Below are 93,156 nucleotides of genomic sequence, written 5' to 3' on the forward strand. Positions count from 1 at the left end.
TGACAGATATGGGTAGAGCCGCTCGAGCAAGCGGGCGCGCCTAATCGATGCTGGCTGGCGCCCCCAGAAGCGGCGCACCTTGCCTTCACGGAACAGATCGTAGCCGGCGAACATCTCGTCGGCGCCTTCGCCGGTCAGCACGACCTTGATGCCGCGTTCCCGCACGAGCCTTGACAGCAGGAAGAGTGGCGCCGGCGCGGTTCTGAGGATTGGCCGCTCGGTGTGGCGGATCACCTCGGGAAAGACCGCGGCTATATCGCCGCGGGAAACAACTATTTCGTGGTGCTCGCTGCCCGCCGCGTCTGCGACGAGCCGCTGGAATTCGGTCTCGTCATATTCGGCATCCGCAAAACGTAGCGAGAAGGTTTGGAAACGCTCGCCGGCGAAGCGCCTTCCGAGCGTCGCGACAAGGGAACTGTCGAGCCCACCTGATAGATAGCAGCCAACCGGCACGTCGGCCTGCACGATTCGCAAGGCCGTGGCGCCTTCCAGCATCAGCCGCACTTCCTCTACCGCCTCGTCCCGGGAGCCGCCAAACCGGTCATGTTCCTGATCACGGGTTTCCGGAAAGCGCGGTTGCCAGAATGGATGTTCTCGCGCCGCGCCTTTCTCGTAGAGGCGCACGTGCCCGGGGGGGAGTTCCCGGATGCCCTGGAACACGTTCTGCGGAGCAACAGCCGTCCACATCGTGAAGGTCTGATCGAGGCCGGCCGGATCGAACGCGCGTGGGATCGCAATGTCAGCGGCGAAAATCGCTTTGACTTCGCTCGCAAAGAACAGGCGGTCGCCATGCTCGCAAAAATGCAGCGGGCAAATGCCGTAGCGATCGCGCGACAGCACCAGCCGGCCAGCAGCCGGGTCCCAGATCGCCAGTGCCCATTGGCCGTTCATACGCTCGAAGGCTGCTTGGCCCCACTCCCGATAGGCGTGCAGGACGACTTCGGTATCGCTGCGGGTGCGGAACCGATGGCCGAGGGCGAACAGCCTGTCGCGCAGTTCAAGATAGTTGAAAATCTCGCCGTTGAAGACTATCCAAGCCGGACCATCAACGTCGGCAAGGGGCTGCTGCCCGTGCTGAAGATCGACGACCGACAAGCGGGCATGCGCCAGCCCGGCTCGTCTGTCGCGGTAGAGCCCCTTTTCGTCAGGACCGCGATGCGCAAGCGCGCCAGCCATGCGCAACAATGCCTCGCGCGAAGGCGGTTCGGCGGTGGCGTTCAGCGCCAGTATTCCGGCGATCCCGCACATCGGCCTCAGTCCACATCCATCGGCACGGACGGCAAGGGCCGGGAGTGCAGATAGCGTGCTGCCCGGCGCTTCGCTGCGATGTCCTTGAAGACCTTCTCAACCTGGCCGCCGGTTAGGCCCGCAGCGGCTGCGACCTCGTCGGCGCATAGCCCATGATTGACGCCATAGAGGCACAGATCCGTCAGGTGGTAAGGCAGCGCGAAGTAGAATTCCTCCTGGCTTTGGGCAAGGGAAAATGTGTCGGTGGTCGGCGGCCTGCGGCGGATTTCCTCGTCCACCCCGAGATATTCAGCCAGCTGGTAGACCTGCGTTTTGTAGAGGTGCACGATCGGCATGACATCGGCGATGCCGTCGCCTTGCTTGACGAAGAAACCCTGGTCGTATTCGAGCCGGTTCGGCGTTCCGGCAACGGCGTAGCCGAGGCGGTCCGCATGGTAATATTCGGTCATCTTGCGGATGCGCTGCTTGTAATTGGTCGCGGCGACGATCTGCAGATAGGCCGTCAAGGGCAGCCGAACCGTGGTGGTGTTGCCCTCCGGGTTCTGAACCGTCAGGCGGGTGATGTTGAGCCCTTGGCTCTCCAGCACCGAAGTTAGCACCAGCTTGCATTTCCATCCCTCGTCATAGTCAGGAACGACTGAGCGGATGGCCTCGATCTGACGGCGATAGGCGCCGATGGCATCCAGCGCGGGGGCGATGTCCTCGACCAGAGTGTCGATGCCGAGCTGGGCCGCGATGACGCGTCCGAGCCTCAGCGAGTCTCCCGACGAGTCGCGCTCCGGCATGAATACCCCCAGCACCTTGTCTTTGCCGAAGGCGCGCACGCATAAGGATGCGACGACGGAACTGTCGATGCCACCCGACAGCCCGACCACCACGCCGCGTCGCCGAAGCGTGACCAGAACCTGCTCGCGCGTCGATGAGACGATGCGGTCCGCCTCCGCGGCGGCGTCCAATGCCAGTGCTTCCTTGGTGAATCGCGAGATCACGCTGCTTGGCCCTCCAGTTGCAGAGATTCAGCTGGGGTATAGGTTTGCAGAACGGCCTTCTCGATCAGCGGGCGGTTGGTCGCGACGTGAGGTTCCACGACGAGATCGATGTGGCTGCCGACGATCGGGACCACCTGCAGGTCATCAAATACTTGATCCCAGCCGATGGCGCGGGACATGCCCGGGCGAGCGCAGCGAAAGAGGGTCCCTTGGATCGGAAGCGCGGTCTTGGGTTCCATCAGCCAGCGGAAAAATGCCTGCGCCCGCAATACTTCCTGCAATTCCAGCTTGATCCGGAAGCACGCCCCGTTGAACTGGCCTTCGGTGTAACGGTCGATGGCGCGCGCGAGACGGCTTTCGTAACCCAATCTGACCGCGATCTTCGCCAAGGCACGGCAGGCTACGCGATGGAACGAGATGCGGTTGGACCGCAGCCGGCGCACCGTACGGGTGACCGTGTCCCGCAGGCGGCTTCGCTCGCCCTCAAGGCTTGTGTCGAGGATGCCGACGAACTTGACCGACCGTCCGGCCTCCAGCAGACGAACCGCGACTTCCAAGGCGACCGCCCCGCCGAGCGAGTGGCCCAGCAGCCGCACATCGCCCGAGGGCTGCGCACGGTTGATCTGTTGGACTGCCGCGTCTGCCATGCTCGCCAGATCGCGTTGTCCCTTGAGGATCAATGCCAGGCCTGGATATCGAACCGGCACGACCTTTGCGGTCGCTCCCATCGCCGATGCGAAGGCGGCAAGGCTTGGGCCATAGCCGACTGATCCGGGAAACAGGAAAAGCAGCGGCGGATCATGCTCCGGGGCGGTATTGCCCGAAGAAGCTGCCTGCGCCGCGACGACCGCCCTCGCCATCTGATCCGCAGTCATCCCAACGGTGAAGCTCTCAAGCCCCAGTTCCTGTCCGATCAGCGTCTCGATCTCCATGACGCAATGCAGCAGCTTGAGCGAGTCCCCTCCGGCCTCGTCCCACCGTCCTGCGGCTGCTCGCGTGTTGAGAACCTTGCCCCAGGCCTTTTGCACCACCTGGCGCACTTTGAGGTCGCTCCCCGGACTTGGCGGATCGGCGACGGTGGTCGGCTTCCTGGCCAGGTGGTCCATCTTCCCGAGTTTCGCAAGGTCGACTTTTCCACCGCTCAGGCGGGGGATGTCGTCCACGCGATGAAGCCTTAGTGGCCGCAAGGGTGAGGGCAACGCGTCAGCGATCAACTGACGAAGGTCGTCGACGAAGTCTGGGCCGGCGGTATCATTTGGGACTGCGAATGCGATAAGTTCGGTTGCCTCCGTCACCACTGCCACGGCGTCCCGAACGAACGAAGCGGATCGCATGACTCTCTCGAGTTCGGCCGGCTCTATGCGTCGGCCATTGATCTTTATCTGCCGACCCTTTCGGCCGATAACCCTCAACAGGCCATCGCCGTCCAATTGCACGAGGTCGCCGGTAGCAAAAATCCGCTCGCCTGGATTGGCCGGGTCCGCTTCGGTGGGGACGACTGCGCCGTTTTCCCAATGCCCGAGGAGCACATATCGGCTTTTTACCGCGAGCTCTCCCGTTTCGCCGGGCAGGGCAGCACGTCCCTCCTCGTTCAGGATCGCAAATGAAATCCCCGGCAAAAGGCGGCCAACCGGCACATCGGGCTCCGTGTTCGACGGCTCCGGCGGCAGGAACCACTGTGATCCAGTCGTTTCCGTCGACGAATAGCCTATCTGGACGAGGCAATGCGGCGGGATGGCTTTGCGCAGAAGGGCGATGTCGGCCCAAAGCACTTTCTCACCCCCGACACGGGCAATTCTGAGCGAGCTGAACGTATCGGCAGCCACATCTGCCATCAGCGTTCGAAGCAAGGCGGGCACAAGATAGGTGACGGTCACGCCCTGGTCTTTCATCCTCGCGCGAACGCCGCGCAGGCCGATCGCTTCCAATTCAACGAGTTGCAGGGTGGCGCCGCTGAGGAGAGACGTCAGAATCTCTCGGCAGCCGGCTATCGTGGCTAGCCCCGTCAAGGGAAGAAAAACGTCGTCCGAATTGATATGACAGGCGTCGACATATTGTTGCACGCGCCACAGCAAGCTGCGCTGGCTGTTGACGATGCCCTTTGGGCGTCCCGTGCTACCCGAAGTATAAAGAATGATGGCCGGCTCATCGACAGAGGGCGGCGGAAGGGGCGACGCCAACATGTCCCGCTCGGCGGCCGAACTTACGCCCATGTCTATCCATTGGACGTCTTGGGCCAGATCAGCAGGACGATCTCCCATGCCCAGCATTGCCTGGAGCCTGGCCGCCGACACGATCTCCTTGACGCGAGGAGCGGGATCCCTCGCATTAAGCGGAATCGAAATCCGTCCGGCTGCCATCGTTGCGAGCATGGCAACGATGCCCCAGACGGAGGACGGTTGCCAGATTCCCACCGGCCTACCTTGGGCGACGGCGCTGGCAACCCGGCGGGAGAGAATCTCGACGGCGGCGCCGAGCGCCGAATAGGAGAGTTCGTCCGCGCCGTCATTGATGGCGATCTTGTGCGGATGTTGGCTTACGACGGTTTGCAGCCGCGGGCCGATCCCCATATCCACAAACCCGGCGGGCAACGGCAAATACGGCCGCAGAACGGGCCCGCCCCGGTCCAGAGCATAGTCGCGCACCTCTGCCCACCTGGGCGGCCCCGGCGGAAGAGGAGCCCCATCAAGATCCTGGTCCGCTGCTTGTGGCTTCATATATGCCGGGAGCATGGCTTGCCTGAGCTAGAGATGAGGTTCGGTTATGGCTCCGCTCAAGAGATGATTCATCGATCATTCTGATGATGCTTCCGGGGACAAAGAGAGGCGAGGGTGGATATGGGTGCGAATCGGGTCACAGCTTAACGCTAGGGATATGCCGTGACATCAAATAGGCCTGTTCTTGTCACCGGCGCAGCGGGTTTCATCGGCTTTCATCTATGCCGAAGATTGCTTTGCGACGGCTGGCAAGTTGTCGGTTCCGATTCCATGAGTGAATACTACGATGTCAACCTGAAGCGGGCCCGGCTCGATCAGTTGGAAGAATTTCCACATTTCCGGTTCGAGCACGTCGATCTCGCCGATCGTGACCGCGTTTCGGCACTATTTGCCTCGGTTGGTCCGGAAATCGTTGTCAATCTCGCAGCCCAGGCCGGCGTTCGTCATTCGCTCACCAATCCCCACGCCTACGGCGAAAGCAATCTGAGCGGATTCCTCAATGTTCTGGAAGGATGCCGCCACGCCTCAGTTGGCCACCTGGTCTATGCGTCCTCGAGCTCGATCTATGGCGGCAGCACGCGAATGCCGTTCTCCGTTCACGATTCCGCCGACCATCCGCTCAGTCTCTACGCCGCCAGCAAGAAGGCCAACGAATTGATGGCCCATGCCTACAGCCATCTTCTCCGGCTGCCCACGACTGGTTTGCGGTTCTTCACGGTCTACGGACCATGGGGCCGCCCGGACATGGCCCTGTTCATCTTCACCAAGGCCATACTCGCAGGCGAGCCGATCGACGTCTTCAACCACGGCAGCATGCAGCGAGACTTCACCTATGTCGACGACGTCATCGAGGGCCTGATCCGCATCATGCAACTGCCTGCGACGCCCGACAAGAACTGGAGCAGCGCCGCGCCTGACCCCGCCACCAGCAATGCGCCGTTCAGGATCCACAACATAGGCGGCAGTTCGCCGGTTGAGCTGAACCATTTGATCGAACTACTGGAAGACGCGCTGGGCAAAAAAGCGAAACGCAACTCCATGCCGCTCCAGCCGGGTGACGTGCCCGCGACCTGCGCCGATGTCAGCTCACTTGAGCAAGCGACTGGCTTCAGGCCGAGAATTCCGATCGAGATCGGAATCCGGCGTTTCGTGGAATGGTATCGGGATTTTTATCGAGCCTGATCCGGACTGCTCCCGTATCCCGCCGCAGTCGCAGTTGGCGACACCGACCGAAGATACGCCTTCGCAAACATCCAACGTGGCAAGATCATACGGAACGATACGGGAAGGCTTGAGTTTTTGGTCCACAAAAAGGCCAGTGAAATCAATCGCTTTAATATGTCCTCCGGGCCCACCATTATCGTTATTCGCCAATGAGTTATAAAGCAGTTCGCCAAAGTTGAGTTGAGAAGCTGATGCAGCCACTCGCAAACGGCATTTATCTTCTGCGGAACGGCAGCTTCGCGCCCCGGTTCCAGCCATTCAGAGGTCGTCGTGCGCAGCCTTCAGTTCAGTCGGTATTACCCTTCGGCGGCCAACATCGTCAGCCGTTCAGGCAGCCAGCGTTTTGCCGGATGGTTGGTGGTCCGGTCGTGCCAGACACTCGCGATAGCAAAGCTAGGGATGGTGAGTGGGGGTTCCACCACCTGCACCTGATCCGACCAACCATCGGCGATCCGCCGTGGGATCAAAGCGATCATGTCGGACCGCGACACGACCTCTGGCACGATCAGAAAGCCCGACGTGGACAGGGCTACTGTGCGGCGGCGGCAGACGGCCTCAAGTGCTGCATCGGCAGGCCCTGAGAACCCGCCGCCCTTGGGAGACACGACAACGTGCTCCAAAGCGCAGAACACATCTAGGCTGAGACGGCCTTGCACGGCCGGGTGTCCCTGCCGGGCGATCACCGCGTAATCCTCACGAAAGAGCTGGCGTTGACGCATGGCTGCCGGTGCATGGTCCGGAGATGCCAGGACCAGGTCAACCTCGCCGCGCTCCAACTGAGAGGAGAGCGCCAGCACGTCGAGGGCAAGGCTGGTCGGCGGGGGTCGGGATTGATGACCTCAAGCGACTCGCCGCTTATTGGCGGGACAGCTACGACTGGCGTGCGGTCGAACGGCGCCTCAACGCGCTGCCCAACTTCACGGCCGACGTGGAAGGCGAGCACCTCCACTTCGTTCACGTGAAAGGCGACGGCTCCAAGCCGCCCGTCCTGCTTCTCCACGGCTGGCCGGGCTCGTATCTCGATTTCGAGCGGCTGTTGGAGCCGCTCGCAGCGGACGGGCACGATGTTGTCGTCCCCTCGCTTCCTGGCTTCGCGTTCTCCAACCCGATCACGCGCCCGATCGGCCCGCGGCAGGCTGCTGCGCTCGTGCATGGGCTGATGATCCAACTGTTCGGCGACGCGCGGTATTTCATTCAAGGGGGCAATTGGGGCCACGGCATCGCAGCCTGGGCAGCGCATGATCGACCGGACGCTCTGCTCGGCATCCATATTAACATGATGACCGTGCGTGCGGAGGACGCCGCTCCGACGACCGGCGAGGAGAAGTCCTTCGCCGCCAAGTGGGCCGCGATTGCCGATCAGGAGAGCGCCTACGAGCAGGAAACCCGTCCGCAGACGCTCGGCGTCGCGATGGCTGACAGCCCGGTCGGAGCGGCGGGCTGGATACTCGAAAAGTTCGGCAAGTGGGCCGATCTTCCGACAACCGCCAATGGCGACCCCGACATCTGGACCAAGTTTTCCGAGGAGGAACTCCTCACCAACATCATGCTCTACATCGCGCCGGCATCGTTCGTGACGGCAACCTGGATCTACTGCGGCAGCCGGCTTGAGGAGTCGCGGATGCTTCCGGCCGGCACCCGCATCCAGGTGCCGACCGGCGTTGCGGCCTTCCCCGATCCGGTGTTCTTGCCGCCGCCGCGCTCGTTCGCGGAAAAGACCTACAACATCGTGCATTGGACCGACATGCCGCGGGGCGGCCATTTCGCCGCGCTGGAAGAGCCCGAACTGATGCTGGCCGACCTGCGCGCCTTTATCGCGACGGTGTCGGGAGCGCGCTCCCGATTTGGTGATCGCCACACCCGATCCCGCGATGCCGCATCTACGTGCATGTCATCTTTACGACGAAACATATGTCCTCATCGGCAGGCAAGGCCACCCGGATCTGAAGCCCGGTCTGACGATCGAGAACTATGTCAGGCTGGAACATATCGTCGTCTCACGGCGAGGCGGCAATTTCGAGACACCAGTTGACGACGCCTTGGGAGTTCTCGGTTATCGGCGCAATGTCGTCATGTCAGCGGGCTCGTTCTTGTTCATTCCCGAAATTGTTTCCAGCAGCGATCTTGTCGCTCTCGTACCCAGGCGGCTGTTTCGTGCCCAATCGGAAAGGCTGATGATCATCGATCTGCCCTGGCTGAGCGAGCGGTTCGATATCGGCTTGATCTGGCACGAGCGTTGTCACGGCCATGCCGGGCAGCGCTGGGTTCGCGAATTGATCGGAAAGCTGATGGTCGAGGGCGAAGACGACGCGCCGCGCGCCTAGACTAATCGGGCAGCGACAGGTTTCCGCAATCGCCGAGGCTATCGAGTTCGCCGCTGCTTCACAACCTGGGCCGGTCCGAAGAACGCCCGCACTAGCTCGGCTCCTCGGAAAATCGGGTTGTTGAGCTGAGCCAACGAACCCGGTCCTCAGTTTCTCAGCGCGGCCCTAGACCGCGAGAAGGGGCCAGAGCGCGTCGACCTAATGGTCCAGGTTAGGCTGCCCGGTGGCTGGATCGCCTCCGCTCGCCGCGAGCGCAAGCCCCCCGCCGCAGGATGTGTCTGGCGGCGTTGCCGCTCCCGTCGAGGAGGGGGTTGAGGTAGGAAAGGGCCTACGAGACTTCTTCCAACGGTCGGACGGGTAGTAAGTTCTAGTTGTAACGAGCGGCTGAACAAGCGTCCGCTTCCGGGAAGCGCAATGAGCGCGCTCAGTTTCGTCTTCCGAGCCTTCCTGGCGCGGTCAGCTCTGTGAACGAACGACTGCTTCGCACATCGGGCCGCCCAAAACCTGCCCGTCCGTAACCGGCCCCAAATCGGACATTGTGCCATCGGAGGTTTGAAATCTAAGACGCGCCCGACCCCGCGCTCGGGCACCGGCTCGGGCGATGCGGGGCTACGGTCATCTGCCATTCGGCTATGGTCATTTGGGTTTGTTCCGGGCAAAAAAATTCGGGAAACTTGCGCGCGTAAAAACCTCGGGCAGGCGCCGGTCTAGGCGGGCGGCGCCCGTGACTTTCCGCCCGCCCCCCGAGTGTTGCGCCACTTCGACTCCCGGCGCTGCTCGATCGCATGGGCATGCCGGCATGGTCGAGAACAGAAGGCTATCGGCCGTCCCTTCGAGCGCGACCTGCAGGCCGCGAACGGCTTGCCCCAAATGCCTGCAAGGCTCGGGCGGACTGCAAACAATTCGCTCGGTGCGGGTCAAAAATGGTTCGTTTTCGCCGGTTTCGCGGACATTGCGGTCAGACAAGCAATTGATTTTGTTTGCATTATTGTCTGACACTGCTATCCAATTGGAGGCTGGAAGGTCCTGAAATTCGGCCGCGCTGGAAAAAAATCTCCGAATGAGGGGGACGCGGGTCCCGGCCGACGGTTCCTGGCGACTTTCTCCCCCCCTCTCGCGCACGCGCTCTCTCTCAATTCGTTTTGAAGGGGTCGTTCTAAAGGGGTCGTTCTTAGCTGCCGGTTTTGGGCGGGCAGGGGGTGCCGGCTCTAGGTGGGCAGGGGGTGCCGATAGACCGGCAGGGGGTGCCGGTATATCGGCAGGGTGCTCCGCGTCCTCGAATATCACATGATAAAGGTGCGCGCCATCGCGGCCATTGTCTGCTTCCTGCACGTAGCATTCGACGTACCCGGCCCAGACCAGACGATTTATTGCGCGAAAGATCGTCGACCGTGAGCAACCAATCTCCTTAGCCATTTTGACCTGGCTACGCGAACACCAGCCGGCGCGGTCGACGTGGCGGCCGAGTAGACATAAAATTCGAAGGTCACTTCCCTTCAGCGACCTGTCCGTTGCCGCGCGAAACGGAATGATCGAAAGCCGGGCTTTTGTTATCTGCCGGTTGGGAAAACGCGAAAATTCACTAGCGTTTTCAATGGCGGGTTTTTCGTGGTTGGGAAAACTAACGTCTTGCTTTTGTTTGGACGTGGCACGCCTGCCGGGATCGCCATTAACGCCACGGGCTATTCCGTCTCGAAAAATTCCTGCATGTTCGGCGGCAAATCAGCCCGTTTGGGGCGTATCGCACCGGGTATGTCGAATGAATCTTGAGGAAGTCTGGCGCATCCGCGAGGACGACATCTACCCAGCCCTCTTCGGTGGAGACTGCCGAGGCATTTTTGTACTGCCGCTTGAACTGTTCCAGCAGAGGTTTGGCATTTCGGATGTCGACCCCAGATGGCTCTTCTATGGCGTGTTCGAGCATGGGCCGACGCCGCAGCGGCCTTACTGGCTCTATGTGACGTCCGGCCACTCGAATCCGTGGAAGCAAGAAGAAGGCGCCTACGATCCTGAAGGCGAATCCGGAGCAGGGGTGGAATTCATCCTGGCTTCTACGGAGCAGGGCGATTGGGCAATCCGATGCCTGCAGAATTTGCTGGCCTTCGACCTTCTCCTCGGCGCGGGCCATTTCGGTGATCGCGGGCCTTTGGGCGAGGGTGACAGAATCCCCTTACGCTCACCGATAAATGGCGTCGAAGGTTGCGAGGTCCGAAACGTGGTCGTCGTACGCACTCCGTTGCTTCCACCCGATTTCACCTTGCCGTCGGGCCGGGTCGAGTTTTTCACTTTTGTTGGAATGACCGACAAGGAATTGGATTTCGCCAAGGCAAATGGCAACGAGGCACTCATCACGCGGCTCGGCTCGTCCGGCTGCTTTCCGGTGACCCACCCGCAGCGGCGGTCCGTCGTTTAGCGTTCACGCGGATTTAAACCCCCGCCAATAACCCCATCACAAACTCCACGAACGCCCGCACCTTGGCGGTGCGGTATTGCCGCGAGGGATAGATCGCGTGGAGGGGGAAGAACTCGTCCGACCAGTCCGGAAACAGGTCGATCAGTTGCCCGTCGCGCACCTGCTCGCGCGTGGCGAATTCCAGAACCTGTGCGATGCCGGCGCCTGCAAGGCAGGCGTTGAGCATGGTCGGCGCGTCGGAGGTCATCAGCCTGGTCTGGACGCTGACCGGCAGCGCCTCGTTGCCGCGGCGAAACTCCCACTCATAGGCGCGGCCATGCGCGGCGTCCCAGAAGTCGATGGCGTCGTGGTCGGGCAGGTCGGAAGGGTGCTGTGGCCGTCCCCGGCGCTCGATATAGGCGGGCGCCGCGACGGTGAGTATGCGCGTCTCGAACAGCTTGCGCGTGGTGAATGAGCCGGCCGGCGGATCGCCGAAGCGCAAGGCAAGATCGAACCCGTCCGCCACAAGGTCGCCCACCGCGTCGCGCATGATGAGCTCGAGGCGAAGCTCCGGATAGAGCGCCAGGAACCGGCCGGCATGCCCGGCCAGCACCAGTTGCGAGAAGAACGGGTCGACATTGACGCGCAGCCTGCCGCGAACCACCGAGCTGGCGCCGGTGGCCTCGACCGCCGCCTCCTCGATGCCGTCGAGGTGAGGGCCGACCCGTTCGTAAAAGCGCCGCCCTTCGTCCGTCAGGTGCATGGTGCGGGTCGTGCGGTCGAGCAGCCTGACACCGATGCGGGCTTCGAGCCGCTGGATGGCGCGGCCGACCCCCGAGGCGGTCATGCCGAGCGCGTCCGCTGCCCGCGCCATCGAGCCGGCTTCGACCACCGCCATCAGCACCGTCACGCCGGACAGCAATCTTCCGTCATAGGGCATGCGCCATTCCCAACTTCAAGTCCGGATTATGATGACATATCGGCGCTGGGATCAGCAAGCAAAGGGTGTGAAAAGACCGGCCAGAGACCGCTGGCCGCCCCACCCGCTGGCCGTGATGCCGGTCAGCACCACAAACGAAGGAAAGATCATGTTCGCAATTACCGCCATTACCGGCCGCGTCGGCGGCGTCCTTGCCGAGACACTGCTGGCATCGGGCCACAAGGTCCGGGCCGTTGTTCGCGACGAAGCCAAGGGCGCGCCGTGGCTGGTCAAAGGCTGCGAGGTCGCTGTCGCCGATCTCGGCGACCCCGGGCCGCTTGCCGCGGCGCTTTCGGGCGTCGAGGGCGCGTTCATCCTGTTGCCGCCGGTCTATGATGCCGAACCCGATTTCCCGGAGGTGCTGCCGAAGATCGCCGTCGTCCGCGAGGCCCTGCATAGGGCGCTGCCGCCCAAGGTGGTCGTGCTGTCGACGATCGGCGCGGATGCCGCCGAACCCAATCTGCTCAATGTGCTGCGCCTGCTGGAAGAGGCGCTTGCGGACCTGCCCGTGGCCGTGACGTTCCTGCGCGCCGCCTGGTTCATGGAGAACGCCCAGTGGGACATCGCCTCGGCGCGCGACCGGGGCGTGATCGACAGCTACCTGCAGCCGCTCGATCGACCGGTCGCGATGATCTCGGCCGCGGATGTCGGCAGGACGGCCGCGGAACTCTTGCTTGAGGATTGGAGCGGCCACCGGGTGATCGAACTGGAAGCGCAACACAGGGTGTCGCCGAACCACATCGCCGCCGCCTTTGCAAAGGCGCTCGGCCGCGATGTCGAGGTGCGTATCGTCCCGCGCGAGCGCTGGGAGACGATCTTCCGCGAGCAGGGCATGCGCCATCCCGAAATGCGAATGCGCATGCTCGACGGCTTCAACGAAGGCTGGATCGACTTTCGCGATCCGAACGCCCAAAGGCGCAAGGGCTGCATCGGGATAGACGAGGCGATTGCGGAGCTCGTCGGCATGTCTCGCCATGCCTAATGACGGCCGGACTAAAGCGACCACCTGTCGCGCTGGCGCCACAGGTCCATCGGAGCCCGCCAAAGGCGATACCAGCCGGCTCTCCTTATCTGCTCGGCAATTGGCGCTTCGCCGTAAGCTCTGAAGAACTGCAGCACGCGGGGACTGGCGAAAGCCTTCTTTCCTCGCGTGTTGTAATCGCTGACGGGAAGGTGGTGCCGGCCGAGAGCCAGGCCGCCCTGGGAGAGCGCAACGCCGATGCAGAACTGCTCCGGCGCGTCCGTCTTGGTCAATTCCCGCACGGCCAGCATCGCGGAATATGCCTCGGTTAACGCACCGGCATTGGCCCGATGAACGCCGAGGATTCCGCTTTGCCACATCGGTTCATGGCCTGTCAGGGTATAGTGCCCGATCTTGACGCCCTTGCCCGAGAGAACCGGGTAGAGCCGATGCTGGCCCTCGCATTTGCGCATGAAGGAGCGGGTCGGAGAAATCTGCCGAAACCCCTTGGAAGGATCGGCATAAGGGTAATGGTCGGAGTCCATGAAAATGAGGCGGTCGGCTCGCTTCAGGATCTCGATCAGGCACGCGGCCTTGATGCCGAAATGATAGCGCCGGCCGAAAGACATCAGCTCCTTCTGGTCGGCGGTGATGGCCATCGTCTCGACGGGATATCGGCGAAAAAGCTCGGGCCTGTCGGTTGCGACGATTATTTTGGCGCCAGGGCAATTGTGCAGAAGCTTCAGCGCGCTGAGCAGCGCGCCAAGGTGATAGACCTCGTTATCGCCATACGCGATATAGCCAAAAACGTCGTTCATTCGATCGGTAGGGGAGAAGTGTCTGGGATCCTCCCCTATCAACACACGCATCCGCGATCCACCCAAAAGTTCCTCCCATGCCGGCGCGGCGGCTGCGGAACACTTGGCCGATCAGTCGCTTGCGCCCGTCCGAACTTCCTGGTTGATGGCCCGGCCGATCCGGGGCTATGTCGGCGGGAGCGTCGGAGAGGTAACCGGATGTCAGCGCTTTCCAAATGGCTGAAGGATGTGCGCTCCAGATTGCCGGAGCATGTGACGGTCGGCCGTCACACCTACGGCGTGACATGGCGAAAGGTCTTGTTCCCTTCGAGGGACGCGCCTCTGCGGGTTGGCGCCTTCTGCTCGGTCGCGGGTCAGGTGCTTTTCATGTGCTCGGGCCAGCATCCGACCGACAGCGCGACGTCATTCCCCATCCACAGCCGATTGCTGAAGCAGCCCGAGCCGGTCTCGAATGGCGGCAGACCGGGCGGCATCACCGTCGGCAACGATGTCTGGATCGGCCATGGCGCCATGATTTTGCCCGGCGTCGAAATCGGTGATGGCGCCGTCATCGGGGCAGGGGCGGTGGTCACGAAGAACGTGCCGCCCTACGCCATCGTCGGCGGTTCCCCGGCAAGGTTGATCAGATACCGGTTCTCGCAGGACATCGTCGTGAAGCTTCTCGCCATCCAATGGTGGCGTTGGGACGATGACAAGGTCAAACGCGAGGCGGGTCTGCTTACCGGCCCGATCGAGACTTTTATCGAGAGGCATTCTGTGGCAGGCACCGCAACGAAATGATGGGCAGCGGTTAGCGGAACGATGAAGTCTTGCTTCTTCCTGGCGACGGATGCCGGCTACTTTCCATATGCCTGCCTGACGGCGCGGCGGATACTGGATGTCTCCACCCCGATCGACGGCTTTCTGCTCTACACCGGTGCGAGCCAGGCGGATCTTGAAGTCGCCCGGCATCTGCTGAAAGGCAAGGTCGAGCTGGTCGATGTCACCGACTTCATGACGAATTTCGGCTTTCGCTTCGGAACCTACAGCATTGCCGCTTACGTTCGGCTTTTCGCCGATCGGTTTCCGGTGTTCGAACCGTATGACCGCATCGCGTATACGGATTGCGACGTTCTCTTCAACCGGGACATCAATGATCTGGCCGGACAGCGGCTGCGCGCTCCGCTGCTCGCCGCGCACGACGACTACATGTATTTCCGGCCCTCTTACCGGCAGAAGCTCAAGCTGGCGGCCGGCGCGCCATATTTCAATTCCGGCGTCGTCGTCTTCGATATGAACGCCGTCCGCGAAAATGCGCTGCTGGAGCGCACGCGAAAGACCGCCATTGACGGAAGGATGAATGATCAAAATGCCCTGAACGTCGCCTTCGAGGGCAAATGGCAGACGATGCATCCAAACTGGAACCTGCAGTCGCTCGGAACGAGAGAATTCCGCTTCTCGCAAGCCTGGGCCAGGCATTTCGCGGGCGGCAAGCCATGGGGCAACCAGGTCGGGGTCGAACTCGACGCGCTGCGCATCTGGCGAGATCTGGCAAGGGAGACGCCCTGGGGCAGGCCCTTCGAGCAGCGCATACCCTTCGAGCGCGGCGTGGTGAAGCGCTTCTTCCGGCGCTTCGACGCGATTGCCGGCCTGTTCGGCAAGGACGTGCAGCGCCGCAGGGCCAGATATGACGGCAGCAGGATGCACGCGATCTATGCCAGGCAGGCAGATGAAGGCGCGATGGCGGTCCAGTTTCCGGAAGTGCTTGGCGGTTTCGCCTGACCAGGGCTGCCTGCTTGCCCGATTGACCATGCGCTGTGGATAGTAACCGTGCGTTTACCATGCTCCGGCGCTGGCGTTGCGGCCCGGCGCCCGACTCGCCGAAATGGGAAGGCCTGAACCCGTCAGGCAGCCCCGAAGCCCAGCGGCCGGCGTTTTCATGTACCCCACGGGATGCGTGCTGTAACGCGTTCCGCAGTATGCGCCGGCCGTAATTTCGCCCCCATGAAAATGGAAGCCCGCCGCGGCAATGGGAAACCGCGACGGGCTTGGTGACGCCCCAACGGGACGCCATGGGAAATCGAGGCTACGCCAGCAGTCCGGCGACCTTGGCCGCCTTACGCAGCGTCTTGCGGGCTTCCACCGGGCTGCGCAGGCCGTCAAGCGCGTCACGGCAGACGCGGCTCGCCGAGCGCCAGGCGCCGTCGCGCGCCTGTCCCGGCCAACGTTGGTCGAGGCATTCCATCGCCTCGAAGCAGCTCGATACCTTGCGCTGGCCGTTTGGCTGGAAATCGATCACGACTGGTTCGGAAAACCAGACATCGTTCATCACTTTCTCCATTGTTATGATCGTCTTTTGGGCAAGCAATCAGCGCCGGATGGCGCCGATGCAGGCCGAGGGCGATTGCCGACCCGCGCGTTAACCAACCACCACGCATTAGGTTCCGAAGAATTTCGAGGCGACGATAGGCAGCGTCGGGACGAGCTCCTCAGCGATTCCGGATGGCCGAAATCGTGTGACCAAAGTCACTGCAGCACCCTCGCGGGCTGCGCTAATGAATCCGCCAGGCTGATGAAACGCGGGAAGACCTCTCATGATTATCGCCGTGCTTGCACTCGCCATGACCGCCGCGACGTTGATGGCGACCGCTTTCGGGCTCTACGACGAGGTCCGGCAAAACCGCTTGCATGCCGAAGCGGATCGGTTGCGCGCGTTTCGAACCGCGTGTCGGTTTCGCGTCAACGCGCGCAACCGATAGGGGCCGGCCCCGCCAGGCATGTTCACCCCGCTTCAGCTGGCCATGTGCCTTTTTCGGGCCGGAATCCTGCTCTCTCCGGCGATGTTCGCGGTGCTGGTGCTTTGTGGCTTTTCTATCGATAGGCAGGCTCGAGCAACACGCCGCCGCCATGTCCTATTCGATCAGCACATGCGCTTCGCGCGCGGCGGCGATGAAGGCCTCCCTGGCGGCGTCAGCCGGGACGTCGCCGCGGATCGCCCGGCGGCAGGCCCGCAGCGCCTCGCCATGCAGCGCGCTGCCGGCATCGCGCCATTGGCCGGTCAGCAGTTCGGCGGCTTGTTCGGCGTTGGATATGTGGCGGATCGAGCCGGAAACGCCGACGGCGACTTCAACCGGCCTGGAGAACCATCCCTGGATCATCGCAACCTCCCGAACATGTCGGAACGCGATGTTCTACCGTTGCGTTCCGCGTCAACTTAACGTGAAGCTGCCTCGCGCGGGCGGAGCACCTTGCTCATCTTCCAAGCGGCCGGCGCGAAAGCTCGATCAGTTCTGCCTCGTCGGTGATGCCGGCCATGTAATTGGCGATGATGCGCGAGGCGCGTGCTTCCTTCTGCTCGGCGGTCTCGCCCTTGATGCTGCCATTCTCATAGACACGGCCAAGCATCGCCGTCTCGTCGGGAGTGAATGTGTTGCGGGCATTGGACGCAATGGACATGGCTTCCTCCTTGAGCCGGGCTCCTTTCTTGCCCGGTTAATATTAGCATGCTTGACGGTTGAGCGTGAGTCGCGGCAAGGCAAGCTTGCCATGCACTTCGGCTGACGCCGCTCTTGCCAGCGGCTGGCCGCCATTTTGCCGAGCCTCGTTATATTCTTGCCGAACGAGCGCTGCGCTGATACGCATTAGCAGCGCGGAATTTTTCCGAGTCTGCATTGACTTGAGCCCGAAAAAACGCCGCGCGTTCTGTCCGAGACCAGCGACTCCGGCGTGGTGGCAACCGGGTTACGAAGGGGTTCTGGTCGAAAAAGAAGCAGGGCAGGTCCCGTGTCGAAATCGGGGCATGCCCACCAACGCTCTGGAACTCTGAAGCCATTTGCCCCCATGGCCTTCGGAAGAGCTGAACCATGGGGAAATCGATGGTTACGAAGAAACTTACCGCCAACGCAGAAAGCGCGGCAGCCTTTCTTGCGGTGATGGGCAACGAGAAGCGTCTGCTCATCATGAACTACCTGGCCGAGGGCGAACTCTCTGTCGGCGTGCTCGCCGACAAGGTCGAACTCAGCCAATCGGCGCTGTCGCAACACCTGGCCAAACTGCGCAGGTTTGGCCTGGTCGAAACCCGCCGCGATCGTCAGATGGTCTACTATTCCTGCAAGTCTTCGGCGGCGCGCGAACTTCTGGCGCTGCTCGACGGCCTGCTGGCCACGGACAAGCCGCTTGCCGGACCGGCAAGGCAGGCCTTCGTCGAGAGGATGCGGCGGCCGCAGGCCGCCTGAACGGACTGCCAAGCGCGGACGAGGCCCGGGGGGCCTTCGTCCGGCGCGGCGCCTTGATGGCCGGGCCGCGTCGCGACGCCGCCCGGCTTTCCTGCACCTCCAAGCCGTTCCGCCGCCCCGCCGGCCGGACAGACGGTACATCACGTTTCTTTGACGGGTGCTGTCTCGACGCCGGATGCTCCCGGCAAGCCGCTGATAGAACGGGCTTTTCCTGCGCGGTCGGGCGCGCGGTCCGACCAAAGTTTACGGATTTGTAAGTCGCCCGGCCAAGCCCTGTTGGCTAGATTTCGAGTCGATCCACACCCCCGGATCATGACGGTGCCGAGCTTCCACTTCGGCTCCGTAAAGAGGCTCGCCGATCCCGGCGAGCCTCTTTCGTTTCTGGATCGGAGCGATTTTGGGAAGGTGCGGGCGGTTTTCCCTACGGACCGCGTCAAAGAGAGAACGGTCCGCCGTTTCCGTGAAACGGCAGACCGCTCTATGGCGACGCCTTCTGTCTGGTGATCACGCTCCTCACCGCCAGCACCAGCACCGTGATGACGATCAGGATCACCGAAAGTGCCGCGATCGCCGGATCGATGTTATCGCGCAGGCCCATCCACATCAGGCGCGGCAGCGTGATCGCATTCACCGAGGTGATGAACAAAGTCACGCCGATCTCTTCCCAGGAGAGCACGAAGGAGAGCAGGGCGGCGGTGACGATGCCGAATTTGATGTTGGGCATGATGACGCGCGTCGCGCGTTCCCACACGCTGGCGCCGAGGCCGCGCGCGGCAAGGTCGATGCGCCGGTCGAGCTGGCTGAGCGAGACCAGGATCAGCACCGTGGCGAAGGGCACTGTCATCACCGAATGCGCCATCGCGACACCCAGCCAGGTGTCGTAGCCGAAGAACGAGGTGAGGCCGGAAACCGAGGTGAGCAAGAAATAGAGCGTCACCGCCGAGACCACCGGCGGCACCACCATCGGCAGCAGCACGAAGCCGACGAGAGCGGCGGTGAAGCGCGGCTGGAACATCCACACCCCGAGGCTGAAGGTGAGGGCAAGCGCGGTGGACAGGATGCTGCTCACCACGCCGATGCGGATCGACAGCAGGATGGAGTCCAGCCAGCGCGGATCCTCGATGAGCGAGCGGTAGTGGCGCAGCGACAGTTCACCCGTCGGCATGGTCAGCATGCGGCTCGGCGTCAGCGACACCGGGATGACGGCAAGCAGCGGCATCAGCAGGAACAGTGCCACCAGCACGGCGAGGATGAGCGAGACGGGGCCGGGACGGTAGGTCGGCATCGCTACACCAACTGCTTCGGTTTGACGTAGCGGAACAGCACCGCCATCAGCGCGCCGACGAACACCACCAGCACGACGCTGATCGCAGCGCCCAGCCCCCAGTCCGGGCTCTGGAAGATGCGCAGATAGATCAGCTCCGCGATCATCACGCTGCGGCCGCCGCCGAGGATTGCCGGCGTGACGAAGAAGCCGAGCGAGAAGACGAAGGTGATCATCGCCGAGCCGATGATGCCGGAGCGCGTCATCGGCACGAACACCGTCCAGAAGGTGCGCATGCGGCTGGAGCCAAGACCGCGCGCCGCGAGCAGCACGCGCTCGTCGAGGCTGCGCATGGCGGAAGCCAGCGGGAACACGGCGAAGGGGATGAGGAAATGCGACATGCCGACGATGACGCCGAATTCGTTGCGCACCAGGGTCAACGGCTCCGAGATGAAGCCGATCGATTGCAGCCAGGTATTGATCAGGCCGCGGTTGGAGAGCAGCGCCACCCAGCCGAACGCGCGGGTGAGTACGGAAATCCAAAACGGCACCAGGATACAGAATTCGGCCAGCACGCGCTGCACGGGGCTGCCGCGCACCCAGACCACGGTGATGGCGTATGCGGCGGTGACGGAGACCGCGGTGACGATCGCCGCGATGCGCAGCGTGCGGATGAACACCGACTGCACCAGGTCATCGGTGAGCAGCGCGTGGTACTGGCCGAGCCCGGGACCGGGGAGCGTAAAGCTCCACTTCACCACGCCGAGGAACGGCCAGGCATAGGCAAGGATCAGGAACAGGAGCAACGGCGCCATCAGCAGCGCCGCGCCCATCCTGTCGGAGAGGGTGCCTCTCATAGGTCTCAAAATCTCTGCCTGATCAGGCAGAGATGATCTTGGTGTATTCGTCGAGCGCCGCGCCGTAGTTCTTGGCGTACCACTCCATGTCGAGCGCGATCTGCTTCTTCATGTTTTCCGGATCGACCGGATTGATGCGCTTCTTGTCGGCCGGGATCAGCGCGTCCGTCGCTGGATTGGCTGGACCCTGGCCGAGCTTGTCGAACATCACCAGTTCCTTCTGCGGATCCTGGGTGCTGGCGATGAACTTCATCGCCGCGTCCTTGCCACCGGGGTTGTTCTTGAGCACCGCCAGCGCGCCGGGCGAGATCAGGCCCTGGTCCCAGATGAACTTGATCTGGCCGCCGGAATCCTGCTCGATCAGCGAGGCGCGTGTCGACCAGACGATCGCCATCGAGGCTTCGCCGTTGAGCAGCACGCTCTGGCTCTCGGCGCCGCCGCCCCAATAGGAGACGACGTTCTCCTTGAAGGCGGCGATCTTGTCATGCGCGCGCTTCAGATCGAGCGGATAGAGCGAGGCGGGCGCCACGCCGTCGGCCAACAAGGCGGCTTCCCAGCTCGACACGCCCCATTTGTAGAGCGAACGCTTGCCCGGGAATTTCTTGACGTCGAAGAAGTCGGCCATGCCGGTCGGCGCGTTGGAGCCGAATTTCTGCGAGTCGTAGGCGATCACATAGGAGAAGAAATAGGTGGACGCGGCATATTCCCAGCCGAAGCCCGGCCGCATCTTGCTCTTGTCGACGACCTTGTAGTCGATCGGCTCGAGCATGCCCTGGCCGCCCAGCGTGATGGCCGAGAACGGATCGACGTCGACCAGGTCCCAGGTCGGCGCGCCGCTCTTGAACTGCGCGGCGATCGCGCCTTCCGTCGGCCCCGAGCCGTCCATCTTGACCGGGATGCCCGTGTCCTTGGTGAAGGCCTGGCCATAGGCGGCGTCGTAAGCCGTGATGGCGTCGCCGCCCCAGTTGACCAGCACCAGCCCTTTGGTCTCGGCATAAGCGCCGGTCGAGCGCAACAGCATCGGCGTGCCGGCGAGCACGAGGCCCGCGAGCTGCGCGAACTGGCGCCGCGAGATCTCGCCGCGCTTCGCCCGCCCGGCAAGGTTTTCCATTGCCTGTTTCTTCGTGTCGTTCGTCATGTCAGTTCCCCTTGTTGTCGTTGATTTGAACCGGAAGCTGGTGCGGCGATTTCAGGCCGCAGCAGCGCTGTCTACTGTCCTCCGTCCGGAAGGAGGAAACCCTTCTCCGCCGGCCAGGTCAGCCAGACGGAATTGCCCTTGCTCAGGGCCGCGGCCGCGACCTCGTTCGGCACCGAGACGGTCACCCTGGCGCCCTGGCGCGTGGTGAGGTCGAGCTTGGTCGCGGCACCCAGATAGGTCGAGGCCACGGCCGTCGCGGCGATGCCGTTCTCATTGACCGACGCTTCCGGCGCGATCGACATGTCCTCGGGACGGATGGCGAGGATCGCGTCGCCTTTGATCGCCTCCGCCTTGCAGCGCATGTTGACCGCGCGGTCCTCGCAGAGCCCGGTGGCGCCATTGTCGGCGGGGCGCACGCCCTTCACCGGCAGCATGTTGATCTCGCCCAGGAACTCGGCGACGAAGCGGTTGGCCGGCCTGTCATAGACTTCATCCGGCCTGCCCACCTGCAAGAGCTTGCCATGGTTGAAGATGGCGACGCGCGATGACAGCGCCAGCGCCTCGCTCTGATCGTGGGTGACGAAGACGAAGGTGGTGCCGGTCTCCTGATGCAGCCGCTTCATCTCGGCCTGCATCTGGCCGCGCAGGCTCTTGTCTAGTGCCGAGAACGGCTCGTCCAGCAAGAGCACACCCGGTTCGAAGACCAGCGCGCGGGCAAGCGCGACGCGCTGCTGCTGGCCGCCGGAAAGCTGCGCCGGCAGCTTTTTCTGATGGCCCTTGAGACCGACGCGCTCGATCATCTCGCCGACACGGTTCTTGATCTCGGCGGCGGATTTCTTGCGCACCTTGAGCGGGAACGCGATGTTCTGTTCCACACTCATATGCGGGAACAAGGCATAGCCCTGGAACACCATGCCGGCGGCGCGCTGCTCGGCAGGCCGGTTGGTGATGTCGACGCCGTCGCTGAAAAGCTTGCCCTCGCTCGGCTGCACGAAGCCGGCAAGGATCATCAGGAAAGTGGTCTTGCCCGAGCCGGAGGGGCCAAGCAGCGTCAGGAACTCGCCGCGGCCGATATCGAGCGACAGATTGTCGAGGGCCCGGAACGAGCCGAAGCTCTTGCCGATCCCGTTCGCCTTGATTTCTGCGGCCCGGCCGGGTTGCTGCATCCTGGCTCTTTCCTCAGTTCCCGATGAAATCGTAGGCACGGCGCGCGTTCACCGCAACCGAATAGTTTTCGCCTGATCGGCAAATTTGATTCACGGGTGGCGGGGTTCGTGGGTGGTTGGAGCGTCTGCGGGCGCAAGGCGTTCGGCGCGCACGCCGACGTCCGCGATTGGCGAAAGCGCCCCACGGCTTCGTCATTCCAGGGCGGAGCAAGGAGCGAAGCGACGCGCGCAGACCCTGGAATCCATGCCGTGACTTCTGAGAGCTGCAACGGTGCAGAATTCTGATAGGCCATGCCCTTCGCGATCGTCACGGCATGGATCCTCGGGTCAAGCCCGAGGATGACGACCGGAGAGGGCGGCAGCCCTCAATCTAAAGCCTGCTCTCCGACAGCTTCGCCCTCAGCCAGTCGCTGAAGGCGTTGAGCACCGGGTGCCTGGCCTTCGCATGCTCGAACACCAGGTAATAGGAGCGCGGCGAGGGGACGGTCGCCTCGAACGGCTTGACCAGCCGGCCTTCGCTCAGCGCCTGGCGGCCGGTGAGTTCGTCGCCCAGCGCAATGCCCTGGCCGGCGATTGCCGCCGAGAAGACAAGGTTCATGTCGGAAAAGAAGATGCCGCCTTCCGTATCGGGATTTTCCACCTTGGACAGGGCCAGCCAGCGCGCCCAGTCCTCGGTGTCGGAAAGATGGAGCAGGCTGGCGCGCAGCACGTCGGCGGGTTTGGAAAAGCCGCCGACCTTGTTGAGCAGTCTCGGGCTGCAGAGCGGCGTGAAGGAGACCTCGCAGAGCAGCTCCACAGCCCGGTTCGGCCAGTTGCCGACGCCGAAGGCGATGAAGGCGTCGGCATCCGGATTGCTGACATCGTCGAGTCGCCGCGGTGTAAGCACCGAGAGCGCCACGTCCGGATACATCTGCTGGAACTCGCCGATATGGGTGCACAGGAACATCGAGGCGAAGCCCGGCGGGCAGGAAATAGCGAATGAGCCGCCGACCCCGGCGCCGCTGTTCTGCGTCCCCGCGTCGCCGAGCACGGTCAGCGCCTTCCTGACGTCGGCCGCGTAGCGCTGGCCGCGAGGCGTCAGCGCCACGCCCTTGCCGATGCGCTGCAACAGATCGAAACCGAGGTCGCGCTCGAGCAGCCGAAGCTGGTGCGAGACGGCGCTGCGGGTGAGGTGAAGCTCGTCGGCGGCGCGCCACACGCTGCCATGACGGGCAAAACTGTCTAGGGCGCGCAGCGCCTGCGTGGACGGTATTCGCAAGAGGCCTCAGGTGAACCGAATTTGCACGAGCCGGGAAAACATATCACTTTTTGACGAGCCGCTTCACTGCTTTCTTTGCGGCATGGACAAACCGGTGACGAGTTCCGCGCAGGAAACCGCGCTTGCCACGATCGACAGCATCCAGCCGCTGCTGTCGGCCTGGACGCGTACCATCTTCGATCTCGGCGAAACCGCCTGGCGCGAGTACCAGTCGGCGGCCTGGTATGTGGACCGGCTGAAGCGCGAGGGCTTCTCGGTCGAGGAAGGGTCGGCCGGCATGCCGACCGCCTTCTGCGCGCATTGGACGAATGGCGACGGCCCGGCGATCGGCATGTATGGTGAGTACGACGCCGTGCCCGGAAACTGCCAGGACGCAGCAGTGGTGAAGCAGCCGCGGCCCGGTCTGGGTTTCGAAGCGGGTGGTCATACCGATCCGCATTCGGGCCTCGGCATCGGCAGTCTCGGCGGACTTCTGGCCACCAAGGCGGCGATGCTGGAGCATGGCATCAAGGGGACGCTGCGTTTCACCGGCGAGCCGGCCGAGAAGGTGAGGGGCTCGAAGCCGATCCATGCGGCAAAAGGCTATTATGATGGCCTTGCCGGCATGATCTCCTTCCATCCCTTCTACATGCTGCCGCTGTGCAACACCGCGCGCTGGGACACGCATTGCGGCGCGGCCTATTCGATGATCTACCGCTTCATCTGCGACGAGCCCGAGAGCTGGGGTCGCGCGGTAAGCGATGCAGCACCCATCCCGCAGGCGCATTCGGCGGTCAGGGCGCCCGGCGCCAACGACGCGCTGATGATGATGTACATGGCCTCCAAGGCGCTGCGCGATTCCATGCTGACGCATCAGGGCGGCTGGTCGATCAGCGAGGCGATCCTAACGGCAGGGCAGGCGACCGCCGACAACCTTCCCGCCGGCCTTGCCGAGATCCAGTACATGATCCGCGTGCCGACCATTGCCATGGCCGAGCAGGTGACCGCCGTGCTCGACCGCAACGCGGAAGCGGCGGCCAGGATGAGCGGCTGCCGTTACGAGCGCCACTGGGTGTCGAAGTCGCGGCCGGGGCTGGCCAACCACGCCATGGCCGACATCACTTATCAGGCGCTGTCGACCGTCGGCGCGCCGCGCTGGGACGAGGCGGCGAGGGCCATTGCCCGCGAGGTTCAGGTCAATGCCGGCGGCGAGGCGACCGAGAACCCGTTCATCGACGAGCTGGAGCGGCTGATCGCGCCGCAGGAGGCTGAGGCGATCCTGCGCCGCGACCTGCCGCCGTCGCAGGTGAACTCCACCTCCGACGACTACACTGACATGAGCTGGCACGCGCCGACGTCGCGATTCTATGTCGCCCGCCCGGCGCTGCGCGCGGTCAAGGGCCAGTCCTATCCGTCCTGGGCGATGAACGCGCTGGGCGGCATTTCCGCCACCATCGACCCGATGGTCACCTGCGCCGCCAAGACGGTCGCGCTGACGGCGCTGCGCCTGCTGGAGGACAAGGTCGCGCGTGACGCCGCCATGGATGAGTTCGTCAAGCGAACCGGCGGCGGCGTCGGCGGCTCGAACTGGATCGCGCCGCTTTGCGATTACGAACCCCCGATCAATTTCCGCTGGCCGGAATATGTCACCACCGCGCGCGGGCGCGACTGGTGGATCCCGGCCGCTTCCACCGCGTGACCATCAACAGAACATTCCAGAGGAGAACACCATGACCGTCCATGACCGCATCGTCGCCGAGCCGTTCTCGCTGCAGCGCCGCAACCCCAATGGCGGCACCAAGCCGCTGACCGTCTGGGGCTTCGCCAACGAAACCGATGTGCTGACCGACGTGCTGCTCGGCTCGCCCAATTTCCTGCGCCACCTGTCGACCAGCTCGCTGTCGAGGAAACATCTGCGCGAGGCGCCCTGCAACATCCAGATCGCGCAGGCGCAGCACAAGGACCTCGTCGCCGCCTACGAGCATTTCGGCGTCAACATCCACTGGCACGAGCCGACGCCGGAATTGCCGATGCAGGTCTATTCGCGCGACTCCAGCGTCATGACGCCTTACGGCGCCTTCATCACCGCAATGGCCAACTGGTGGCGGCGCGGCGAGAACTACGCCGCGATCCGCACTTATGAAAAGCTCGGCATCCCGATCTACGACATGGTGACGGCCGGCACCTTCGAGGGCGGCGACTTCAACGTCATCGAGGACGGCGTTGTGCTGATCGGCTGCGGCGGCGCCCGCACCCAGGAAGAAGGCGCCCGCCAGGTGAAGGAATGGTTCGACAAGGAAGGCTGGGAGACGCGTCTCGCCTTCATCGACGAGTACTATGTCCATATCGACCTGATGGTGGTCCCGATCGCCGAAAAGCTCACCGCCGTCTGCCTCGCCTGTACCGAGCCCGGCATCGTCGACTGGCTGAAGGGCAAGGGCCACGAGATCATCGACGTGCCCTTCCAGGACACGATGGCGCTCGGCTGCAACTTCATGTCGCTCGGCAAGGACAGGGTGATCGCGCCGACCTCCAGCAAGAGCCTCATCGGCCAGTTGAAGGCGCGCGGCTTCGAGGTCGCGGCCGTCGACATGAGCGAAATCTCCAAGACCGGCGGCGGCATCCACTGCATGGCGCAGGCGCTGAAGCGCGTGCCGGCATAACGGGTTTCAAGGTCCGAAACCACCGAAGGGGAACGCTTACCCCCTGGCCGTCGGGCCAGGGGGATTTCTCTTTGCAGGTCCGGCCTGTCAGGAGACTTTGCCATATCCGTTCCGATCATCCTGGGCCTGGGCTAGGCTCTCGCCATCCTAAAACAGGATTGCCGCAAAGATGATCGTCCAGGCCTGCATCAACGGCGCCCGTCCCGCCGATTTTCATCCAGCATTGCCGCTCGATCCTGAGGCCATGGCGCGCGACGCAGCCGCCTCGATCGCTGCGGGCGCGGCCGAGCTGCATGTCCATGCGCGCGGCGCCGATGGTCAGGAGAGCCTGGCGCCGGAAGCGATGGACAGGACGGTCGCGGCACTGCGCCGCGCCTGTCCAGGCACGCTGATCGGCGTCTCCACCGGCGCCTGGATCGAGAAGGACGATCTGCGCACGCTGGTTGCCATCTCCGGCTGGCGCGAGCTGCCCGACTATGCCTCGGTCAATCTGAGCGAGACGGCGGCGCCCGAGGTGATGGAGGCCCTGCGCGGCCGCGGCGTCGGCATCGAGGCCGGACTGGCCTCGATCGGCGACGCGCTCAGGCTTGCCAGTCTCGACCATGGCGGGCGGGTGCTGCGCGTGCTGATCGAGATTTCCGAGCAGACGCTGGACGAGGCCTTCGCTGTCGCCAACGGCATTGAAAAGGTGCTGCAGCGCGAGGGTATCCACCGCTCGATCCTGCTGCATGGCGAGAACGCGACCGTGTGGCCTTTTGTTCAGCGGGCGGCGCTGCGGAAATTTTCAACCCGAGTTGGGTTGGAGGATGGCAAGGAGTTGCCGGACGGCAGCGTGGCCGATGGGAATGCAGCGCTGGTTGCGGCGGCGGTGGGGATTTATCGCCGAGCGTGACCCGGTTCCTCGCCCCACGAAGTGGGGAGAGGTGGCTCGGCGAAGCCGAGATGGAGAGGGGAGCGCCCTACGAAGGCCCCTCTCCGTCCGCTTCGCGGACACCTCTCCCCGCCTTTGGCGGGGCGAGGAAACGCCCTCACTGCGTATCCGCGTTGGCCCTCAACTCCGCGCGCCTCTCATCAGACACCACGGCGAGGTCCAGCACCTTCTGCAGGCCAGCCGCGTGGCGGAAGGTCGGCTCGGTCTGCGCGCCGCTCTTCACCGCCTCGACGAAGCGCTGGTAGTTGGTCGGGACGGAGCCTGCGTCGAGTTCCTCCCATTTGGCGTTCTCGACATTGGCGCCGATACAAGCCTTCAGCATTGAGCCGTCGAGATTGTGCACCACCTCGACGGCGCCCTTGTCGCCATGGATGCGAAGGCGCAGTTCGTTGATATGGCCGGTGGCCCAGCGGCTGGCATGCACCACGCCGAAGGCGCCGTTGGAAAAATCGAGCGTCATGGCGAAGCTGTCATTGGCGTCGAGCTGGTATTCGCCGATGCGGTTGCCCGGCGCCTTGTCGAAGGCGCGCAGCCGGCAGAAGACATGGTCGATGTCGAGCGCGGCGCCATAGCTGGCGAAATCGAGGATATGGATGCCGACATCGCCCAGCACGCCGTTGGAGCCGTGGCCGCGCGACAGCCGCCACAGCCATTTCGGATCGGTGCGCCAGTCGCCCCAGAATTTCGACACCAGCCAGCTCTGCAGATAGGATGCCTCGACATGACGCACCGTACCGATCTCGCCGGCCTGCACCATCTGGCGCGCCTTCTGCAGCGCGGCCACGTTGCGATAGGTGAGGTTGACCATGTTGACGATGCCGGCGGCTTCCGCCGCGTCGGCCATTTCGCTGGCCTTGCCGAAATTTTCGGCCAGCGGCTTCTCGCACAATACCGGCTTGCCGGCGGCGACCAGCGCCATGGTGGTCGGATGGTGGATGCGATCGGGCGTGACATTGGCGACCGCGTCGAAGCCGCCCCAGTCGATCGCCGCCTCAAGCGAGGTGAAGCGCTTCGGAATCTTGTAGGCGTCAGCGTACTCGCCGACACGAGCCGCATCGACGTCGACCGCGCCGACGATGTTGACCCCCTCGATGGCGCCGAAGCGGCGGGCATGTTCCTGCGCCATCCAGCCGGTTCCGAGTATCAAAAGCCGCATTTTTCTGCTTCTCCGAGCGGTTTGGTTCGATTCAATCATGCGAGGCGAATGTGGCCCAGACGCTGTGTCCGCGCAATCCCAAGCAAAGAGGGAAGCGCTTTTTAGCGGAAGCCGGCCTCGCCATGCGCGTGCAGCTTTGGTCCACGCTCCTCGATCGGCTCCAGCGCCTTCTCGACCGGCACGTTCGGCGCATTGAGAATGGCGGGCTTCGACCCTTGCGGGTTATGCGCCCACTTCACCGCGTTGCGCAGCACCTTGTGCACGGTGGCGTCGTGGTAGGTCGGATAGGTCTCATGCCCGGGCCGGAAGTAGAAGACGTTGCCGGCGCCGCGCCGGTAGGTCAGGCCCGAGCGAAAAACCTCGCCACCCTGGAACCAGGAGATAAAAACGGTTTCCAGCGGCTCCGGCACGGCGAACTGCTCGCCATACATCTCCTCGTTCTCGAGCTCGAAGAACTCGCCGACGCCTTCGACGATCGGGTGGCTGGGGCTGGTCACCCAGAGCCGCTCGCGCTCGCCGGCCTCGCGCCATTTCAGCGTGCAGGGCGTGCCCATCAGCCGCTTGAAGATCTTGGAGAAATGGCCGGAATGGAGCACGATCAGGCCCATGCCCTCCCAGACGCGCTTTGCAACACGCTCGACCACATTGTCGGCGACCGCGCCATGGTCCTTGTGGCCCCACCAGACCAGCACGTCGGTCTCGGCGAGGCGGGATTCCGGCAGGCCGTGCTCCGGCTGCTCCAGCGTGGCGGTCGAGGCGGAAATCGCCTTGTCGGCATTCAGCGCCTTGGCGATGGTCGCATGCATGCCTTCCGGATAGATGGAGGCCACCACCTCATTGGTCCGCTCATGGATGTTCTCGCCCCAGACGACAGCGCGAATTGTCATGGATTGCCTCGTGAATGGTTGGGAGCCGCCCCGGCGGTCATAGATAGCGCCTTCGCCCGGTATTGAAAGCGGTTTTCGACCGTCGCTTCGCCGTGCACGGAGCCCGGCGCGAAAGTATCCTTATCGGCCAACGATATACGTCCTTATGATCGACATTGATTCAACCGCCGCATAGCCGATTGGCAAGCGCCGCGCCTCGACTACAATGTCAGCCATGGGCGAAGTGCTTGTAGGGACAGCGATCTTTGCTTGCCTGGCCGGGGCCTCGCTGGTCAGCCTGATGGTGCACGAGCGCTTCCCTGCCCACCACCTTGGGGACGACACCAGCGCGGTGGTGCGGCTTGCCGCGAACCTTTTCGTGGTGATGTCGTCGCTTATGCTCGGCCTGATGATCAACTCGGCCAAGAACACATTCGAGTCCATCAACGGCAACGTACACACCTTCGCTACTGATCTCATTCTGCTCGACCGAACGCTCCGGCTCTATGGGCCGGCGGCGGACAGCGCCCGGCAGTCGCTCACGGCCTATGTCCAGCGTGTCGTCGAGACCTCAACGGCCGACAGCGACACGACGGTCGTCCCGAACAGGCTGTCGGAACTGCTGCTCAATCAGGTCGGCGACCTCATGGCGGGATTGACGCCCGCGGATGCCAGGCAAACCGCCACGCAGCAGGCCGCTACACAACAGCTGCAAAAGCTGGTCGAGCAACGCTGGATACTTGCCGAGCAGTCCGAGGGCGCCATTCCTGCGCCGTTGATCGTCCTGCTCGTCGCCTGGCTGACGCTGATCTTCGCCAGCTTCGGTTTCAGGGCGCCGCGCAATGGAACCGTCGTCTTCACATGCCTCATTTCGGCGGCGCTGGTGGCCGCGGCGATCTATCTGATCATTGACATGGACTCGCCCTTTTCAGGCCCGATCCAGATCTCGCCGGCGCCCCTGCAAAGGGCGCTGGCGGAACTGACCGCGCAATGAGTTCACCGGCTGGATTGGCCGAGGAGTTCAATCAGCAGCCTTGCCGCCACCTCGGCGCCGTCGGCGCGGATATTGCCAGCCACTGCCGCCGCTCGAGTGCGGGTTTCGGGCGCCAGCGCCACGTCCAATGCCGCCGACAAGGACTCCGTCGTCGGCACCGGACCGTCATGGGCAGCGCCGATGCCGAGCTGGGCGGTGCGCCTGGCCCAATAGGGCTGGTCGCCGATCTGCGGCACGATCAGCTGCGGCGCTCCCGCCCGCGCGGCGGCGACCGTGGTGCCGGCACCGCCGTGATGGATGACGGCGGCGACGCGGCCGAACAGCGCCTGCTGGTTGACCTCGCCGATGATAAAGCAGTCGTCGCCATCATCGATGAGGCCGAGCCCAGCCCAGCCCTGTGCGAGCACCGCGCGAAGGCCCCTGGCGCGGATTGCCTCGATCGCGGCGCGGCCGGCTTCCCTGGCAACCGATATCGAGCCGAAGCCGACATAGACCGGCGGCGGACCGGCATCGAGGAACGCGTTGAGCCGATCGGGGACGGGCCGTTCGTCCGGCAGGATCAAGGCGCCGGTCTGCACGGCGTCGATCAGGTCCGAAGGCAGCCATGGGCCGAGCACCGGATCGCAGGCGAGCAGGACGGTATCGCCATAGACATAGTCCCGGACATTTTGCACCGGCGGCAGTCCGAGCGATGCGCGCTGGCCGTTGACCGCTTCGCCGAAGAGCGCGTTCTTAGTCCGCATGTCCGTTTCCCACAGCAGCCGGTTGTCGGTCACGCCAGCCGGCAGCGGATGTCCAGGATATTCGTGCGGCCGGTTATGCTGCGACGGCAGCCAGATGGGGCAGAACGTGCCGAGCACGTAGCGCATGCCGCGTTGTTCCGCGACCAGCCGCGCGGCGGCGCAGGATGGGAAGAGGCCGAACGCCACCACCGCGTCGCAGCCTTCGGCGGCCGCGCTCAGCGCCTCATATTGCCTGGCGGCGATCTCGGTCGCCTGGCCGGAGATGAGCCTGGCCCTGTCCTCGGGTGTCGCCGATCGCGACCGGTTGACCATCTCCTTCGCCCATTCGCGCACCGGCGCGAAAGCCGGCGCCAGCGGCACGCCGGCGCGCTCCAGAAGCGCGGCGAACTCCGCGTCGCCCGGCGCGCTCACGCGGGCCTCGACGCCATGCGCCTGCAACGCCGCGCCCAGCGCCGCCAATGGTTCGACGTCGCCGCGCGAGCCGTAAGTCGATAACAAGATCCGCATTCCGTGCTCCGTTTTCTTTTCGGAGCAGCGTTGATACGCCATGCCCGGGGGCTTGCCGCAAGCCCGGGCGGCGCCATATCTACATCCTGGGAAGGGTCGTTATCGCTTCTTAGGTACCGTGATGGCATCGGCGTTCACGCGCGTTTTGGCGCGAGGCCCTTCGGATCAGCAAGTGGGGACTAAAATGCCGGCGACACGTTCGCCGGCAAGGAGCAGGCTTAACCCTGGCGGCCTTCCTGCGCGACCCGGGTGGGGGAGCTTGTCAGGCGTGGGACGACGACAAGGCGCTTGATCTTGCCGCTTTTGTAGGCGGCAAGGAAGCGGTGATAGTCCTTGAAGACGACGCAGCCATTGGATTCCGCACGGCCGCCGCGCAGCATGTAAGTGTGGGCGAGCAAGCCGTTGCGGCCATATTTGTTGCTGCCGCTGGTCGGCGTGAGCCTGATAGCCTCGACGCCATGGAAGCGCGATTCACGCATCGACAGATTGTAGGTGTCCGGCGGCGTCGGGCCGACATTCTTGCGATTGACGAAGCGTGGCTGGTCGACCATCGACCCCAGTCCCGAATGCGCCTCGAGCTTGGAGCCGTCGGGCATGTAAACGGTTCTCGCCGAAATATCGTAGACGGCGACGCCATTGCCCGTCGAAGGCCCATTGAACAGGCTGCGGAAAGCGCCGCCAAGGTTACCGCGCTCCGGCGTGTCCGGCTTGGCATAGGCGAGCATTTCCGACGCCTGCGCCTTGCGCTTGCCGGGCTTGGTGTCGGCCACTATCGGCTTCGAATTCGCCACGCCGGGCAGGGCCTGGTCGCCGCTTCTCGGTGAAACCGCCGTCGGCGCGCTTTGCACGGTGTCGGATTCGGTCGGCTGCGGCTTGGCCTTGGCGGCCTGCGGCTTCGCGGCCTCCGGCTTCTGCGGCTTGGCCGCATTCTGTTCGGGCGCCTCGGTGGCGCGCTCCAGCGTGGTGCGCGGGCGAAGACCGGGCACGGCAATGGCATCGGGCAGATCGTCCTGCGGCGGCAGCGAGGCGACCTGGTACCCGCCGTCCTTGCCGTTGTCCGCACTGTTAGCAGCATCGGGGCCGGCGACATTGGGCGCGTCGCTGTTTTGCAGCGCGACGGCAGTCGGAACATCCGCCGTATCCTCGGGCGCGACGTTGGCAAGCGCCAGCGCCAGCTCGGAAGCTTCGGGGGTCTCGGCCGGCTGTGGACCGAAGCGGGCCTCGATCGGGGCGTCCGGCTGCGCGCCGCCAAAGCGGCTTGCCGAAGGCAGGCTGGCCAGCAGGAACGGCGCTTTCTCGGCGCGGGCAAAGGCATCGGCAAGCTTCTGCGGCGAAAGCGCCGCCCGCTTCACCACGCCGTCGAAACGGTCGACGACTCCGGCAGCCGAAGCAACCACGACGACCTTTTCATGCGCGACGCTGTCGGGCGAGGGCAGCCTGAGGCGCGCCATCTTGCCGTCGAGAACTTTATCCTTAAGTTTTTCAGTAAGTTGGCCGCCCTGCCTGAAGCTTGTCGCGAGGCTGAAGCAGCCGGCATCGCAACTCCCGGTGAGCGAGCCCGGCTTATAGCCGCCATTGACGCCAAGATGCAGCGCCCAGGCATTGGCAATCTGCCGGCGCTGGTCGCCAAGCGCGATGGTGCGCGGCGAAAGCACGCCCTGCGGCAATCCGTTGGAAGCGGCGGTCAGCGAGGTGCTCACCGAATAGAGTCCCGCCAAGGTTGCGGCGGACCATAGGGCGAGGGCGGCGCCGACAGCAGGCACCAGGACCCAACGATGACCAGACTTTTTCGAAGCTACCCCCCCATGAGGAGCGTCACCCCGGTTTTTCAAACGCAAAAACGCCATACGACCACTCTCAATCGGCATGCCGGTTTGCGGACCTGGCACCCGTCACGATCACAGTTCGCCGGTGCCCCCTGCACCTTCACGCGTCTGTTGCCGATTGATTCAAAAGATGGACAAAGATGGTTAACCAATCCCTCCACCAATCGCCGATTTGGCGACGGTCCATACGAAAAAAGAGCCTTCCATGGTCTTCGCCACGGTAAAAATGCTCTCCCTCACCCGCTTTGCTGCCCGTTTTTCGGGCCTCTGTCAAGAAACCGTGAAGACCGGAACCGCAACATCTTCAGCCGGCTAGAGGTGGATTGGGGTCAAAATGCGACCGTTCGGCGAACCTTGAAACAGGCAGGCCGGAAATGTTGTGGACCAGCCGATCGGGCGGCGGTCCGGGATCGCTCTTCGCGCCATCCGGACAAAAACACCCGAAAAAAGTCACTGCGGGTGGGAGCGCTTCGGCCGCGACATCGCTCTTGACCTTCCAGTTACTGGAACCCGTAGCGTGCTCAAAGGATCGTCCCGGCGGCGTCCTTCCCAACCGAGATCCAGGAGAAAAAATGCATCGACGCGGTTTTCTGGCGGCAGGCCTGGCGGCGGTTCTGGCGACCCCGCGCTCTGGCGCAAATGAAGATGGACGACATGTCGAACATGGACTCCATGCCCGGCATGGATATGAGCAGTCATGCCGGCCATGACATGGGCGCCATGACGCAAGCGCCCGCGGCGCTGCCCGAGGGCGAGGCGCTGCGCGAGTTGCCGCTGCTGGCCAACAAGGCCGGCCGGCCCGGCCTGTTCAAGGCGCGGCTGACAGCCGAGCCCGCCACGGCGCGCTTCGTTGAGGGTCAGGACACGTCGATCCTCGCCTATAACGGCACGAGCCCAGGGCCGTTGATCGAGGCTTACGAGGGCGACCGCGTCGAGATCACCTTCGCCAACCGGATCGCGGGTGAGCAAAGCACCATCCACTGGCACGGCATGCCGGTGCCCGCCGACCAGGACGGCAACCCGATGGACCCGGTTGCTGCGGGCGCCGACCGCGTCTACGCCTTCGAGCTGCCCGTGGGCTCGGCCGGTTCCTACTGGTATCACCCGCATCCGCATGGCCGGACGGCCGAGCAGGTCTATCGCGGCCTTGCCGGCGCTTTCGTCGTCAAGGCGAAAGCCGATCCGGTTCCGGCGGCCTATGGCGACACCGCGCTGATGTTCACCGACCTTCGCCTGGCCGCCGACGGATCCATGCCCGACAACACCATGATCGACATGATGAACGGCCGCGTCGGCGACCATGTGCTGGTCAACGGCCAGAAGAACCCGAAGCTGGCGGTGGCGGCGGGTGCGAAGCGGCGCTTGCGGTTCTACAACGCCACCAATGCGCGCTTCCTCAGGCTCGCCTTCGCCAACGCCTCGATGACCGTGATCGGCAGCGACGGCGGTCTCCTGGAGAAGCCGGTGGCGGCCGAGGAGATCCTGCTCAGCCCGGCCGAGCGCGTCGAACTGGTCGTCGCTTTCGACCGGCCGGGCGCCGCCACGCTCACCACGCTTCCCTACGACCGCGGCTGGATGGGGCCGGGCCGGCCCACGGACGCCGGGTTGACGCTGCTGACGGTCGGTGTTTCCGAAACGCCGGCCGAGGCGATGCCGCCGCTGCCCGAGCGGCTAAGGCCGATCGCGCCGCTTGGGACTCCCACCGTCAGCCGCCGCCTCGTCCTCACCGAGGCCATGACGATGAATGCCGCGAGCATGGGGATGGACTTCCTGATCAACGGCAAGGCGTTCGACATGGGGCGCGTCGACATCGTCGCCCGGGCCGGCGATACCGAGCTTTGGGAAATCGTCAACCAGGCCGACATGGACCATCCGTTCCATATCCACGGCACGCAGTTCCAGGTGGTCGAGCGCGAACAGGGCGGCAAGGTCGCCAAGCCGCCTTATCTGGCGTGGAAGGACACGGTCAACGTGGCGCGCGGCGAGACGGTGCGGCTTCTCACGCGCCAGGAACGCCCGGGTGCGCGCATGTATCACTGCCACATCCTGGAGCATGAACAGCTCGGCATGATGGGCATCGTCGACGTGCTGGCATGAGGGATCGCATAATTGTAGCGGCGGCGATGCTTGCGCTCGCCGGCCCGTTGATCCTTGCTCCGTCGCTGGCGGCGGGGCCGGGCGACCCCATCGTGGCGGCGCGCCAGGCCTCGATGAAGGAGATGGCGGCCGCAGCCAGGGCGATCGCCGAAATGTTCGACGGCAAGCGCGCCTATGAACCGGCGGCCTTCAAGGCGGCGGCGGACAACCTGAGCGGCCGCGCCGGCGCCCTGACCGGCGAATTCCCGCAGGGCACGCTTGGCGCGCCGTCGGCCGCCAAACCGGAGATCGACCAGGCCCGGCTGGAGTTCGAGGCGCTCGCCCGCCATATCGGCCGGCTCGCCGATGCGCTCGCGGTCAAGGCCGGGAACGCGCCGCCCGGGATCACCGCCGACATGCGGATGACCGGGCCGCCGATGGATGGCGGCAGCCTGCTCGGCAAGCGCCCCGGCGCGGCTGAAGCTGATCCAGCCACCATGCCGGCGGAACATCTCCTGCACCTCATCCTGCAGGACTGTACGAGCTGCCATTCGAAGTTCCGGCAAAAGCAACAGTAAGGCTGCCACCGACACGCGCTTTTCCGCGCAATCAAATCAGTATGTGCTAATATAATGAGGCCATGCTCATTCGTGCATGACAGGTTTAGGGAGGATGCGATGAAGACGATGAATCGTAGATCCGCAATCGCGCTCGGCGTGACGGCCGCAACGGTTGCTCCCCTGTTCGCCACGGCAACATTTGCGAAAACCAAGAAGTACGGTGCGAACGAAGGCAAGGAGATCGCGCCGGGCGTCAGAGTGGTCGAGGTCGGCACCGGCAACTCCGACATTCCCGCCTACAAGAGCATCTCGATTGTCGACGTGGTGTTTCAGCCCGGAGCGCACGCCCCTCAGACCGTGATGGATAACGACATGGTGTGCACCATTACTTCCGGCGCATTCACTATCAAGAAGGCGGACAAGGAGTTCAAGCTCAAGGTCGGTGACATGTACACCTGCTCCAAAGGCAAGACCGACGAGGCGACGAATACCAGCAAGGAAGTCGGCGTGCATCGCATCGCCGTCCTTGTGCCCGCGTAAAAGACAGAGCGCTCAGCTCTTTCATAGGGCGCTGAACCGTTCGACGGAAGGCCTTGACGATTTGCCAAGGCCTTCCCGTAGGGGTATGTCGCGGCCGCCTTGCGGTGCGGCTTTGCTATCGCGAGAATTCACGGCTGGACGCCTTCGCCATGAGGATCTTTAGGCTAGAGGCCAAGGGTTGCGGGCGCCAGTTCGCCTTTGGCCATTTCGGATCCCGATCATCCACAGCTTGGGTCATGGCGACCGTCGCCCAGCTCCGATTTTGACCGGCGCGTATCACAAAAGTGACGCGCCCGCGCCCCTATATGCTAGGCTTATCCCGTCAAAAAGGGTCATCGTTATGGATGCCAGCGAATTGCAGGCCATAGGCGACACGCTGATGCGCCTCGTCACCCCCAGCATGACGCCGAAGGATCTGGTCAAGGCGGTGCGCAAGGAGCATCCCGACGCCAAGAAGGACATCGCCCGCGCGGCCTTCCACGCCATCATCGCCAATGCCGACCAGGACCCCGGCAAATCGCGCAACCTCCAGGCTTTCGCGCTTGCCGAGCGCACCCAGCAATCGGAATAAATTGCCGCGAATTGTAGCGTTGGGCTTGCCGGAAACTTAATAAGCGACTTCTAATTTAATGGCTCCGCCGGCAATCAGCCCCAACGGGGTAGCGAGCCATGACCAAAAACCTCGGCAATGCCAAACCCAGCGCTCCCGCCAAGGAGATAAGCGCCTCGCTGTTCAGCAGGGCGGCGCCGGCGCTGTTTCCGCTGGTGGTCGCGGCGCTCGGCTATCTCGTCGGCCGGCATTATCTCGGCCTTTGACGCGCGGCCGGCTGCAGGTGGTTTTCCAGTCTGATTGTAATTGGTCCGTTTCGGCCCTACGCTTGAAGCTTTGGTCCTAGGGCCTAGGTCGTTCTTGCCCTTGCATGGGCGCGAGCGCATCCTTTCCTGTAGCCGGCGGCCTCGCAAACTCCGGTTAGGCCCGGCCGCCGAACCCAGTATCACCCCCCAAGGCTGCCGGGCCGCCCCATCGCTCCGCGAGTTATGTCCGCCGGGGATCAGGCAGCGTAGGCGCCATAATCGTTTTTATTTCTCAGATTCCAAAAATCTGTTGAGTATCGGCGAGTGCCTTTGCACTAAAGAACGATCAGCTCCGCTTTTCGGCAACTTCGCGCGCTCTAGATCCTATTGGGTCTAGACATCAGATACTTGGGCCGAAGGGCAGGGGCCGTATATGGTAACAAGCGAGCCAGACAGCGTCCGTGTAAAAGCCATCAATGGCCAATGGATCGTGCGCGTCGTCGAGGGTGGCAGGCTGACGCAGCAAGTGTTCGATATTCACGAACAGGCCGAGAGCTTCGCCGAGGAGGAGCGGCTGCGACTGGGGCTTCCCGGGGAGCCACCGGCCGAGGAGCCGGCCGGACCGCTGCAGAGCGGACCGGATGGTTGAGATCGTCGACGCTCATAGCCAACTGTGAAAATGCGGGACAAATCGGCGGACGGCACGCGGGCGTTGCATTTGCCTCGACGCACTGAACCGCCCGCTGACCCCAAGCGTTTGGACATAGGTGGCCGGCGGAGCGCGGTATTCCGCCTTCGCTATCCCAGATGTTGCGCCCTGAGCGTCGCCTTCATCCGCCGCAGCTCCGGCTCGCCGCCGGCCGCGAGGTCATCGGCGATTCGGGCGAGCTTGTCGTCGGCCTTGCGGTGTTTGCTGCCCCAGGCCCCCAGCGTAGCCAGCACCGGCAACAGGTCGATGCCGGCCTCGGTCAGCCGGTAGATCGACTTCAGGCCATGGCTGGGATCGTCGCTTCGGGTGAGGATGCCTTCGTCCTGCAGCGTCTGCAGCCGCTCCGCCAGCGTGCGCGACGAGATGCCTTCGTCGGACTGCAGGAATTCGCGAAAATGCCGTTTCCCGGCGAAAGCCAGGTCGCGGATGATGAGCAGCGTCCAGCGGTCGCCGAGCATTTCGAGCGAGAGGCTGATCGGGCAGCCGGACCGTCCCTTGGTCGCCATTAATATGCTTCCATTTGTAAACCAATTTACTATTGACACCATTATCGCATTGCGTCAAATGGTTCCAAAAGTAAATCATTGGCGAGGAGAACGAAGATGAGGAAGCTGATCCTGCAGATGCAAATGTCGGTGGACGGCTTTGTCGGCTCCGATGAGGATCGTCGCTGGCAGCTTTGGGAATGGGGCGACGACAGCGCCTGGGACGAGGAGCTCAAACAGGATTTCAATGCCGTCTTCGCGACCGTCGACACCATCCTGTTGAGCCGCAAGATGGCGGAGGAGGGCTACCTTGCCCATTGGGGCAATGCGGCGAAGAAATATCCGAAGGATCGCTTCTATGCTTTCGCGCGGCGCATCGTCGAGGCTGAGAAGGTGGTGGCGAGCAACAGGCTCGGAGCTTCGCGCTGGGAACGGACACGGGTCGTAAGCGGCGACCTCCCGCGCGAGGTCGATGCGCTGAAGCAGGGAGAGGGCGGCGACATCGCGGTGTTCGGCGGCGCCGGCTTCGCCTCGGCGCTGATCGCCGCCGGCCTGGTCGACGAGTTCCAGCTCTTCATCAATCCGGCGGTGCTGGGCAGCGGCCGCCGCATCTTCCATCAGGGCGGATTTGCCAGGTTGAAACTCCTCGGCTCGAAGTCCTATGCCTGCGGTATGGTGGTAAGCCGCTACGCTCCGGCGCAATGAGGGGCCGAGACAGCGCAGAACGATCTGCCTTGAATCAATTCGGCAGCGTGCCTTCCTAAAGCACGTCGCGATCTTTCAGATTCGCTCATGCGCTTTAGGTTTTTTGATTTTGCGCATGTCTTTATCCCGAAACCGGTTACCACTTTCGGGAGACATGCTTTAACCGGCTGTGCGGCCGTGTTTTTCCAAAGCCAGCAACCTGCCATCGGCGCTATGACCGATGACCCGCAGCCACGCAACCCGCCGGCCGCCTTGCGGCCAGGGCATAGGATCATTCGCCACGGCGACGAACCAGCGCGCTTCACGCGATGTAAGTCCGATTAGCACCCGGCCGGCAAATTCCACCGGCGCGTCGTTGATCGTATCAACCACCGCCCAACTGTGATGGGGCGGCTCCTGCACCGCGACGAACCTCATTCGAGCCCCCGCTCTGATGAGACTCTAATATAGCAGACGCTGATTGTCGTTCCTATGACCTGGCTCACACAGGCGCATAATTGCAGGGGACAATCCCGACCGGAAACCCGCGCCGCCTTTCCTTACAGCGGCTGAGCCGCCTCACTGCCCCGCCTGGTCGGCGTCGGTCAGCGTGCCGAGGAAGGCGACGATGTCGTCGATCTCGGCGTCGGTCAGCGCCGGTCTGTCGCCGGGTTTCTTGCCGTTGAAGGGCGGGTCGGTGTTGAGGTTCGGCCAGTAAGCCTTTGGCAGGTCGTCGAATTTGTGCACCGTGCCGTCCGCCTTCTTCGGATACCAGCGCCCAAGATCCGTGTCGCGGCTGGCGTAGAAGGCGACCGCGTCGCGCAGCGTGTGGAAATAGCCGTTGTGGAAGAAGCTTTTGCGCAAGGCCACGTTGCGCAGCGTCGGCGTCTTGAACAGGCCGCAATATTCGGCGCGGCCCTTGAAATCGGTGCGCAGCGGACCGCACAGCCCGAGGTCGAAGTAATCGGAATCGGCATTGGCGGGGATGGCCGGATTGCGCGGCACGGCGATCGCGATCAGGCCATAATCGGTGAATTGCGGCGGCTCGCCGTCATTGGCTGGTTCGCTCAAGTGGCAGCTCGCACAATTGCCCTTCGCCTCGTCCTCGAACAGCATGCGTCCACGCAATTCCTGCGCCGAAAGCTGTGCCTTGCCGGCAAGGAAGGCGTCGTAGCGGCTGGAATAAGGATAGAAGTCGGTGCCGCTCTGCTCGAAGGTGCCGAGCGCTTCAACCGCCGCGTCGAAGGCGTCCTGCGGATGGTCGAAGACATCGACGCCGAAGGCCGCCTTGAAGGCGTCCGCATAGGGCACCTTGCGCAGGCTGGCGGCCACCTGGGCCTCGTCCTTGTTGCCCATCTCGAAGGGCGAGAGCAGCGGGATCCTCGCCTGATCCTGGCCGTGGTCGGCGCGGCCATCCCAGGTCAGGCCGCCGGTCGGGCCGTTGTCGATGCTCTCGTCGCCTTCGTCCTCGGAATCGTAAAAATGCTCGGTGAAGGCTGGCGCCGCCTGCAAATAGCGCAGCGACGGCACCGCGCGAACACCGGGCTGGTCGAGCTTCGCCCCGCCCATCTCGATCGGCGAGGCAGAGGCCGGTCCGAAGGCGTGGTTGGGATCGTGGCAGGACGAGCAGGCCTGCTTGCCGGAAGCCGAAAGCGAAGGGTCGAAGAACATTTTTCGCCCGAGCGACGTCAGTGCTTCGGCGCGCGCATAGGCTTCCTGGCGTGACATCGGGCCGGGATGGACGCTGGAAGGCTCCGCGGTGTTGGCTGGCACGATGAAGCCGACGATCGAAGCCGCTGCAATGACGACCGCCCGGCTTTGCCATCTTCCCATCGTCATCGGTGCCATCCTGAATTCTGCCGGGAAGTAAGGAGGCAGTGCAAAAGATTGATGACCAGTCTTCGCGCTCACGAAACCGTGTTTGAGACGGCGCCAAATGTCACAAAGGTGATAAGGCATCGAAGTAGCTGGGTCCATCCTGTTCGTTATTCTCGCACACGCATAGCCGTCCTCCAGCCATTCCCCAGCCACGAGGCACTTCCCAATGACCCGGTCTTTTCTCTCCCTTTGCCTCGCCACCACGGCGCTGGCATCGCTCGCCGCTGCTGCCCTGGCGGCTCCTCCCGGCTACGACAAGATCGACACCGTCGTCGTCATCTATGCCGAGAACCGCAGCTTCGATAATCTCTATGGCGGCTTCCCCGGCGCCAACGGCCTGGCCAACGTGTCGCCGAACCAGGCGCTCCAGCTCGACCGCGACGGCAAGCCGCTCTCCGAATTGCCGCCGGCCTGGGGCGGGCTGACCGGCAAGGGCGTGACGCCGGCGGTGACGGAAGCGCAGAGCGCGCATCTTCCCAATGCCGTCTTCGCCATCGACGATCCCAAGGGTTTTAACGAGAACACCGGCGTCATCACACATGACCTGTGGCATCGCTTCTATCAGGAGCAGATGCAGATCGACGGCGGCAAGAACGACAAGTTCGTCGCCTGGGCGGATTCCGGCGCGCTGGTGATGGGCCATTACGATGGCTCGAAGCTGCCGATGTGGGCGATCGGCCAGAAATATGTGCTGGCCGACAACTTCTTCCAGGGCGCCTTCGGCGGGTCCTTCCTCAACCACTTCATGCTGGCCTGCGCCTGCGTGCCTTATTATCCGAATGCCGACACCAGCCCAGCGAAGGGCCAGATCGCGGTGGTCGAGCCGGATGGCGTGACGCTGAAGCCGGCCGACAATTCGCCGGCCTCCGCACTTGGCGGCGTGCCGAAATTCGCCAATGACGGATCCATCACGCCCGACTTCTACGCCGTCAACACCATGCAGCCGCCTTATCAGCCGAGCGCCAACAAGCCGGTCGAGGGTGGCGACAAGGCGCTGGCCGATCCGTCGCAGCCGAACACGCTGCCGCCGCAGCACGAGATCACCATCGGCGATCTCCTGTCGCTCAAGGGTATTTCCTGGGCCTGGTATTCAGGCGCCTGGCAGGCCGCGCTTGACGGCAAGAACGCGACGCCCGTGCCGAACTTCCAGTTCCACCACCAGCCCTTCAACTATTTCGCGGCTTATGCGCCCGGCACCGCCGCGCGCGCCGAGCACATCAAGGATGGCGGCCTCGGCGGCGAAGAGTTCATCAAGGCGATCGACGACGGCAAGCTGCCGCAGGTTTCCTTCTACAAACCGCAGGGCAACCTCAACGAACATGCCGGCTATACCGAGGTGACCTCGGGCGACCAGCATTTGGCCGACATCGTTTCGCATCTGGAGAAGAGCCCGCAATGGGCCCATATGCTGGTCGTCGTCACCTATGACGAGAATGGCGGCTTCTGGGACCACGTCGCGCCGCCCAAGGCCGACCGCTGGGGCCCGGGCAACCGCGTCCCGGCCTTCATCATCTCGCCCTACGCGAAGATGGGCTGCAAGGGATAGTCGCCCGAGACAAGGCGCTGCGCAACAACGACCAGTCGCCGATGGGGGATCTCAGCGCCGCGCTGGATCTGACGAAGTAGGATTGAGACATCTTGTGCAAAAGGCCCGCTTGGCGGGCCCTTTGTCGTTCTGCCGGCAAGATCGCGTCGTCAGGCGGTAAGGGCGCGCGGTGCCTCGAAAAAGGCTGCGAGCTCGGACGCCGGCATCGGTCGTCCGAACAACCATCCCTGCACGTCCGTGCAGCCGTTCTCCTTGGCCAGGCGGTACTGATCCTCGGTCTCGACGCCTTCGGCGGTCGTGGTCATGCCGAGCGTTGAGCCGAGATCGGCGACCGCCTTGACGATGGCACGGCTCTCGCTGCTTTCGCACATCAGGCTGACGAAGCTGCGGTCGATCTTGATACGGTTGAACGGGAAGGACCGCAGATAGCTCAGCGAGGAGTATCCCGTCCCGAAATCGTCCATGGCGATGCCGACGCCGAGATCGCGCAGGCTGTGCAGGGTCTTGATCGTGTGCTCGTTGTGCGCCAGCAGCACCGACTCCGTGATCTCGAGCTCTAGCCGCGACGGCATGAGGCTGGAGGCTGCGAGCGCCGCGGCGACTTGAAGCGGCAGCCCTTGCTGCTTGAATTGGATCGGCGACAGATTGACCGCGACTTTGACGGGCAATGGCCATTGGGCGGCGTCGGAGCAGGCTTGCCGCAAGATCCATTCACCGAGCGCGTCGATAACGCCGGTCTCTTCAGAGAGGTGGATGAACTCCGACGGTGCCAGCAGGCCGAGTCGCGGATGGTTCCATCGTACGAGCGCCTCGAAGCCGGTAAGCTTAGAGGTCATTGCCTCATGCAGCGGCTGGTAGTGGAGCACGAACTGATTGTCTGCCACGGCCACGGCCAGTTCAGCCTCGAGTTGGCGGCGCTCCTGAAGTCGCGCATCCATCCCCGGCTCGAACGACCGGCAGGTGCCGCGGCCTTCCATCTTGGCCTTGTAAAGGGCAAGGTCGGCATTTCTGATCAGGACCTCGGAGCTCTGTCCGTCCTCGGGAAAGACGGCGATGCCGATGCTGCTACCGATGTTGATCGTGTGGCCCTGAATGGAAAATTCGCCGGAGAGCGCATGGATGACTCGGCTCGCCAGCCCTCCGGCCTGGTCGTCGTCATCGAACAGCAACTGCAGGATTGTGAATTCGTCGCCGCCGACCCTCGCCACCATGGCGGTTTCACCGGCCTGCTGCTTCAGCCGCGCCGCCACGGCGCGCAAAAGCTCGTCGCCGACCGGATGGCCAAGCGTGTCGTTGACCGGCTTGAAGCGGTCGAGATCAATGCAATGCACGGCCAGCTTCTCGGCGTCCCTGAGACTGCGCAACGCCTCGTCCATCGTATCCGCCAGCAGCCTACGGTTCGGCAGGCCAGTCAGGATGTCATGGGTGGCCAGGTGCTGGATCTCGGCTGTGCGTTCATCCACCCGCCGTTCCAGGGTCTCGGCGGCCTCTGTCTGCATCGACATCGTGCGCCCGATTGCATACCAGCACACCAACGCCAGCAGGGTGACGATGGCGGTTGCGGCATAGCTCGCAAGTTCGAACTGCCGCACCGACTGGACATCGACATCGTTCTCGAACCGGCTGTTCGGGAATCCGGCCCAGAGCCGCCACGCGCTTCTCGGATCGTTGAGGGAAAGCGGGATCACTTCCGAATAGATCAGTTTTGGATCGGGGGCGGTGAAGGAACTTGTATCCGCCGCCAGCGACGTCGAAAGCCGATGCTGGTCGGACTCGAAACTGTAGTCCGCATTGACGATGACATAATCGGCGCTGGGCAGAAGCTTTCTCAGCGCCGAGGTAAGCATGATGGCCGAAACCGAGCCCCGCAGGCTGCCGTCGGCCGCGAAAACGGGAACCGACAGGATGAAGCCCGATCGGTCGGCGTCGTTGCCGCTGTGGATGAAGTCCGTGTTGTCGCAGGTGATCAGCTCTTTCGTGCCGATGATCGGTACGTTGAGCCCTTCGATATTGCTCGAAGTCGGATAGTTCGCCTTGAGCCAGGCAAGCTGCCTGGCGAGCTCGTGGTATTCATAGGTCTCGACCTCTTCGGGCGGACGCGTCAGCGATTGATTGTCCAGCGTTGCGAGTTTTTTGGCGCTGCTGGCGTCGGTCCTTGCCCTGGCGTTCACGATCAACTGGTCGAACTGGAGGATCGGCTCCTCCAGCTTTCCCGTCACCGGGTCGAAGCGATCGGGGTCGAAATCCAGCGGCAGGAAGTAGACTTCGGAGATGGAAACGTTGTTGGCCAGGTTGTTGTAGATCTGCTGGATCGTGGCGCGGCCTTCCTCGCCGAGATTCGTGCCATGGCGATCGAGGTTTTGCACGCTCGGCAGGTAGGTTAGGGTCCGGACATTCTCATAGATGGCGCGCAACGCGTCTTCGACGGTTTTGGCGGTTGCCCGCGATGCCGCCTGGGAGTTCTCGAGGTAGCGTTCCTTGGCGAGCGCGAAGTCGCGCTGAGAACGGATGTGCAACGCGGCCAGCGTCGCCGCGCCGGTCACCATGATCAAAGCAAATCCGGTCATTCGCCAGAAGGCGTTCATCCGCAAAGCGTCCTACAATCTGCAAGAGATATCGCTTCACGGTTTAGGAACCGCTAATGTGCCTTAGCCCTTCATCGCAACCCGGATCGTGCGATCGATTTTCGAGCCCACGCGGCCAACGGCCGAAAGAGGTGGGAGGCCGTTCCCGCCAGCTTTTCCAACGTTTCGCCTGCGCGACAGCCTGAATCAATCCGGCAGCCCGCGCCGCCATCTCCTTGCTTGCCTAGGATATTTCACAAGTCGAGGCGCCGCGCTCACTCCGCCTCATCCACCCAGATCAGGCGCAGCAGCCGCAGCAGCGTCGCCCGTTCCTTGCTGCTGAGACGCTGCAGGAATCGGTTTTCGTGCCGGCGCACCTTGAGCCGCCAGGCGGGCATTGCCGCCTTGGCCGCCTCGGTCAGGCCGAGTTTCCGTACGCGCTTGTCCTCTGCATGATCGTCGCGCTCGATCAGGCCGCGCTCCTCCAGTTCGGCGAGCAGCGGCGCCATGTTGGCGCTCTTCATGCCGAGCAGCCGGCAGAGCTCGGCGGCGCGGATGCCAGGCCGCTCGTCGATCAGCGCCAGCATGGCATAGGTCACCGGCCGCAGTGACGCTTGCGCCATCTCCACGGAAAAATTGTTGAGCGCCAGCGCCGATGCGCGCCTCAAATTGTAGCCGATCTGTGCGTCGAGCGCGTCCTCGCCGGGGACATCGCGAACCCTGGTCTCGTCCATGTCCGATCGATCGCCGCAACCCATGCCCTTGTCAAGGTAAAAATACTATGCGACATAGCAAAGATAAGGCTATGCAGCATAGCAATCGGAGGAGGAGACCGGCATGACCGAGAAGACCAGTGAAACCGAAGACGCGGTTGCCTTCGATGTCGAGGGCGGCATCGCCTGGGTCCGCTTCAACCGGCCGGCCAAACGCAACTCGATGAGCCCGACGCTCAACCGGCGCATGATGCAGGTTCTCGACGAGCTCGAATTCCGGGACGATGTTGGCGTTCTGGTGTTGTCAGGCGAGGGCGCCGCCTGGTCGGCCGGCATGGACCTCAAGGAATATTTTCGCGAGACCGAGGCGAAAGGCCTGGGCGCGGTGCGCAAGGCGCAATCCGAAGCCTATGGCTGGTGGCGGCGGCTGCGCTGGTACCGGGTGCCGACCATCGCCATGGTCAATGGCTGGTGCTTCGGCGGCGGCTACGGCCCGCTGTTTGCCTGCGACCTCGCCTTCGCCGCCGACGAGGCGCAGTTCGCGCTCTCGGAGATCAACTGGGGTATCCTGCCCGGCGGCGGCGCCACCAAGGTGGTGGTCGATCTCCTGTCCATGCGCGATGCCATGTATCACGCGCTGACCGGCGAGCTGATCGACGGCCGCAAGGCGGCGGCCTGGAAGCTGGTCAATGAGAGCGTGCCGCTAAGCGGGCTCAAGGCGCGCGTCACCGAAGTGGCCGGGGTCCTGTTGAAGAAAAACCCAGTCGCGCTCAAAGCGACCAAGGATGCGATCCGCCGCGTCGCCGAGATGACCTACGACAATGCCGAGGACTATCTGGTGCGCGCGCAGGAGGCGGCGAATTCGTTCGACAATGAAGGCCGCAAGGAAGGCATCCGCCAGTTCGTCGACGAAAAGAGCTACAAGCCTGGCCTCGGCGCCTACGACAAGGCGAGATGATCCGGAATGACCTGACGCCGTGCCGGCATTGATGCCGGCCGGCAACCGATACGGCGCGTGACACGGGAGGAGAACGCAAATGCCGGCCTGGACGACACCCGATCCTGTCGCCCTGCATGCCCGGGCGCAGCCAGACCGCCTCGCTTGCGTCGATCTCGCATCCGGCCGGCGCTGGACCTACGCGGCGCTCGACGACGCCATCCAGCGCGCGGTCGCTGTGCTCGAAAGCCATGGCATAGGGCAGGGGCAGCGGATCGCCACGTTGGCCCGCAACAGCGCCGATCTCGTCATCCTGCAGCAGGCGGCGATGCGTCTTGGCGCTATTTTCGTGCCGGTCAACTGGCGGCTCGCCGTGCCCGAGCGCCAAGTTATCCTGGCCGATTGCGGCCCCTCGTTTCTGGTGCACGACGCCGACCTGGACATCGCGGCGCCGTCCGGCTGCGCGCCTGTCGCGGTCGCTCGCTTCGCGGCGGCGGTGGAAGCGGCGGCGCCGGCGCCGCGCCGTCCCTTGCCGGAAGCCGACCGGCCTTCGATCATCCTTTACACTTCAGGCACGTCGGGCCGGCCCAAGGGCGTCATCGTGACGGAGGCCAACGCTTTCGCCACGGCCGTCAATTTCGGTGTCGTCGGCCGCGTCGGCCATGACAGCATCGTCCTTTGCGACGCCCCGATGTTTCATGTCATCGGCCTGATCACCAATCTTCGCCCCGTCCTGCTGAAGGGCGGCACGGTCCTGATCTCCTCTGGCTTCGATGCCGGCCTCACCAATCGCCGGCTCGCCGACCCCGATCTCGGCGTCACCCATTATTTCTGCGTGCCGCAGATGGCGAAAATGCTGCGCGAGCATGCAAGCTTCGCGCCCGCGCGCTGGACGTCGCTCAAGGCCCTTTTCACCGGCGGCGCGCCGAATCCCGCCGCGGATGTGCTTTGGTGGCTCCAGCAGGGCGTGCTCATGGCCGACGGCTACGGCATGACGGAAGCCGGCACTGTGCTCTGCGTGCCGCCGCAGGCGGATCGCATCGCCGTCAAGGCGGGGTGCGCCGGCCTGCCGGCGCCGTCGGTTTCGCTGCGCATCGTCGACGACGCCGGCAACGATGTCGCGCCTGGCGATACGGGCGAGATCTGGCTCGCCGGCCCCAACGTGACGCCGGGCTATTGGAACCGGCCGGACGAGACGGCGAGCGCCTTCAGCGCGGACGGCTGGTTCCGCACCGGCGACATGGCGCGGCGCGACGACGACGGTTTCGTGACCCTGGTCGACCGCCGCAAGGACATGTTCATCTCCGGCGGCGAGAACGTCTTCCCGGCCGAAGTCGAGACGGCGCTGCTTGCTCATCCCGACGTCACCGAAGCCGCGGTGGTCGGCATCGCCGACGCGCGCTGGGGCGAGGTCGGCCGCGCCTTCGTCGTGCTGCGGCCCGGCTGCGCGCTCGACTCCGACGCGCTGGTTAGCCACTGCGCCGTGCACATCGCCCGCTACAAGGTGCCCAAGGAATTCCGGGCGGTGGCAGCGCTGCCGCGCACGGCGTCAGGTAAGGTTCAGAAGCATGTGCTGCGGGGGCTGGCATAAGGAGCGCAAGAGGGGAATAAGCGCGGCGACCGGTTCCAAGGTGCCTGCGTCCGTCTGCGTTGCCCCCTTCGCATTCAACGATTGCCCTGTTGAATTCGTGCCCGCTATGACAGATCTGTCAGCCATCATGGCCGGAAGGATTTTGCAATGAGCGAGCTGAAGATCAGAACCCGCAATGTCGGCGCGCTTGCCGTCCTGCCGCCGGGCGGCCTGCCGGCGGTCACGACGCCGACCGGCGGCACGGTCGATGTCGTCACCCAGGTCAGCGCGCCGGGCTTCAATCCGCTCGATCTGCTTTATGCTTCGCTGGCCGCCTGCATGGTGCTCAGCGCCCGCATCGCCGCCACCCGTCTCGGCGTCGCCGACCGGCTGGGCGAAGTGAAGGCGGATGTCGGCGGCGAGAAGGCGAAGGACGAGCCCTCGCGGGTCGCGACATTCAACATCAAGCTGGAAATCACCGGCGATCTCGACGCCGCGACGAAAGAGCGGATCCTGGCTGACGCCGAGGACATCTGCACCGTCTCCAACACTCTGCGCGGCGCGCCGGCACTGCACGCGACGCTGGGGTGAAGCCGATGGCGCATCTCTCCGCGATCGACTACGCCACCGCCTCCGAAGACATCCGCGCCGAGCACGACCGCGAACTCAAGCTGCGCGGCCGCATGACCAACATGAAGCGCATCCTGCTGCATTCGCCCGCCGCGCATCGCATCTACGCCGAATGGTTCACCCTGCGCGACCTTCTCAAGCCCACACTCGACGACCGAGCGATCTGGCTGTTCTCGAAGGCGATCGCCGAGACGATGCGTGCCGAAATCCCGGTGACCTTCTTTCGCCGCGCGCTGATCGAGAGCGGCCTCGATCCCGAAGCGATAGCGCTGACGGCCGCCGAAGCGCTGCTGATGCGGTTCGGCAAGGCGGTCGCGGCCGATGCCAACTCCGTTCCGGATGAAACCTGGACCGCGCTCAAGGCGCGCTATGACGAGACGCTGCTCGTCAACCTCACCGCCTTCGCCGGCATCATGGTGGCGACCTGCGTGTTCACCAATGCGGTGAAGGTCGATCTCGATCCGGAACTGGAGAGGTATCGCCGGGGGTGAGGCTGCTGATCTCCCCCCCTTGCCCAGCAGGGCAGAGGGGGGTGCTGTCCCGCCGACCTAACCAAGCTTAGGTTCCTCGCCCCCGCCAAAGGCGGGGGAGAGGTGGCCGCGAAGCGGACGGAGAGGGGGCCTTCGTAGGGCGCTCCCCCTCTCCGTCTCGGCTTCGCCGAGCCACCTCTTCCCCATTTTATGGGGCGAGGAACCTTGATCCTGCGCCATCGCGTTCCTTCACATCTCTCCTCTGGCCTGCCCGCCATCTCCCCCGCAAGGGGGGAGATTGGCAGTTCCAGCGCTCCGCCAACTTGCCACGAATCGGGTGGCTCCTTTCCGTCGCGTGCCCCATCTTCGGGACAAGCAAGGAGCCATCCCGATGACCATCCACTCCCTCAACACGAAACGTGCCAGTCGCTCCGCCGAATCCCGCGTCGCGGCACAGGATTGGCGCGGCATCGTTTCCGACCTCAATACCCATGGCTGCGCCGTCATGCCCGGCCTGCTGTCGGCGGAAGAATGCGCCGACATCGCTGGCCTCTATCCGCATGAGGAGCATTTCCGCAGCCATGTGATCATGGCGCGTCACGGCTTCGGCAAAGGCGAATATCGCTACTTCAAATACCCGCTGCCGGATCTGATCGAGGGTCTGCGCACTGCGCTCTATCCGCAACTGGCCACGGTCGCCAACGACTGGAACGAGAAAATGGCCGTATCGCTGCGCTATCCGGCCGACCACGCCGCGTTCCTGAGGCGCTGCCATGATGAGGGCCAGACCAAGCCGACGCCGCTTCTCCTGCAATACGGCCCCGGCGACTTCAACTGCCTGCACCAGGATCTCTACGGTGCGCTCGCCTTTCCGCTGCAGGTGGCGATCCTGTTGTCCGAACCCGGCGAGGATTTTACAGGCGGAGAATTCGTGCTCACCGAGCAGCGCCCGCGCATGCAAAGCCGCGCCGAGGTGGTGCCGCTGAGACGCGGCGACGCAGTGGTCTTTGCCGTGCACAACCGGCCGGTGCAGGGCACCAAAGGATATTACCGGGTGAATTTGCGCCACGGCGTCAGCCGCCTGCGGTCGGGGCAGCGGCATACGGTGGGGATTATTTTTCACGATGCGAAGTAAGGCGCGGCGACGAAGCTGCTGATCTCCCCCCTCGTGGGGGAGATGCCCGGCAGGGCAGAGGGGGGCGCGAAGGATCACGGCATTCGATTTATTCCTTATCCCGGCCATACAGTTGGCGGAAGAACGCGCGGCAGAAAGTTGAAACGTCGGCGCGAGGCGCCCCCCTTCTGGCCTGCCGGCCATCTCCCCCACAAGGGGGGAGATCGGCTGTCACGCCGGCCCTCGCCAATCTTCAGCGCTCTGCGGCGCTTCTGCCTCTTCCCTCCGTACCCTCATTCGCGTACACGCCCGGACAAATCCCGCCACCTCAGCGCAGTTGCCCGGACCGCCCCATGATCCGTCTCGAAAATATCGGCAAGCAGAACGGCCGACAGATCGTCTTCATCGAAGCTTCGGCCGCCTTGCAGAAGGGCGAGAAGGTCGGGCTGGTCGGCCCGAACGGCGCCGGCAAGACGACCTTGTTCCGCATGATCATCGGTGAGGAGCAGCCGGACGAAGGCCAGGTCTCCGTCGATCGCGGCGTCACCATCGGCTATTTCAGCCAGGATGTCGGCGACATGGGCGGCTTGAGCGCCGTCGCCGAGGTCATGGAGGGCGCCGGGCCGGTAAGCGCGGTGGCGGCCGAGATGCGCGAGCTGGAGCACGCCATGGGCGATCCGGAGCGCGCCGACGAGATGGACGCAATCATCGAGCGCTACGGCGAGTTGCAGCACCGCTTCGAGGAGCTCGACGGCTATGCGCTGGACGGCCGCGCCCGCGAGGTGCTGGACGGCCTCGGCTTTTCCCAGGAGATGATGGACGGCGACGTCTCGAAACTTTCCGGCGGCTGGAAGATGCGCGTCGCGCTTGCCCGCATCCTTTTGATGCGGCCCGATGTCATGCTGCTCGACGAGCCGTCGAACCATCTCGATCTCGAAAGCCTGATCTGGCTCGAAAAATTCCTCAAGGACTATGACGGCGCGCTGCTGATGACCTCGCATGACCGCGAGTTCATGAACCGCATCGTTTCCAAGATCATCGAGATCGACGCCGGCGCGCTCACCTCCTATTCCGGCAATTACGAATTCTACCAGGAGCAGCGGGCTCTCGCCGACAAGCAATTGCAGGCGCAGTTCGAGCGCCAGCAGGCGATGCTGGCCAAGGAGATCGCCTTCATCGAGCGCTTCAAGGCCCGCGCCTCGCATGCCGCGCAGGTGCAGAGCCGGGTGAAGAAGCTCGACAAGATCGACCGCGTCGAGCCGCCGAAGCGCCGCCAGACGGTGGCCTTCGAGTTCCAGCCGGCACCGCGCTGCGGCGAGGACGTGGCGACGCTGAAGGGCATCCACAAATCCTATGGCAGCCGCTCGATCTATTCCGGCCTCGACTTCCAGATCCGCCGCCGCGAGCGCTGGTGCGTGATGGGTGTCAACGGCGCCGGCAAGTCGACGCTGCTCAAGCTGGTCGCCGGCGCTTCCGAGCCGGACGAAGGCTCCGTCGCGCGGGGTCCCAGCGTCAAGATGGGCTATTTCGCTCAGCACGCTATGGAGCTGCTTGACGGCGAGCGCACCGTCTTCCAGACGCTGGAGGATAATTTCCCGCAGGCCGGCCAGGCGCCGCTGCGCGCGCTTGCCGGCTGCTTCGGCTTCTCCGGCGACGAGATCGAGAAGAAGTGCCGCGTGCTTTCGGGCGGCGAGAAGGCGCGGCTGGTGATGGCGCTGATGCTGTTCGACCCGCCCAACCTCCTGGTGCTCGACGAGCCGACCAACCACCTCGACATCACCACCAAGCAGATGCTGATCGAGGCGCTGTCGCAATATGAAGGCACGATGCTCTTCGTCTCGCACGACCGCCATTTCCTGGCGGCGCTGTCGAACCGCGTGCTGGAACTGACGCCCGATGGTATCCACACCTATGGCGGCGGCTACACCGAATATGTCGCGCGCACCGGCCAGGAAGCGCCGGGGCTGAGAGGGTAGCGATCTTATTCAGAGCGCGCCGTAGACGGCGTCGATCAGCGCCTCGCGGCGCGGGTCCACATCGTCGAACCCCAGCATGCGGTTGGTGACATAGCCGAACCCGACGCCGGCGCTGGGATCGGCAAAGCCGATGGCGCCGCCCCAGCCGGTGTGGCCGAAGGTTTGCGGCGATGCGCGGCCGGCATAGACAGGATCCTCGATCTGATAGCCGGCGGCGAAGGCGGTGGGCAGCGCGAAGCTGTCGTCCATGCCGCGAAAGCGCGGCCTCGCGGCCTCTTCGATCGCCGCGCGGCCGATCAGGCGCTTGCCTTCAAAAGTCCCGCCCGCCGCCATCATGCCGTAGATGCGGGCCAGCGCATGGGCGGTGGACTGGCCGTTGCCGCCCGGCACCTCGGCGGCGCGCCAGGCGCGGTCGTTTGGCGCCAGGGCGCGGGGCGCCGGGTTGTCGCAAGCTTGAGGAAATGGCGAGGCGCGCACGAAGTCGACCCACTCCGAAGCCTTCGGGCCCTCGATCATCTCGGCTGCCCGGGCATCCTCGGGCTCCGGCAGGCCGACATGGAAATCCGCCCCCAGCGGTCCCGCGATCTCTTCCGCGATGAAGCGGCCGACGCCGCGCCCGTCGACGCGCCGCAGCACCTCGCCGGCAAGATGGCCGTAGCTGAGCGCATGGTAGACGCAGCGGCTGCCGGGCTCCCACAGCGGCGACATGCCAGCAAGTGCATCCGTATAGGGCGTCCAGGCGAGCAGGCCTGCCTCGTCCATCGGCACGGCGAGGCCGTTCAGCCCGGATTGGTGCGACATCACCTGGTTGAGCGTGATGCGCTCCTTGCCGGCTTCCGCGAATTCCGGCCAATAGCGCGCGACCGGCGCGGCATAGTCCAGCTTGCCACGCTCGACCAGCATGGCGATCGCCAGCGCCACGACGCCCTTGGTGCAAGACCAGACATTGATCAGCGTGTCACGCCGCCACGGCCGGGTGCGCGCGGCATCCGCATGCCCGCCCCAAAGCTCGACGACCGTCTTGCCGTCGGCCACGACCGAGACGCCGCCGCCATGTTCGAGACCTACAGCGAAACACCAGGCAAACGCGTCGCGCACGCCGGCAAAACGCGGATCGCAGAAGCCTTCTATGTTCATGTCCGGATTCCCACCAAATGCGCCTCAGCCGAACAGCTTTGTCACGAAGCCGCCGAACCAGGCAAGCCGCGCCGCGTGATGTGCCAGCATCCAGTTAGCGCTGGACGCTGGCAAGCCATTCAAGCGCGCCGCTGGCGCATCACCCCTTCGCCAAGCCGCGGTCGATCAGCCGCGCAAGACGCGCCGAGAAGGCCTTGGCGTCGGCCGGCTTGTCGCCGTCGAGCACGCGCGCTTCGTCATAGAGCAGATGCGCGGCGTCTTCCTTGAACGCCTTGTCGTCGTCGCCGAGCTTTGCCAGCGCTGCCACGCGCTCGTGGCGCGGGTTGATCTCGAGGATCGGCTTCGCGGCCTTGTCGAGCCGGCCGGCGGCGTTGAGCAGGCGCTCGAACTGGCGGTCAGGGCCATGCTCGGGCGCGACCAGGCAGACGGCGCTTTCGGTCAGCCGGTCGGAGGCCTTCACGTCCGATACCTCCTCGCCGAGCGTCGTCTTCACGAAAGCCAGGAAGGCGGCGATATCCGACGACGTCTCGGCATCCGGCTTCGCCACGTCGTCCGGCAGCGGGATGTCGGCAAGGTCGGCGGCGCCCTGTGTCACCGACTTGAACGGCTTGCCGTCGAATTCCGGCGTCATCGTTACCCAGAAACTGTCGACCGGGTCGGTGAGCAGCAGCACCTCGATGCCGCGTGCGCGGAACCCTTCGAGCTGCGGCGAGGCCTCCAGCCGGGCGCGGTCGTCGCCGGCCATGAAGAAGATCGCCTTCTGGCCTTCCTTCATCGCCGCCACATAGTCGGCAAGGCTGCGCCAGCCTTCGCCCGAAGCAGTCGAACGGAAGCGGGCAAGCTTCAGCAACTGCTCGCGCCGCTCGTAATCCTCATAGAGACCTTCCTTCAGCACGACGCCGAAATTATCCCAGATCTTGGCGTAAGCTTCGGCATCGTTTTCGGCGGTTTTGGCAAGGTCGCTGAGCACGCGGTTGGTCACGCCCTTGCGGATCGCGGCGAGCAGCGGGCTTTCCTGGATCATCTCGCGCGAGACGTTGAGCGGCAGGTCGGCGGAATCGACCAGGCCGCGCACGAAGCGCAGGTAGCGCGGCAGGAGATCGGCATCGTCGGTGATAAAGACGCGCCGCACATAGAGTTTCATGCGACCCTTGCGGTCCTGGTCGAACAGGTCGAACGGCCGCGATCCGGGCACGAAGGCGAGCACGCTGTATTCCTGCCGGCCTTCGGCGCGGAAATGGATGGTCGAAGCCGGCTCGTCATACTGGCCGGCGACGCTACGGTAGAAATCGGTATATTCCTCAGGCTTGATCTCGCTCTTCTGGCGCACCCAGAGCGCCGTGCCGTCAGCGATGTCGCGCGGCTCGGCGCCGGGCTTCTCGACAAGCGTGATCGGCACCGGCACATGGCCCGACTGCGACTTCGCCAGCCCTTCTAGCCTGTAGGGCGCGGTGTAGGAGGTGGCGTCTTCCATCAGATGCAGCACAACGCGCGTGCCGCGCCTGGGCGCCGCCTCGAGCGGCACTGGCGCGATTTCATAAGTCCCCTTGCCGTCGGATGACCAGCGGAAGGCCTCCTCGCTGCCGGCCTGCCGGCTGATCACGTCGACCCGGTCGGCGACCATGAAGGCCGAGTAGAAGCCGACGCCGAACTGCCCGATGAGCTGCGTGTCCTCCGCCGCCTTGCCGGCTTCGACGCGCTCCATGAAGGCGCGCGTGCCGGAGCGCGCGATCGTGCCCAGCGCTTCCGCCATCTCGTCGCGGCTCATGCCGATGCCGTTATCCTCGACGACAAGCTCTTTGTTGTCCGGGTCGGCGGCAATGGTGATGCGCGGCTTGGCATCATCGCCCAGAAGCTCGGGCCGGCTCACCGCCTCGAAGCGCAGCTTCTCGCAGGCGTCGGCCGCGTTGGAGATCAGCTCGCGCAGGAAGACATCCCGGTCCGAATAGACCGAGTGCACCATCATGTGCAGCAGTCGCGAGACGTCCGCCTCGAATGTCCTGGTTTCCGTCGCCTTGGTGTCCATCGTCATTCAGAATTCCTGGGTTGGTCGTTTGCCCGCCGCGCAGCACGCGCCGGGCTTCAAATCTTCAGCCATTGTTGCTTGTGGACGCGCGTCCTGCCAGCGCTGCGGGCGCCAGCGAAACCATGTCCGGCGCCAGAATATCGTGGCGGCGGGCGAAGGCAACAAGGGTTGCCCGCACCGTTTCCGCGTCGACCTCGCCGGCAATGCCGGCTTTGCAGGCGTTGAGCGCGATCGCATGTGCGCTGCTCCTGCTCGCAGCCGGCCAATCCTGCAGCAGGGCATAGGCTTCCGCTACGGTCTCCAGCCGCACCGGCAGGCCCATGCCGACGAGCACAGTGACCGGCTCTTCAAAGCGGTCGTGGCTCATGGTCTGAACCCTCTTTCGGGCGGATGCCTATCGAGCTCGGGCGAAGGCCGGTCGCGAGCGCATGCCGGCGCGGGTAGGGCGGTTGCAGGACGACGCCATGCGGCCGCGATTGGCCTATGCCGGTGAAGGCCTGCAAGTTGAGCGGGCCCGCCGACGTGGCGTGCGTCGCTGAACTTTGCTGGTTCAGGTGCGGCGGCGGCAGCGCGCTATGCGCCTTGGCCAGGGCCTCGATCCAGGCGGCGACCGCCAGCGGCACCGGCGCGCGCCCCTCGATCCAACGCGTCGCATCGTTCCTGGAGCAGCCAAGCTCCTGCGCAAGGTCGGCGGCTTCCCACCGCAATGCTCTCAGGCATTCCCGCAAACGTCCTGCAATCATGGCAATCGCAATTCCCTTCGCTGGCATCCAAATCGGACGACCCCGCCGCGGGGGCGGGGCCGATTTCGCTCAGCTTCGCGCCGATGTTTCGGTGGCCGACACCTGCTGCGCGGCAAGGAACATCAGCGTCGAGGCGACGGTCCGCCGGTTCCATCCGGCGGATTCGGCCGCGTCGAGCAGGCCTGCCAGCAGCGGCTTCAGCGCGCTCCGGCATTCGGCTTCATAGGCGAGGAATTCGCTTGCCGGATGCGTCGGCGTGGGAATCGAGCCATCTGCGCTCATCATGTTCATGACGGCCTCCCATCGTCCTGGTGAATGCCCGCTCCCGTAGCCGGGAGCGGGCTCACGTCAGCGTCTCAGAAGTCCATGCCGGCGCCGGCCGGCATGGCCGGGGCGGCTTCCTTCTTCGGCTTTTCGGCCACCATCGCTTCCGTTGTTACCAGCAGGCCGGCAACCGATGCGGCGTCCTGGAGCGCGGTCCGTACCACCTTCACCGGATCGATAACGCCTTCCTTGTAGAGGTCGCCGAAGGCATTAGTCTGTGCATTCCAGCCGTAACCGAATTCCGGTTTCTCGCGCAGCTTGCCGACGATGATCGAGCCTTCGGCACCGGCGTTCTCGGCGATCTGCCGCACCGGCGCCTCGATTGCGCGCCGCACGATCTCGATACCGTGCTTCTGGTCCTCATTCTCGGCCTGCAAGCTGTCCAGTGCCTTGGCGGCCCGCAGCAGGGCCACGCCGCCACCTGGCAAGACGCCTTCCTCGACCGCAGCGCGGGTCGCGTGCATGGCATCGTCGACGCGGTCCTTGCGTTCCTTGACCTCGACCTCGGTTGAACCGCCGACGCGGATCACCGCGACGCCGCCGGCGAGCTTGGCCAGCCGCTCCTGCAGCTTCTCGCGATCATAGTCGGAGGTAGTCTCCTCAATCTGCGCCTTGATCTGCGTGACACGGCCCTGGATCTCCTCTTTCTTGCCTGCGCCGTCGACAATGGTGGTGTTCTCTTTTTCGACCACAACCTTCTTGGCTCGGCCAAGCATCTCCAGCGTGACGTTCTCCAGCTTGATGCCGAGGTCCTCGCTGATAGCGGTGCCGCCGGTCAGGATGGCGATGTCTTCCAGCATGGCCTTACGGCGATCGCCGAAGCCCGGAGCCTTGACGGCGGCGACCTTCAGCCCGCCGCGCAGCTTGTTGACCACCAGCGTCGCCAGCGCCTCGCCCTCGACATCCTCGGCGATGATCAGCAGGGGCTTGCCGGACTGGACCACAGCCTCGAGCACGGGAAGCAGCGCCTGCAGGTTGCCGAGCTTCTTCTCGTGGATCAGCACATAGGGCTCGTCGAGTTCGACGCGCATCTTGTCCTGGTTGGTGACGAAGTAAGGCGAGAGATAGCCGCGATCGAACTGCATGCCTTCGACCACCTCCAGCTCGGTCTCGGCGGTCTTTGCTTCCTCGACCGTGATGACGCCTTCGTTACCGACCTTCTGCATCGCTTCGGCCAGGAAGCGGCCGATCTCGGCATCGCCATTGGCCGAAATCGTGCCGACCTGGGCGATCTCGTCATTCCTGGTCACCTTGCGGGCGTTGGTCTTCAACTCCTGGACGAGAGCCTCGACGGCTTTGTCGATGCCGCGTTTCAGATCCATGGGATTCATGCCTGAGGCAACCGCCTTGGCCCCTTCCTTGACGATGGCCTGGGCGAGAACGGTTGCGGTCGTGGTGCCGTCGCCGGCGATGTCGCTGGTTTTCGAGGCAACCTCGCGCACCATCTGGGCGCCCATGTTCTCGAACTTGTCCTCGAGCTCGATCTCCTTGGCGACGGTGACGCCGTCCTTGGTGATGCGCGGGGCGCCGAACGACTTGTCGATGACCACGTTGCGGCCTTTCGGGCCAAGCGTCACCTTCACCGCGTCGGCGAGGATGTTGACGCCGCGCAGCATGCGCTCGCGGGCGTCGGAATGGAATTTGACTTCCTTGGCAGCCATAGGATCACTCCTTGTTTAGGCAGTTTTCATTGACTGGGTTGCGGTTCGGTCAAAGCCCCGGTCAGGCGGCTTTCTTCAGCGTCGCGGACTGCTCGATCACGCCCATCACATCGCTTTCCTTCATGATGAGCAGATCCTCGCCGTTGAGCTTGATCTCGGTACCTGACCACTTGCCGAACAGGATCCGGTCGCCGACCTTCACGTCGAGGGGCACGAGCTTGCCGCTCTCGTCGCGGGCGCCCGGGCCGACGGCGATGACTTCGCCTTCCTGGGGCTTTTCCTTGGCAGTGTCGGGGATGATGATGCCTCCGGCCGTCTTTTCTTCGGCCTGGATGCGGCGGACGAGCACACGGTCATGCAATGGACGGAACGTCATATCGTTCTCCTTCAGGACAAACAGATTGCGAGAGGTCCCTCCGCTCCGGACCGGCAGGACCGGAGCGGGGCTGGCGACCCTTTCGGCGTCGCGCGCATGTCGAACTAATTTTGCCTTCTTGTACTTTCAAGGGGGCGTCGAAAATTTTTTGGCACTCTCGACCGCCGAGTGCTAGCGTTCTGAAAACATGCGATAAATCCGCTCGCGCGACAAAGGAAAGGCTTGAATTCGCGATTGGGCTGAACAAGATTATCGGCGCCCGGCAGCGCCGGGTCCGCTGAGAAATTGAACCCGAAACAAGGAGTTTTTGGAGACGGAGGACAGAAATGGACCGACAGAAGCTTTCGCCGATCATTCCTTCCCTAGCTCCCGAAATATCAGACCTCTCGCTCGACCGGCTGCTGTCGCCGGCCAGCCATTTTCAGCAGCCGCGGGATGTGCTGGAGGACGGCTCGCTCGACACATGGGAAAAGCGGGCGATCCTTTCATCCTGGGCATCCGACGCCTGCGCCGTGGAATCGATGCCGGCGCTGCGCCAGCCCCCGGGCACCGGGCAGCCGGTGTCCTTCGACGACATGATGGATGCGCTGCGCCGGCTTGATGCGCTCGCCCCGCCGCCCAGCGGCCCTGCCGATGACGATCACCGGCAGCTGGTCGACCGGCTGAGCGCGTGAGGCGTAGAAGGCGATGGCGAACGCGGTCAGCAGGGAATTCCGCTTGCAGATGAAAGGCTATGGCTTGACCACTGCCGAGATCCATTATCATCTGCCCGACCATCCCAGCCTGCTCCAGCTCTACGTCTGGCAGGATTATGATCTCGCCCCGGATTTCCCCGCGCTGAGGGGCTTTCTGGGCTTTTGGCAACGCGAGCTGGCGGGCGCCTTGCATTCTGTCCGGGTCGCCCACCATCGGCTGATCAGGCCATCCGAATGGCGAGCCGTCGACGGGGTCATCGCGATCCAATGAGGATCAGCAAGGCGGTCGTATTGTGCGGCCGCCTTCATTTCATCATTTGCCCTCCTGCATGCAGACGAAAAGCGTGACTTTTCAAGACTTTGAAGGGGAATTCGAGGCGGGGCCTTGACGTTCCGGCGTTGAATTCCCAGATGGGTTTTGCCGGGTCTTGAGAGACCGGCAAGGTCAAGGAGCGCCGCTTCCTTGGCGCTCCTCGTATCTATGTTGCTCAATGGAGGATGTAGCTATGAGAACCAACTTTGACTTCAGTCCCCTGTTCCGGTCGAGCATCGGTTTCGATCGAATGTTGAACGCGCTCGAAACGGCGAGCCGGATCGAAACCGTCGACAATTGGCCACCCTACGACATCGCCAAGACGGCGGAAGATGACTACCGCATCAGCATGGCGGTGGCCGGCTTCGCGCAGGACGAACTGGCCATTACCCAGGAGCAGAACATGCTCATGGTCTCGGGCCAGAAAGCCGGCGAGGACAAGGGTGAGTACCTGCATAGAGGCATCGCCGGCCGCGCATTCCAGCGCCGTTTCGAGCTTGCCGACCACGTCAAGGTCGTCGGCGCCAGCCTGGTGAATGGCCTGCTGACGATCGATCTGAAGCGTGAAATTCCGGAAGAGATGAAACCGCGCCGGATCGAGATCGCAGCCGACAAGGCGACGCCCAAAGACGCGACGAAGAAGATCGAAGCCGAGAAGCACGCGGCCTGAGGTATTCCTGTCAGCGCCCCCGCGCAACGCGCCGGGCACATGGCCCGGCGCAAGAGGAAGCCTTTCAGACTGACGAGCAGAAAGGAGGAAACCATGAGTGTCCGTGATCTGATTCCCTGGGGCCGGAGCAACGGCAACCAGGTTCCAAGCATATTCCACGACGGGGAACGCGATCCGTTCCTGTCGCTGCATCGTGAGGTGAACCGCCTGTTCGACGATGTTTTCCGCGGCTTCGACAGCCGGTGGCCGTCTGTTGGCGGTGCCTCCGCCCTCGGCGCTGGTTGGCCGAGCGTCGAGATCTCCAACGGCGAGAAGGAAATCAAGGTGACGGCCGAGGTGCCCGGCCTTGAACAGAAAGACATCGAAGTCCTGTTCGACGACGGCGTGCTGACGCTGCGGGGCGAGAAGCGCTCAGAGACGGATGACAAGGATAGGCAATTCTCGGAGCGTTTCTATGGCCGCTTCGAACGCCGCATCCCGGTCGGCTACGAGGTCAAGGAAGACGAGGTGGAGGCGCGCTTCACGAATGGCGTGCTGACTGTGACCTTACCGAAGAGCGAGAAGGCGCAGTCGCAAGTCAAGCGCATCGAAATCAAGAGTTGATGCATCGACGCGGGGGGCGAGGCGCCTCCCGCGTCGCAATCCACGAAACCACCTCGAACAGATGCCGGCACAGCGCAACTCTTCGCCGTCGCTCGAGCGCGGCCGAGGATAGAGGAAATTCATGCGACGGAAGCTGTATTTCTTAGTGCAAAAGTCTTCGCATCGGTCATGTGAATGATGACAAGCAGCACGCAGTCTTTCCCGTTGCGGCGCGGGCTTTAAGCGCGAGCGCGAAGAGAGGAAATTAACATAAGTTAATAGCCGTTGGGCGATCACCTGGGAGCGTCTCCGCATAAGATTGCGACCGGCGATAACCTTAATTTCGGTTTCGGTTGCATAGGCTTCCCGAAAGGAAGGTAAAGGGCTAGATTAGCAATTCGTTAAGTACGCGTGGGGCGTGAGTAAGGGATGTGTGGTGATGAATTTCAAGTCTCTGATCAAGCGGGCCGAGGACGTCGATAAGGAATTTCAGGACCTTCAATCGGATCTGGCGGAAGCATTCGAGGACGTTCTGAAGGATGATGAACAACCGCCGTCGGGAGACGATGCCGTTGCAGGCCAGGAACTCGTGGCAAGCGACGAGAATCCGGCGCCAGAAGAGCAGCCCGAGCCAGCTTCATCGCGGTTGACGCCGCATACGCAGACGCGGCTCGCAGCTTTGGAAGCCGTGGCCGAGCTCTTCCGGGACGGGCAGGGCCATCTGCAGGAAATCGAGGCGAAGCTGGCGGAGATCGCCACCGCGCATCATATGACGCGCGAGGTCCTCAACGTCTTCCATCGCGACGTGTTGCGCTCCAACGAGTTGGAGCTGGCAAACCTCGCTCTCACCACCGAGCACAAGACACTCACCGAGCAATTGCTCGACGCCGCCCGCAGGCAGCGTGAGCGTGACGGCGCGGCCGAGGCCTGGCAACAGCGCGAGGCGAGCCTCGTCCAGGACCGGGAGCAGCTGCGCTCGGCGCTGGCGGCCGTGCGACTGGAGCTGGTGGAGATGAGCAATGAGAGCGCCAGGCGCGAGACGGAATTCGGCGAAATCGTCAAGGCTCTGGCCGCCAAGACTGTCGAAGTCGACAGGCGCGGCGCAGAAAACAAGCTGCTGCGCGAGAAGCAAGTCGGCCTCACGGTCGACCTGGAGCAGGCGCAAAAACGCGAGGCTGAGGCCCGGCACAAGTTCGATGAGTTCGCGGCCACTCATGCCAGCGAAACCGCCCACATTGCCGAGCTGATGGCGCAGATCGGCAACCACGAAAAGGAAGAAAGCCGGCTGCAGAAGACGCTGGAGGCAACGCAGGCCAGGCTTGCCGAAACTGCGGAGGCGGCGCGTATTGCCGAAAGCGACAACGCGGCCGAATTGGCCCGCGCCCAAGCCGAGATGCGCGGGCTGCGCTCGGAAATCCAGGAATTGCAGTCGCGCCTGGATCAGGCCACGACAACCAATGGCGAAAGCTCGGCCGAGATCGTCAGGCTGAAAGCTGAGCTCAACGATGCCGTGACCGAACGCCAGATCGCGCAGGAAAGACTGGCCGTCCTCAAGGACGAAAGCGAAGCCGACAAGAAAAGCCTGTCGGTGGTTAACACCAATCTTTCCCAGCTCTCCCTGCAGCAGGCGTCCGAGCAGATCCAGCTCGATATCCAGAAACAGGAATGCGAGGATCTGCGCGCCGAGGTCGAAGCGCTCAACGCCCGCATCCGGGAATTGCTGCCCTACGAGCGGCTGCATCGGGTGACCGACGCAAGGTCGCGCAAGGATGCCGCGCCTCAGGCCAATGGGATCATCGCGGAAACGGCCCGTCCTGCTCCGCGGCGTGTTCCGCGGCGCAACTTGCGACTGAACGCTGGCTGAGAAAACCGCTGCGCCCGGAATGCTTTGGCGGGCTATTTGCCCGCCATGCCGTCGGCAAGGTCCTGCGCCTGCTTGAGCAGCGCCGGGAAGGACGGATCGCCGGGCAGACGCTCAGCCATGCAGGCGCGGTAGTCGGCATCGCCTTTTTCCCAGGCGGCGTTGGCGGGGTCGGAGGCCTGCGGGTTGTCCTGGTCCGAGCCTTCGTCGGCCTGCTGGGCTTTCTGCGCGGCGGCGTCCGCGGCTGCCCAGATTGAATCGCAGGCCGCGATCCTCGGCACGGCGGGCGAGGCGGGCGCCTCGGCGATCATCACGCGGTCGGCTTTGACGACCGCCACCACGACATGCTGCTCGTAGATCGGCCCGACATCCTGCGTCCAGCCGCCGAGCCGAGCCACCACCATGTCGGAGCCGTCGGGCTTCTTCAGCGGAAAGTCGAGCGTGCCGGAGAAGGCGGCGTCGCTGCCGATGGCCTGGGTGTAGAAGCTATCAAGCTTCAACGCCGCGCCGATATCGGTAGGCAGCTTGAAATCCGCTTCCGCCTCAGTCGATTTGGACTTGAGCCAGCGCTCGGTCAGACCGCGCGTCGAGACCACGATGCTCGGGCCGTCATCGCTCTGGGCATAGCGCAACCCGTCGAGCATGCCGTAGCCGATGTCGGAGGCGTTGAGGCTTTCGATGTTGTTGGTGCCGGTCGTCGGGAAACCCTTGACCGAAAGCGGGCCAAGAATGGCGGCGAGCCGCTGCTGCAGGTCGGCCAGCGCCTTCTCGTTCTGCGCATCGATGGTTTCGATTGCCGTGTTCGCGCTTTCCTGCGCGGTGATGTCGGCGATCGCCTTGTCGCGCGCCGCGATATAATCGTCTTCCAGCGAGGCGGCGAGTGCCGTGCTGCCCGCCAGCGCGAGGAGAAGTGTCAAGACCAGCCGCATGATGTGCCCCGTTTCGCCCAAGCCGCACGCATGTTTGATGACAAGATCAGGCTAAAAGAAGGCCGAGAGCGGCGCGGGAACTGCTGATCTCCCCCTTGTGGGGAGATGCCGGCAGGGCAGAGGGGGCGCGAAGGAGCGCGGCGCTGCAGGATCAAGGTTCCTCGCCCCACGAATGTGGGAGAGGTGGCTCGGCAAAGCCGAGACGGAGAGGGGAGCGCCCTACGAAAGGCCCCTCTCCGTCCGCTTCGCGGCCACCTCTCCCCGCCTTTGGCGGGGCGAGGAACCCAAGCACTGCCACGCTGGCGGGACAGCGCCCTCCTCTGGCCTGCCGGCCATCTCCCCCATGAGAGGGGAGAGATCGGCAGCTTCGGCGCGGCGACCTCTTTCATCAACCCTTGCGCTTTTCGACCTCCGCCTTGCGCAACAGGAACCTTTGGATCTTGCCGCTCGGTGTCTTCGGCAGCTCGCTGACGAACTCGACCTCGCGCGGATAGGAATGCGCCGACAGCCGCTTTTTCACATGGTGGGCGAGCTCCTCGGCGAGCGCCTCGCTGCCTTTGAAAGCGGGCGCCAGCACCACGAAGGCCTTGACGATCTCGGTGCGCTGCGGATCTGGCACGCCGACCACCGCCGCCTCGTTGACCGCCGGGTGCTCGATCAGCGCGCTTTCGACATCGAAAGGCCCGATGCGGTAGCCGGACGAGGTGATGACGTCGTCGGCCCGCCCGATGAAGGAAACCGAGCCGTCCGGCTCGTACTCCACCGTGTCGCCGGTGCGATAATAGCCGCCGGCGATCGCCGGCGTTTCCGCCTGATGGTAGCCGTCGAACCAGCGCAGCGGCGAGTTGGCGATATCGACGGCGAGCACGCCGGGCTGGTTGGGGCCGAGCTCGTTGCCCGCCTCGTCAAGCACCACCATGCGGTAGCCCGGCATGGCGAAGCCGGCCGAGCCGGCGCGGACCGGATGCTTGAGCCCGTGATGGTTGTTGACCATCATGCCGTTCTCGGTCTGGCCGTAATGATCGTGGATCGGCGCGGCGAGATGGGCGTCGAACCAGCGGATCACTTCCGGGTTGAGCGGCTCGCCGGCGCTGCTCACCACGCGCAGCTTTCCTTTGATGCGAGCCGCGGCCTCGGGCCCTTCCGCCATCAGCAGGCGATAGGCCGTCGGCGAGCCGGCAAGGCTGGTGACGCCGAGGCGCTCGATGATGTCATAGGTCGATTTGGCGTTGAAGGCGCCTTCGTAGAAGGTGGTAGCGGTGCCGAGCTGCAACGGCCCGGTGATGGCGTAGTAGAGCCCGTAGGCCCAGCCGGGATCGGCGATGTTCCAGAAGACGTCGTCGGGGCGAAGCCCGATCGCGTCGCGCATATAGGCGCCGAAGGCAGTGAGGGCGCTGAGCGGCACCGGCACGCCTTTCGGATGCCCGGTGGTGCCGGAAGTCGACATCATCATGAACAGGTCCGAGCCCTTGCGCATCACCGGCTCGCAATCGGGGGAGGCGGCAGCGAGCGCGGCGCGGAAGTCGATATCGCCTTCGGGCAGCCTATCGCCGGCCCCAAGGATGGTCGCGACGCGCGGATGGTTCTCCACCTCGTCGAGCTTGCCGCGGTTTACGGGGTTGGTCACCACCAGCTTCGCCTTGCTGTAGCTCAGGCGATGCTCGACCGCCTTCGGTCCGAACGCGGTGAACAGCGGCTGGTAGACTGCGCCGATCCGCCATGTGCCGAGGATCAGCGCCACCAGCTCGGGAATGCGCGGCAGCATGCCGGCCACGACATCGCCGGGGCTGACGCCGAGACTTTCGAGCAGGGTGCCGACGCGGCCCGACATGTCGGCGAGGTCGTCGAAGGAATATTCGCGCAATTCCCCGCCGGCCGAGATCGCGCGCAGCGCCAGCCGGTTTTCGCCGGTGTATCGGCCGCAGCATTCGACATAGGCGTTGATGCCGGTGGCCGGGTCGCCGTGGAGCCGCGCGATCTCGTCCTCGATGCGAAAATGCGCGACGGCATCCTCATAGCGCGGCAGCGCCGCCGGCGTGTCGGTCATGGCAATCCTCCCTCGGCGGCGGATCACCTCCCATGATCGCCGCCGAGGGAGATTGCCCGAAAAGAGGGCGCTGGTCGATTGCGGCGAAAGTCGATGGCCTTGGCAAGCGAGTGAGGTCGCGCTCCACGGCGCGAAGGAACGCAAACCCTCTGTGGCTGCCTACGCCGCGAGCTAAGGCAGTTGGATGCCCAGCGCCTGCATATGGCGCTTCCAGCGGTTGCGCAGCTCAGCCGGCCGGCAGCCGATGCGCTCGTCGAGGAACTCCGCCGCGCTGATGCGGTCGGTGCGGAAATGGCGGAAATCCTGGCGCAGCTCGCACCAGGCGGCGAGCAGCCGCACCGTCTCGGCATAGCCGATCATGGTCGGCCAGATGACGCGCTCGCTCTCGTCGCCCTGTTCGTTGCGGTAGCGGATCCTGATCTTGTGACCCTTGCGGATCGAGGCCCGCGCCTTCGCGATATCCAGCCCGTCCGGGAGGTTCGCGCGGCTGAGCGGCGCGCCGACGGTCGGATTGCTGACGAAGGGGCGCAGCCGCTCGGGCACGACGGTGGCGATCTTGGCGATCAGGTCGCGCGCCGCGCCCGCCAGCACCGGGTCACCCTTGTCGGCCACCCATTGCGCGCCGAGCACAGCCGCCTCCAGCTCGTCCGGCGTCAGCATCAGCGGCGGCATGTCGTAATCGCGGTCGAGCACATAGCCGAGGCCGGCCTCGCCCCGGATCGGCACGCGCTGTCCGACGAGGTCCGCGATGTCGCGATAGACCGAGCGGCGCGAGGTTTCGAGCTCCTCGGCGATCTGGCTGGCGGTGATCGGCCGGCTCGAGCGCCGCAGGATCTGGATGATCTGGAACAGTCGGTCGGCGCGGCGCAAGGCAAGTCTCCTGTTGCCACTATGCTGGCAGCAGGGTCGGTCCACAAGCCGGGGCAGGGCGCCCGAACGGGCGCGTCCGGCCGCGCGGCCAGCTCACGGAGAAGACCAATGAATTTCGTTTCAACCCGCATCATCACCGCCGACGTCAAGCGGCTCGTCGCCTTCTACGAGGCGGCGACGGGCATCAAGCTCACGCTCTACACCGAGGATTTCGCCGAACTCATCACGGAAGCGGGCACGCTGGCGATCGGCAGCACGCGCACGCTGCGGCTCTTCGGCGGCGACCACGTGGCAAACCCGGCGGCAAATCGCACCGCCATCATCGAGTTCAGCGTCGCCGATGTGGATGAGGAATATCGCCGCCTGGGCGGTCTCATTGAAGGCGCGCTGGTGCAGGCGCCGACGACGATGCCGTGGGGCAACCGTTCGCTGCTGTTTCGCGATCCCGACGGCAATTTGGTGAATTTCTTCACGCCTGTGACTGCGCAGGCGATCTCGAAGTTCGACGGGTGACAGGGATTGGCCCCGCTGGCGCCGGCCTGTAACATCGCCAGATGAATGCGGAGAGGGGAGGCGCAAGCATGCGGCTTGATCGGAATCTCTGTCATCTGAGGATCTGGGCATTCGTCCTGATGGCCCTTTGGCCGCCTGCTTTGTGGGCGGACCCGATCTCGCCGGAGCGGATGACCACAGCCCTATCGAAGCTCGAGGCGCTGGCGCAAGGCGCTGTCGAGGCCGGTGCGGTGCCCGGCCTCGCCATTGCCGTCGTGCATGACGACCAGGTGATCTTCCTCAAGGGTTTCGGACATCGCGAGGCCGGCAAGCCGGAGGCTGTCGACGCCGATACGGTGTTCCAGATCGCCTCGCTATCCAAGCCGGTCTCCGCCACCGTCGTCGCGGCCCTGGTCAGCGACCACGTGGTGTCCTGGGATTCGAGGATCGCCGACCTCGACCCGGCCTTCCGGCTGGCCGACCCCTATCCGACGGGCCAGCTCACGATACGTGACCTGTTCTCGCATCGCAGTGGCCTTCCGGGCACCGCCGGCGACGACCTGGAGGACATCGGCTACGACCGCGCCACGATCCTGCATCGCCTGCGCTTCGTGCCGCCATCGTCGAGCTTTCGCGCCGGCTATTCCTACAGCAATTTCGGGCTGACCGAGGGCGCCGTCGCCGCCGCGTTGCCGACCGGAAAGTCCTGGGAAGAAATCGCCGAGGAGAAGCTCTACCGTCCGCTCGGCATGGCTTCGACCAGCTCGCGCCATGCCGATTTCCTCAAGCGCGCGAACCGCGCCGCCCTCCACATCAGGGTCGGCGGCGCCTGGGCCGCGAAGATCAAGCGCGATCCGGATGCGCAGGCCCCGGCCGGCGGCGTCAGCTCCACTGCCCGCGATCTTGCGCAATGGGTGCGCCTGCTGCTCGGCGACGGCGTCTATGCCGGCAAGACCGTGATCGCCGCCGATGCGTTGGACCAGACGCATGTGCCCTTGATGACGCGCGGCAGGAACCCGGTGTCCGGCGGCGAATCCTTCTATGGTCTCGGCTGGAATGTCGAATTCGGCCGGCACGGCCTGAGCTGGGGCCATGCCGGCGCCTTCAGCGTCGGCGCGCGCACCCTGGTGACGATTTTCCCAAAGGAGAAACTCGGCATCGTCATCCTTGCCAATGCCTTCCCGACCGGCGTGCCGGAAGGGCTGTCCGACAGCTTTGCCGATCTGGTCTTCGACGGTTCGGTCGGCAAGGATTGGATCAAGGCATGGGACGCGATCTATGCCGGCATGTTCGGTCCGGTGGTCGAGGCGGCCAAGGCCAGATATGCCGCGCCGCAGTCGCCGGCGAGGCCGGCGGCGCCCGCCAGCGCCTATGCCGGCCGCTACGCCAACGACTTCATCGGCGACGCGACCGTATCGGGCGAGGGCGGGGGCGTTGTGCTCACGCTCGGGCCGGGTGGGGCCAGGTCCTATCCGCTGAGGCACTATGACGGCGACCTGTTCCTGACCAATCCTGATGCCGAGACGCCGGAGAGGCCGACGGGCGTCAGCTTCGTCGTCGGTCCGGATGGCAAGGCGTCGTCGATGACCGTCGAGTTCCTCGACGACAATCATCTTGGAACGCTGCGGCGCGTGGGCGACTAAAACATGTCTCCCGAAAGTGGGAACCGGTTTCGGGATAAAGACATGCGTAAAAGCAAAGACCTAAAGCGCATGGAGCGAATCCGAAGGATCGCGACGCGCTTTAGACCGCCCGCCCAAAGGCGTGTCGTCCGGCAAACGCGCAGGGGTCAGGACGGCTGGCCGTAGCGCAGCAGCTTGAAGCAGTCGCTGCCGCCCGACTTCGACTGCGTCAGCACCGGTTTCGAGCGGTCGATCCATTCCTGCTGCGACTTGGCATCGGCCTCGATCGCGTCGGTCGCCGGCAGAGCGACGAAGCCTCGCCCCTTGCTGAAGAGCCAGCACGCGCGGCCGAGAAACCGCCTGCTGCGCTGGCGCAGGAGATCGGCGTCATAGAGGATGTCGAGCACCTCACGCTTGATCTTCTGTCCCTTGTCAGGCTTGGCGACCGCCGCTTCGACCGGTTCGTCTCCGATCGCTTCATGCAGGTCCTTGTAGTCGAGGCCGAGCTGCGTCGTGGCATATTTGATGTCGTTCTCGTCGCGCACGATGTCGAACCAGAGCGTCGGATCGAGCTCGTTGACGACAAAGGTGGCTTCGAGGTCGCGCGACAGGTTCAGAATGTCAAAATCCCGAACATCGACGTCACGTTCGACCAGCAGGATCTTTTCGACCTGCTTGCCGAGCTCGGCTCCCTCAGCGCTGATCGCGGCGTTGTTTCCGCCGTGTTCGGGGCCGACATAGGCCCCGCCCGCATCCAGAACCTCGTCGAATTCGCCGAGCGTTTCGACGACCGGCGCGCCGCGGGCGATGCGCGCGGCGAGCTTGGCGAGCACCTGCTGCAGCTCGGTCTCGCGCCTGCGCTGGTCCTGATAGTTCTGCTGGAAGAAGAAGATGAACAGCGACACACCGATGCCGATCAGGATCACGCCGAGCTGCGAGAAGATATTGCGGTAGTATTCCAGCAATTTTTCGCGGTGGCGCACGTCGTCGCGCACGCTGTGCGCCACGCGCAGATTGACGATCAGCGAAATGATCAGCAAGCCGGCGCCGACAAGGATGAGCCCGCCGATGAGGAGGTAGCCATGCCCCGCGCTGAAATCCATTGGTATCGCCCCCGAAGCCCCGGATAACGCAGCCTAATACCATTCCGCTGAAACAACTATCCGAAGCGGCGGGGGAAGCATTGAATCGCGGCGTAGGCCGTCTGCGGCACCGCGGCGATTGACCGCGACGCCTGTTCGGCCGATATCCCGCCCGAAAACCGCCCCGAGACCCTGATGACCTCAGACGCCAACCTCAAGCAAGCTGCCGCCCCCGATGCCGCCTGGCAGGACGACGTCCGCGCCGGCGTGCGCCACGTTCGCGATCTCGCATCCCTGCCGCTGTCGCCCGCCGAGCGTGCCGCCGCGCAGGAGGCCGCCGCCGCCCACAAGGTGCGCGTGCCAAAACCCTATCTCGACCTGATCGACTGGAACGACCCGGACGATCCGATCCGCGCCCAGGTGATCCCGTCGCCGGACGAGCTGGTCGCGGCCGAGGGCGAGCTCGACGATCCGATCGGCGACCACGCCTTCAGTCCCGTTCCCAGGCTGACGCACCGCCATGCCGACCGCGTGCTTCTGTTCCCGACCTATCAATGCGCCGTCTATTGCCGCTTCTGCTTCAGGAAGGAGTCGCTGACCTCGATCGGCCGCGGCTACACGCGCGAGGCGCTGGAGCCGGCGCTGGCCTATATCGCCGGGCATCCCGAAATCCGCGAGGTGATCCTGACCGGCGGCGATCCGCTGTCGCTGCCCGACAAGGCGCTGGCCGAGATCCGCGCCCGCCTGGAGGCGATCCCGCATCTCAGGCTCCTGCGCATACACACCCGCGTGCCCGTAGCGCTGCCGTCGCGCATCACGCCCGGCCTGGTCGAGGCGCTGCAGGGCCGGCTGATGGTGAGCGTGGTCACGCATTTCAATCATCCGCGCGAGCTTACCGCCGAAGCCGAGGCGGCTTGCCGCGCGATGCGGCAGGCGGGCTTCGTGCTGCTCAACCAGAGCGTTCTGCTGAAAGGCGTCAACGATCATGTTGAGGTGCTGGAGGAACTCTGCCGCGAGCTGATGTACCGTCTCGGCGTAAAACCCTATTACCTCCACCACGGCGACCTCGCGCGCGGCATGGCGCACCGCCGCACCACGATTGCCGAGGGCCAGGCGCTGGTGGCGGAACTGCGCCGGCGCCTCTCCGGCATCTGCAACCCGACCTATGTCATCGACCTGCCGGACGGCGGCGGCAAGGTGCCGCTGGCGGCGAGCCACATCGAGGGATGCGAGGGCGGAACCTGGCTGATCAGAGGCCAGGACGGCAAGGTGCGGGAATATCGCGAGGTGCTGGTCTGAAGCGTGGGTTGCCCGCCGCTCAAGGCGGCCCGGCAGCCTTGTTGGGGGCAAATTTGCCGGCCGCCGGGCCTGACCGACGGGCGGGTGGCCACCCGCCGGCTGAGACGAGCGTGGGTCGAGGCTGTCGGAACCGCACCCTGTAAATGAAGGATTGCGTGCTTTTATTCCTTCGTTTGCACGATGCAGCGGGCCGGAAAAGGCGCGACGCTGCGTTCGATCCTTTTGGATCATCAAAGTCTGCAACTGAGAAAGTCCCCAGCCAGGCCCCCTCCTGGCGATCCTTGGGCCCCGCCTGCTTCTCCCCGGAGCACACGGGGCTCTCCCGTTCGGCAAAGCCCTGGCCGCAACATTGCCCTCTTCCTGTGGAACCGGATTCCGCGCCCCGCATTCTATGAGCGGGGACTGAAGGAGCGTCGCGTGAAGGCCTTGTTGGGAATTGCCGGTGGTTTCGTGCTGACCTTGGCCGTGTTCGCCAGCGGACTTGCCTTCGCCACCTGGATGCTGGCCGCCAAGCCGGTGCGCCAGGCAACGCCCACGATCGGCGTTTCCGAGCTCTGGACAAAGGACGCGCAGCCGGTCGATCCGCAGAAGCAGAACCTTGAGCGCATCCCCGCCCAGCAGGCGGCGACCGCGACCGCGGCGTCATCAAGTGAACCGATTAAGACCGTGAGTGGCGCAACGCAGGCGTCGGCGCTTGCGGCGCCAGCACAGCCGCAGCCGCAGCAATCGGGCGCGTCCGCTCCCACCCAACCTGCGGCGGACGCCAATGCCGCCCAGCAGCCGGCGCCGGCCGACCAGCAGGCTGAGCGGCAATTGCCCGTTGCCCATCTGCAATGGTGCGCCGCCCGCTATCGCAGCTACCGCCCGGCGGAAAACAGCTATCGCTCCTATAGCGGCGAGCTGCGCCCCTGCATCTCGCCCTATTACGACCTTGGTGACCGCACCGCCTCGACCGGTCAAAGCGAGCGGGGCGGCGACCAGGCCAAGGAGCGGGCAGGGGTAAACGACCGGCAGACCGCCACGGCCGAGATCACCGACGACCAGGCCGAGATGGAGGGTTACGCCCCGTCCGGCGGCGGCTACGCCACCACCTATGGCGGCCCGCCGGAGGAGATTTCGCCCGAGGCGGAGGCCGCCCAGGCCACCACCCGGCCGGTCTCGGCCGACCATGTCGACTATTGCTTCAGCCGCTACCGCTCCTACGACCCGAGCGACAACAGCTATCAGCCCTTCGACGGCGGCCCGCGGCGCCAGTGCGAGTAGGGCCGGCGGCCAGCGGTTCGCGTTTCCTCGCCCCACGAAGTGGGGAGAGGTGGCCGCGAAGCGGCCGGAGAGGGGCCTGCGGCGCTGGCGGGCTCGCACACGTCCTTCAACGTCGGCGCTCCCCCTCTCCGTCTCGGCTTCGCCGAGCCACCTCTCCCCCATTTCATGGGGGCGAGGAAAGAGCCTTCACCCCACGACCTTCCCCGGATTCATCACATTACCCGGATCGATAAACGTCTTGATCGCCTTCGCCAAATCCCGCTTCACCGGATCCGCATGCCGCTCATAGGCCTCGCGCTTTTCCAGCCCCACGCCATGCTCGGCCGAGAACGAGCCGCCGGCTTCGCGCAGGCCGTCATAAAGCACGTCCTCGATCGCCGCGTGCCGCTCATGCGCAAGCGGCCCGTCGCAATTGATCGAGATGTGCAGATTGCCGTCGGCGAGATGGCCGTAGACATAGGGCGCGTAGGCGGCGTCGATCCGCTTCAGCCCGGCCTCGATGCGCGCCACATAGGCGTCCAGCGCGCCGCCCGGCACCGAGACGTCGAAGGAGGGCGCCACGGGGTGCGCGCGCTCGATCTCGACTGTCTCCTCGCGCAACCGCCACATCTGGGCGGCTTGCGCCTCGGAGCTCGCCACCAGCCCGTCCAGGATGCCGGCCTCGTCCCAGATCGCCGCCAGCCCGTCCTCGAGCACCCCTCTGGCCGCCTCGACACTATCGGCGCCGAGCCCCAGCACCAGCAGGCAGGGCGCTTCGAGCGGCAACTGCCCGGGCGCATAGCCCAGCCCCCGCTGCATCAGTGACGCAAAATTGCGCCACAGGATCTCGGCGGCGGAAAGCCGCGCGCTGGTCGAGCCCAGGAAATGCCGCACGATGCGCTGCGCGCTGGCCGCATTCGGCACGCCGACCAGCGCCGTGGCGCTGGCGCCGGCGACCGGGTCGAGCCGCACCGCCACGCGGGTGACGATGCCGAGCGTGCCCTCCGCCCCAATGAAGAGATGTTTCAGGTCATAGCCGGCGCTGGTCTTCAGCACCCGGGTGAGATCGGAAAACAGCCGCCCGTCCGGCAGCACGCCTTCGAGGCCGAGCACGCGATGGCGCATCGTGCCGTTGCGAAAGGCCATGATGCCGCCGGCATTGGTCGAAACCATGCCGCCAATGGTGGCGCTGCCGCGCGCGGCAAGATCGATGCCGGGGTCGAGCCCATGCACGGCCGCAGCCTCCTGCAGCGCGCCTAGCGTCACCCCCGCTTGCACGATCGCCACCCGCGCGAACGGATCGATCTCCTCGATTTGGTTGAGCCCGCCGAGATCGCAGATGATCTGCCCAGTGGACGTCGCCGCCCCGCCCGCCAGCCCCGTGCGCCCGCCCTGTGCGACAAGGCTGACGCCACGCTCCGCGCAGAACCGCACCAGCGCCGCGACGCCCTCGACATCACGCGGCCGCACCAGCGCCGAAGCGCCGAAATTGCGGGCATCGAATCCGGGGTCGCGCGAGGCGAGCTCGGCGGCGTCCCAGATGGTCGAGGTGGGGAGGAGGGTGCGGAGGGCGGGGAGGAGGGGCATGGGGGCTCCGACGAAAGCGGTGACCTACCTATAGAGGTAGCGGAACTGCAGAGTCACGTGCCCACCTGTCGATGAGAGCGTACTTTTCGAAACTCGTGATCGAGTGCCTCAACTCTCTCTTTTGAAGTCGACCCGCTTCTCTTGCGATTTCAATATTTCTGTGGATTGGATCAGTCCAAAATGTCAAAGTCTGATGTATGCGGCGTTGTCTCCCTCGGTTGGCTGGTTTGACTACGAGAAGACAATTCGGAATCTTGCAGTCACCTATCGAAAGAAAAAATGGCCATCGATGGCTGACTTCGCTAGTTTGAATCTGCAGGCTAGGGCCAGAATCTATAATAAAGGTCACCGTTAACCGAGACAATAAAATATCAGGTCAGTTTAGGTGCGCTGCTCGGTCGAAGACGGGCTCCATCAATAGCGATTTTCAATACCGGCGTGCGCTCTGTAGCAGGGGGAATGAGGGAGATATGGATACCGAAGATCTATCCGATACCACCATCGGGTCAGCAATTTCTGTCCGGATGATGGCGGCGCCTGAAGCAGATGTGGTCTTCCTTCCAACCGATGACGCCGGCACCCCCGGACAACTGAATAGTCAGATTCTACGCCGGCTAGGTCTCCCAACGAGGTTGCCAAGCGCTACCGACCTGCAGCGCGGGTATCATGTGGAGCAAACGGTGAAAGGCCTCATATGCTACGTCGTCACCGTCACGAGTCGTCCTGCCGAAGAGGCGCTCGAGATGAACTTCGCTCAAGCGATTGTCGACCCAGCGCTTTCGGACGCGCTCTCGATCTGGGTGCCGTTGATGGGCACCGGTGACGGTCAGATTCCATTCGAGCGGAGCTTTTCAATCATACTTGATGTTCTCGGGAAAGACCCACGAATTGTCGAGGGCAAGATGAGCGCAACAATCTCGGTACCCGAGATGCCACCTGGCCAACTGCGTATTCTTTCCGACATGATCCACGCGGCATCCGGGATAGCGGTTCCGACGAAGCCGATGCCAATCAATGCCGACCCATACCAACTCGCTCGTTCGGATGCGGTGACCGGCGCGCTGGAGTTCGCGACTAGCCTTTCCCAAATACACCCAGAGCCCGGTAGTGTACTCTCAACGACGCTCCTGTTTTTCGCGCTCGCTGAAAGCCAGTCTACAGCCGCGCCGTTCGCACTGCGTGATGATGCGGCAGCCGAGTTCTTCAGTGTTGCGGTCCGCTTCTTGGCCGCAGATCGATATTCATCGGCCTGGCGGACTTATTTCGGAACTGATGAACAGCTTTCGTCGCTCGCGGCCCCCACCGGGCTTCTAATGCCGACCAAAAATGTCACTTCGGTACTCCAGAACGCGTCGGCGATCGCTGGCGGAGCGGATAAACTGATCCAGGTTGATCATCTGGCAACCGCGCTATTGAATCAGGAAGAGGCCAGGCTCCGGCGCGTGCTCGCGCAGATGGAGATTACAGCAAACATGCTGCTCACTGAGTACAGGGACGCCCGACTCGGCCAAGTAGCCACGAAGTTCAACAATGACGTCGCAACCAGCAAGGACCATCTCGGCTATGACAGTTATGCGAAGGCTATTTGTGAGTTCCTGACTCACGCGGAAACTCCGCCGCCACTCAGTATAAGCATCCAGGCGCCCTGGGGTGGCGGAAAATCATCGCTGATGAACCTAGTACGCGAACAACTCGATCCGCGCGAGGTTCGCGAGGAGCATAGACGACCAATTGTTGCAGGGTCCGTGGACGCGCCGCGGCTGCTGCTCGGCTCGGTGCTCAGGTTTCTCGACCGCGAGGAGGGGTTCTCCGTCAATGCACAGGCTAGCGCCGGCCAGCCGATGAAACGGCTTTGGACGATCTGGTTCAATGCCTGGAAATACGACACAACCGAGCAGGTATGGGCGGGCTTGGTCGACGCTATCGTCTCACAAGTTGCCGAACGTCTGCCGCTGCTCGAGCGAGAGAAATTCCTTCTTAAGCTTCAACTTGCGCGTATCGATGATGGTCTGATTCGCAAAAGAATATATAATCGCATCGTCACCGTTTGGTGGGCTAAGGTCAGCGCATGGGTTTTCGCGGGTGCCTCGGCTACTCTAGCCTTGTTTGGCCTCGCGGCAGTGAAGCCCGACCTGCCCGAAGTCATCCAGAAGGCGATCTCGTTGTGGCAAACTGGCGGCAATGGATATGCCGGTGCCATCGCGGCGCAGATCATCCTCTCTGGCTACCTTGTCGGCAGCTATTTCAAGAGCCGCAACGAGACCCATAAGGAACCAGCTACCTTTAGTCTCGCCGAATACATAAGAATTCCAGACTACGACAAGGGGGTCGGCGAAATTCATCAGATCCACTCTGATCTTAGGCGGGTGCTTGGCGTCGTACCCAGACAACCTGGCGAGAGTGACCATGCTCCCATCGTGATCTTCATCGACGATTTGGATCGCTGCTCGCCTAGTAAGGTGGCGAGTGTAGTCGAAGGCGTGAGCATGTTACTCGCCAGTGATACTTACCGCTGCATGTTCGTCATAGGGATGGATCCGCAGATGGTGGCGGCAGCTCTTGAAAAGGCGCACGAGGATGTGCGCAAGCAACTGCCTCGCTACGAGCGTGCCGTGCCACTTGGTTGGCGGTTCATGGACAAATTCATTCAGCTGCCCTTTACGATACCACCAACGGGGGGCCGTGGCTTGGACAAGTATGTTAACTGGCTGGTTGGCACCGAGCCGCCCGTCGCGACGCAGGCGCAGAGTAGCAATACACTTGGGCCAATCGAGAACGTGGAGTTGACCCCGCCTGCAATTCAGCAGATCCGCAGTCTATCGAAGAGCCAGCCTAAGCTAGATTCCACTGTCGACGGCCAGGCAATGGCGGCAGTCTCCGCAAAATTTGCCGAGAGCCGCGACGTTGGTAATATCATTCGCAAGATCGCCACTTATTCGGTCGGCAATCCGCGCGAGATGAAGCGGATGGTCAATTTGGCGCGGTTTTACCTCTCATTGCGGTCGGCAAGGCGTGTGAATGATCAAGGTTGGCGCGCGCCCGATCTGGATCAATATGCCCGCTGGATCGCAGTGACATTGCGATGGCCGGACATGCTTCGCTGGCTGCAATGGGGCGCCGACGAAGCCCATTGGCCGCCGGAGCAAGAAGAGACTGATCTTATAGTCCGCCGGCTGAGGGCCTTAGAATCGCACGCATCGAGATGTGATGGTGCCGACAAGTGGCGCGCCGCACTCAAATCTGAACTCAACATTCCCGTAGAATCCGATAGCGACTGGGCGTGCGATCCCAAGCTGTTCGAGTTCTTCAAAGCCGAAGCGAAGTTACTCGGTGGCAAGCGCCTATCGGATGCAGCGATGCGCGGCTTCTGGTAACCGGACGCGCGTTCTCACGATTTCACATTAGATCCACCTCTGCGCGTGTTAATGAAAGTCAAGCGCTCTGCGCCGTCCTTTCAGGAAACGATATCTAGGCGGCAACAGAATCAACCCGCCCAAACCGAGCATCCAACCTTCTGCCCTGTAGCGCTGTCCCGCACCAATTTCGCATCCACCCGCCGCAACCCCACCCGGTTGGCCCTCACTTCCTTGCTCGCGAGATAGGCCGGGTCGCCCACTTCCCAGTGGTAGCGTGTGTTGGCGGGCGCCCGCGTCCAGGTGAATTTCGACAGGTAGGCCACCTGTCCTGGCGTGGTGTCGGCGAAGCGGCAGTCTATGGTCGCGGGCATCAGGCCCTTGGCGCCCATCGCGTTGACGACCTTGTCGGCATCGGCCGTCGCCAGCCATTGGTCTATGCCGCTCGTCTGGTAGGCGTCTATGACGGTCGGCCGGTGCGTCATGCATCCTCCCAGCAGCGTCAGCGCTGCCAGGATTGTGCTTGCCTTGCCTGCTCGCTTGCAGTCTTCCCGATCGATGCCCATGCCCGTCTCCTTGTCCCTGAAGAGTGGAAAGTCCCGGGCGGGATGGTGCACGGCTGGACATCGCCGGTATATTAGCCGCTTCACATGCGCGACTCGAACGGGCTTGGCCGCCTATCTGCTTGCGCGGGCAGGGGGAGCGATCGCGCCTGGGACGATGTCGGTGTTCTGGGCCACCTTGATCCGCCATCCAAGCTGTTCCTTCTTCAGCACCAGAAGCAGGATGCCTTCCCGCGTTCCGGCGGGCGAGCCGTCCGGGGCGGATGCGCCAGTCAGGGTCCATCTGTAGTGCACCGATGCCAGGCCTGGAGAGAGCTCGACGACGGACGCTGCTACACCTTCCAACCGGCTGTCGCGAAACATGGTCTTATGCGTCGCGCGGTGCGCCGCTTCGATCTCGGGCCGGTTCTTCCACCACATGCCCACGACATTGACGAAATTCGCGTCCTCGCTAAACAGCGCCGCGAAGTCGTCCATGTCATGCCTGTTCCAGGCGTCGGCGAAGGCGGCCGCAGCATCCTCGGGCTTGCTGATCTCCATGACATGATCTCCCTTGCTTTCCGCCAGGCTGGGGTGGGACGATAGCGGCATCCGCAGGCCCTGTCACCGCGCTGCCACAGAACCTGGCCGAGCCACTTCCTTAACGGCCTCGATCCCCAAAATTAACCTTTTGTTAACCATTCGCCCGGCACCCTTTAACCATTGAGTAAGGATTCGTCTGGACGTGACCTTCGCCGCCCCCCTGCACAACAAATCGATCCGCTTCCGCGCCCGTTCCTTCGTCGCTTTCACGCTGACGCCGGAGGCGCCGATCGCCGACTGGCTGGAGGGGCTGGATCGCTGGATCGCCAACTCGCCGGGCTATTTCAACGGGCGCCCGGTGGTGCTGGATCTGAACCTCCTGCAGCCGGGGCCGGAGGAGATCGGGGCGCTGGTCGGCGTGCTCGGCTCGCGCGGCATCCGCGTCTATGCCATCGAGCTGGAGGGCGCCGAGCTCGGGCCCGAACTGCCGCCGCTCTTGGCCGGCGCCAAGGAGGCGACCGCCGAGGGGCTGCTGGGCCGCGCCGCGCGCAAGGCGCGGGCCGAGGAACTGGAAGCCGCCGCCGGGGAGCAGGTCCAGGCCGCTGAGCAGACCCAGCCGGTCGCGGAGGCGGCTCCGGCCGAGGCTCCGCAGATCGCGATGTCCGCCGACGAGCCGGTCGATCCCGAACTGGCGAGGCTCGACGCGGTCAGGATCGAACCGGCGCAAGCCGCAAGCGCGGGCACCGAGCCGGCGCAGCCTTCGGCCGGCACGCTGATGATCAAGGCGCCGATCCGCTCGGGGCAGTCGGTGTTCCACCCGCATGGCGACGTCATCGTGCTGGGCTCGGTCGCGTCCGGCTCGGAGATCGTCGCCGGCGGCTCGATCCATGTCTACGGCACGCTGCGCGGCCGCGCGATCGCGGGCTCGGAAGGCAATGTTTCGGCGCGCATCTTCTGCCGCAAGAACGAGGCCGAGCTGCTCGCCGTCGACGGTTGGTACACGACCGCCGAGGAGATGGAAGGGGTGTCGCGCGGCAAGGCCGTGCAGGCCTTCCTCGACAATGATGCGCTCTGCGTGGTGCCGCTGGGCTGATCCCGCGGCGCAAGCCTCGGACCGGTTTCGCGTGCCAAGGTTGTTAACGAGTCCGCCGTGCCTGGCACGGTCAGAGAATAAAAATCGCCAACGGAGGCTGAATATATGGGCAAGGTAGTCGTGGTCACATCGGGTAAGGGGGGCGTCGGCAAGACGACCTCGACGGCCGCGCTCGGCGCCGCCGTGGCCAAGACCGGCAAGAAGGTGGCGCTGGTCGATTTCGACGTCGGCCTGCGCAACCTCGACCTCATCATGGGCGCCGAGCGCCGCGTGGTGTTCGACCTCGTCAACGTCATCCAGGGCACCGCGAAGCTGTCGCAGGCGCTGATCCGCGACAAGCGGCTGGAGACGCTCTATCTGCTGCCCGCCTCGCAGACCCGCGACAAGGACGCGCTGACCGAGGAGGGCGTGGCCGAAGTGATCGCCCGGCTGCGCTCGGTCTTCGACTATGTCTTCTGCGACAGTCCGGCCGGCATCGAGCGCGGCGCCCAGCTCGCCATGCGCTTCGCCGACGAGGCGGTCATCGTCACCAACCCGGAAGTATCGTCGGTGCGCGACTCCGACCGCATCATCGGCCTGCTCGACGCCCGCACCATGAAGGCCGAGCAGGGCGAGTTGGTGCAAAAACACGTGCTGGTCACGCGCTATGACGCGGCGCGCGCCGCGCGCGGCGAGATGCTGTCGATCGACGATGTGCTGGAGATCCTGTCGACGCCGCTGCTCGGCATCATCCCGGAAAGCCAGGATGTGCTGCGGGCCTCCAACCTCGGCTCGCCCGTCACGCTCTCGGAGCCGCTCAATGGTGCCGCAAAGGCTTACCTCGAAGCGGCAAGACGCCTGGAAGGCGAGGACCTGCCGGTGGTCGTCCCCTTCGAACGCAAGGGCTTCCTCGACCGGCTGCTCGGAAGGAGGGCCGCATGAGCATCCTCGACCTCTTCAAGCGGCGCACCAGCGCGCCGGTGGCGCGCGAGCGGCTGCAGCTGCTGCTCGCCTATGAGCGCCAGAGCCGCGGCCAGCCGGATCTCGTCTCCATCCTGCGCGAGGAGATCATGGCGGTCATCGCCAAGCATGTGCAGATCGACCAGGACTACCTCCAGGTCTCGATGGACCGCGGCGCCACCATGTCGACGCTGGAGATCGACATCCAGATCCCCAACAAGAGCGCCGCGCCGCTCGCCATGGCGGGGTGATCTTCACCCTCCCCCTTGTGGGGAGGGCCGATCCGCAAAGCGGATCGGGGGAGGGGCCTGCGCCAACGCTTCGTCATCCTCGGGCTTGACCCGAGGATCCATGCCGTGACCGTTGCCGCAGAGTGCAGCGGTGGAAAATTCTGTAACCTTAGCAACGCTTTAGCGCCACGGCATGGATCCTAGGGTCTGCGCGCGTCGCCTCGCTCCTTGCTCCGCCCTAGGATGACGAAGGCGCGACGCCGCCGTCCCCCACGCCCCTCACTCCGGCTGATACAATTCATCCATGCTGCGCGCCGCAAGTTCCGCGAACGGCGCCTGCTTCCTCACCCGTCCATGCTCCAGGATCACCAGATCGTCGCAGAACGAGATCGTCGAGTGGTGGTGGCTGATGACGATCGTCGTGCGGCGGCCGGCGCGCGACTTCAGCGTCTCCACGATCGCCGCCTCCGACAGCCCGTCGACAGCGTTGGTGGCCTCGTCGAGGATCAGGATGTCCGGATCGCGCACCAGCGCGCGGGCGAGCGCGATGCGCTGCCTCTGGCCGGCCGACAAATTGATGCCGCGATAGCCGACGATCGTCCCGTAGCCCTGCGGCAGGCGTTCGATGAATTCATGCGCCTCGGCAAGCTCTGCGGCGCGCCGGGCCTCTTCCTCGCTCGCCGTGTCCTTGCCGTAGGTGATGTTGTCGAGAATGGTGCCGTCCACCAGCTCCAGTTCCTGGCTGGCGAGCGCGATGTGCGCCCGCCATGCGACCGGATCGATCTCGCCGAGCGGCGCGCCGTCGACGAGAATGCCGCCGCCGTCCGGCTCGACGAAGCGGCAGAGCAGGTTGACGATGGTCGTCTTGCCGGCGCCGGAGCGGCCGATCAGCGCCGTCGAGCGGCCGCTTCTTATGTCGAAGCTCACGGCATGCAGCACCGCCGCGCGCTGCTCCTCATTGGCATAGCTGAAGCTCACGCCCTCGAAGGCGATCTTGTCGCTCAAGGCGGCGAACGGCCGGCTGCCTTGCGGCGGCGCCGGCTTGCCCTTGGGGTCGAGCAGCCAGGTCACTTCCTCCAGCGAGCCGGAAAGCCCCTGCAACTGGCTCCAGGTCATCTGCAGCGCCCTGACATGCGGCTGCAGCCGGTAGAGCAGGATGAGGAAGGCGGCGACCATAGGGAAGCTCAAACCCGCCAACCATGCGCCGATCACCACCGCCAGGAACAGCATGGCGTGCAGCACTTCGGTCAGCGGCGCCAACGCGCCCTGGCGGTTGGAAAGCTGGAAGGCTGCCCGGCGCACGCCGTCCGACGCCGCCTCGAACGCCGCCTTCTCGCGCGCCTCCTGGCCGAAGATGCGGATCAGCCGGCCGGCATGCACCAGGTGCAGCATCCGTGAGGCCAAGGCGCTGTTGCGCGAGGCAACGCTTCGGCTCGGTTTTCTCAGATGCGCCGACAGCGCCATATGCGCAACCTGGACAAGCGCCAGCCCGAGCATCACCAGCAGCGTCATCCGCCAGGAGAGCAGCAGCAGAAAGACGAGCAGGATGAGCGACGCCGAGGCGCTGACGATCGAGCCCAGCATCGCCTGGATGGCGTCCGACGCCCGCCAGGATTCGCTCGAGATGATGTTGAGCAGCCGCCCGGGGCTCTCCTTCAGGAAGAAGGGATAGCCGATCGAAAGCAGCCGCTCGGCGAGCGCGCCGCGGATCGCCTGGCTGGCCTTGCCGTAGATATGGGCCGTGAGCACCGAATTGGCGAAGCCGAGCAGGTTCTTCAAGAGGATCGAGCCGAGGATCGCGGCCGCAATGGCGATCAGCCGCTCGCGCTCGCCGAGCCCGGCGCCGACTTTCTGCAGGAGGGCCGAGAGGCCGGCCATGCCGGTCGCCTCGCCATGCCCCATGATGATGCCGAGCAGCGGGATGATCAGGCCGATGCCGAATCCTTCCAGCGCTGCGCCGGCGAGCCCGAGCGCGACGACGATCGGCAGCAGGCCGAGCTGCCGGCGGCCGAGCGCCTGGCGGAGCATCGGCAGGGTCGGGTGCCCGCTCATGGCGCGCCGGCCTCCGCCCTGGCCGTGGTGGTCTCCTCGCCGTGCTGTTGCCGATCCGGCCGCCTGAAAAGCACGAGAGCCATGAATTTCGCCGCGCCCGCAAGGTTCATCAGGACGATCGGCCAGTGCGACAGTTTGAGATCCTGGTCGAAGCGTGGCCCGCCGACGAGCTCGCGCATGGCGGCGCGGACCGCCCAGTAGAAATGGCGCAGCAGCCAGGGCGCGCGTCGAAGATGCTTCAGGCAGAGCGCGCCGTTGCCGAAATGATAGTCGCGGTGCAGCCGGTCGATCGCCATGCGGTCGCGCCTGCCGTGATGGTGGAAGATCGTCATGTCGGGCACGTATTCCACCGCCATGCCGGCAAGCATCGCCCGCACCAGATAGTCAGTGTCCTCGGCCGAGCGCAGCGCGCCGCCGGCGCCGAAGCGCTCGTCGAAGGGGCCGATGCGGGCGGCGACGTCGCGGTGCATGGTCATGTTGCACCCTAGCACGAAGCCGCCCGGATGGACGGCATGCGTCAGCACTTCGCGTTGGTCGCAGCGCTTTATCGTGAAGGGCAGGTCGAGCGCGTCGCCGATCTCGACGCGGCCGCCGCGGATCAGCCATTTCTCGCCGCTCGCATAATGCCGCTCGAGGTCGGCGAGATAGTTGCGGTCGAGCCTGCAGTCGTCGTCGACGAACACCAGCACCCCGCCGCGCGCCTGCGCCAGTCCCGCATTGCGCGCCGCCGCCAGTCCGGGGCGGGCCTCCGAGATTGCGGTCAGGGGGATGTCCGAGGTCGCGGCGGCCGCCAAAAGATAACTGGCCGTGCCGTCGCGCGAGCCGTTGTCGACCACCACCAGCTCGGCCGCGAAGGCGGGATGCGCCCGGCAGGCCGCGCGGATCGAGTCGATGCAGGCTTCGAGCACGTCCAGCCGGTCGCGCGTGCAGACGATGAAGGAAACCTGTGGCCGTTGCCTGGGCCACGGAGGAGGGGGCAGGGCGGGGCGCAGGTGCCGCAGCAACGGATGGCGCTCGGCGTTCATGCCGCCTCCACCCGATAAGGCGCGAGCACTGACGTCGCCGGCGCGGATTTTAAGCGGTAGGCAAGCCAATCGGCGCGCTTGCCCGCCCACATCGAGGCCTGGCTCAGCCAGGGCGCCCAGGCGCCGGGGCCGAGCGCGTATTTCTCGCGGCGGCGGATCGCGTTCCATTTCCCGGTCAGCGTCAGCAATTCATGCGTCAGCGCCGGCCGCTCCTCGTCATTGACGAGCTGGTAGAGGAAATAGAACAGGTTGAGCGCGCCGGCCTCGAAGCTCGGCCGCGTCGGGTCGGGCAATGTCGCGATCCGCGCCTCCAGCCTGCGGATGAAAGCGGCCGCCCGGCGTACGGTGTCGAGGCAGACGCGATCGCCGATGGCGCGCAGGTCCTCGCAGTCCTGCGCCAAACCCAGGCGCTCGAGGTTCTCGCCGACAATCTTAAGATGCGTGCGCCGCATCTCCTTGCCGTGCCGGGCGGTCACGCTGCCGGGATGGACGCGGTAGACCAGCAGGCTCTCCGGCATCAGCGCCGCCGGATAGCGGTCGGCCAGCCGCCGGAAGAGGTCGAAATCCTCGGCATGCCGATAAGCGCTGTCATAGTGGAGGTCGGCCTCGGAGATGACCTTGCGGTTATAGACCACCGTCGGGTGCAGGAAGATCGTGAAGAATTTCGACAGCTCGGGGAGGCTGAGACGGAACACCGGGTCGAGCTGCCCCTTAAGGACGCGGCCATGCAGCAGCGTGTCCACGAGCGCGCCGCTGAAGCCGAGCTCCGGCCGCGCGGCAAACAGCGCCGCCTGGCGCGACAGCCGCCAGGGATAAGCGAAGTCGTCGGCGTCCATGCGCGCGACGAGCTCGCCCCGCGCGACCGCCAGTCCCTCATTGAGGCTGGCGACAAGGCCACGGTTTTCGCGCGAGATGATCGATACACGGCTGTCGTCCCGCCGGCAGCGTTCGAGGATCTCCAGCGACCTATCGGTCGATCCGTCGTCGATGGCGATGACTTCGAGCCGGCCGTAGTCCTGCCGCAGGATCGACTGCATCGCGGCGGCCACGTAGGGCTCGGCATTGTAGACCGGCAACAGCACGGAGATGAGCGGCGCGGCGGTCATGGTCGGCTCCGGTCCGTCGGCTGCAGATCGAGCGCCGGGGCGGTGGCGAACCGGCGGGTGTTGTCCGGCGCGCGCGTGCCCCGCCGCGCGACATACGGAAAATAGCGTTTGAGACTGTTGAGAGGTTTCTCGAACAGCATCCAGGAGAGCGAGGCGACGACCAACGTCGCGGCGCCCGCGACGAGGAACCGCCCCGGCCCCTGTTCCGAGACGTTGAGCGGGATCCATGGCTGCGCCTTGACGGCATAGGCAAGCAGGATCGGATGGTAGAGATAGACGCCGTAGCTGATGCGGCCGAGCCCGAGCAGCGGCGGCAGTTCGGCCAGCCTGCCCAGCGTGCCGCCGAGGCCGTTCGAGCAGGCGGCGACGATCACCGTCAGCGGCACCAGCGGCAGCACTTGCACCAGCATCCAGCGCGGCCACTCCCAGGCCGAATTCGCCGGCCCGGGATCGGACCGGACCACGAACAGGAACACCACCGCCAGGGCCGGCCAGCAGAGCCGCATCCATTGCGGCGCATCCGCGCCCCTGGCGCGGCGCACGGCAAGCAGGGCGCCGCAGCCAAGCGCGTCCATCGAAGCCGGCGGCAGCAGGTCCCTGGCGAGCGCCGGGTCGGCTGCGATGGGCCAATAGAAGCGATAGGCGAGCGAAAAGCCGATGACGCCGATGGCGATGGCCTCGATCCGCCGGCGCGGCGCCAGAAGCACGATCAGCGGCCAGGCGAGGTAGAACTGTTCCTCGATGCTGAGGCTCCAGAAATGGCAGAGCAGCCAGGGGTTCCAGTCGTTGTGCAGCGCGTACCAGAAGTTCGAGAGGTAGAGCGCATGCCAGGCGAGCGACGACCTCGACTGTTCCAGATCGGTGAACCAGACCAGCGCCAGCACTGCGAGGTAGGGCGGGAAGATGCGTATCACGCGCCGCGCATAGAAGGAGCGCAGCGCCGGTCCGGCGGCGAATGCATCGGTATCACGCGCGTCCAGCAAAAGCCGTGTGATCAGGAAGCCGGAGAGAACGAAGAACAACCTGACCCCGAGATGGCCGAGGAAGGAGGTGCCGTTTGGCGCAAGGAAATGGGCGTAGAGCACCAGCGTCACGGCAACGGCCCGCAACGCATCGAGTTGGATGTCGCGCGCGTTCGCCATCAGCGGCATTCGCCAGCTTGGTCACGCCACGCGGCAGAGGGCGGGCGAATCCCGCCGCTGCGGGCCGACCACTCACCGTCCGGGCGGGGTGCGCAATTCCTGCCGGTCGGCGGAATGCCCATCCGAGTCACAATAATGGCATCCTCCAACAGGCATGCCCCCGCTCCACGATTGTCGCGGTGGATGTTGCGGTGCAACACAAAATGCTTACGGCTCTGAAATAAGATGTGATGCCGGTGTGGGACGTAAATGGTTGTGTCGTGAAAATATCTGCACAGACCATCCAAAGGACCTATGAAGTTATGGGCAATTGGTCTGATCTGTGGAAATCATCAATCGCCAGGGATGCGGGCGAGTTATCTCGGCAACTGCAGCGAGCATGATGGGGATTATTGAGAAAGAGTTTGATCGCGGTGCCAGATTCTACAGTGGAGTCTGTGAAAACACCTTGAATTTCAAGTTCTTGTGCGGTGCGGCAGGCCTGCCGCCCGAGGGGAGGGGCCGCCTTGTCCCACCATCCGCCGCCTGCTGCCTCACGACGGGGCAGCCCCCAGGCCTTATCTCTCGATTCCGACCAGGGGCAGGGGAACGGAGAGCAAGTGACGTCGACGCCGATTGCAAAACCCCGGGCGCAGGTGGGCGCCATGCCCGTGCTCGGCCTGCTCGGCTCCATGCTGTCGGTGCAGGTTGGCGCAGCCTTTGCCAAAAGCTTGTTCCCGGTGCTGGGGCCGGAGGGCACGACCATGCTCAGGCTTTCCATCGGCGCGCTGATGCTGGCGGCGGTGCTGAGGCCATGGAAGGTGCTGCCCTCGCGGAAAAACCTGCCCTGGCTGGCCGCCTACGGCATCACGGTCTGCGCCATGAACATGCTTTTCTATGCCGCGCTCCAGCGCATTCCGCTGGGTATCTGCGTGGCGCTGGAATTCACCGGGCCGCTGTTCGTCGCGACCCTCGGCTCCAGACGCCTGCTCGATCTTGTCTGGGTGGCGCTGGCGATAGCCGGCATCGCGCTCATGTCGCCCTTTGCCGGGATCAGCCGCGGGCTCGATCCGCTGGGCGTGGCGCTGGCGCTGGCGGCCGGCGCCTGCTGGGGGCTCTACATCATTTTCGCGCAGAAGGCCGGCGCCGAGCTCGGCGTGCGCACCTCCGCCTATGGCATGGCGATCGCCGCGGTGCTGGCGCTGCCTTTCGGCTTCGGCGCTGCTCAAGCCCATCTCGCCGATCCGCACGTCATGGCTGGCGCGGCCGTGGTCGGCCTGTTCTCCAGCGCGCTGCCCTTCTACCTGGAAATGCTGGTGTTGGCCCGCATGCCGGCCAAGGTCTACGGCATGCTGGTGTGCCTGGAGCCGGCTGGCGCCGCGCTGACCGGCTTCCTGTTTTTGGCGGAGAAGCTCAACCTTTTGCAATGCGCCGGCATTGCCGCCGTCATAGCCGCCGCCTTTGGGACGGCGGTCGCGGCGCGGCAGCCCTCGCCTTCTGCCTGACTCCCCGCAAGCCGGTCGCGCACTCGAATCCATTTCTGAGCGACGCGCTCCAAGGCGTTGCCCGGTTTGGAGAAATCGATGCGCGCCCTGGCAATATCCGACCACATCCGGTGGTTGAAATAAGACTTAGGTCCGATTCGAAAATAGCTATAGGTCCGAGTGGACAAGACAAGGGTCGTGGGCCACTTCCTAATCATGGGCTGATTGGGGATGCTTATGCTGCGACATTGCCGGTGGGGTAGTGCGGCCGACGGGCCGAAGGGCTGGCGTGGGGAGAGCGGGATGCGCTTGAAGCGCAGGGGCTGCAGGCTGGTCTTGCGAGCGCTGACTGCGTTGGCGCTTGTTGTCGCGCCTTTCAGTCTCTCCGTCGATGGTGTGGTTGTGACCAAGGCCTATGCCGGCAAAGGCGGCAATGGCGGCGGAAACAGCGGCGGCAATGGCGGCGGAAATAGCGGCGGCAATGGCGGCGGAAATAGCGGCGGCAATGGCGGCGGAAATAGCGGCGGCAATGGTGGTGGAAACAGCGGCGGGAACGGCGGCGGAAATAGCGGGAACGGTGGCGGCAACAGCGGCGGAAATAGCGGAAACGGAAACGGCAATAGCGGCGGGAACAGCGGGAACAGCAACGGCAATAGCGGGAACAGCAACAGCAGCGGGAACAACAGTTCGAGCAACAGTGCCGGCGCGGCAAGCGCCGCCGATGTCGACAGCCACGTGAACGCGGCGACCGGCGACAAGGTCGAGGCCACCGCCGGCGGCATTCAGGTCACGCACCGCAACGGAATGAAGGAGACGATCGAGAACGGCCGGTTCAGGATGGAAGACAAATACGGACGCACCATCGTCGACCGCAAAGCCACCATGGCCGATCTCAATCGCCTGAACAGTTTGTGAGAGCAGAGTTTGTGAGAGCGAGGTTTTATCCGGATTAGATCTTAAGGGACCGAAGGTCAGCGCTGCAAAATCAGGTTGCCACCTTTTGCTTCGTCTCTGCGGTCCTGATCGTCTTGCGATGGAATCTGGCTACTCACCTTACCCCCGCCTCCGTGCGGGGGTAATTTTTTCAGCTGTGGCGATCGTTGCTGTTGCGACATTGGTCACCCATGGCGGCGGAAATGGTCTGATCGGCCTGAGCATGGGTCGTGGGCCGCTTTCGTGGCGCCGCTGGAATGTGATCCTAGCCTCCGTCAAGAGACCGGTTCCGCGTCGCCTGTGCCGTGAGCGGAACTTCGGCAAACCGAGGTGGAACCGGCAAGAAGGAAAAGAATGCGCCAACCCGCCTGCAAAAGGCTAGTCGACCTCTCGCTGCGCCTCTCCGTCGCGCTGGCGGTTGTGGTCGCGCCCTGCCTGTCGTCGCCGGGCAACGTGACAAAGCTCGTGTCAACCGCCTACGCCGCCAACGGCGGTAATGGCGGTAACGGGGGCAATGGCGGTAACGGGGGGAATGGCGGTGGCGGAAACGGCGGCAATTCTGGCTCGGCCGGCGGCTCGAATTCCGGCAACAGCGGCAACAGCAATGCCGGTGGCAATTCCGACAACAGCAATGCCGGCGGGGGCAACCCCAATGCGGGACCTGGCAACAACAGCGGCAAGGGCAATGCCAATCCCGGCGGCAAGAACAGCTATACCAACACGGCAACCGGTGACACGATCTCGATCGACGGCAACAAGATCACCGTCGTCCATCGCAACGGCATGAAGGAAGAAGTCCAGAACGGCCGTTTCGAGATGATCGACGCGCAAGGCCGCACCATCATCGAGCGGCAGGCGACGGAGGAGGATCTGAATCGCCTGCTGAGCCTGTGAGGGCCGGGAAAGGCTACCCCCTTTTTCCGACACCCTCGCATGTCACCCCCGTCCCTTGAGGCGGGGGTGATTGCGTTGGGGGCGGGGGAACTGGGAAGAGGAATTGGAGAATTGAAGGGGAACTGAAGAACTGAAGAACTGAAGAACTGAAGAAAGACGGGATCAGTCACCGGTTCCTTGTTTTCTCAGCTCTCCAAATTCCTCAATTCTTCAGTTCTTCAATCCCCCAGCTCCTCAGTTCCTCAGTTCTTCAGTTCCTCTTCCCAGTTCCCCTAATTCCTCTCCCTCGCCTCATGCATTAGCAGCGCCGCTTCGGTGCGGTTGCGCACGTTGAGCTTGGCGAGCACCCTGGTCATGTGATGCTTGACCGTCTTTTCCTGCAATGACAGCCTGGCGGCCACTTCCTTGTTGCTCAGCCCCTCCGCGACCAACTTCAGGATCTCGGCCTCGCGGCCGGTGAGCTGGGCGAGCGGATCCGGCTTGCTGCCGGTGGGCTGCAGAAGGTCAGAAAGCAGCCTGGCCGAGAGGCTCGGCGAAACATAGCTCTGGCCGTTGGCGACATCGCGCAGGATCTCGGCCAGCGCCTTGGAGCCGACACCTTTCAGCACATAGCCGCGCGCGCCGGCCTTCAGCGCCTGGGCGACATCGGCATTGGTCTCCGACACCGTCAGCATGACGATCTTCTGCTCGGGCGTTGCTGAAAGGATGCTGGCGAGCGCGCTGAGGCCGCCGCCCGGCATGCTGATGTCGAGCAGAAGGATATCGGGCGTGCTGGTGCGCACCAGCCTTTCGGCGTCCTCGGCGCTGGCGCCTTCGCCCACGAGCTCGAAGCCGCCTATTTCGCCGAGGCTGCGCGCCACGCCCTCGCGAAACAGTGGGTGGTCGTCGACTATTGCGATGCGGATGGATGTGCTCACGGTTGCTCCTCGACAGACAAGGTGATCACCAGTCTTGTTCCTCCGGGGCCTGTCAGTGTCTCGAACTGACCGCCTATGCTTTCGATACGTTCTCTCAGGCCCGCAAGCCCAAGTCCCTCGCTTCGGGCCGGGTCGAAGCCGGGACCGGTGTCCACGACCTCGACGAGAAGCTTACCGCCTTTCGTCGTGGCCCTGACCTGCTGGCCCTTGCCCTTGCCGTGCCGGAAGGCGTTGTTCAGGCCTTCCTGCACGAAGCGATAGATGCTGATCTTTTCCGAGGTGCCGAGTTCCGGCAAGCGCTCTGGCAGGGTTAGTAACACATTGGTGCTGGTGCGGCGCTCATGCTCGGCCACCGCCAGCCGCAGGATGTCGGCGATGGCCTGGGTTTCGATCTGCGGCAGCACCAGCCCGTTGCAGATGCCGCGTATCTCGCGCATCGCTTCGCCGAGCGTCTTGTGGATACCGGCGATCTCGGCTTCGCGCAGCGTGCTCGACGTGGCCGGATCGACCAGCGCCGGGCTGTCCATCCTGAGCGCGGCGAGCGCCACGAGTTGCGCCGGCCCGTCATGGAGGTCGGCGCCGATTCGCCTCAGATAGCGCTCATTGATGGCGGTGGCGCGGCGCGAGGCGCGCTGAACGCGCTGCCGCAGCGACGAGTTCTGCGCCAGCGCCGCCTGCAATTCGGAAACCTTGGCCTCGAGCGTTGCCTGCTGCGTGACGATGGTGCGGCTGCCGCGAAAAACGATGCCCGAGAGCAGGGCAAGCGCGGCCGCCGTGGCGCCCGCCACCACCAGCCAGCTCCACAACAGGGCCGAGCGCAGCGATTCCTCGAAATCGCCGGACAATTCGTAGAATTCAGACACGGCCACGACCTCGCCCGACCAGGGTTCGCGCACCGGGTTGTAGATCTCGAGTAGCGGCACCCCCATCGACCGTTCCTTCTCGTCTTCCTCGTCTTCGAGCCTGTTGTTGTTGTATTTGACCATGACGTTGCCGGCGAAGGCGGCGATGAGATTGGCGTTGGGCTTGATCTGCCTGCCGATGAGGCCAGCGTCCTTCGAATAGAGGATCGTGCCGTCGCGCCGCCATAGCTTGAACGAGACCAGCCTTTTCCCAAGCGCCCCCTGGCCGAGCGTTTCGTCCAGCGCCCGTTTGACGGTGTCGTCCAGCTCCTGGCTCTTGCGCATGTCGGGCAGCAGCGGCGCGATCACGCTGTCGACATAGAGCGCGGTGGTGGCGGCGGAATTGTGCAGGACGCCGTCACGGATCTGCGATGTCACCCACAGCCCGACCACGAGCATCACCGCCAGAAGGCCGATGCCGCCCGCGATCACGAACTGCAAGGCAAGCGAGAGCCCGCTCCAGATCCGTGCAAGTCGTTTCAGATACCTCCCAAACATCGGCACCGTTCACCCACCCGTTCGCGACAGTATAGGCGAGGGGACGCAATTGCGACACCGACCTTGGTCTGTGCCGACGAGGAAGGTTAATGGCGGGCCGTTGCCGGCGCGCCGGCGGAGCTGCTCCGATTCGCAAGCGGCAAGGTCGCTCATACCCCGAATGGCAAATGCCCGCGCCACTCCTGTTGACGGGGAAGACGCGGGCCGGCTGCCACCTGAATTTCTTGCAGCGTCGACACAACCACCAATCCGGCCCCAGGTCCAGACCAAAAGACATATGCCCCGCAGAATATAGCGCCGCGGCGCGGCCGTCTCGGTCTGGCGCGGTCCTGTCATCGGGCGTTGTGGATATGAATATATAGCGATGTCTGTCGAACGCCCGAGCCCCGCGGCCGGGCCGCTCTGTCCTAGCGTAAGACGCGGGAATTCGCGACGGCATTTGCCCCCAAAAGAAGTCAGTCCAGGGCCTTGATCGGCCGGACATGCGCCGCCTATACGATGCACGTTACCTTGCTGTTCGTGGCAACGCAGTATGGACGCCGGCACAAAAAACCACAAAACCAATCAGCGGCTGTCGATCTTTGAGCTCGAGGCATTGCGCGAAGCTTTCAGGCGGTCTGTTCGTGAGAACGACGTCACCGAAGCCGAATGGGCACGGCACGCCGAGCATTTCGTCAAGAGAACGCTCCAAAAAGGCAGCCGGCTTACGCGGGCTTGAGCGCTCAGGCGTCCGAAAGCCGGATGATTCCAGGCAGGAACGTTTCGGCCCTCGCCGCTCGGACCTTTGCGCCGGCGCATAGGACCTCAGCGACAATTGCGGGCGCAGGTGGAAACGGACACTGTGTCCGTGCGCCGGCTTCCCCCCAAGGAAACCCAATGGTCGGCGCTTTAGCCCGGCTTGCCTGTAAGAGAGCCGTACTCTTTTACCACCAAGGCAAGCCGGGCTACCCCACTCCCTGAATGCTCCAACGCTGGTCCGTCGTCGAAACCTATGGCCGTGGCCATCGCAATGCGGCGGAACGAAAGCAGGTCGGGCGCGTTCTAGGCCGCGATGCCGAGGAGTCCTCACCATCACAAGACCGAAAGGCCGGTTCAAGCCTCAACAGACGAGGCGGAGCGCTTGGCGCGTGCGGAAAAGAACGCCCGGCTGAAGAGGCTTCGCACCCACGCTTCCTGGCTGGTGCTCGATCCGCAGGCGCGTTTCCAGGAGGAGATCGATTGTTCGGCCCTGTTCGGCGACCTGTCGATCCGAAAGGTCGGTCGCGACGGTTAAAGCATGTCTCGCGAAAGTGGGAACCGGTTTCGGGACAAAGACATGCGTAAAATCAAAGACCTAACAGGCTGCGGAAAAACTCTTTCGTCTGGGGCCAGTCCGTGTTTCGATTCCGCCGGAGAGATTGGAGGATGAGATGCGCGGTGGAGATGATGGGACGGAAGGGCTTTTTTCCTATGTGAGCTGCGAGGCTCGGGTTCCATCGGATCATCCGCTTCGAGCCATCCGGGCA

At 64.2% G+C, this 93,156-nt stretch carries 89 protein-coding genes and 2 pseudogenes (1 of these 91 only partly in view); 45 read left to right on the forward strand and 46 right to left on the reverse strand.

The genetic code is table 11. The features are described 5' to 3' along the window. The 3 genes in view from asnB to EN852_RS25745 are tightly spaced (at most 5 nt apart) and all read right to left on the reverse strand, a layout consistent with a single transcriptional unit that may run on beyond the window. Nucleotides 1-1,248 carry the 5' portion of an asparagine synthase (glutamine-hydrolyzing) gene (gene asnB / locus EN852_RS25735; RefSeq protein WP_127878053.1) on the reverse strand. It extends 774 nt beyond the left edge of the window, so the window shows 1,248 of its 2,022 coding nt (coding positions 1-1,248); the start codon lies at nt 1,246-1,248; the stop codon falls past the left edge of the window. A gap of 5 nt (nt 1,249-1,253) precedes the next feature. Continuing rightward, nucleotides 1,254-2,237, reverse strand: coding sequence for an NAD(+) synthase (gene nadE, locus EN852_RS25740; protein ID WP_127878055.1), 984 nt, complete (start codon nt 2,235-2,237; stop codon nt 1,254-1,256). Beyond that, nucleotides 2,234-4,882, reverse strand: a complete 2,649-nt coding sequence (locus EN852_RS25745; protein WP_348640434.1) for an AMP-binding protein — start codon at nt 4,880-4,882, stop codon at nt 2,234-2,236. Before EN852_RS25745 ends, nadE begins: the two co-directional genes overlap by 4 nt. Nucleotides 4,883-5,116: 234 nt before the next feature. Here EN852_RS25745 and EN852_RS25750 point away from each other — a divergent pair, with 234 nt between their 5' ends. Next, nucleotides 5,117-6,136 carry an NAD-dependent epimerase gene (locus EN852_RS25750; RefSeq protein WP_127878059.1) on the forward strand — a complete coding sequence of 340 codons (1,020 nt, stop codon included), beginning with the start codon at nt 5,117-5,119 and terminating at the stop codon, nt 6,134-6,136. 338 nt (nt 6,137-6,474) lie between these two features. Here the strand turns inward: EN852_RS25750 and EN852_RS25755 are convergent, their stop codons facing one another. Then, complete coding sequence (locus EN852_RS25755) at nt 6,475-6,975, reverse strand: LysR substrate-binding domain-containing protein (protein ID WP_246694396.1); 501 nt, start codon at nt 6,973-6,975, stop codon at nt 6,475-6,477. On the opposite strand from EN852_RS25755, the pseudogene EN852_RS42515 reads away from it, so the two are divergent. Both EN852_RS42515 and EN852_RS25765 read left to right on the forward strand, forming a co-directional pair. Continuing rightward, nucleotides 6,921-7,439 (forward strand): annotated as a pseudogene (locus EN852_RS42515) (epoxide hydrolase); the annotation flags it as partial. The gene EN852_RS25755 and the pseudogene EN852_RS42515 sit on opposite strands and share 55 nt — an antisense overlap. A gap of 610 nt (nt 7,440-8,049) precedes the next feature. Beyond that, on the forward strand, nt 8,050-8,502 hold the full coding sequence (locus EN852_RS25765; RefSeq protein ID WP_246694397.1) for a LysR substrate-binding domain-containing protein: 453 nt from the start codon (nt 8,050-8,052) through the stop codon (nt 8,500-8,502). Nucleotides 8,503-9,138: 636 nt separating this feature from the next. Here EN852_RS25765 and EN852_RS25770 read toward each other — a convergent pair. Continuing rightward, nucleotides 9,139-10,203 carry a helix-turn-helix domain-containing protein gene (locus EN852_RS25770; protein ID WP_348643472.1) on the reverse strand — a complete coding sequence of 355 codons (1,065 nt, stop codon included), beginning with the start codon at nt 10,201-10,203 and terminating at the stop codon, nt 9,139-9,141. Nucleotides 10,204-10,261: 58 nt separating this feature from the next. Between EN852_RS25770 and EN852_RS25775 the strand changes: the two genes are divergently transcribed. After that, entirely contained in the window at nt 10,262-10,915 is a 654-nt protein-coding gene (locus EN852_RS25775) for a suppressor of fused domain protein (protein ID WP_189546170.1), read from the forward strand. Between the two features lie 13 nt (nt 10,916-10,928). Here EN852_RS25775 and EN852_RS25780 read toward each other — a convergent pair whose 3' ends face one another. Next, nucleotides 10,929-11,834: a LysR family transcriptional regulator gene (locus tag EN852_RS25780; protein WP_127878065.1), complete on the reverse strand. Its 906-nt coding sequence runs from the start codon at nt 11,832-11,834 to the stop codon at nt 10,929-10,931. A gap of 148 nt (nt 11,835-11,982) precedes the next feature. Here EN852_RS25780 and EN852_RS25785 point away from each other — a divergent pair, with 148 nt between their 5' ends. Beyond that, nucleotides 11,983-12,855, forward strand: coding sequence for an NmrA family NAD(P)-binding protein (locus tag EN852_RS25785; protein ID WP_127878067.1), 873 nt, complete (start codon nt 11,983-11,985; stop codon nt 12,853-12,855). A gap of 11 nt (nt 12,856-12,866) precedes the next feature. Here EN852_RS25785 and EN852_RS25790 read toward each other — a convergent pair whose 3' ends face one another. Further along, nucleotides 12,867-13,652 carry a hypothetical protein gene (locus EN852_RS25790; protein ID WP_127878069.1) on the reverse strand — a complete coding sequence of 262 codons (786 nt, stop codon included), beginning with the start codon at nt 13,650-13,652 and terminating at the stop codon, nt 12,867-12,869. 198 nt (nt 13,653-13,850) lie between these two features. Here EN852_RS25790 and EN852_RS43230 point away from each other — a divergent pair, with 198 nt between their 5' ends. Then, nucleotides 13,851-14,432 (forward strand): CatB-related O-acetyltransferase, encoded by a 582-nt coding sequence (locus tag EN852_RS43230; RefSeq protein WP_127878071.1) that lies wholly within the window; start codon nt 13,851-13,853, stop codon nt 14,430-14,432. 21 nt (nt 14,433-14,453) lie between these two features. Continuing rightward, entirely contained in the window at nt 14,454-15,413 is a 960-nt protein-coding gene (locus tag EN852_RS25800) for a glycosyltransferase (protein ID WP_127878072.1), read from the forward strand. Between the two features lie 304 nt (nt 15,414-15,717). Here the strand turns inward: EN852_RS25800 and EN852_RS25805 are convergent, their stop codons facing one another. After that, entirely contained in the window at nt 15,718-15,960 is a 243-nt protein-coding gene (locus EN852_RS25805; RefSeq protein WP_095816412.1) for a DUF982 domain-containing protein, read from the reverse strand. A 265-nt stretch (nt 15,961-16,225) separates the two neighbouring features. On the opposite strand from EN852_RS25805, the gene EN852_RS40965 reads away from it, so the two are divergent. Further along, nucleotides 16,226-16,390 carry a hypothetical protein gene (locus tag EN852_RS40965; protein WP_189546172.1) on the forward strand — a complete coding sequence of 55 codons (165 nt, stop codon included), beginning with the start codon at nt 16,226-16,228 and terminating at the stop codon, nt 16,388-16,390. A 153-nt stretch (nt 16,391-16,543) separates the two neighbouring features. Here the strand turns inward: EN852_RS40965 and EN852_RS25810 are convergent, their stop codons facing one another. Further along, a complete protein-coding gene (locus EN852_RS25810) occupies nt 16,544-16,789 on the reverse strand; it encodes a DUF982 domain-containing protein (protein WP_127878074.1) in 246 nt (81 codons plus the stop codon). A 94-nt stretch (nt 16,790-16,883) separates the two neighbouring features. Next, nucleotides 16,884-17,087: a hypothetical protein gene (locus tag EN852_RS25815; protein ID WP_095815975.1), complete on the reverse strand. Its 204-nt coding sequence runs from the start codon at nt 17,085-17,087 to the stop codon at nt 16,884-16,886. A 419-nt stretch (nt 17,088-17,506) separates the two neighbouring features. Between EN852_RS25815 and EN852_RS25820 the strand changes: the two genes are divergently transcribed. After that, complete coding sequence (locus tag EN852_RS25820; protein WP_042638109.1) at nt 17,507-17,866, forward strand: metalloregulator ArsR/SmtB family transcription factor; 360 nt, start codon at nt 17,507-17,509, stop codon at nt 17,864-17,866. 478 nt (nt 17,867-18,344) lie between these two features. Here the strand turns inward: EN852_RS25820 and EN852_RS25825 are convergent, their stop codons facing one another. From EN852_RS25825 to EN852_RS25845, 5 genes are all read right to left on the reverse strand, one after another. Continuing rightward, on the reverse strand, nt 18,345-19,151 hold the full coding sequence (locus tag EN852_RS25825; protein WP_127878076.1) for an ABC transporter permease: 807 nt from the start codon (nt 19,149-19,151) through the stop codon (nt 18,345-18,347). Between the two features lie 2 nt (nt 19,152-19,153). Next, nucleotides 19,154-19,987 (reverse strand): ABC transporter permease, encoded by an 834-nt coding sequence (locus tag EN852_RS25830; protein ID WP_127878078.1) that lies wholly within the window; start codon nt 19,985-19,987, stop codon nt 19,154-19,156. A 22-nt stretch (nt 19,988-20,009) separates the two neighbouring features. Then, nucleotides 20,010-21,125: an ABC transporter substrate-binding protein gene (locus EN852_RS25835; protein WP_127878080.1), complete on the reverse strand. Its 1,116-nt coding sequence runs from the start codon at nt 21,123-21,125 to the stop codon at nt 20,010-20,012. 71 nt (nt 21,126-21,196) lie between these two features. Beyond that, nucleotides 21,197-22,291, reverse strand: a complete 1,095-nt coding sequence (locus tag EN852_RS25840) for an ABC transporter ATP-binding protein (RefSeq protein WP_127878082.1) — start codon at nt 22,289-22,291, stop codon at nt 21,197-21,199. Between the two features lie 370 nt (nt 22,292-22,661). Continuing rightward, a complete protein-coding gene (locus EN852_RS25845; RefSeq protein ID WP_127878084.1) occupies nt 22,662-23,549 on the reverse strand; it encodes a LysR substrate-binding domain-containing protein in 888 nt (295 codons plus the stop codon). Nucleotides 23,550-23,631: 82 nt separating this feature from the next. Between EN852_RS25845 and EN852_RS25850 the strand changes: the two genes are divergently transcribed. From EN852_RS25850 to EN852_RS25860, 3 genes are all read left to right on the forward strand, one after another. Further along, nucleotides 23,632-25,227 (forward strand): amidohydrolase, encoded by a 1,596-nt coding sequence (locus EN852_RS25850; RefSeq protein WP_189546173.1) that lies wholly within the window; start codon nt 23,632-23,634, stop codon nt 25,225-25,227. A 31-nt stretch (nt 25,228-25,258) separates the two neighbouring features. Then, nucleotides 25,259-26,191: a dimethylarginine dimethylaminohydrolase family protein gene (locus EN852_RS25855; RefSeq protein ID WP_127878088.1), complete on the forward strand. Its 933-nt coding sequence runs from the start codon at nt 25,259-25,261 to the stop codon at nt 26,189-26,191. 169 nt (nt 26,192-26,360) lie between these two features. Further along, the gene (locus EN852_RS25860) at nt 26,361-27,083 is read left to right on the forward strand and encodes a 3-keto-5-aminohexanoate cleavage protein (protein ID WP_127878090.1); all 723 of its coding nucleotides are present in this window, start codon (nt 26,361-26,363) and stop codon (nt 27,081-27,083) included. Between the two features lie 136 nt (nt 27,084-27,219). Here the strand turns inward: EN852_RS25860 and EN852_RS25865 are convergent, their stop codons facing one another. Further along, nucleotides 27,220-28,278 carry a Gfo/Idh/MocA family oxidoreductase gene (locus EN852_RS25865; RefSeq protein ID WP_127878092.1) on the reverse strand — a complete coding sequence of 353 codons (1,059 nt, stop codon included), beginning with the start codon at nt 28,276-28,278 and terminating at the stop codon, nt 27,220-27,222. 101 nt (nt 28,279-28,379) lie between these two features. Then, nucleotides 28,380-29,165 carry a ThuA domain-containing protein gene (locus EN852_RS25870; RefSeq protein ID WP_127878094.1) on the reverse strand — a complete coding sequence of 262 codons (786 nt, stop codon included), beginning with the start codon at nt 29,163-29,165 and terminating at the stop codon, nt 28,380-28,382. 214 nt (nt 29,166-29,379) lie between these two features. Here EN852_RS25870 and EN852_RS25875 point away from each other — a divergent pair, with 214 nt between their 5' ends. Beyond that, on the forward strand, nt 29,380-30,138 hold the full coding sequence (locus EN852_RS25875) for a DUF4239 domain-containing protein (protein WP_127865035.1): 759 nt from the start codon (nt 29,380-29,382) through the stop codon (nt 30,136-30,138). A 2-nt stretch (nt 30,139-30,140) separates the two neighbouring features. On the opposite strand, the gene EN852_RS25880 is transcribed toward EN852_RS25875, so the two are convergent. After that, entirely contained in the window at nt 30,141-31,388 is a 1,248-nt protein-coding gene (locus EN852_RS25880) for a glycosyltransferase (protein WP_127878096.1), read from the reverse strand. A 218-nt stretch (nt 31,389-31,606) separates the two neighbouring features. After that, nucleotides 31,607-33,088 (reverse strand): DUF2778 domain-containing protein, encoded by a 1,482-nt coding sequence (locus EN852_RS25885; protein WP_246694398.1) that lies wholly within the window; start codon nt 33,086-33,088, stop codon nt 31,607-31,609. Between the two features lie 771 nt (nt 33,089-33,859). On the opposite strand from EN852_RS25885, the gene EN852_RS25890 reads away from it, so the two are divergent. The 6 genes from EN852_RS25890 to EN852_RS25910 all read left to right on the forward strand — a co-directional run bounded on the left by EN852_RS25890 (nt 33,860) and on the right by EN852_RS25910 (nt 37,834). Continuing rightward, nucleotides 33,860-35,311, forward strand: a complete 1,452-nt coding sequence (locus tag EN852_RS25890; RefSeq protein ID WP_246694399.1) for a multicopper oxidase family protein — start codon at nt 33,860-33,862, stop codon at nt 35,309-35,311. Next, a complete protein-coding gene (locus EN852_RS25895; RefSeq protein WP_127878100.1) occupies nt 35,308-35,868 on the forward strand; it encodes a cytochrome c in 561 nt (186 codons plus the stop codon). Before EN852_RS25890 ends, EN852_RS25895 begins: the two co-directional genes overlap by 4 nt. Before the next feature lie 99 nt (nt 35,869-35,967). Beyond that, entirely contained in the window at nt 35,968-36,390 is a 423-nt protein-coding gene (locus EN852_RS25900; RefSeq protein WP_127878102.1) for a hypothetical protein, read from the forward strand. 340 nt (nt 36,391-36,730) lie between these two features. Beyond that, the gene (locus tag EN852_RS25905; protein WP_127878104.1) at nt 36,731-36,961 is read left to right on the forward strand and encodes a hypothetical protein; all 231 of its coding nucleotides are present in this window, start codon (nt 36,731-36,733) and stop codon (nt 36,959-36,961) included. A 98-nt stretch (nt 36,962-37,059) separates the two neighbouring features. Beyond that, on the forward strand, nt 37,060-37,206 hold the full coding sequence (locus EN852_RS40970; protein ID WP_189401139.1) for a hypothetical protein: 147 nt from the start codon (nt 37,060-37,062) through the stop codon (nt 37,204-37,206). A gap of 412 nt (nt 37,207-37,618) precedes the next feature. Next, a complete protein-coding gene (locus EN852_RS25910) occupies nt 37,619-37,834 on the forward strand; it encodes a hypothetical protein (RefSeq protein ID WP_127878105.1) in 216 nt (71 codons plus the stop codon). A 149-nt stretch (nt 37,835-37,983) separates the two neighbouring features. Here the strand turns inward: EN852_RS25910 and EN852_RS25915 are convergent, their stop codons facing one another. Beyond that, nucleotides 37,984-38,400: a helix-turn-helix domain-containing protein gene (locus EN852_RS25915; RefSeq protein ID WP_127878107.1), complete on the reverse strand. Its 417-nt coding sequence runs from the start codon at nt 38,398-38,400 to the stop codon at nt 37,984-37,986. 96 nt (nt 38,401-38,496) lie between these two features. On the opposite strand from EN852_RS25915, the gene EN852_RS25920 reads away from it, so the two are divergent. Continuing rightward, a complete protein-coding gene (locus EN852_RS25920) occupies nt 38,497-39,084 on the forward strand; it encodes a dihydrofolate reductase family protein (RefSeq protein WP_127865041.1) in 588 nt (195 codons plus the stop codon). A 159-nt stretch (nt 39,085-39,243) separates the two neighbouring features. Here EN852_RS25920 and EN852_RS25925 read toward each other — a convergent pair whose 3' ends face one another. Together EN852_RS25925 and EN852_RS25930 are read right to left on the reverse strand one after the other, a co-directional pair. Then, a complete protein-coding gene (locus EN852_RS25925; RefSeq protein ID WP_127878109.1) occupies nt 39,244-39,501 on the reverse strand; it encodes a hypothetical protein in 258 nt (85 codons plus the stop codon). 141 nt (nt 39,502-39,642) lie between these two features. Next, complete coding sequence (locus tag EN852_RS25930; protein ID WP_127878111.1) at nt 39,643-40,902, reverse strand: cytochrome-c peroxidase; 1,260 nt, start codon at nt 40,900-40,902, stop codon at nt 39,643-39,645. Between the two features lie 205 nt (nt 40,903-41,107). Between EN852_RS25930 and acpA the strand changes: the two are divergent. Continuing rightward, nucleotides 41,108-42,567, forward strand: a pseudogene (acpA, locus tag EN852_RS25935) (acid phosphatase). Nucleotides 42,568-42,636: 69 nt separating this feature from the next. Here acpA and EN852_RS25940 read toward each other — a convergent pair. Both EN852_RS25940 and EN852_RS25945 read right to left on the reverse strand, forming a co-directional pair. Further along, entirely contained in the window at nt 42,637-45,072 is a 2,436-nt protein-coding gene (locus EN852_RS25940; protein ID WP_127878113.1) for an EAL domain-containing protein, read from the reverse strand. Between the two features lie 254 nt (nt 45,073-45,326). Next, the gene (locus EN852_RS25945) at nt 45,327-45,785 is read right to left on the reverse strand and encodes a MarR family transcriptional regulator (RefSeq protein WP_127878115.1); all 459 of its coding nucleotides are present in this window, start codon (nt 45,783-45,785) and stop codon (nt 45,327-45,329) included. Nucleotides 45,786-45,888: 103 nt separating this feature from the next. Between EN852_RS25945 and EN852_RS25950 the strand changes: the two genes are divergently transcribed. The 6 genes from EN852_RS25950 to EN852_RS25975 all read left to right on the forward strand — a co-directional run bounded on the left by EN852_RS25950 (nt 45,889) and on the right by EN852_RS25975 (nt 52,461). Continuing rightward, the gene (locus tag EN852_RS25950; protein WP_127878117.1) at nt 45,889-46,722 is read left to right on the forward strand and encodes a p-hydroxycinnamoyl CoA hydratase/lyase; all 834 of its coding nucleotides are present in this window, start codon (nt 45,889-45,891) and stop codon (nt 46,720-46,722) included. A gap of 79 nt (nt 46,723-46,801) precedes the next feature. Continuing rightward, the gene (locus EN852_RS25955) at nt 46,802-48,292 is read left to right on the forward strand and encodes an AMP-binding protein (protein ID WP_127878119.1); all 1,491 of its coding nucleotides are present in this window, start codon (nt 46,802-46,804) and stop codon (nt 48,290-48,292) included. Nucleotides 48,293-48,439: 147 nt separating this feature from the next. After that, a complete protein-coding gene (locus EN852_RS25960; RefSeq protein WP_127878120.1) occupies nt 48,440-48,862 on the forward strand; it encodes an OsmC family protein in 423 nt (140 codons plus the stop codon). A gap of 5 nt (nt 48,863-48,867) precedes the next feature. Further along, on the forward strand, nt 48,868-49,392 hold the full coding sequence (locus EN852_RS25965; protein WP_127878121.1) for a hypothetical protein: 525 nt from the start codon (nt 48,868-48,870) through the stop codon (nt 49,390-49,392). 370 nt (nt 49,393-49,762) lie between these two features. Then, the gene (locus EN852_RS25970) at nt 49,763-50,506 is read left to right on the forward strand and encodes a 2OG-Fe(II) oxygenase (protein WP_127878122.1); all 744 of its coding nucleotides are present in this window, start codon (nt 49,763-49,765) and stop codon (nt 50,504-50,506) included. 332 nt (nt 50,507-50,838) lie between these two features. Further along, nucleotides 50,839-52,461 carry an ABC-F family ATP-binding cassette domain-containing protein gene (locus EN852_RS25975; protein ID WP_127878123.1) on the forward strand — a complete coding sequence of 541 codons (1,623 nt, stop codon included), beginning with the start codon at nt 50,839-50,841 and terminating at the stop codon, nt 52,459-52,461. 9 nt (nt 52,462-52,470) lie between these two features. Here the strand turns inward: EN852_RS25975 and EN852_RS25980 are convergent, their stop codons facing one another. The 7 genes from EN852_RS25980 to groES form a co-directional block, all read right to left on the reverse strand. Continuing rightward, nucleotides 52,471-53,598 (reverse strand): serine hydrolase domain-containing protein, encoded by a 1,128-nt coding sequence (locus EN852_RS25980; protein ID WP_127878124.1) that lies wholly within the window; start codon nt 53,596-53,598, stop codon nt 52,471-52,473. A 139-nt stretch (nt 53,599-53,737) separates the two neighbouring features. Then, nucleotides 53,738-55,630 carry a molecular chaperone HtpG gene (gene htpG / locus EN852_RS25985; RefSeq protein WP_127878125.1) on the reverse strand — a complete coding sequence of 631 codons (1,893 nt, stop codon included), beginning with the start codon at nt 55,628-55,630 and terminating at the stop codon, nt 53,738-53,740. A gap of 58 nt (nt 55,631-55,688) precedes the next feature. After that, a complete protein-coding gene (locus tag EN852_RS25990; RefSeq protein WP_127878126.1) occupies nt 55,689-55,991 on the reverse strand; it encodes a DUF982 domain-containing protein in 303 nt (100 codons plus the stop codon). Then, a complete protein-coding gene (locus EN852_RS40975) occupies nt 55,972-56,367 on the reverse strand; it encodes a helix-turn-helix transcriptional regulator (RefSeq protein WP_189546177.1) in 396 nt (131 codons plus the stop codon). Before EN852_RS40975 ends, EN852_RS25990 begins: the two co-directional genes overlap by 20 nt. A gap of 69 nt (nt 56,368-56,436) precedes the next feature. Next, nucleotides 56,437-56,658, reverse strand: coding sequence for a hypothetical protein (locus EN852_RS26000; protein WP_127878128.1), 222 nt, complete (start codon nt 56,656-56,658; stop codon nt 56,437-56,439). Between the two features lie 65 nt (nt 56,659-56,723). Then, on the reverse strand, nt 56,724-58,352 hold the full coding sequence (groL, locus tag EN852_RS26005; RefSeq protein WP_127878130.1) for a chaperonin GroEL: 1,629 nt from the start codon (nt 58,350-58,352) through the stop codon (nt 56,724-56,726). A gap of 61 nt (nt 58,353-58,413) precedes the next feature. Beyond that, nucleotides 58,414-58,728 (reverse strand): co-chaperone GroES, encoded by a 315-nt coding sequence (gene groES, locus EN852_RS26010; protein WP_127865057.1) that lies wholly within the window; start codon nt 58,726-58,728, stop codon nt 58,414-58,416. A gap of 326 nt (nt 58,729-59,054) precedes the next feature. Between groES and EN852_RS26015 the strand changes: the two genes are divergently transcribed. The 5 genes from EN852_RS26015 to EN852_RS26035 all read left to right on the forward strand — a co-directional run bounded on the left by EN852_RS26015 (nt 59,055) and on the right by EN852_RS26035 (nt 62,852). After that, entirely contained in the window at nt 59,055-59,402 is a 348-nt protein-coding gene (locus EN852_RS26015; protein WP_246694400.1) for a hypothetical protein, read from the forward strand. Between the two features lie 13 nt (nt 59,403-59,415). Further along, nucleotides 59,416-59,694, forward strand: coding sequence for an usg protein (locus EN852_RS26020; protein WP_127878132.1), 279 nt, complete (start codon nt 59,416-59,418; stop codon nt 59,692-59,694). Nucleotides 59,695-59,929: 235 nt separating this feature from the next. After that, nucleotides 59,930-60,406, forward strand: coding sequence for an Hsp20 family protein (locus EN852_RS26025; protein ID WP_127878134.1), 477 nt, complete (start codon nt 59,930-59,932; stop codon nt 60,404-60,406). Between the two features lie 93 nt (nt 60,407-60,499). Beyond that, complete coding sequence (locus EN852_RS26030; protein ID WP_127865470.1) at nt 60,500-61,009, forward strand: Hsp20/alpha crystallin family protein; 510 nt, start codon at nt 60,500-60,502, stop codon at nt 61,007-61,009. Between the two features lie 418 nt (nt 61,010-61,427). Beyond that, complete coding sequence (locus EN852_RS26035; RefSeq protein ID WP_127878135.1) at nt 61,428-62,852, forward strand: hypothetical protein; 1,425 nt, start codon at nt 61,428-61,430, stop codon at nt 62,850-62,852. Between the two features lie 32 nt (nt 62,853-62,884). Here EN852_RS26035 and EN852_RS26040 read toward each other — a convergent pair whose 3' ends face one another. From EN852_RS26040 to EN852_RS26050, 3 genes are all read right to left on the reverse strand, one after another. Continuing rightward, the gene (locus tag EN852_RS26040; protein WP_127878136.1) at nt 62,885-63,778 is read right to left on the reverse strand and encodes a hypothetical protein; all 894 of its coding nucleotides are present in this window, start codon (nt 63,776-63,778) and stop codon (nt 62,885-62,887) included. 388 nt (nt 63,779-64,166) lie between these two features. Beyond that, entirely contained in the window at nt 64,167-65,825 is a 1,659-nt protein-coding gene (locus EN852_RS26045; RefSeq protein WP_127878137.1) for an acyl-CoA synthetase, read from the reverse strand. 171 nt (nt 65,826-65,996) lie between these two features. Then, nucleotides 65,997-66,695, reverse strand: a complete 699-nt coding sequence (locus EN852_RS26050; protein ID WP_127878139.1) for a YafY family protein — start codon at nt 66,693-66,695, stop codon at nt 65,997-65,999. A gap of 108 nt (nt 66,696-66,803) precedes the next feature. Here EN852_RS26050 and EN852_RS26055 point away from each other — a divergent pair, with 108 nt between their 5' ends. Further along, nucleotides 66,804-67,208, forward strand: coding sequence for a VOC family protein (locus tag EN852_RS26055; RefSeq protein WP_127878141.1), 405 nt, complete (start codon nt 66,804-66,806; stop codon nt 67,206-67,208). A 68-nt stretch (nt 67,209-67,276) separates the two neighbouring features. Continuing rightward, on the forward strand, nt 67,277-68,830 hold the full coding sequence (locus EN852_RS26060; protein ID WP_127878143.1) for a serine hydrolase: 1,554 nt from the start codon (nt 67,277-67,279) through the stop codon (nt 68,828-68,830). Nucleotides 68,831-68,976: 146 nt separating this feature from the next. Here EN852_RS26060 and EN852_RS26065 read toward each other — a convergent pair whose 3' ends face one another. Then, complete coding sequence (locus tag EN852_RS26065; RefSeq protein WP_127878145.1) at nt 68,977-69,912, reverse strand: hypothetical protein; 936 nt, start codon at nt 69,910-69,912, stop codon at nt 68,977-68,979. 174 nt (nt 69,913-70,086) lie between these two features. On the opposite strand from EN852_RS26065, the gene EN852_RS26070 reads away from it, so the two are divergent. Both EN852_RS26070 and EN852_RS26075 read left to right on the forward strand, forming a co-directional pair. Further along, nucleotides 70,087-71,190: a KamA family radical SAM protein gene (locus EN852_RS26070; RefSeq protein ID WP_127878147.1), complete on the forward strand. Its 1,104-nt coding sequence runs from the start codon at nt 70,087-70,089 to the stop codon at nt 71,188-71,190. Between the two features lie 417 nt (nt 71,191-71,607). Continuing rightward, nucleotides 71,608-72,453, forward strand: a complete 846-nt coding sequence (locus EN852_RS26075) for a BA14K family protein (protein ID WP_246694401.1) — start codon at nt 71,608-71,610, stop codon at nt 72,451-72,453. Between the two features lie 186 nt (nt 72,454-72,639). On the opposite strand, the gene EN852_RS26080 is transcribed toward EN852_RS26075, so the two are convergent. Beyond that, a complete protein-coding gene (locus EN852_RS26080; protein WP_127878149.1) occupies nt 72,640-74,019 on the reverse strand; it encodes an FAD-binding oxidoreductase in 1,380 nt (459 codons plus the stop codon). Nucleotides 74,020-74,489: 470 nt separating this feature from the next. On the opposite strand from EN852_RS26080, the gene EN852_RS26085 reads away from it, so the two are divergent. Further along, complete coding sequence (locus EN852_RS26085; RefSeq protein ID WP_127878151.1) at nt 74,490-77,393, forward strand: P-loop NTPase fold protein; 2,904 nt, start codon at nt 74,490-74,492, stop codon at nt 77,391-77,393. A gap of 110 nt (nt 77,394-77,503) precedes the next feature. Here EN852_RS26085 and EN852_RS26090 read toward each other — a convergent pair whose 3' ends face one another. Continuing rightward, on the reverse strand, nt 77,504-77,938 hold the full coding sequence (locus EN852_RS26090; protein WP_127878153.1) for a hypothetical protein: 435 nt from the start codon (nt 77,936-77,938) through the stop codon (nt 77,504-77,506). Nucleotides 77,939-78,049: 111 nt separating this feature from the next. Continuing rightward, complete coding sequence (locus tag EN852_RS26095) at nt 78,050-78,475, reverse strand: SgcJ/EcaC family oxidoreductase (protein WP_127878155.1); 426 nt, start codon at nt 78,473-78,475, stop codon at nt 78,050-78,052. 184 nt (nt 78,476-78,659) lie between these two features. On the opposite strand from EN852_RS26095, the gene minC reads away from it, so the two are divergent. The 3 genes from minC to minE all read left to right on the forward strand — a co-directional run bounded on the left by minC (nt 78,660) and on the right by minE (nt 80,740). Continuing rightward, nucleotides 78,660-79,550: a septum site-determining protein MinC gene (minC, locus tag EN852_RS26100; RefSeq protein ID WP_127878157.1), complete on the forward strand. Its 891-nt coding sequence runs from the start codon at nt 78,660-78,662 to the stop codon at nt 79,548-79,550. 105 nt (nt 79,551-79,655) lie between these two features. Beyond that, a complete protein-coding gene (gene minD, locus EN852_RS26105) occupies nt 79,656-80,471 on the forward strand; it encodes a septum site-determining protein MinD (protein ID WP_126061655.1) in 816 nt (271 codons plus the stop codon). Beyond that, on the forward strand, nt 80,468-80,740 hold the full coding sequence (gene minE, locus EN852_RS26110; RefSeq protein WP_042638296.1) for a cell division topological specificity factor MinE: 273 nt from the start codon (nt 80,468-80,470) through the stop codon (nt 80,738-80,740). Before minD ends, minE begins: the two co-directional genes overlap by 4 nt. A gap of 258 nt (nt 80,741-80,998) precedes the next feature. Here minE and EN852_RS26115 read toward each other — a convergent pair whose 3' ends face one another. The 4 genes from EN852_RS26115 to EN852_RS26130 are packed head-to-tail and all read right to left on the reverse strand — an operon-like array spanning nt 80,999 to nt 86,044. Further along, complete coding sequence (locus tag EN852_RS26115; RefSeq protein ID WP_246694402.1) at nt 80,999-82,771, reverse strand: ABC transporter ATP-binding protein; 1,773 nt, start codon at nt 82,769-82,771, stop codon at nt 80,999-81,001. Continuing rightward, nucleotides 82,768-83,796 (reverse strand): glycosyltransferase, encoded by a 1,029-nt coding sequence (locus EN852_RS26120; protein WP_127878159.1) that lies wholly within the window; start codon nt 83,794-83,796, stop codon nt 82,768-82,770. The genes EN852_RS26115 and EN852_RS26120 overlap by 4 nt, the downstream gene beginning before the upstream one ends. After that, complete coding sequence (locus EN852_RS26125; protein WP_127878161.1) at nt 83,793-84,902, reverse strand: glycosyltransferase family A protein; 1,110 nt, start codon at nt 84,900-84,902, stop codon at nt 83,793-83,795. Before EN852_RS26125 ends, EN852_RS26120 begins: the two co-directional genes overlap by 4 nt. Beyond that, nucleotides 84,899-86,044 (reverse strand): acyltransferase, encoded by a 1,146-nt coding sequence (locus EN852_RS26130; RefSeq protein ID WP_127878163.1) that lies wholly within the window; start codon nt 86,042-86,044, stop codon nt 84,899-84,901. Before EN852_RS26130 ends, EN852_RS26125 begins: the two co-directional genes overlap by 4 nt. 599 nt (nt 86,045-86,643) lie before the next feature. On the opposite strand from EN852_RS26130, the gene EN852_RS26135 reads away from it, so the two are divergent. Further along, entirely contained in the window at nt 86,644-87,528 is an 885-nt protein-coding gene (locus tag EN852_RS26135; RefSeq protein WP_127878165.1) for an EamA family transporter, read from the forward strand. A gap of 189 nt (nt 87,529-87,717) precedes the next feature. Here the strand turns inward: EN852_RS26135 and EN852_RS43355 are convergent, their stop codons facing one another. Beyond that, nucleotides 87,718-88,242, reverse strand: coding sequence for a hypothetical protein (locus EN852_RS43355; RefSeq protein ID WP_348643471.1), 525 nt, complete (start codon nt 88,240-88,242; stop codon nt 87,718-87,720). Here EN852_RS43355 and EN852_RS43360 point away from each other — a divergent pair, their 5' ends adjacent. Then, complete coding sequence (locus EN852_RS43360; RefSeq protein ID WP_135890493.1) at nt 88,243-88,422, forward strand: hypothetical protein; 180 nt, start codon at nt 88,243-88,245, stop codon at nt 88,420-88,422. A 372-nt stretch (nt 88,423-88,794) separates the two neighbouring features. Beyond that, nucleotides 88,795-89,334, forward strand: coding sequence for a hypothetical protein (locus tag EN852_RS40980; protein ID WP_189546180.1), 540 nt, complete (start codon nt 88,795-88,797; stop codon nt 89,332-89,334). A gap of 272 nt (nt 89,335-89,606) precedes the next feature. Here the strand turns inward: EN852_RS40980 and EN852_RS26150 are convergent, their stop codons facing one another. Beyond that, the gene (locus EN852_RS26150; RefSeq protein ID WP_127878171.1) at nt 89,607-90,251 is read right to left on the reverse strand and encodes a response regulator transcription factor; all 645 of its coding nucleotides are present in this window, start codon (nt 90,249-90,251) and stop codon (nt 89,607-89,609) included. Then, nucleotides 90,248-91,651, reverse strand: a complete 1,404-nt coding sequence (locus EN852_RS26155; RefSeq protein ID WP_127878173.1) for a sensor histidine kinase — start codon at nt 91,649-91,651, stop codon at nt 90,248-90,250. Before EN852_RS26155 ends, EN852_RS26150 begins: the two co-directional genes overlap by 4 nt. A 532-nt stretch (nt 91,652-92,183) precedes the next feature. On the opposite strand from EN852_RS26155, the gene EN852_RS26160 reads away from it, so the two are divergent. Both EN852_RS26160 and EN852_RS40985 read left to right on the forward strand, forming a co-directional pair. Then, complete coding sequence (locus EN852_RS26160) at nt 92,184-92,369, forward strand: hypothetical protein (protein ID WP_127878175.1); 186 nt, start codon at nt 92,184-92,186, stop codon at nt 92,367-92,369. 402 nt (nt 92,370-92,771) lie between these two features. Next, nucleotides 92,772-92,924: a hypothetical protein gene (locus EN852_RS40985; RefSeq protein ID WP_189401157.1), complete on the forward strand. Its 153-nt coding sequence runs from the start codon at nt 92,772-92,774 to the stop codon at nt 92,922-92,924. Nucleotides 92,925-92,976: 52 nt separating this feature from the next. Here EN852_RS40985 and EN852_RS41725 read toward each other — a convergent pair. Further along, nucleotides 92,977-93,156: hypothetical protein (locus EN852_RS41725; protein ID WP_210238260.1), on the reverse strand; the 180-nt coding region annotated here is incomplete at its 5' end.

The sequence above is a fragment of the Mesorhizobium sp. M2E.F.Ca.ET.209.01.1.1 genome (assembly GCF_004010375.2).
Classification (GTDB): domain Bacteria; phylum Pseudomonadota; class Alphaproteobacteria; order Rhizobiales; family Rhizobiaceae; genus Mesorhizobium.

Excerpts from the sequence above, each read along its gene's own strand:
- EN852_RS25765 (WP_246694397.1), top strand. The coding sequence starts at position 8,050 with ATGCCGCATCTACGTGCATGTCATCTTTACGACGAAACATATGTCCTC.
- EN852_RS25775 (WP_189546170.1), top strand. The coding sequence starts at position 10,262 with ATGAATCTTGAGGAAGTCTGGCGCATCCGCGAGGACGACATCTACCCA.
- EN852_RS25780 (WP_127878065.1), bottom strand. The coding sequence starts at position 11,834 with ATGCCCTATGACGGAAGATTGCTGTCCGGCGTGACGGTGCTGATGGCG.
- EN852_RS25785 (WP_127878067.1), top strand. The coding sequence starts at position 11,983 with ATGTTCGCAATTACCGCCATTACCGGCCGCGTCGGCGGCGTCCTTGCC.
- EN852_RS25790 (WP_127878069.1), bottom strand. The coding sequence starts at position 13,652 with ATGAACGACGTTTTTGGCTATATCGCGTATGGCGATAACGAGGTCTAT.
- EN852_RS43230 (WP_127878071.1), top strand. The coding sequence starts at position 13,851 with ATGTCAGCGCTTTCCAAATGGCTGAAGGATGTGCGCTCCAGATTGCCG.
- EN852_RS25800 (WP_127878072.1), top strand. The coding sequence starts at position 14,454 with ATGAAGTCTTGCTTCTTCCTGGCGACGGATGCCGGCTACTTTCCATAT.
- EN852_RS25805 (WP_095816412.1), bottom strand. The coding sequence starts at position 15,960 with ATGAACGATGTCTGGTTTTCCGAACCAGTCGTGATCGATTTCCAGCCA.
- EN852_RS40965 (WP_189546172.1), top strand. The coding sequence starts at position 16,226 with ATGATTATCGCCGTGCTTGCACTCGCCATGACCGCCGCGACGTTGATG.
- EN852_RS25810 (WP_127878074.1), bottom strand. The coding sequence starts at position 16,789 with ATGATCCAGGGATGGTTCTCCAGGCCGGTTGAAGTCGCCGTCGGCGTT.
- EN852_RS25815 (WP_095815975.1), bottom strand. The coding sequence starts at position 17,087 with ATGTCCATTGCGTCCAATGCCCGCAACACATTCACTCCCGACGAGACG.
- EN852_RS25820 (WP_042638109.1), top strand. The coding sequence starts at position 17,507 with ATGGTTACGAAGAAACTTACCGCCAACGCAGAAAGCGCGGCAGCCTTT.
- EN852_RS25825 (WP_127878076.1), bottom strand. The coding sequence starts at position 19,151 with ATGCCGACCTACCGTCCCGGCCCCGTCTCGCTCATCCTCGCCGTGCTG.
- EN852_RS25830 (WP_127878078.1), bottom strand. The coding sequence starts at position 19,987 with ATGAGAGGCACCCTCTCCGACAGGATGGGCGCGGCGCTGCTGATGGCG.
- EN852_RS25835 (WP_127878080.1), bottom strand. The coding sequence starts at position 21,125 with ATGACGAACGACACGAAGAAACAGGCAATGGAAAACCTTGCCGGGCGG.
- EN852_RS25840 (WP_127878082.1), bottom strand. The coding sequence starts at position 22,291 with ATGCAGCAACCCGGCCGGGCCGCAGAAATCAAGGCGAACGGGATCGGC.
- EN852_RS25850 (WP_189546173.1), top strand. The coding sequence starts at position 23,632 with ATGGACAAACCGGTGACGAGTTCCGCGCAGGAAACCGCGCTTGCCACG.
- EN852_RS25855 (WP_127878088.1), top strand. The coding sequence starts at position 25,259 with ATGACCGTCCATGACCGCATCGTCGCCGAGCCGTTCTCGCTGCAGCGC.
- EN852_RS25860 (WP_127878090.1), top strand. The coding sequence starts at position 26,361 with ATGATCGTCCAGGCCTGCATCAACGGCGCCCGTCCCGCCGATTTTCAT.
- EN852_RS25865 (WP_127878092.1), bottom strand. The coding sequence starts at position 28,278 with ATGCGGCTTTTGATACTCGGAACCGGCTGGATGGCGCAGGAACATGCC.
- EN852_RS25870 (WP_127878094.1), bottom strand. The coding sequence starts at position 29,165 with ATGACAATTCGCGCTGTCGTCTGGGGCGAGAACATCCATGAGCGGACC.
- EN852_RS25875 (WP_127865035.1), top strand. The coding sequence starts at position 29,380 with ATGGGCGAAGTGCTTGTAGGGACAGCGATCTTTGCTTGCCTGGCCGGG.
- EN852_RS25880 (WP_127878096.1), bottom strand. The coding sequence starts at position 31,388 with ATGCGGATCTTGTTATCGACTTACGGCTCGCGCGGCGACGTCGAACCA.
- EN852_RS25890 (WP_246694399.1), top strand. The coding sequence starts at position 33,860 with ATGGACGACATGTCGAACATGGACTCCATGCCCGGCATGGATATGAGC.
- EN852_RS25895 (WP_127878100.1), top strand. The coding sequence starts at position 35,308 with ATGAGGGATCGCATAATTGTAGCGGCGGCGATGCTTGCGCTCGCCGGC.
- EN852_RS25900 (WP_127878102.1), top strand. The coding sequence starts at position 35,968 with ATGAAGACGATGAATCGTAGATCCGCAATCGCGCTCGGCGTGACGGCC.
- EN852_RS25905 (WP_127878104.1), top strand. The coding sequence starts at position 36,731 with ATGGATGCCAGCGAATTGCAGGCCATAGGCGACACGCTGATGCGCCTC.
- EN852_RS40970 (WP_189401139.1), top strand. The coding sequence starts at position 37,060 with ATGACCAAAAACCTCGGCAATGCCAAACCCAGCGCTCCCGCCAAGGAG.
- EN852_RS25910 (WP_127878105.1), top strand. The coding sequence starts at position 37,619 with ATGGTAACAAGCGAGCCAGACAGCGTCCGTGTAAAAGCCATCAATGGC.
- EN852_RS25915 (WP_127878107.1), bottom strand. The coding sequence starts at position 38,400 with ATGGCGACCAAGGGACGGTCCGGCTGCCCGATCAGCCTCTCGCTCGAA.
- EN852_RS25920 (WP_127865041.1), top strand. The coding sequence starts at position 38,497 with ATGAGGAAGCTGATCCTGCAGATGCAAATGTCGGTGGACGGCTTTGTC.
- EN852_RS25925 (WP_127878109.1), bottom strand. The coding sequence starts at position 39,501 with ATGAGGTTCGTCGCGGTGCAGGAGCCGCCCCATCACAGTTGGGCGGTG.
- EN852_RS25930 (WP_127878111.1), bottom strand. The coding sequence starts at position 40,902 with ATGACGATGGGAAGATGGCAAAGCCGGGCGGTCGTCATTGCAGCGGCT.
- EN852_RS25940 (WP_127878113.1), bottom strand. The coding sequence starts at position 45,072 with ATGAACGCCTTCTGGCGAATGACCGGATTTGCTTTGATCATGGTGACC.
- EN852_RS25945 (WP_127878115.1), bottom strand. The coding sequence starts at position 45,785 with ATGGACGAGACCAGGGTTCGCGATGTCCCCGGCGAGGACGCGCTCGAC.
- EN852_RS25950 (WP_127878117.1), top strand. The coding sequence starts at position 45,889 with ATGACCGAGAAGACCAGTGAAACCGAAGACGCGGTTGCCTTCGATGTC.
- EN852_RS25955 (WP_127878119.1), top strand. The coding sequence starts at position 46,802 with ATGCCGGCCTGGACGACACCCGATCCTGTCGCCCTGCATGCCCGGGCG.
- EN852_RS25960 (WP_127878120.1), top strand. The coding sequence starts at position 48,440 with ATGAGCGAGCTGAAGATCAGAACCCGCAATGTCGGCGCGCTTGCCGTC.
- EN852_RS25965 (WP_127878121.1), top strand. The coding sequence starts at position 48,868 with ATGGCGCATCTCTCCGCGATCGACTACGCCACCGCCTCCGAAGACATC.
- EN852_RS25970 (WP_127878122.1), top strand. The coding sequence starts at position 49,763 with ATGACCATCCACTCCCTCAACACGAAACGTGCCAGTCGCTCCGCCGAA.
- EN852_RS25975 (WP_127878123.1), top strand. The coding sequence starts at position 50,839 with ATGATCCGTCTCGAAAATATCGGCAAGCAGAACGGCCGACAGATCGTC.
- EN852_RS25980 (WP_127878124.1), bottom strand. The coding sequence starts at position 53,598 with ATGAACATAGAAGGCTTCTGCGATCCGCGTTTTGCCGGCGTGCGCGAC.
- htpG (WP_127878125.1), bottom strand. The coding sequence starts at position 55,630 with ATGACGATGGACACCAAGGCGACGGAAACCAGGACATTCGAGGCGGAC.
- EN852_RS25990 (WP_127878126.1), bottom strand. The coding sequence starts at position 55,991 with ATGAGCCACGACCGCTTTGAAGAGCCGGTCACTGTGCTCGTCGGCATG.
- EN852_RS40975 (WP_189546177.1), bottom strand. The coding sequence starts at position 56,367 with ATGATTGCAGGACGTTTGCGGGAATGCCTGAGAGCATTGCGGTGGGAA.
- EN852_RS26000 (WP_127878128.1), bottom strand. The coding sequence starts at position 56,658 with ATGAACATGATGAGCGCAGATGGCTCGATTCCCACGCCGACGCATCCG.
- groL (WP_127878130.1), bottom strand. The coding sequence starts at position 58,352 with ATGGCTGCCAAGGAAGTCAAATTCCATTCCGACGCCCGCGAGCGCATG.
- groES (WP_127865057.1), bottom strand. The coding sequence starts at position 58,728 with ATGACGTTCCGTCCATTGCATGACCGTGTGCTCGTCCGCCGCATCCAG.
- EN852_RS26015 (WP_246694400.1), top strand. The coding sequence starts at position 59,055 with ATGGACCGACAGAAGCTTTCGCCGATCATTCCTTCCCTAGCTCCCGAA.
- EN852_RS26020 (WP_127878132.1), top strand. The coding sequence starts at position 59,416 with ATGGCGAACGCGGTCAGCAGGGAATTCCGCTTGCAGATGAAAGGCTAT.
- EN852_RS26025 (WP_127878134.1), top strand. The coding sequence starts at position 59,930 with ATGAGAACCAACTTTGACTTCAGTCCCCTGTTCCGGTCGAGCATCGGT.
- EN852_RS26030 (WP_127865470.1), top strand. The coding sequence starts at position 60,500 with ATGAGTGTCCGTGATCTGATTCCCTGGGGCCGGAGCAACGGCAACCAG.
- EN852_RS26035 (WP_127878135.1), top strand. The coding sequence starts at position 61,428 with ATGAATTTCAAGTCTCTGATCAAGCGGGCCGAGGACGTCGATAAGGAA.
- EN852_RS26040 (WP_127878136.1), bottom strand. The coding sequence starts at position 63,778 with ATGCGGCTGGTCTTGACACTTCTCCTCGCGCTGGCGGGCAGCACGGCA.
- EN852_RS26045 (WP_127878137.1), bottom strand. The coding sequence starts at position 65,825 with ATGACCGACACGCCGGCGGCGCTGCCGCGCTATGAGGATGCCGTCGCG.
- EN852_RS26055 (WP_127878141.1), top strand. The coding sequence starts at position 66,804 with ATGAATTTCGTTTCAACCCGCATCATCACCGCCGACGTCAAGCGGCTC.
- EN852_RS26060 (WP_127878143.1), top strand. The coding sequence starts at position 67,277 with ATGCGGCTTGATCGGAATCTCTGTCATCTGAGGATCTGGGCATTCGTC.
- EN852_RS26065 (WP_127878145.1), bottom strand. The coding sequence starts at position 69,912 with ATGGATTTCAGCGCGGGGCATGGCTACCTCCTCATCGGCGGGCTCATC.
- EN852_RS26070 (WP_127878147.1), top strand. The coding sequence starts at position 70,087 with ATGACCTCAGACGCCAACCTCAAGCAAGCTGCCGCCCCCGATGCCGCC.
- EN852_RS26080 (WP_127878149.1), bottom strand. The coding sequence starts at position 74,019 with ATGCCCCTCCTCCCCGCCCTCCGCACCCTCCTCCCCACCTCGACCATC.
- EN852_RS26085 (WP_127878151.1), top strand. The coding sequence starts at position 74,490 with ATGGATACCGAAGATCTATCCGATACCACCATCGGGTCAGCAATTTCT.
- EN852_RS26090 (WP_127878153.1), bottom strand. The coding sequence starts at position 77,938 with ATGGGCATCGATCGGGAAGACTGCAAGCGAGCAGGCAAGGCAAGCACA.
- EN852_RS26095 (WP_127878155.1), bottom strand. The coding sequence starts at position 78,475 with ATGGAGATCAGCAAGCCCGAGGATGCTGCGGCCGCCTTCGCCGACGCC.
- minD (WP_126061655.1), top strand. The coding sequence starts at position 79,656 with ATGGGCAAGGTAGTCGTGGTCACATCGGGTAAGGGGGGCGTCGGCAAG.
- minE (WP_042638296.1), top strand. The coding sequence starts at position 80,468 with ATGAGCATCCTCGACCTCTTCAAGCGGCGCACCAGCGCGCCGGTGGCG.
- EN852_RS26115 (WP_246694402.1), bottom strand. The coding sequence starts at position 82,771 with ATGAGCGGGCACCCGACCCTGCCGATGCTCCGCCAGGCGCTCGGCCGC.
- EN852_RS26120 (WP_127878159.1), bottom strand. The coding sequence starts at position 83,796 with ATGAACGCCGAGCGCCATCCGTTGCTGCGGCACCTGCGCCCCGCCCTG.
- EN852_RS26125 (WP_127878161.1), bottom strand. The coding sequence starts at position 84,902 with ATGACCGCCGCGCCGCTCATCTCCGTGCTGTTGCCGGTCTACAATGCC.
- EN852_RS26130 (WP_127878163.1), bottom strand. The coding sequence starts at position 86,044 with ATGGCGAACGCGCGCGACATCCAACTCGATGCGTTGCGGGCCGTTGCC.
- EN852_RS40980 (WP_189546180.1), top strand. The coding sequence starts at position 88,795 with ATGCGCCAACCCGCCTGCAAAAGGCTAGTCGACCTCTCGCTGCGCCTC.
- EN852_RS26155 (WP_127878173.1), bottom strand. The coding sequence starts at position 91,651 with ATGTTTGGGAGGTATCTGAAACGACTTGCACGGATCTGGAGCGGGCTC.
- EN852_RS26160 (WP_127878175.1), top strand. The coding sequence starts at position 92,184 with ATGGACGCCGGCACAAAAAACCACAAAACCAATCAGCGGCTGTCGATC.